Source organism: Pseudomaricurvus sp. ABR4_320 (assembly GCF_056159445.1).
Window position 1 is genome coordinate 1 of sequence record NZ_JBSWVF010000008.1, and the last position, 115,343, is coordinate 115,343.

95 protein-coding genes, 2 tRNA genes and 1 other RNA gene (1 of these 98 running past the window's edge) are annotated in these 115,343 nt (G+C 50.1%); 67 read left to right on the forward strand and 31 right to left on the reverse strand.

Translation table 11 applies throughout. The features are described from left to right. Positions 1-181 precede the first annotated feature (181 nt). Positions 182-487 carry a YhbY family RNA-binding protein gene (locus ACXAFR_RS16345; protein ID WP_475178739.1) on the reverse strand — a complete coding sequence of 102 codons (306 nt, stop codon included), beginning with the start codon at positions 485-487 and terminating at the stop codon, positions 182-184. A gap of 62 nt (positions 488-549) precedes the next feature. Here ACXAFR_RS16345 and rlmE point away from each other — a divergent pair, with 62 nt between their 5' ends. The 8 genes from rlmE (at position 550) to ACXAFR_RS16385 (ending at position 7,207) form a co-directional block, all read left to right on the forward strand. Beyond that, complete coding sequence (gene rlmE, locus ACXAFR_RS16350) at positions 550-1,173, forward strand: 23S rRNA (uridine(2552)-2'-O)-methyltransferase RlmE (protein WP_475178740.1); 624 nt, start codon at positions 550-552, stop codon at positions 1,171-1,173. A gap of 154 nt (positions 1,174-1,327) precedes the next feature. After that, a complete protein-coding gene (gene ftsH, locus ACXAFR_RS16355) occupies positions 1,328-3,241 on the forward strand; it encodes an ATP-dependent zinc metalloprotease FtsH (protein ID WP_475179043.1) in 1,914 nt (637 codons plus the stop codon). Between the two features lie 54 nt (positions 3,242-3,295). After that, positions 3,296-4,162, forward strand: coding sequence for a dihydropteroate synthase (gene folP, locus ACXAFR_RS16360; RefSeq protein WP_475178742.1), 867 nt, complete (start codon positions 3,296-3,298; stop codon positions 4,160-4,162). After that, a complete protein-coding gene (glmM, locus tag ACXAFR_RS16365; protein WP_475178743.1) occupies positions 4,159-5,496 on the forward strand; it encodes a phosphoglucosamine mutase in 1,338 nt (445 codons plus the stop codon). Before folP ends, glmM begins: the two co-directional genes overlap by 4 nt. 177 nt (positions 5,497-5,673) lie before the next feature. Beyond that, positions 5,674-6,426, forward strand: a complete 753-nt coding sequence (gene tpiA, locus ACXAFR_RS16370) for a triose-phosphate isomerase (RefSeq protein ID WP_475178744.1) — start codon at positions 5,674-5,676, stop codon at positions 6,424-6,426. 7 nt (positions 6,427-6,433) lie between these two features. Next, positions 6,434-6,835: a preprotein translocase subunit SecG gene (gene secG / locus ACXAFR_RS16375; protein WP_475178746.1), complete on the forward strand. Its 402-nt coding sequence runs from the start codon at positions 6,434-6,436 to the stop codon at positions 6,833-6,835. A gap of 23 nt (positions 6,836-6,858) precedes the next feature. Beyond that, a tRNA-Leu gene (locus tag ACXAFR_RS16380) sits at positions 6,859-6,943 on the forward strand. A gap of 187 nt (positions 6,944-7,130) precedes the next feature. Then, positions 7,131-7,207: transfer RNA gene (locus ACXAFR_RS16385), tRNA-Met, on the forward strand. A gap of 46 nt (positions 7,208-7,253) precedes the next feature. On the opposite strand, the gene nadD is transcribed toward ACXAFR_RS16385, so the two are convergent. From nadD to ACXAFR_RS16410, 5 genes are all read right to left on the reverse strand, one after another. Further along, positions 7,254-8,321: a nicotinate-nucleotide adenylyltransferase gene (gene nadD / locus ACXAFR_RS16390; RefSeq protein ID WP_475178747.1), complete on the reverse strand. Its 1,068-nt coding sequence runs from the start codon at positions 8,319-8,321 to the stop codon at positions 7,254-7,256. A gap of 187 nt (positions 8,322-8,508) precedes the next feature. Beyond that, entirely contained in the window at positions 8,509-9,870 is a 1,362-nt protein-coding gene (locus ACXAFR_RS16395) for an NAD(P)(+) transhydrogenase (Re/Si-specific) subunit beta (RefSeq protein ID WP_475178749.1), read from the reverse strand. Further along, positions 9,870-10,163: an NAD(P) transhydrogenase subunit alpha part 2 gene (locus tag ACXAFR_RS16400; protein ID WP_475178751.1), complete on the reverse strand. Its 294-nt coding sequence runs from the start codon at positions 10,161-10,163 to the stop codon at positions 9,870-9,872. Before ACXAFR_RS16400 ends, ACXAFR_RS16395 begins: the two co-directional genes overlap by 1 nt. A gap of 4 nt (positions 10,164-10,167) precedes the next feature. Then, on the reverse strand, positions 10,168-11,310 hold the full coding sequence (locus ACXAFR_RS16405) for a Re/Si-specific NAD(P)(+) transhydrogenase subunit alpha (protein ID WP_475178752.1): 1,143 nt from the start codon (positions 11,308-11,310) through the stop codon (positions 10,168-10,170). Positions 11,311-11,957: 647 nt separating this feature from the next. Then, positions 11,958-12,860: an AraC family transcriptional regulator gene (locus ACXAFR_RS16410; RefSeq protein WP_475178754.1), complete on the reverse strand. Its 903-nt coding sequence runs from the start codon at positions 12,858-12,860 to the stop codon at positions 11,958-11,960. 172 nt (positions 12,861-13,032) lie between these two features. On the opposite strand from ACXAFR_RS16410, the gene ACXAFR_RS16415 reads away from it, so the two are divergent. The 14 genes from ACXAFR_RS16415 (at position 13,033) to ACXAFR_RS16480 (ending at position 29,335) form a co-directional block, all read left to right on the forward strand. After that, complete coding sequence (locus tag ACXAFR_RS16415) at positions 13,033-14,550, forward strand: CoA-acylating methylmalonate-semialdehyde dehydrogenase (RefSeq protein ID WP_475178755.1); 1,518 nt, start codon at positions 13,033-13,035, stop codon at positions 14,548-14,550. A gap of 36 nt (positions 14,551-14,586) precedes the next feature. After that, entirely contained in the window at positions 14,587-15,753 is a 1,167-nt protein-coding gene (locus ACXAFR_RS16420; protein ID WP_475178756.1) for an acyl-CoA dehydrogenase family protein, read from the forward strand. Then, positions 15,750-16,523, forward strand: coding sequence for an enoyl-CoA hydratase (locus tag ACXAFR_RS16425; RefSeq protein ID WP_475178758.1), 774 nt, complete (start codon positions 15,750-15,752; stop codon positions 16,521-16,523). The genes ACXAFR_RS16420 and ACXAFR_RS16425 overlap by 4 nt, the downstream gene beginning before the upstream one ends. 52 nt (positions 16,524-16,575) lie before the next feature. Then, the gene (locus ACXAFR_RS16430) at positions 16,576-17,688 is read left to right on the forward strand and encodes an enoyl-CoA hydratase/isomerase family protein (protein WP_475178760.1); all 1,113 of its coding nucleotides are present in this window, start codon (positions 16,576-16,578) and stop codon (positions 17,686-17,688) included. 23 nt (positions 17,689-17,711) lie between these two features. Next, entirely contained in the window at positions 17,712-18,602 is an 891-nt protein-coding gene (mmsB, locus tag ACXAFR_RS16435) for a 3-hydroxyisobutyrate dehydrogenase (RefSeq protein WP_475178761.1), read from the forward strand. 335 nt (positions 18,603-18,937) lie between these two features. Continuing rightward, positions 18,938-19,393 carry a ribosome maturation factor RimP gene (gene rimP, locus ACXAFR_RS16440; protein WP_475178762.1) on the forward strand — a complete coding sequence of 152 codons (456 nt, stop codon included), beginning with the start codon at positions 18,938-18,940 and terminating at the stop codon, positions 19,391-19,393. Between the two features lie 36 nt (positions 19,394-19,429). Further along, the gene (nusA, locus tag ACXAFR_RS16445) at positions 19,430-20,932 is read left to right on the forward strand and encodes a transcription termination factor NusA (protein WP_475178764.1); all 1,503 of its coding nucleotides are present in this window, start codon (positions 19,430-19,432) and stop codon (positions 20,930-20,932) included. A gap of 23 nt (positions 20,933-20,955) precedes the next feature. Continuing rightward, entirely contained in the window at positions 20,956-23,772 is a 2,817-nt protein-coding gene (infB, locus tag ACXAFR_RS16450) for a translation initiation factor IF-2 (protein ID WP_475178765.1), read from the forward strand. A gap of 29 nt (positions 23,773-23,801) precedes the next feature. Beyond that, positions 23,802-24,188 carry a 30S ribosome-binding factor RbfA gene (gene rbfA / locus ACXAFR_RS16455; protein ID WP_475178767.1) on the forward strand — a complete coding sequence of 129 codons (387 nt, stop codon included), beginning with the start codon at positions 23,802-23,804 and terminating at the stop codon, positions 24,186-24,188. A gap of 21 nt (positions 24,189-24,209) precedes the next feature. Continuing rightward, the gene (gene truB / locus ACXAFR_RS16460) at positions 24,210-25,145 is read left to right on the forward strand and encodes a tRNA pseudouridine(55) synthase TruB (protein ID WP_475178768.1); all 936 of its coding nucleotides are present in this window, start codon (positions 24,210-24,212) and stop codon (positions 25,143-25,145) included. 153 nt (positions 25,146-25,298) lie between these two features. Next, on the forward strand, positions 25,299-25,568 hold the full coding sequence (gene rpsO / locus ACXAFR_RS16465) for a 30S ribosomal protein S15 (protein ID WP_475178769.1): 270 nt from the start codon (positions 25,299-25,301) through the stop codon (positions 25,566-25,568). A 250-nt stretch (positions 25,569-25,818) separates the two neighbouring features. Then, the gene (gene pnp / locus ACXAFR_RS16470; RefSeq protein WP_475178770.1) at positions 25,819-27,966 is read left to right on the forward strand and encodes a polyribonucleotide nucleotidyltransferase; all 2,148 of its coding nucleotides are present in this window, start codon (positions 25,819-25,821) and stop codon (positions 27,964-27,966) included. Between the two features lie 162 nt (positions 27,967-28,128). After that, the gene (locus tag ACXAFR_RS16475; protein ID WP_475178773.1) at positions 28,129-28,872 is read left to right on the forward strand and encodes an OmpA family protein; all 744 of its coding nucleotides are present in this window, start codon (positions 28,129-28,131) and stop codon (positions 28,870-28,872) included. Positions 28,873-28,972: 100 nt separating this feature from the next. Beyond that, positions 28,973-29,335 (forward strand): DUF2750 domain-containing protein, encoded by a 363-nt coding sequence (locus ACXAFR_RS16480; protein WP_475178774.1) that lies wholly within the window; start codon positions 28,973-28,975, stop codon positions 29,333-29,335. Positions 29,336-29,383: 48 nt separating this feature from the next. Here the strand turns inward: ACXAFR_RS16480 and ACXAFR_RS16485 are convergent, their stop codons facing one another. Beyond that, a complete protein-coding gene (locus ACXAFR_RS16485; protein WP_475178775.1) occupies positions 29,384-29,905 on the reverse strand; it encodes a gamma carbonic anhydrase family protein in 522 nt (173 codons plus the stop codon). A 225-nt stretch (positions 29,906-30,130) separates the two neighbouring features. Here ACXAFR_RS16485 and ACXAFR_RS16490 point away from each other — a divergent pair, with 225 nt between their 5' ends. Further along, a complete protein-coding gene (locus ACXAFR_RS16490) occupies positions 30,131-30,523 on the forward strand; it encodes a CBS domain-containing protein (protein WP_475178777.1) in 393 nt (130 codons plus the stop codon). Between the two features lie 84 nt (positions 30,524-30,607). On the opposite strand, the gene ACXAFR_RS16495 is transcribed toward ACXAFR_RS16490, so the two are convergent. The 3 genes from ACXAFR_RS16495 to ACXAFR_RS16505 all read right to left on the reverse strand — a co-directional run bounded on the left by ACXAFR_RS16495 (position 30,608) and on the right by ACXAFR_RS16505 (position 35,429). Beyond that, positions 30,608-32,149, reverse strand: coding sequence for a SpoVR family protein (locus ACXAFR_RS16495; protein ID WP_475178778.1), 1,542 nt, complete (start codon positions 32,147-32,149; stop codon positions 30,608-30,610). Continuing rightward, entirely contained in the window at positions 32,146-33,423 is a 1,278-nt protein-coding gene (locus ACXAFR_RS16500) for a YeaH/YhbH family protein (protein WP_475178779.1), read from the reverse strand. Before ACXAFR_RS16500 ends, ACXAFR_RS16495 begins: the two co-directional genes overlap by 4 nt. 83 nt (positions 33,424-33,506) lie before the next feature. Beyond that, positions 33,507-35,429 carry a PrkA family serine protein kinase gene (locus ACXAFR_RS16505; protein WP_475178781.1) on the reverse strand — a complete coding sequence of 641 codons (1,923 nt, stop codon included), beginning with the start codon at positions 35,427-35,429 and terminating at the stop codon, positions 33,507-33,509. A 314-nt stretch (positions 35,430-35,743) separates the two neighbouring features. Between ACXAFR_RS16505 and galE the strand changes: the two genes are divergently transcribed. The 4 genes from galE (at position 35,744) to ACXAFR_RS16525 (ending at position 40,724) form a co-directional block, all read left to right on the forward strand. Continuing rightward, complete coding sequence (gene galE / locus ACXAFR_RS16510; protein WP_475178782.1) at positions 35,744-36,793, forward strand: UDP-glucose 4-epimerase GalE; 1,050 nt, start codon at positions 35,744-35,746, stop codon at positions 36,791-36,793. A 51-nt stretch (positions 36,794-36,844) separates the two neighbouring features. Beyond that, on the forward strand, positions 36,845-38,188 hold the full coding sequence (gene rimO / locus ACXAFR_RS16515) for a 30S ribosomal protein S12 methylthiotransferase RimO (RefSeq protein WP_475178783.1): 1,344 nt from the start codon (positions 36,845-36,847) through the stop codon (positions 38,186-38,188). After that, positions 38,167-38,979 carry a TatD family hydrolase gene (locus tag ACXAFR_RS16520; protein ID WP_475178784.1) on the forward strand — a complete coding sequence of 271 codons (813 nt, stop codon included), beginning with the start codon at positions 38,167-38,169 and terminating at the stop codon, positions 38,977-38,979. The genes rimO and ACXAFR_RS16520 overlap by 22 nt, the downstream gene beginning before the upstream one ends. Positions 38,980-39,044: 65 nt before the next feature. Then, positions 39,045-40,724, forward strand: coding sequence for an aminotransferase class V-fold PLP-dependent enzyme (locus ACXAFR_RS16525; protein WP_475178787.1), 1,680 nt, complete (start codon positions 39,045-39,047; stop codon positions 40,722-40,724). Positions 40,725-40,731: 7 nt separating this feature from the next. Here ACXAFR_RS16525 and tcdA read toward each other — a convergent pair whose 3' ends face one another. Beyond that, a complete protein-coding gene (gene tcdA / locus ACXAFR_RS16530; RefSeq protein WP_475178788.1) occupies positions 40,732-41,532 on the reverse strand; it encodes a tRNA cyclic N6-threonylcarbamoyladenosine(37) synthase TcdA in 801 nt (266 codons plus the stop codon). 181 nt (positions 41,533-41,713) lie between these two features. Here tcdA and ACXAFR_RS16535 point away from each other — a divergent pair, with 181 nt between their 5' ends. Next, complete coding sequence (locus tag ACXAFR_RS16535) at positions 41,714-42,952, forward strand: hypothetical protein (protein WP_475178789.1); 1,239 nt, start codon at positions 41,714-41,716, stop codon at positions 42,950-42,952. 603 nt (positions 42,953-43,555) lie between these two features. Continuing rightward, entirely contained in the window at positions 43,556-45,361 is a 1,806-nt protein-coding gene (locus tag ACXAFR_RS16540) for a PKD domain-containing protein (protein WP_475178791.1), read from the forward strand. Positions 45,362-45,465: 104 nt separating this feature from the next. On the opposite strand, the gene ACXAFR_RS16545 is transcribed toward ACXAFR_RS16540, so the two are convergent. The 4 genes from ACXAFR_RS16545 to ACXAFR_RS16560 form a co-directional block, all read right to left on the reverse strand. Continuing rightward, positions 45,466-46,065: an acyltransferase gene (locus ACXAFR_RS16545; RefSeq protein WP_475178792.1), complete on the reverse strand. Its 600-nt coding sequence runs from the start codon at positions 46,063-46,065 to the stop codon at positions 45,466-45,468. A gap of 77 nt (positions 46,066-46,142) precedes the next feature. Beyond that, the gene (locus ACXAFR_RS16550; protein WP_475178793.1) at positions 46,143-46,589 is read right to left on the reverse strand and encodes a hypothetical protein; all 447 of its coding nucleotides are present in this window, start codon (positions 46,587-46,589) and stop codon (positions 46,143-46,145) included. 16 nt (positions 46,590-46,605) lie between these two features. Beyond that, positions 46,606-48,024 (reverse strand): GMC oxidoreductase, encoded by a 1,419-nt coding sequence (locus ACXAFR_RS16555; RefSeq protein WP_475178795.1) that lies wholly within the window; start codon positions 48,022-48,024, stop codon positions 46,606-46,608. Between the two features lie 198 nt (positions 48,025-48,222). Then, positions 48,223-49,137, reverse strand: a complete 915-nt coding sequence (locus ACXAFR_RS16560; RefSeq protein WP_475178797.1) for a fibronectin type III domain-containing protein — start codon at positions 49,135-49,137, stop codon at positions 48,223-48,225. Between the two features lie 502 nt (positions 49,138-49,639). On the opposite strand from ACXAFR_RS16560, the gene ACXAFR_RS16565 reads away from it, so the two are divergent. From ACXAFR_RS16565 to ACXAFR_RS16590, 6 genes are all read left to right on the forward strand, one after another. Continuing rightward, positions 49,640-50,905 carry a glycosyltransferase family 4 protein gene (locus tag ACXAFR_RS16565; RefSeq protein ID WP_475178798.1) on the forward strand — a complete coding sequence of 422 codons (1,266 nt, stop codon included), beginning with the start codon at positions 49,640-49,642 and terminating at the stop codon, positions 50,903-50,905. A 241-nt stretch (positions 50,906-51,146) separates the two neighbouring features. Further along, positions 51,147-52,763: a glycosyltransferase family 39 protein gene (locus ACXAFR_RS16570; RefSeq protein ID WP_475178800.1), complete on the forward strand. Its 1,617-nt coding sequence runs from the start codon at positions 51,147-51,149 to the stop codon at positions 52,761-52,763. Positions 52,764-52,779: 16 nt separating this feature from the next. Further along, a complete protein-coding gene (locus ACXAFR_RS16575; RefSeq protein ID WP_475178801.1) occupies positions 52,780-53,745 on the forward strand; it encodes a lysylphosphatidylglycerol synthase transmembrane domain-containing protein in 966 nt (321 codons plus the stop codon). Then, a complete protein-coding gene (locus ACXAFR_RS16580; RefSeq protein WP_475178802.1) occupies positions 53,742-55,199 on the forward strand; it encodes a UbiA family prenyltransferase in 1,458 nt (485 codons plus the stop codon). The genes ACXAFR_RS16575 and ACXAFR_RS16580 overlap by 4 nt, the downstream gene beginning before the upstream one ends. Before the next feature lie 4 nt (positions 55,200-55,203). After that, a complete protein-coding gene (locus tag ACXAFR_RS16585; RefSeq protein WP_475178803.1) occupies positions 55,204-56,526 on the forward strand; it encodes an FAD-binding oxidoreductase in 1,323 nt (440 codons plus the stop codon). A gap of 12 nt (positions 56,527-56,538) precedes the next feature. After that, entirely contained in the window at positions 56,539-57,285 is a 747-nt protein-coding gene (locus tag ACXAFR_RS16590; RefSeq protein WP_475178805.1) for an SDR family oxidoreductase, read from the forward strand. An 11-nt stretch (positions 57,286-57,296) separates the two neighbouring features. On the opposite strand, the gene ACXAFR_RS16595 is transcribed toward ACXAFR_RS16590, so the two are convergent. Continuing rightward, positions 57,297-59,036 (reverse strand): bifunctional protein-serine/threonine kinase/phosphatase, encoded by a 1,740-nt coding sequence (locus ACXAFR_RS16595; RefSeq protein WP_475178807.1) that lies wholly within the window; start codon positions 59,034-59,036, stop codon positions 57,297-57,299. 15 nt (positions 59,037-59,051) lie between these two features. After that, on the reverse strand, positions 59,052-61,919 hold the full coding sequence (uvrA, locus tag ACXAFR_RS16600) for an excinuclease ABC subunit UvrA (RefSeq protein ID WP_475178808.1): 2,868 nt from the start codon (positions 61,917-61,919) through the stop codon (positions 59,052-59,054). A 274-nt stretch (positions 61,920-62,193) separates the two neighbouring features. On the opposite strand from uvrA, the gene ACXAFR_RS16605 reads away from it, so the two are divergent. Together ACXAFR_RS16605 and ACXAFR_RS16610 are read left to right on the forward strand one after the other, a co-directional pair. Next, the gene (locus ACXAFR_RS16605; protein ID WP_475178809.1) at positions 62,194-63,363 is read left to right on the forward strand and encodes an FIST N-terminal domain-containing protein; all 1,170 of its coding nucleotides are present in this window, start codon (positions 62,194-62,196) and stop codon (positions 63,361-63,363) included. Positions 63,364-63,367: 4 nt separating this feature from the next. Next, complete coding sequence (locus ACXAFR_RS16610) at positions 63,368-65,203, forward strand: putative bifunctional diguanylate cyclase/phosphodiesterase (protein ID WP_475178811.1); 1,836 nt, start codon at positions 63,368-63,370, stop codon at positions 65,201-65,203. A gap of 11 nt (positions 65,204-65,214) precedes the next feature. Here the strand turns inward: ACXAFR_RS16610 and dinG are convergent, their stop codons facing one another. From dinG to ACXAFR_RS16625, 3 genes are all read right to left on the reverse strand, one after another. After that, positions 65,215-67,341, reverse strand: coding sequence for an ATP-dependent DNA helicase DinG (gene dinG, locus ACXAFR_RS16615; protein WP_475178812.1), 2,127 nt, complete (start codon positions 67,339-67,341; stop codon positions 65,215-65,217). 19 nt (positions 67,342-67,360) lie between these two features. Then, positions 67,361-69,010 carry a glucose-6-phosphate isomerase gene (gene pgi / locus ACXAFR_RS16620; protein ID WP_475178814.1) on the reverse strand — a complete coding sequence of 550 codons (1,650 nt, stop codon included), beginning with the start codon at positions 69,008-69,010 and terminating at the stop codon, positions 67,361-67,363. 104 nt (positions 69,011-69,114) lie between these two features. Then, entirely contained in the window at positions 69,115-70,083 is a 969-nt protein-coding gene (locus ACXAFR_RS16625) for a polyprenyl synthetase family protein (protein WP_475178816.1), read from the reverse strand. 506 nt (positions 70,084-70,589) lie between these two features. Here ACXAFR_RS16625 and rplU point away from each other — a divergent pair. From rplU to ACXAFR_RS16650, 5 genes are all read left to right on the forward strand, one after another. Beyond that, the gene (gene rplU / locus ACXAFR_RS16630) at positions 70,590-70,901 is read left to right on the forward strand and encodes a 50S ribosomal protein L21 (protein WP_475178818.1); all 312 of its coding nucleotides are present in this window, start codon (positions 70,590-70,592) and stop codon (positions 70,899-70,901) included. A gap of 22 nt (positions 70,902-70,923) precedes the next feature. Then, the gene (rpmA, locus tag ACXAFR_RS16635; protein ID WP_475178819.1) at positions 70,924-71,181 is read left to right on the forward strand and encodes a 50S ribosomal protein L27; all 258 of its coding nucleotides are present in this window, start codon (positions 70,924-70,926) and stop codon (positions 71,179-71,181) included. A 192-nt stretch (positions 71,182-71,373) separates the two neighbouring features. Then, positions 71,374-72,549 carry an Obg family GTPase CgtA gene (gene cgtA, locus ACXAFR_RS16640; RefSeq protein ID WP_475178820.1) on the forward strand — a complete coding sequence of 392 codons (1,176 nt, stop codon included), beginning with the start codon at positions 71,374-71,376 and terminating at the stop codon, positions 72,547-72,549. A gap of 18 nt (positions 72,550-72,567) precedes the next feature. Then, a complete protein-coding gene (gene proB / locus ACXAFR_RS16645) occupies positions 72,568-73,686 on the forward strand; it encodes a glutamate 5-kinase (RefSeq protein WP_475178822.1) in 1,119 nt (372 codons plus the stop codon). A 9-nt stretch (positions 73,687-73,695) separates the two neighbouring features. Next, entirely contained in the window at positions 73,696-74,754 is a 1,059-nt protein-coding gene (locus tag ACXAFR_RS16650; RefSeq protein WP_475178823.1) for a pyridoxal phosphate-dependent aminotransferase, read from the forward strand. Between the two features lie 44 nt (positions 74,755-74,798). Here ACXAFR_RS16650 and rpsT read toward each other — a convergent pair whose 3' ends face one another. Further along, entirely contained in the window at positions 74,799-75,065 is a 267-nt protein-coding gene (gene rpsT, locus ACXAFR_RS16655) for a 30S ribosomal protein S20 (protein WP_475178825.1), read from the reverse strand. Between the two features lie 529 nt (positions 75,066-75,594). On the opposite strand from rpsT, the gene ACXAFR_RS16660 reads away from it, so the two are divergent. Next, entirely contained in the window at positions 75,595-76,029 is a 435-nt protein-coding gene (locus ACXAFR_RS16660) for an ExbD/TolR family protein (RefSeq protein ID WP_475178826.1), read from the forward strand. Positions 76,030-76,166: 137 nt separating this feature from the next. Here ACXAFR_RS16660 and ACXAFR_RS16665 read toward each other — a convergent pair whose 3' ends face one another. The 5 genes from ACXAFR_RS16665 to ACXAFR_RS16685 all read right to left on the reverse strand — a co-directional run bounded on the left by ACXAFR_RS16665 (position 76,167) and on the right by ACXAFR_RS16685 (position 81,417). Further along, entirely contained in the window at positions 76,167-77,819 is a 1,653-nt protein-coding gene (locus ACXAFR_RS16665; protein WP_475178828.1) for an acetolactate synthase large subunit, read from the reverse strand. 62 nt (positions 77,820-77,881) lie between these two features. Next, positions 77,882-78,460 (reverse strand): BON domain-containing protein, encoded by a 579-nt coding sequence (locus ACXAFR_RS16670; RefSeq protein WP_475178830.1) that lies wholly within the window; start codon positions 78,458-78,460, stop codon positions 77,882-77,884. Continuing rightward, positions 78,457-79,044, reverse strand: coding sequence for an SIS domain-containing protein (locus ACXAFR_RS16675; RefSeq protein WP_475178832.1), 588 nt, complete (start codon positions 79,042-79,044; stop codon positions 78,457-78,459). The genes ACXAFR_RS16670 and ACXAFR_RS16675 overlap by 4 nt, the downstream gene beginning before the upstream one ends. 15 nt (positions 79,045-79,059) lie before the next feature. Further along, entirely contained in the window at positions 79,060-79,431 is a 372-nt protein-coding gene (locus tag ACXAFR_RS16680) for a YraN family protein (protein ID WP_475178833.1), read from the reverse strand. Between the two features lie 48 nt (positions 79,432-79,479). Then, positions 79,480-81,417, reverse strand: coding sequence for a penicillin-binding protein activator (locus ACXAFR_RS16685; protein ID WP_475178834.1), 1,938 nt, complete (start codon positions 81,415-81,417; stop codon positions 79,480-79,482). Positions 81,418-81,634: 217 nt separating this feature from the next. On the opposite strand from ACXAFR_RS16685, the gene rnpB reads away from it, so the two are divergent. From rnpB to mutT, 22 genes are all read left to right on the forward strand, one after another. Then, positions 81,635-81,995, forward strand: an RNA gene (gene rnpB, locus ACXAFR_RS16690) — RNase P RNA component class A. A 298-nt stretch (positions 81,996-82,293) separates the two neighbouring features. Next, positions 82,294-84,549, forward strand: a complete 2,256-nt coding sequence (gene ggpS, locus ACXAFR_RS16695; RefSeq protein WP_475178836.1) for a glucosylglycerol-phosphate synthase — start codon at positions 82,294-82,296, stop codon at positions 84,547-84,549. Between the two features lie 424 nt (positions 84,550-84,973). Then, on the forward strand, positions 84,974-85,429 hold the full coding sequence (mraZ, locus tag ACXAFR_RS16700) for a division/cell wall cluster transcriptional repressor MraZ (protein WP_475178837.1): 456 nt from the start codon (positions 84,974-84,976) through the stop codon (positions 85,427-85,429). Continuing rightward, entirely contained in the window at positions 85,429-86,367 is a 939-nt protein-coding gene (gene rsmH, locus ACXAFR_RS16705; protein WP_475178839.1) for a 16S rRNA (cytosine(1402)-N(4))-methyltransferase RsmH, read from the forward strand. The genes mraZ and rsmH overlap by 1 nt, the downstream gene beginning before the upstream one ends. Continuing rightward, positions 86,364-86,663, forward strand: a complete 300-nt coding sequence (gene ftsL, locus ACXAFR_RS16710) for a cell division protein FtsL (RefSeq protein ID WP_475178840.1) — start codon at positions 86,364-86,366, stop codon at positions 86,661-86,663. Before rsmH ends, ftsL begins: the two co-directional genes overlap by 4 nt. Next, positions 86,660-88,432, forward strand: a complete 1,773-nt coding sequence (locus ACXAFR_RS16715; RefSeq protein ID WP_475178841.1) for a peptidoglycan D,D-transpeptidase FtsI family protein — start codon at positions 86,660-86,662, stop codon at positions 88,430-88,432. The genes ftsL and ACXAFR_RS16715 overlap by 4 nt, the downstream gene beginning before the upstream one ends. Continuing rightward, positions 88,432-89,991, forward strand: a complete 1,560-nt coding sequence (locus tag ACXAFR_RS16720) for a UDP-N-acetylmuramoyl-L-alanyl-D-glutamate--2,6-diaminopimelate ligase (RefSeq protein ID WP_475179045.1) — start codon at positions 88,432-88,434, stop codon at positions 89,989-89,991. Before ACXAFR_RS16715 ends, ACXAFR_RS16720 begins: the two co-directional genes overlap by 1 nt. Beyond that, positions 89,988-91,433: a UDP-N-acetylmuramoyl-tripeptide--D-alanyl-D-alanine ligase gene (locus tag ACXAFR_RS16725; protein ID WP_475178843.1), complete on the forward strand. Its 1,446-nt coding sequence runs from the start codon at positions 89,988-89,990 to the stop codon at positions 91,431-91,433. The genes ACXAFR_RS16720 and ACXAFR_RS16725 overlap by 4 nt, the downstream gene beginning before the upstream one ends. Further along, positions 91,433-92,515, forward strand: coding sequence for a phospho-N-acetylmuramoyl-pentapeptide-transferase (gene mraY, locus ACXAFR_RS16730; protein ID WP_475178844.1), 1,083 nt, complete (start codon positions 91,433-91,435; stop codon positions 92,513-92,515). Before ACXAFR_RS16725 ends, mraY begins: the two co-directional genes overlap by 1 nt. 18 nt (positions 92,516-92,533) lie before the next feature. Then, positions 92,534-93,883, forward strand: a complete 1,350-nt coding sequence (murD, locus tag ACXAFR_RS16735) for a UDP-N-acetylmuramoyl-L-alanine--D-glutamate ligase (RefSeq protein WP_475178846.1) — start codon at positions 92,534-92,536, stop codon at positions 93,881-93,883. Further along, a complete protein-coding gene (ftsW, locus tag ACXAFR_RS16740; protein ID WP_475178847.1) occupies positions 93,880-95,112 on the forward strand; it encodes a putative lipid II flippase FtsW in 1,233 nt (410 codons plus the stop codon). The genes murD and ftsW overlap by 4 nt, the downstream gene beginning before the upstream one ends. After that, positions 95,109-96,179, forward strand: a complete 1,071-nt coding sequence (gene murG, locus ACXAFR_RS16745) for an undecaprenyldiphospho-muramoylpentapeptide beta-N-acetylglucosaminyltransferase (RefSeq protein WP_475178848.1) — start codon at positions 95,109-95,111, stop codon at positions 96,177-96,179. Before ftsW ends, murG begins: the two co-directional genes overlap by 4 nt. 15 nt (positions 96,180-96,194) lie before the next feature. After that, positions 96,195-97,613 carry a UDP-N-acetylmuramate--L-alanine ligase gene (murC, locus tag ACXAFR_RS16750; protein ID WP_475178850.1) on the forward strand — a complete coding sequence of 473 codons (1,419 nt, stop codon included), beginning with the start codon at positions 96,195-96,197 and terminating at the stop codon, positions 97,611-97,613. A 31-nt stretch (positions 97,614-97,644) separates the two neighbouring features. Next, positions 97,645-98,604, forward strand: a complete 960-nt coding sequence (locus tag ACXAFR_RS16755; protein ID WP_475179046.1) for a D-alanine--D-alanine ligase — start codon at positions 97,645-97,647, stop codon at positions 98,602-98,604. Further along, on the forward strand, positions 98,591-99,415 hold the full coding sequence (locus tag ACXAFR_RS16760) for a cell division protein FtsQ/DivIB (RefSeq protein ID WP_475178852.1): 825 nt from the start codon (positions 98,591-98,593) through the stop codon (positions 99,413-99,415). Before ACXAFR_RS16755 ends, ACXAFR_RS16760 begins: the two co-directional genes overlap by 14 nt. A 64-nt stretch (positions 99,416-99,479) precedes the next feature. After that, positions 99,480-100,718: a cell division protein FtsA gene (gene ftsA, locus ACXAFR_RS16765; RefSeq protein WP_475178853.1), complete on the forward strand. Its 1,239-nt coding sequence runs from the start codon at positions 99,480-99,482 to the stop codon at positions 100,716-100,718. Positions 100,719-100,799: 81 nt separating this feature from the next. Beyond that, positions 100,800-101,969 (forward strand): cell division protein FtsZ, encoded by a 1,170-nt coding sequence (ftsZ, locus tag ACXAFR_RS16770; RefSeq protein WP_475178854.1) that lies wholly within the window; start codon positions 100,800-100,802, stop codon positions 101,967-101,969. Positions 101,970-102,342: 373 nt separating this feature from the next. Beyond that, complete coding sequence (gene lpxC, locus ACXAFR_RS16775; RefSeq protein WP_475178855.1) at positions 102,343-103,257, forward strand: UDP-3-O-acyl-N-acetylglucosamine deacetylase; 915 nt, start codon at positions 102,343-102,345, stop codon at positions 103,255-103,257. A 224-nt stretch (positions 103,258-103,481) separates the two neighbouring features. Then, positions 103,482-104,414, forward strand: coding sequence for a peptidoglycan DD-metalloendopeptidase family protein (locus ACXAFR_RS16780; RefSeq protein WP_475178857.1), 933 nt, complete (start codon positions 103,482-103,484; stop codon positions 104,412-104,414). A 194-nt stretch (positions 104,415-104,608) separates the two neighbouring features. Continuing rightward, positions 104,609-107,356 (forward strand): preprotein translocase subunit SecA, encoded by a 2,748-nt coding sequence (gene secA, locus ACXAFR_RS16785; RefSeq protein WP_475178858.1) that lies wholly within the window; start codon positions 104,609-104,611, stop codon positions 107,354-107,356. Between the two features lie 63 nt (positions 107,357-107,419). Continuing rightward, positions 107,420-108,640, forward strand: coding sequence for a bifunctional glutamate N-acetyltransferase/amino-acid acetyltransferase ArgJ (gene argJ / locus ACXAFR_RS16790; protein ID WP_475178860.1), 1,221 nt, complete (start codon positions 107,420-107,422; stop codon positions 108,638-108,640). Beyond that, the gene (mutT, locus tag ACXAFR_RS16795) at positions 108,640-109,038 is read left to right on the forward strand and encodes an 8-oxo-dGTP diphosphatase MutT (RefSeq protein ID WP_475178861.1); all 399 of its coding nucleotides are present in this window, start codon (positions 108,640-108,642) and stop codon (positions 109,036-109,038) included. The genes argJ and mutT overlap by 1 nt, the downstream gene beginning before the upstream one ends. On the opposite strand, the gene ACXAFR_RS16800 is transcribed toward mutT, so the two are convergent. The 5 genes from ACXAFR_RS16800 to pilB form a co-directional block, all read right to left on the reverse strand. After that, positions 109,035-109,235: a DNA gyrase inhibitor YacG gene (locus tag ACXAFR_RS16800; RefSeq protein ID WP_475178862.1), complete on the reverse strand. Its 201-nt coding sequence runs from the start codon at positions 109,233-109,235 to the stop codon at positions 109,035-109,037. The two genes, mutT and ACXAFR_RS16800, sit on opposite strands and share 4 nt — an antisense overlap. 12 nt (positions 109,236-109,247) lie before the next feature. Then, positions 109,248-109,862: a dephospho-CoA kinase gene (gene coaE, locus ACXAFR_RS16805; protein ID WP_475178864.1), complete on the reverse strand. Its 615-nt coding sequence runs from the start codon at positions 109,860-109,862 to the stop codon at positions 109,248-109,250. Positions 109,863-109,899: 37 nt separating this feature from the next. Continuing rightward, complete coding sequence (locus ACXAFR_RS16810) at positions 109,900-110,712, reverse strand: prepilin peptidase (RefSeq protein WP_475179047.1); 813 nt, start codon at positions 110,710-110,712, stop codon at positions 109,900-109,902. Positions 110,713-110,801: 89 nt separating this feature from the next. Beyond that, positions 110,802-112,019 (reverse strand): type II secretion system F family protein, encoded by a 1,218-nt coding sequence (locus ACXAFR_RS16815; RefSeq protein ID WP_475178865.1) that lies wholly within the window; start codon positions 112,017-112,019, stop codon positions 110,802-110,804. Positions 112,020-112,024: 5 nt separating this feature from the next. Next, entirely contained in the window at positions 112,025-113,749 is a 1,725-nt protein-coding gene (pilB, locus tag ACXAFR_RS16820) for a type IV-A pilus assembly ATPase PilB (RefSeq protein WP_475178866.1), read from the reverse strand. A gap of 325 nt (positions 113,750-114,074) precedes the next feature. Between pilB and ACXAFR_RS16825 the strand changes: the two genes are divergently transcribed. Beyond that, the gene (locus ACXAFR_RS16825) at positions 114,075-114,509 is read left to right on the forward strand and encodes a pilin (protein ID WP_475178867.1); all 435 of its coding nucleotides are present in this window, start codon (positions 114,075-114,077) and stop codon (positions 114,507-114,509) included. Between the two features lie 63 nt (positions 114,510-114,572). Further along, positions 114,573-115,343 carry the start of a hypothetical protein gene (locus tag ACXAFR_RS16830; protein WP_475178869.1) on the forward strand. It continues 1,188 nt past the right edge of the window, so 771 of the gene's 1,959 nt are visible here — the first part of the coding sequence; its start codon is at positions 114,573-114,575; its stop codon lies beyond the right edge, outside the window.

Genomic DNA, 115,343 nt, shown 5'->3' on the forward strand with positions numbered 1-115,343 from the left:
TCTGAAGTTTTTGCTAGACATTGCTTTTCGAGGGGCTCTACAAGCCCATGGAATATTCGGTGGATAAGAATTTCAAGGGGCTAGAGCATTGGTCGATAGTTACGCAGAATTGCTGATCGGCTTGTCTATGGGGAAAAGAAGGCTTGGTATGGAAGTCCCAAGCCTTAGGTATATCAATGATTTAGTGGCGTAAAAGGTTAGATAGCTTGGGGTTTGGTTTGTCGGATGCTTTAAATAGAAGTGCTGTTCGACCAATTTCCTGTATTATTTGGCTTTGAGTGATCTCGCTAAGCTCGCTAATGGTCTGCTTCCTCATTTCCCGGTCGGGAATGTTCAAACGTACTTTAATGAGTTCATGGTCGTTTAAAGCTCGGTTCACTTCATTTACAACCGATTCTGACAGGCCCTTTCCTGCAATGGTCGCTACGGGTTGCAGCTTATGTCCAATGGCTTTGTAGAGTTTGGCCTGGCGTTTATCAATAGGCATATGTTTTGCTCAATCGCTTTACGTAATGTGCCAAATTATAAAGTATTTTAGTTTTATTTCTTATGGCTAAATCGAAAAGTAGTAATCGCTGGATGAATGAACATTTGAGCGATCAGTACGTCAAAAAGTCGAGGGAAGATGGCTATAGATCAAGAGCCAGTTATAAACTTGTTGAACTCAACAAGAAGGACAGATTATTACGCTCTGGCAACGTGGTTGTTGACCTCGGTGCTAGTCCGGGCGGGTGGTCGCAAGTCGCAAAGGAATTTGTTGGGCCCGGCGGCGTGGTTGTGGCCTCTGATCTATTAGCTTTTGAGCCTCTAGAGGGGGTTTCTTTCATTCAAGGGGATTTTAACTCTCAGGAGGTCTTCGATCAGCTGACTCAGTTACTCAATGGGCGAGGAGTAGACCTTGTAATGTCAGATATGGCCCCCAATATGACAGGTATCAGGGATATAGATCAGCCAGCGTCAATGAATTTGGTTGAGCTGGCTCTTGATGCAGCTCTACATATGTTGTCTCCTGGGGGAGCTTTCGTTGCGAAGGTTTTTCAGGGGGAAGGTTTTGACAGCTATGTAGCAGAGGTTAAGTCGAGTTTTAATCAGGTTTTCATTCGCAAGCCCTCTGCATCCAGGTCCAGGTCGAAAGAAATTTATCTGGTAGCGAAAGGCTTTTCTGGCCTCTGATTCGTAAAAGTGATAAGAGTTTAATCTAGAAATCAGGCTTTAGTTTTAATATGCCTGTATACTGAAAGGTCAGGGTAGAGACTTGGTGCGCCAATCCTGTATGGCCACCACCTACTGACCGATATAGATAGGTGAGGATGTTCATTTGAACGACATGGCTAAAAATCTGGTCTTGTGGTTGGTTATCGCAGCCGTTTTATTGGCTGTTTTCCAAAATTTCAACCCGCAGACTTCTCAAGAAACGCTGACGTACAGCGATTTCGTTGAAGAGGTTCAAAGCGATCAGGTTCGAGAAGTTTCTGTCAACGGTATGGTTATTGTCGGAACTCGGCATGACAACTCCCGGTTTGAGACAATTCGTCCCCAGATTTCTGACGACAAGCTAATGGACGACCTTCTTAATCACAATGTCGTGGTTAAGGGACAAAAGCCAGAGCAGCCGAGTTTATGGCAGCAACTATTGGTGGCAAGTTTCCCTATTTTGCTGATTATCGTTGTGTTCATGTTCTTTATGCGTCAAATGCAGGGAGGAGCTGGCGGTAAAGGTGGGCCGATGAGTTTTGGCAAGAGTAAGGCCAGGCTTCTTGGTGAAGACCAAATAAAAACGACATTTGCCGATGTGGCTGGTGTTGATGAAGCAAAAGAAGAAGTTCAGGAGCTGGTGGAATACCTTAGAGATCCCACGAAGTTTCAACGACTGGGCGGTAAGATTCCCCGTGGCGTATTAATGGCTGGGCCGCCGGGAACAGGTAAAACCCTTCTAGCAAAAGCCATTGCTGGTGAAGCAAAGGTCCCGTTTTTCTCAATCTCTGGTTCCGATTTCGTGGAAATGTTTGTTGGTGTCGGAGCATCTAGGGTTCGGGATATGTTCGACCAAGCTAAGAAGCAGGCGCCTTGCATTATTTTTATCGACGAAATTGATGCCGTTGGCCGTCATCGTGGTGGCGGCCATGGCGGTGGTCATGACGAGAGAGAGCAAACTCTCAATCAGTTGCTTGTTGAAATGGATGGCTTTGAAGGCAACGAAGGAATTATTGTTATAGCAGCTACTAACCGACCTGACGTGCTCGACAAAGCGCTTCTTCGTCCAGGTCGCTTCGACCGCCAGGTATTCGTTGGTTTACCGGATATACGTGGCCGCGAGCAAATTCTTAAAGTCCATATGCGTAAAGTCCCTCTTGATGAAAAGATCAAAGCATCCATCATCGCCCGAGGAACTCCCGGATTCTCAGGGGCTGATCTGGCCAATCTAGTAAATGAGGCCGCTTTGTTCGCTGCTCGGGCTAATAAACGACTCGTTACTATGGAGGAGTTCGAAAAAGCCCGGGACAAAATCATGATGGGTGCCGAACGCAAATCTATGGTGATGGGCGAGAAGGAGAAGGAAAACACAGCCTACCATGAAGCCGGGCACGCTATTGTCGGCAAACTGGTGCCGGAGCATGACCCAGTGCATAAGGTAACAATTATTCCTCGTGGCCGAGCCCTCGGTGTTACCCAGTTCCTGCCTGAAGATGACAAGTACAGTATGAGCAAGCGTGGATTAGAGTCCCAGATTTGTTCTCTTTTCGGTGGAAGAATTGCAGAAGAGATGACGCTCGGGTTTGAAGGCGTTACAACAGGTGCTCAAAACGATATCGAAAGAGCCACGAGTCTCGCTCGTAATATGGTAACCAAGTGGGGGTTGTCCGAAAAGTTGGGGCCCTTGCATTATGGTGAAGATGAAAACGGTATGCCTGGTAGCGGGGGCGCTATCAATTATTCCGGTGCCACTTCGAATACGATTGATGAAGAAGTCCGGCGTATCATCGACTCTTGTTACGAAAAGGCGAAAAGTTTGTTGGAAGAGCATCGTGATGTGCTTGAGGCGATGAAGGATGCATTGATGGAATATGAAACCATAGATGCAGAGCAAGTAGACGACTTAATGAACCGCCGTAAGGTTCGCCCTCCCAGAGATTGGCATGACGATGATTTCGGTGGCAAAGTACGGGATGAGGATCCTGACAAGTCTAACGATTCTGAATCTCCAACCTCTCCTATTGGTGGTCCCCTCAAAAACCACTGATTCTCTTCAATATGAGGCTTCTTATGGAAGCCTCATTGCTGTTCAGAGTAATCAATGCATACTCTTGTAAGTGGTTCCAAGACGCTGGATTTGTTACGTCCAGTCGTTATGGGAATTCTTAATGTTACACCGGATTCTTTTTCAGACGGCGGACGTTTTTACAGCGACGTACTGGATGTCGAAGACGTCTGGCGGGCCGCCGAGTCGATGTTAGATGATGGCGCTAAGATCTTGGATATAGGTGGCGAGTCAACTCGACCGGGCGCCGAGTCAGTATCTGAGAGCGAAGAGCTAGCCAGAGTGATTCCTGTGGTGAAGCGACTTCGTGCGAGCACTGATGCGTGGATATCTGTTGATACAAGTTCTCCTGAAGTCATTCGCCAGGCTATCCTAGCGGGCGCAGATTTAATCAATGATGTTCGGTCTTTAACTCGCCCTGGAGCTTTGGAGGCTGTGGCGGACTCAGATGTTGCGGTTTGCATTATGCATATGCAAGGTGAACCGGACGCGATGCAGGTTGCTCCAAGCTACAAGGCCGTCGTGGAAGAAGTCTACGAATTTCTTGAACGCAGAGTCGAACAATTGGTCGAAGCCGGAATAGATCGTTCTCGTATTTTGGTTGACCCAGGGTTTGGGTTTGGAAAAAAGACAGAGCACAATTTCGCGCTTCTTGCAGAGCTTCAAGCGTTCTCCAAGTTAGACTTGCCAATTCTTGTCGGTATGTCGAGAAAGTCGATGATCGGCCATACGACGGGGCGTGGTATTGAAGGTCGGTTGGCTGGAAGTCTGGCTGTGGCACTGTTGAGCGCACAGGCCTCAGCTCATGTTATCCGAGTTCACGATGTTTCTGAGACTTCTGATGTATTGAAAATCTGGCGGGCCTTCGAGGATGCCAAAAAGGGTATGGAGCCCAAAGAATGACACGAAAATATTTTGGGACTGATGGTATTCGTGGTCGGGTCGGCCGGGGAGCTATTACACCTGAATTTGTGCTTAGGCTGGGTTGGGCTGCGGGACGTGTATTTGCCGGCAGGAAAACCGGTAATAACCTTATTTTGATTGGCAAAGACACCCGTATATCCGGTTATATGTTTGAATCCGCTCTCGAGGCCGGGCTGATTGCTGCAGGTGTGGATGTGCGTTTATTGGGGCCTATGCCAACCCCAGCGGTTGCCTATTTGACTCGCACCTTTCAAGCGGATGCGGGCATTGTGATCAGCGCTTCTCACAATCCCTTTTATGATAATGGAATCAAATTTTTCTCTGGTGAGGGCGAAAAGCTCCCAGATGAGGTGGAATTGGCCATCGAGTCATTGCTGGATGCTCCAATCAACACTGATGAGAAGTTGGGGAAGGCGCGTAGGATCGTAGATGCCGCTGGACGTTACATCGAATTTTGCAAAGGAACTGTTCCCTGGGGGTTCAACCTTTCAGGCATGAAGCTTGTTCTTGACTGTGCGAATGGTGCCACTTACCACATAGCGCCTTCTGTTTTTCAGGAGCTGGGTGCCGCTGTTACTGCTATCTCCACCGATCCCGACGGTGAAAATATTAATCGTTCCTGCGGATCTACTGATCCTGCTCGCCTGAGGGAATCCGTTGTCACTGAAGGCGCAGATTTGGGAATTGCTTTCGATGGGGATGGGGATAGAGTCATTTTTGTTGATCATGAAGGGGAAGTCGTCGATGGGGACGAGCTTCTTTATTTGATTGCCCTGGATCGTTCCGGAAGCCGAGGTGGTTGTTCAGGCGTGGTTGGTACCTTAATGACGAACTACGGTTTTGAGCTGGCGATGCGTGAAATGGGTATTCCATTTGAACGGGCAAACGTTGGCGATCGATATGTGCTTGAAAAGATGAAGCAACACCAGTGGGAGCTGGGTGGTGAATCATCCGGGCATATAATTTGTAGCGACGTCACAACCACTGGCGACGGCATTGTGTCCGCTTTGCAGGTGTTGATGGCTGTGGTCCACAGTGGTCGACCTCTATCAGAGCTTAAGCGTGGTATGTTCAAGTTTCCCCAGACGATGATCAACGTTAAAGTCACTGACAGCTCCGGATTGGAACGATCGAAAGTTATAGCGAAGGCTGTTGCAGACGCGGAGTTTGCACTTGATGGTGCTGGGCGTGTACTTTTGCGGCCTTCTGGCACTGAGCCAGTTGTCCGCGTCATGGTCGAAGGGCGCGACGATCATTTGGTTAAGAGGCTCACAGCAGAAATCGCGGAAGTTGTTGAGCGCGAGTTGGCTTAAAGCTGCAGATTACTGGTTGTTGCTTTGGGCTGAGCGTTATAATTTTGTGAAGTGATCAAATCATTAAAATTTCCGCATTAATCTGCGCGGTGCATTGTAATAGAGAGTAGGTTCCGCTATCATCTGCCGCCCTTAGCGGAGCCGACTTAGGATTTCACAGAAAAGGATTCGATTTTCATGCGTGAGAAACTAGTTGTTGCTAATTGGAAGATGAACGGCAATTTGGCTGTTAATAAAGCTTTGGTATCTTCATTGATAGAAACCACTGCAAAATTAACGGACGTCAACATTGGTATCTGTCCTCCTTCAATATATTTGTCTCAAGTAGAGAAGTTATTGGATGGGACATCTCTGAAGTTAGGGGCGCAAGATATAAGCGCCGCTGAGTCGGGTGCATACACCGGCGAGATTGCTGCCTCCATGCTAAAAGAATTTGGTTGCTCTCAGGTAATCGTAGGGCATTCTGAGCGTCGTCAGTACCATGGTGAGACTGACGATGTTGTGGCAAAGAAGTTTGTCGCAGCTAAAACCGCCGATTTGACACCAATTTTTTGTGTTGGTGAGACCTTAGAAGAGCGTGAGTCTGAAAAGACTCTTGAAGTTATTCAAAGGCAAGTAGCCGCGGTGCTCTCACTTGTGAGCTCAAGTGGGATTGATGGGGCGGTAATCGCTTATGAGCCCGTTTGGGCCATAGGTACTGGTTTAACTGCAACACCAGATCAAGCTCAGGAAGTGCATAAGTATATTCGCTCTTTATTGGGTGATGCTGCTGATCGTGTTTCTATTCTGTACGGCGGGAGCGTTAAAGCATCCAATGCTGCAGAGTTGTTTGCAATGCCAGATATCGACGGCGCCTTGGTTGGAGGTGCATCGCTTAAGGCGGATGAATTTACGGCAATTTGCCAGGCGGCAAATTCGTTAAAAGGGTAGTGAAGGTTTGAGTGTAGAAAAGATCGTCCTCATCGTTCACCTTGTAACGGCTATAGCAATTATCGGATTTATTCTGATACAGCAAGGCAAGGGTGCAGAAGCAGGAGCATCATTTGGTGCAGGTGCATCGCAGACTGTATTTGGCAGTCAGGGAAGCGGGAACTTTTTCACGCGTACTACTGCGATATTGGCAACGATTTTTTTTATTACCAGCTTTGGGTTGGCAATTATTGCCAAACAGCAAGCTAATGTAACCTTGACCGAAGGAGTTCCTGTTGTAGAAGATGCAGCAGATACCCCATCTATGAATATTGAGAAGCCTGCTTCTGATATTCCCGAGGGGCAGGGTGAAATTCCTGCAGCTGATGTTCCTGATAATGCTGGAGATGTTCCAAGCACAGAGAACTGATTCTGTGATCGAGAAAGTTTAATGCCCAAGTGGTGGAATTGGTAGACACGCTATCTTGAGGGGGTAGTGGCGTAAGCCGTGCCGGTTCAAGTCCGGCCTTGGGCACCATGTTGAGTTTTGCGATTTGTATTGGCGCCGAGTCAGTGTATTTTTCGTGAAGCTAAAGTCCGCGTGATGTTTTCGCAACTTATTGAAAATAAATGTGAAAATATCGGTATTTGATGTTGCTTCTGGTGAAATCACTACCTATAATACGCGGCCTTGGTTGATGACGCATCTGATGCCAAGTCTCTAGTGCGGGGTGGAGCAGTCTGGTAGCTCGTCGGGCTCATAACCCGAAGGTCGTTGGTTCAAATCCAGCCCCCGCTACCACTTACAATCTATTTGATTAGGTTGTCTTGGGAAATCTTCTACATTCTTAGCAGTTGCTTTCTGGCAAGTGTAAAAAGTCTCTTAGCGCTTCAATTTCGCTTTCAGCCATATCTAGTTCGCCAACCGCTTGCGAGTGATACATCTCTAGTCCGTTGTCTATCTCCACTTCAAGTCGAATGTGCTGTTCTTTGCAATTCAGCAGGTCGCCAGCATAAAAAAGAGTTGAGCGTGTAGGGATAGCTCCATGAATTTGGTAAAGGCTTTTGCTCGAATTGCGTTGAGTGACGACCGCATCTAAAACGTTCCAGTTAAGGGCTTTTGCTAATACTGAAAATCTCTCGCGCTTTTTTTTGCAGATATTTAAAACGAAGGACGTATTAGGGTTAAGTCGTTGACTGATGGTAGCTAAAAGAGTGCTGGCGGTATTTCCTTGCCAGAGAATTACTCGATGTTTATTTCTGCTGAGGCTTTGCTCTACAGTAAGCAGTCGCTCTGCGGGAGATCGTTGGTCGATCGGCTTATGGAGGCGTGAGTTGCTATACAGGTGGTGTTTCGCAATATATTCCTCCACGGCATCCGGAACGAATCCTCGAAGCGGCAGGGCCTGTTGTATACGGCGGCGAACTTCTGTTGATGAAATGGCCCTGCGCGGCATAGGTAAAAAGGTGAGGTTTATTCTAGCGTCATAAGTGCTGAGCGCTACATCTTTGCGAGGAGCGCAGGCAAACGTTACTCGTGAGCAAAGCCGATCAAAACCTTTCCAGTGATGTAATTTGTCCAGCCCATCATCACCCATCAGAAAGTAGAAATCGCTATCCGGCCATTGCGGGGCGATCGCCTCTATCGTATCGATGGAAAATGTCACCCTCTCTTGCAGCGCTTCATGATCACAAACTCGGAACTTAGGCCGTCCGGCAGTTGCGAGAGTCACCATATTCAGGCGATGTTGGCCTGAAACTAATTCGTTAGCTTGCTTCAGGGGGGGCTTGCCTGCAGGTATAAATATAACTTGGTCCACGTTAAGTGTGTCTATGGCGCTTTGAGCAAGCTGTAGGTGTGCGTTATGAATTGGGTTAAAGGTTCCGCCGTAGAAGGCGATCTTGCGTTTTGACATGGGTCGGTGTTGGCAAAGGCGGTTTACGTCAACCAATAAGATCGTATTAAAGCCCCATGATGACAAGGCTGTGCATCGGATGCAAACATCAAGAAAGGAAATTGAGGACGTGGTAAAGCGGTAGATTAAGGGGGCTGAGTAATCGCCCTATAAGCTTAAGCGCATAGGGCGAAGGGGAAGGAATCTGTTAGTCTCCAAATTCTCGTATCAGGTGGCCAATGGTCTCCTTTGCGTCGCCAAAGAGCATGCGGGTGTTTTCCTTAAAGAAAAGGGGATTGTCGATGCCCGCGAATCCAGAGGCCATCGAGCGTTTCAGTACAAATACGGTGCGAGCCTGGTCGACGTTAATTACCGGCATGCCGTAAATGGGACTGCCTTCCATTTCCCGGGCGGCTGGATTGACCACATCGTTGGCACCGATGACGATAGCGACATCCACGGTTTCCATACGAGGGTTGATATCGTCCATTTCCAAGAGCAGATCGTAAGACACGTCGGCTTCAGCAAGCAGTACGTTCATATGCCCTGGCATGCGGCCCGCAACAGGGTGAATACCGTAGACGACCTCCGCGCCATTTTCTTCCAGAAGCTCTTGCAGTTCTTTGACGACGTGTTGTGCTTGAGCAACGGCCATGCCATATCCAGGAATAATAGCGACGGAAGATGCGGCTTCTAAGACATAGTAGGCATCGTCGGCGCTCATGGGCTTAATCTCACCTTCGATTTTCATTTCGGTGGTTTTAACCGCACTGAACCCACTGAAGAGCACATTGGACAGTGAGCGATTCATGGCTTTACACATGATTTGCGTAAGAATGATCCCCGAGGCACCGACTAGTGATCCGGCAACAATCAATAAATTATTATGAATCGCGAAACCTGCCGCACAGGCGGCCAATCCCGAATAGCTATTAAGCAAGGAGATAACCACCGGCATGTCTGCCCCGCCGATAGGGATTACCGCAAGCACTCCAAAGAGCAGTGACAGTAAGATGGCGAGGTAGAGAAACCCAGTTAGCTCTGGATTACTGGCGTAAAAAAGCCCGCAGATAACGACGGCGATGATAATCGCGCTGTTGACCAGGGACTGTTTTTGAAACATGAGGGGGCGACCGGGTAGTTTTTCGCTCAGCTTCCCAAACGCCACCAGGCTGCCTGTAAAGGTAACCCCGCCGATAAATACGGAGAGGAAAATCGTTGTGCTGACGAGTCCGTTTGCGGTGGGGCTGATCGCTGCCCAGCCGACGAACAAACTGGCTAAGCCGCCAAATCCATTAAACAGGGCCACCATTTCTGGCATGGATGTCATTGCGACGGTGCGGGCAGCGTAGGCGCCGATTGCTGAACCCATCAAAATGCCGACGATGATCCCGCTGTAGTCAACGATACCTTTATCAAACAAGGTGACGATGATGGCGAGCAACATCCCGATAGAAGAAACGGTGTTGCCTTTGCGAGCTGTTGCGGGGGAGCTCAGTAGTTTAAGACCATAGATAAATAATCCGGCGCTTATGACATAGCAGAAGCCGGTAAAGCCTGAATTGACCATTACTTATTATCCCCTTTTTTCTTAAACATACCGAGCATGCGGTCAGTGACCATATAACCACCGACAACGTTTATCGTGGCAAAGGCAACTGCTGCAATCCCTAAAAAAGTCGAAAAGGTCAGATCTTCTGACTGGCCCGCCAGAGATAGTGCGCCGACTAACGTTATTCCAGAAATGGCGTTAGAAGCTGACATGAGAGGCGTGTGTAAGGTTGCTGGCACCTTGTTAATAAGCTCGAAGCCAAGAAATATGGAGAGCATGAGAATAAAAGACAGTGCAACGAAAGAGTCCATGAATTTACTCCTGAGCTTCGTAGTGTTTTTTAATGACATCGTTTTTTAGCTCGCCTTGGTGTGCGATAACGCAGCCGCTGATGTCATTTTCAAAATCGAGCACAAAGGCTTTGTCGTCTTTGTTCCAGAATTCATCGAGAAGGTTGAACAGGTTTGAGGAATACATTTGGCTGGCATCGCGCGGTACTTCATTGGCCCAGTTGCCCGTCCCGACGATTTTCACGCCATTTTCCGTGGTAACAATATCGCCAGGAGACGATCCTTCAACATTGCCACCGGTTTCTGCGGCCATATCAACAATCACAGAGCCGGGTTTCATCGCTGCAACGGCATCGGCGCTGATGATTAATGGCGGTTTGCGCCCGAAGACCTGTGCTGTGGTGATGACAATGTCAGAGTCGGCGATTTCCGCTTTTTGCCCCTCTTTCTGTTTTTCTAATTGCTCCGGCGTCAGTTGTACGGCGTAGCCATCTTTCGTTTGCCCGGTTTCTCCCAGGTCGATTTGTAGAAATTTAGCGCCCACAGATTGCACTTGCTCCGCGACAACCGAGCGAGTATCGAACGCGGTTACCTTGGCACCAAGGCGTTTGGCCGTGGCAATTGCTTGAAGGCCAGCAACGCCCGCGCCAATGACAAAGACTTTTGCGGGCTTCAGAGTTCCTGCAGGCGTCATCATCATGGGCAGTATGCGGTCGAGCTCAGACGCGGCTTTTAGAACCATGACGTAACCGGCGAGATTTGCTTGGGAGCTCAGCGCATCCATTTTTTGGGATCGGGTGCTACGCGGAATCATTTCCATGGAAATGCCCGTGATCTTCCTAGACATCATCGCCTCAACTAAACCTTTCTCATTGAAAGGATCGAGATAGCTAATGGAAATGGTACCTTCTCGTTGAAGGTCCAGTTCTTCGATCGTTGGTTTGTGCAGGCGAAGGACGATATCGGCATCGCCGAGTAGAGCGTCTCTCTGTTCGACAATCGTTGCTCCCGCTTCTTCGTAGGCGCTGTTGTCGAATCCAGCACCTAGCCCCGCGCCGGCTTCAATGGCGATTTCGGCGCCCATGCGGGTTAGTTTCTTAACGGTATCCGGGATAAGGGCTACCCGGTTTTCGTTTGCATAAGTCTCTTTTGGGACAGAAATGAGCATTTCGCTGATCCCCGTGTCAGTTATCGTAATGATGTGAATGAGTACAGAGTACGTTAAAGGTTTTCAGTCGAAGCGCTGTGTTGCCGTCCGATAGCCGCTCGGCTGAAATGAGTGAGGTGTAATTAGTTGTCGATGCTTTCCATGATCTTTACTCGACTGATTCAAAAATGGTCCTGGAATAACCCTGTACTGTCGTTGGGTTGTTAAACGGGGATCGTAAGCCTGCGAGCTAAATTCTAAAGTTTGCTTCCTGCCGACCTACGGGGTTAACGTTAACTTACTTTTTAAATTCGCGCAAAATATTCTATTACGGTGATGATTATATTCTTAAATCATACGGTTAGCGTTCTGGTGCGATATTCGACGCCAGTCGAGGCCAAAAGTAACCTGTACTTTAGGATGGAAAGCCCCGGTTCTGGGGGACTTTTTTTAACGTTACTTAGTTGAGCTTTTAAATTTAACCACTATTTTTCGGTGGGGTTCTTGTTTTTGGTCAAAGGACGGATGCTAAAAAATTCTATTAAAGAAATGGTATCGGTACGTGAGATTACCGATAAATTTATTACGACAGTTATGGAAGATAGCGTTTTTGTTAGCGCTGTCATTTGTGTTTTGCCACTTTCTTTTTTGGTCAGTTCCGAGGTTTTTTACGTTGCTCTTAGACGTCTGTATTGCTGTGGGGATATGCCAAACACTTTTTTGAATTGGCGTGAAAAATAAAGCGGATCGGAATAGCCGAGGTTTGCAGCAATTGTTTTTATAGCAGTTTCTGAGTCGTCCAGTTGTTCGCAAGCCCTTTCCATTTTCAAATGAATAAAGTACTGGATAGGTGTTTGTCCCGTCATGTCTTTAAAACGTCTAATAAAATGAAATTTTGATAGGTTTGCGAGGCTGGCTAGATCTTCGAGGTCCAATTCATTTTGCAGGTGGTGCTGCATGTGTTGGATGATCGCCTCCATGCCAAAATGGGGGTTTAATGCTCGTTGTTGTGCGGCGTTTATGTTTCCTATTTCAGTAAGTAGCCCTTTCAGAAGGTTGGATTTCTGGACATAGTGATTAAAGAGAAACGCTTGCTGTTGAATCAGTAAGCGTTCAAATCCTGCAATCAACTCTGCTTTTAATCCCACTTGGGATGTGGGGGGACCAATTCCAGTAAAGCTCGAATAGTCGCCGGCACGGCTCCCGATAAAATGCACCCAAAAAATCGTCCAGGGGGTGTCTTCATTAGCCCAATAGTGGTGATGCATTCCAGGGGGGAGCAGTGCTGCGTCACCACTTCGAATCGCAGATTTACGTCCGTTGATCATCAAAGAGCCCTCGCCACTGATGCAGTAAATCAAGAGGTAAGTGTCGTGATTGTCGCGTTGCATATTGTGCATGCTGGCTTTGGGGTAGTACCCCATGGCGAGAGGTACAAGGTCCTCGCTCAGGGGGTGTTGTTGCAGGCGAGATATGATGGCCTGCGGGATAACTTGCCGAATACCTTTTGTGGAAAGGGGCCAAAGTGAGGTTATGCGGTCTTCTGACAAATTCGGCTCTCGAGAAGTCATGTAAATCCTCATAAGAAAAATTCAGCCCTGATGCTGGGCTAGGGCAATTCGTAAAAGCTCAAACTTGGTCCGCAATATTGTCCATATTGTCAGCAATTTTCTGAATTCTAAGGGCGAAATTGCCATGTTTCAATGCCGCAATAAATAACGAAATAACTGACGGGCATCTGCTATGACTGAGAACTCCACGACTGTTTTTCCATCCCGCCTGCCGTTGTATATTGGCGGTGAATGGTGTCCCAGCGAATCCAAAAAAACTCTGCCAGTCACCAATCCTGCTACCCAGGAAGTGTTGACTGAGGTTCCGTATGCCACAGAGTCCGAAGTCGACGCAGCGGTTGTATCTGCCGCTGAGACTTTCAAGAGTTGGAAGGATGTCTCTGTCCCAGCTCGGGCTCGCATCATGCTGAAATACCAGGAACTCCTTAAAAAGCACCACGATGAGCTCGCAAGGATAATTTCTCAGGAGCTGGGAAAGACGTTTGAGGATGCAAAGGGTGACGTATGGCGTGGTATTGAAGTTGTCGAACACGCTGCAAACATTCCTTCTCTATTAATGGGGGAGACGGTTGCCAACGTCGCAACCAAAATTGATACCTATTCCTACATTCATCCTATCGGGGTATGTGTTGGTATCACGCCATTTAACTTTCCTGCGATGATCCCGTTGTGGATGTTTCCTCTTGCGGTTGCCTGCGGTAACACGTTTATCCTTAAACCATCGGAGCAAGATCCTCTGACGCCGATGCGGCTTATTGAGCTGTTCGAAGAAGCGGGTGCGCCAAAAGGTGTTGTTCAATTGGTGCACGGCGGTGTTGATCAGGTTAACCAATTACTTGATCACCCAGACGTCCAAGCCGTTTCATTTGTTGGCTCGGTGCCTGTTGCGAAACACATCTATCGCCGGGCGACCGAGAATTTGAAGCGTGTGCAAGCATTTGCTGGCGCAAAAAATCACATGGTTGTCATGCCGGATGCACAGAAGCAGCAGGTCATCAACAACATTGTTGGAGCGGCTTGTGGCGCGGCCGGGCAGCGTTGCATGGCGATTTCAGTTGTTGTTTTGGTGGGGGGCTCGCGGGATTGGGCTGACGAAATCGTAGAAGCTTTTGGCTCTGTGAAACCGGGACATTACAGTGATGCGCACTCCGCTTATGGTCCACAGATCAGTCCTGCCGCAAAAGACAGGGTGCTGGCTGCAATTGCAAAGGGTAAAGAGCAGGGAGCCACCTGTCTGTTGGATGGCTCGGATTGTGTTGTAGATGGCTACCCTGACGGAAATTGGATTGGTCCCACCGTCTTTAGTGGCGTGACACCGGAAATGGATTTGTATAAAGAAGAGATTTTTGGTCCGGTATTGTGCTTGGTTGAGGTAGACACGCTGCAGGACGCGATCGAGCTGGTCAATTCCAATCCTTACGGAAATGGTACGTCAATTTTTACCGCGTCCGGTGGCGCGGCCAGAACCTACCAACATGAAGTTGAAGTTGGTCAGGTTGGAATCAATGTACCCATTCCTGTGCCTCTGCCGTTCTTCTCATTCACTGGTTGGCGCGGCTCCTTTTTCGGTGATCATCACGCTTATGGTAAGCAAGCTGTCCGGTTCTACACCAAAACCCAGACGATTACGTCACGTTGGTTTGATGATGATGTGGCCAGTGGTCCCAACATGTCGATCAATCTGAAATAGTGGTAAGACTCAATCTAGCCAGAAGGAAAGACACGTATGAATTTTGGTTTGAGTGAAGATCAGCTGGCATTTCAGGAGGCTGCCCGAGCTTTTGCCCAAGGGGAAATGGCCCCTCATGCCGCACTCTGGGATGAGGAGAAGATTTTCCCGCGAGATGTTATAGCCGCGTCTGGCGAGCTGGGGTTTTGTGGCATTTATTCTCCTGAGGAGTGTGGAGGGCTGGGTTTGTCGCGACTTGACACCACCATCATTCTGGAAGAACTCGCTGCCGCATGTACGTCTACAGCCGCGTTTATTTCCATTCACAATATGGCTACATGGATGTTGTGTACCTGGGGTTCCGACGATCTAAAGTCTGATTGGGCGGAAGCGATGACACGTGGTCAAAAGCTGGGGTCCTATTGTCTTACGGAGCCCAATGCGGGTTCCGATGCGGGCTCGTTGCGTTCGACGGCTAAGCGCGACGGAGACGACTATATCGTCAACGGTGGCAAGATGTTTATCAGCGGCGCCGGCAGTACCGACATTCTCATTGTTATGTTGCGCACGGGAACGCCGGAATCGGGTGCTCGAGGTGTGACCGCTTTTGCAATTCCTTCAGATTTGAAGGGCATTGAATTTGGAAAGAATGAAGTGAAGCTTGGCTGGAACAGTCAGCCGACGCGTGCCATCAGTTTTGATAATGTAAGGGTGCCAGCCAGCTACCGTTTGGGTGACGAAGGTGAAGGCTTCAAAATCGCAATGCGAGGTATCGATGGGGGGAGGATAAATATTGCCACCTGTTCTATCGGTGGAGCTCAGGCATGTGTCGACATCACGCAAAAATACATGCGAGAGCGGGTGCAGTTTGGGAAGGCAATTGCGGACTTTCAGGCGTTGCAGTTTCGCTTTGCCGATATGGTTACGGAGTTGGTTGCTGCGCGACAGATGGTGCGCATGGCGGCCAGCCGACTGGATGAGGAACATCCGGAAAAAACGGTTTATTGTGCTATGGCCAAGCGGTTCGCAACCGATGTTGGCTTTGACGTGTGTAATCAAGCCCTACAGCTCCATGGCGGATATGGTTATCTTCGCGAATACCCTATTGAACGATATTTAAGAGACGTTCGGGTTCACCAGATCCTGGAAGGAACCAACGAAATCATGCGTTTGATTTCCGCTCGCCGGCTGCTGCAGGACGGCGCAACAGAGGATATAAAATGAGTTTGCTTAAACTAGAAAGGCGCGGTCATACCGCCATTGTGACAATGAATAATCCTCCGGCGAATACCTGGACGCCAGAGAGTTTGAACCAGTTACAGGAGTGGGTTGGGGAGCTCAACTCAGACAAGGAAAATTATTCTCTAATTATTGCAAGCGAGAGTGAAAAATTTTTCAGTGCTGGTGCCGATCTCAATCGATTTAACCATGATGACAAGGGACTGTCTTTTGAATTTGCCAATGCGTTTGGGCGAGCTTTTGAGGCCTTGGCTTCCTATGAAGGCGTCTCTATTGCCGCGATAACCGGCTATGCCATGGGTGGAGGCTTGGAAGTCGCGCTTTCCTGCGATTTACGTGTCGCCGAAGAGCAAGCTCAAATGGCGCTGCCAGAGGCGAGCGTGGGATTGCTTCCCTGTGGTTTAGGATCGCAGCAGCTGCCTTGGTTGGTGGGAGAGAGCTGGGCAAAGCGCTTGATTCTTCTGGGAGAGCGAGTGAAAGCGGATAAAGCGCTCGAAATTGGACTTATTGAAGAGTTGGTGCCAACAGGGGGAGCGATTGAGAAAGCCTTAGAGCTTGCCGCTAAAGTCGAAAAGCAAAGTCCAACCTCAGTGCGCTATTGTAAGCAACTGATTATGGCCGCCAGGCAGCAACCCATGGCAACTGCTTTTGTTCAAGAGCGAGAGCTTTTTGTGAAACTGTGGGACAGCGAAGATCAGAAAGAAGGGGTGTCTGCGTTCGTTGAGAAGCGAGCGCCTGTGTGGAAAAACCGTTAGGAGTAACGGATCTATTCGTCCGTATTAGATAAATCGCGAAGTGTGGAGTGTTATGAGTAGTTCAGATGAATCTCCGGTACTTTTTCAAACCCTTCCGTCAGGTGGAGGGTATAAGATCGGCCTTGCCGTCCTCAATGCTCCGAAGTCTCTCAATTCTCTGTCCCGAGCAATGGCGGACAGCCTGCTGTCACAGCTGCGTGTCTGGCAGGATGACCCGGCGATAGCTTGCGTGGTTCTGCGGGGTTCCGGTGATAAGGGGTTTTGTGCGGGGGGCGATGTCGTCAAATTGCGGGAATCCTCTTTGGCCAATGATGGCGAGGCTGCGGCATTTTTTGAGCAAGAATACCGACTTGATTACCTTATTCATGTTTACCGTAAGCCGATTTTGGCATGGGGGCATGGCGTCGTTATGGGAGGTGGACTTGGGCTGTTGGCCGGTGCCAGCCACCGAGTTGTTACAGAGAGAACCCGGCTTGCCATGCCAGAGGTGACAATCGGTTTGTACCCGGATGTAGGTGGTTCATGGTTTTTAAATCGGATGCCTGGACGCTGCGGGCTATTTTTAGCATTGACCGGGGTCCCCATTAATGCTGCTGATACGCAGTATTTAGGGTTGGCTGATCACTATTTAAATCACAGTCAGTGGGACGGATTGGTGGAGCAGATAAGCGCGCTTAGTTGGGCGGCAGATGCGTCGAACCACCCTGCGCAATTAAGTGGTCTCCTACGGGATATGGAGGCTATTGCGGATGAGCGACCTGAATCTCCTGTTCGACAGCATTATGATCAAATCCAAGTTTTAACCCAGGGGGCAACACCGTCAGAATTGTTCGCCGACATTACCGCCTACAACGGTGATGATGAGTGGTTGAGCAAGGCGGCTAAAACGCTGGCTGAGGGATGTCCTACGTCTGTCGCCATTATCTATGAGCAGCTGCGGCGCACCCGTCATGCCTCGCTTAAAGAGGCGTTTGCGATGGAGCTGGTCCTCTCCAGTAATTGTATGAAATACCCTAATTTTGCAGAAGGGGTGAGGGCGCTGCTGGTGGATAAAGACCGGCAGCCAAAATTTGAGCCGACGACTCTGGCTGAAGTCACTGATGAAATTGTTGACGGACATTTTGTTTCGCCCTGGGGGGCGCAGAATCCACTTAACGACCTTTAATAATAAATGAAAGGATTTAAATTATGTCACAGACGGTAGCGTTTATCGGACTTGGCAATATGGGTGGGCCTATGGCGGCTAATTTAGCTGTTGCAGGTTTTCGTGTGAGAGCTTTTGACCTCTCTCAAGCTGCTCTGGACAAGGCCGTTTCGGCAGGGTGTGAGGCCGCAGACAATATGTTGGCCGCCGTGGATGGAGCTAACTTCGTCATAACCATGCTGCCATCTGGGCCAATTGTTGAGGCTGTATTTATCCAAGAGCAGAAGTTGTTGGAGTTTATAGCGCCGTCGGCACTCATTATCGATTGTTCGACTATTGCCCCAGAAGATTCCCGGCGGGTTGCTAAGGCCGCGCAGGAAAAGGGGCTTCGATTTATGGACGCTCCGGTTTCTGGTGGCACGGCTGCAGCCGCAGCAGGTACGCTAGCGTTTATGTGTGGTGGAGCCGATGCGGATTTTGAGCAGTCAAAAACGGTATTGACTGTTATGGGAGCCAATATCTTTCATGCCGGCGGTGCGGGGGCAGGATCTGTTGCCAAATTGTGCAACAACATGTTGCTGGCAATTCACATGATCGGAACCTGTGAAGCTTTGCAGATGGGGGTCAATAATGGCTTGGACCCTAAAGTCCTCTCCGAAATTATCTTGAAAAGCTCGGGATGCAATTGGTCGTTGGAAAAATACAATCCTTATCCGGGGGTGATGCCTAGTGTTCCGTCAAGTAATGACTATCAGGGTGGCTTTATGATCAACTTGATGCTCAAAGATTTAAATTTGGCGATGGATACCGCTCGCCAGAGTCGCTCCACCGCGCCGCTGGGCGCCCTGGCTCAGAATCTCTATTCTCTGGCTCAGAAAATGGATGAAAGAGAGGGGGTTAGTGACTTTTCCAGCGTCCTAAATCTCATGAAGTAGTAGCTGCCAATTGGCGACAGGTGGTTGAAGATTGTGCGGCTTAATTGGTATACTTCCTGACTGATCGAAGTCGTAAGGTTTTCTAAGGATGCCTTGGTCTTCTAAAGGCAGACAGGACATGATGTTGCCTGGGGGCGGATCGATACAGTGATTCGGTCGGAGTCGCCTATTCAAGGAATGTCGTTGTCCTCTGGCGGCAACGCAGGTCAAAGCCCCTATCAAGGGGCTTTTTCGTATGTGTTCTCGGGAATGGCTATCCCCCGGCAGTTTTCATTCGTGATGGGCTTGATGCCCATTTTTTATTTGGGTCTCAGGTTTAAGTCGGTACTGCGTATATGGGGCAGAAGCACGATCTACTGGTTGAATTACTGGAACCGGTCGTTAAATCCATGGGATGTGAGTTGTGGGGGCTGGAGTATTTTGCTCAGGGCCGCCACAGCACGGTGCGCCTTTATATCGATCGTGAGCAGGGTGTCTCTTTAGAAGATTGTGAAAAAGTGAGTCGTCAGGTCAGTAGTGTAATGGACGTTGAAGACCCCATTTCCGGCGAATATACGCTGGAGGTTTCGTCCCCAGGCATGGATCGTCCACTCTACAGTCTCGAGCAATATCGCCGGTATGTTGGCGAGCAGTTGTCGGTGCGTTTGAGTTCCGCCCACGAGGGGCGGCGCAAATTCCAGGGGCAGCTAAAAGAGATCGGTGACGAACAGGTTTTGATAGAGGTCGACGGACAGGACGTTTGGTGGCCATTTCATTTGATAGATAAAGCGAACATTGTTCCCCGCTTTTAAGCCAGGGTTGTGGCAGCGGGTGAGTGAGGCGAGTAAATGAGTAAAGAAATTCTGCTGGTTGCGGATGCGGTCTCCAACGAAAAGGGGGTCGACAAGGGAATCATATTCGAAGCAATCGAGTTGGCCTTGGCTGCTGCCACCAAAAAGAGATACGACGAAGATTCCGACATCCAGGTCGTCATCAATCGCAAGACGGGCGATTACGTTACCACTCGTCGTTGGGAGGTCGTGGATGACGATACTCTGGCGGTGCTCGGCACTCAATTTACCACTGAGGAGGCCCATGAAAAGGATCCCTCGCTTGGTGTCGGTGATGTTTACGAAGAGGTGGTCGAAAACGTCGAGTTCGGACGCATTGCTGCTCAGGCTGCAAAGCAAGTTATCGTGCAAAAAGTGCGCGAGGCGGAACGTGAGCAGGTTGTTGAGCTTTATCGCGATCGACTTGGTGAGTTGGTCAGCGGTACCGTAAAAAAAGTGACTCGCGACAGCATCATCGTCGATTTGGGCAGTAATGCTGAAGGTCTTCTTCCTCGTGATCAGCTTGTCGGTCGTGAGGTCTTCCGCATTAACGACCGTGTTAGGGCTGTACTGCTGGATGTTCGTACGGATGTGCGCGGGCCGCAGCTGTATCTCAGCCGCTCCTGCCCGGAGATGCTTATAGAGTTGTTTAAAATCGAAGTGCCTGAAATCTCCGAAGAGGTGATTGAGTTAAAAGCCGCGGCACGTGACCCAGGATCTCGAGCCAAAATTGCCGTCTACACCAATGATGGTCGCATCGATCCTGTTGGGGCCTGTGTCGGTATGCGCGGATCTCGTGTGCAGGCCGTGTCCAATGAATTGGGCGGAGAGCGCATTGACATCGTGCTGTGGAATCACAACCCCGCGCAGTTTGTTATTAATGCTATGTCTCCAGCAGAGATTGAATCGATTGTTGTCGATGAAGATGCCGGATCCATGGATGTCGCCGTTGATGAAGACAATCTTGCGCAGGCAATTGGTCGCAGTGGCCAGAATGTTCGTTTGGCGAGTGAGCTCACACAGTGGGAAATCAACGTCATGGGGCTGGAGGAGTGGAAGTCCAAGCAGGAAGAAGAGTCAGGCAATTACATCCAAGTCTTTATGGATGCGCTTGACGTGGATGAGGATGTCGCAGGGGTGCTGGTGGAAGAGGGGTTTACCACTCTGGAAGAGATCGCCTATGTGCCGCTGGAAGAAATGTCCAACATCGATGGATTTGATGAAGATATCGCTGAAGAGCTGAGGTCCCGAGCTAAAGATGCATTGTTAACTCAGGCATTGGCTTCGGAAGAGCAGCTCGGTAGCAATGAGCCCGCAGAGGACCTTCTAACGATGGATGGTATGGATAAGCACCTTGCCTTTCAGTTGGCGAGCCGCGGTATCGTTACGATGGATGATCTGGCCGAACAGGCCGTTGATGACCTCCTTGAGTTCGACGGGGTCGATGAAGAACGTGCAGCCGCATTGATTATGAAGGCGAGAGAGCCTTGGTTTGCCGAAAGTCAAAGCAGTGCTGAGTAAGATAGAGGATTAGGTAATAGGATATGGCTGAAGTAACTGTCAGTGAACTCGCCAAATCAGTTGGAACCTCCGAAGAGCGTTTGCTGAAGCAAATGTCTGAGGCTGGTCTGTCCCACGGAAGTGCGGATGCACTGGTTTCTGACGCCGAAAAGCAAAAGTTGTTGGCGTTTCTGAAAACCAGTCATGGTGAATCAACTGAGACGCCGAGAAAGATTACATTAAAGCGTAAAACGACAACCACTCTAAAAACAGGTAGTGGTAGCGGTCGCAAGACTGTCAATGTCGAAGTGCGTAAGAAGCGTACGTATGTGAAGCGAGATGCAGAGCTTGCCTCTTCGTCGCTGGAAGCTGCGTCGGAACCTGAGTCCGTCTCTGCGCTTGAAGAGGCTCCAGAGGTTACGACAGAGTCAGAAGTAGCGACGTCGACGCCTGAGCCAGCTGTAGAGCAGGCGCCGGCAGAGGTAGAGGTAACCCTGCCTGTCGCTGAGGCAGGCGTAGAGCCAGAACCTGAGCCGGAAGTCTCGGCTGTCGTCGAACCTGAGCCTGAACCCGAGCCGGAGCCTGAACCCGAGCCGGAGCCCGAGCCCGTGGTTGAGGCTATTGAAGAAAAGGCTCCTGAGCCGATGTCACATGACGACATCTTGGAAGCGGCTGAGGCGCGGCGAATTGCGGCATTGGAAGCGCGTCGTAAAGCGGAAGATGAGCGCCAGCAAAAGCTTGCAGCAGAGAAAGAGCGTCAGGCAGAACAAGCCAAGCAGAAAGCTGCAGGTGCGGCCGGCGCCAGCAATAAGCCGGCGTCTGGTGTGGATGAATCTGCTCCTTCCGACGCAGAGAAGGGACGCCACGGCAAGAAGAAAGAGCGCCATGTCATCGAAAACGACGGTGATGATGACGGGGACTCCCCACGCAAGAAGACGCCTAAAGCGGCTAAGAAGTCTGGTCCTAAAAAGACGAACAAGGCTGCGTTACTTAGCGATCTTGATGATGAAGACTTGGATGACAGCAATTCCTCGTCTCGCCAGCGTCGCAGTTCGCGTCCGTCGCTCAAGTTGGCTAACCGCCATACATTCAAAAAACCGACGAGTAAAATTGTGCGAGAAGTAGAAGTTCCTGAAACCATAGTCGTCTCAGATTTGGCCCTACGTATGTCGGTCAAAGCAGGCGAGGTGGTGAAGACCCTGATGAAAATGGGCACCATGGCCACTATGAATCAGGCGATTGATCAGGAAACCGCTGTACTCGTGGTGGAAGAGCTTGGTCATACGCCTGTTGCCGTAAGTGATAACCAGGTCGAAGAGCAGCTTGAAGAATCGCTTGAGAGCGATGGTGAGAGAATGCCCCGGGCTCCGGTGGTTACTGTCATGGGGCATGTTGACCATGGTAAAACTTCTCTGCTCGATTACATCCGCAATACCCGTGTGGTATCTGGTGAGGCTGGTGGTATTACCCAGCATATCGGCGCGTATCGAGTGCCGACGGAAAAGGGCGAGATTGCCTTTTTGGATACACCAGGACACGCAGCGTTTACCTCGATGCGGGCTCGAGGAGCTCAGTGTACTGACGTTGTAATTCTGGTTGTTGCAGCTGACGATGGTGTCATGCCGCAGACGGAAGAGGCCATTCAGCACGCTCGTGCCGCAGGCGTTCCGCTGGTTGTCGCAGTGAATAAATGTGACAAGGAAGCGGCTGACCCTGATCGCGTTCGCAATGAGTTGGCAGCAAAAGATGTCATTCCGGAAGATTGGGGGGGGGACGTTCAGTTTATCAATGTTTCCGCTCATACCGGCCAAGGCATTGATGATTTGCTGGAAGCCATCTCCCTGCAGGCTGAGCTTCTCGAGTTGGATGCTCCTGTCGGTATTCCCGCTCGCGGGGTGGTGATTGAGTCGCGAATGGACAAAGGTCGTGGTGTTGTTGCTACGGTTTTAGTTCAAGCTGGAGAGCTGCGTCAAGGTGACATCATGCTGGCAGGGCAAAGTTATGGCCGTATCAAGGCTATGACGAACGAGCGTGGTGAGTCGGTCAAGGAGGCTGGCCCATCTACGCCGGTAGAAATCCTCGGTCTTGATGCGGTTCCTGAGGCGGGTGATGAATTTGTTATTGTGCCAAACGAGCGTAAAGCGCGTGATGTGGCTGAACATCGCTCTGAAAAAGAGCGCCAGGATCGCCAGCAGCGCCAGCAGGCTGCCAAGCTTGAAAATATGTTTGCCAACATGGGCGAAAATGAGACCAAGATTCTGCCGGTTGTTCTAAAGACCGACGTTCGTGGTTCCTTGGAAGCCATTCAGGCAGCTCTGATGGATATCGGGAATGCGGAAGTTCAGGTGAATATTGTCGTATCCGGTGTTGGTGGTATTACCGAAAATGATGTCAATCTGGCATTAACTTCCGGAGCTGTCGTTATCGGATTTAACGTACGTGCCGATGGTAGTGCGCGCAAGTTGGCCGAGGCGGAATCCGTTGAAATTCGCTACTACAGTATCATTTATCAGCTGTTGGACGATGTTAAAGGCGCGCTTGCTGGTATGCTTGATCCTGAGCGTGTCGAGGAGATCGTGGGCATTGCCGAGGTTCGTGAAGTCTTCCGCTCGCCCAAATTCGGCCAGGTTGCCGGTTGTATGGTTGTTGAGGGGACCGTGTTCCGCAATAAGCCAATCCGTGTTCTCCGCGATAACGTAGTGATTTTTGAAGGCGAGCTGGAGTCACTGCGACGTTTCAAAGACGACGTTGGCGAGGTCCGTAACGGCATGGAGTGCGGAATCGGTGTGAAAGACTACGACGTCAAGGTTGGCGATCAAATCGAAGTCTTTGATGTGAAAGAGGTGGCCAGGGAGCTGTAAGCTGCCTGCCAACCTAGGAAAAAAACATCGTGGCACGTGAATTTAAGCGAACAGACCGGCTTGCGGACGCAATACAGCGGAATCTGGCGGCCATTATTCAGTTCGAAACTCGGGATCCTCGAATCGGCATGGTAAACATCAATGATGTGACCGTTGCGCGAGACCTTTCTGTGGCGAAGATCTACGTAACCTTCGTCGACAAAACGGAAGTAGATCTCTGTGAAGAAGGGGTGTCGGCTTTGAATAAGGCGGCAGGCTTTCTGCGTTCACAGCTGGCTCGTGAGTTATCTGTACGCACAACCCCACGTCTTGAGTTTTTCTTTGATCAGACGTCTTCTCGAGGGCGGGCATTATCGCAACTGATCGATAAAGCTGTTCGAGAAGACCGCTCCAATCATACCGAGTCTGACGACTAGGCTGGAAGCGGGGCGAGAGCTTTGGGGCGGAAACGTAAAGGCAGGCCGGTTAGTGGCGTGCTGACTTTTCTAAAGCCGGAAGGCATGAGTTCAAATCACGCTTTGCAGCGGGTTAAGCGGTTGTTTGGTGCGGCAAAAGCCGGTCATACAGGCAGCCTTGACCCGCTGGCCACGGGTGTATTGCCAATTTGTTTCGGTGAGTCAACCAAGTTCTCTCAGTACCTTCTGGATTCTAATAAGCGCTACTTGGCAACGATTGTTCTGGGTGTTGAAACGGATACTTACGATCGTGATGGTGAAGTGATGTCTGAATCCGATGCCAGCCACGTGAGTCGAGAGGATGTTGAAGCCGCTTTGATACCTTTTCGTGGCTCGATCTCGCAGATCCCTCCAATGTATTCTGCGTTAAAACAAGGAGGCCAGCCACTCTACAAGTTGGCGAGGCAAGGTGTCGAGGTGGAGCGTAAGGCGCGGGATGTAACCATCTTCGCGTGTAATATTATGGGCTTTGCGAGTGGACGCAAGCCGGTTTTAACCTTGGATGTCCTCTGCTCAAAAGGAACCTACATTCGCTCTCTTGCGTATGATTTGGGGCGTGCGTTGGGCTGTGGGGGTACAATTAAAGACCTTCATCGAACGGAAACCGGCCCTTTTACTGAGTCGCAAGGTATTGATATGTCTGGGGTTGAGGCTCTTGCTGATGAGGGCGCGGATGCGTTAGACGCTTTGCTTCTACCGATCGATGCGCCGGTGGCGCACCTGCCTTCCGTCGCCTTGGATGATGATTCCACCTACTATTTTTCCCAAGGTAACCCGATTATGGACTTGAAGGTCTACCGAAACCGGCTGGAAGGTGATATTGTGCGCGTTTTTTCAGCAGATGAAAGATTTTTAGGCCTTGGTCGTCTTGACGGTGAAGGTCGGATCGCGCCGAATCGATTGGTTGTTTACAGCTAAATTTGTCGCTTGGGCGCGTGAATAGAATGTTACCTGTCGTTAATCGGCGGTGTAATAGAATAAGTGGGCTTTTACGCTCACTGTTGATGGTAGCCTGTCTGTAAATATGCACGGACAGGCTGAATGTTTTGCATATTCCTGAGGAATGTCATTATGGCACTGAGTGCTAACGAAAAAGCGTCTATCGTAAAAGACTACCAATTGGCCGATGGCGACACCGGTTCTCCTGAAGTTCAGGTCGCTCTTTTGACCTATAATATCAACAAGCTGCAGGGGCATTTTGCCGATCACAAGCAAGATCACCATTCTCGTCGCGGCCTTATCCGCATGGTTAACCAGAGACGTAAATTGTTGGATTACCTGAAAGGTAAAGATCTTAACCGTTATGCCAGTCTGATCCAGAGATTGGGGCTGCGTCGCTAAGTGATTAAACGGATTGTTTCTAATCTCTGCGACAATCCGATGCTCATCGGGGGCCCGTTCTCACGGCGCCTCCATCAAAGTGTTCTCTCTAAGCCATTCGCTATGGGATGGTCTACCATTCGGGCAAGTCGGATTTCCCGCATCGTGTGCCTGACCTCTAGCAAATACAGTAATTTTCGAATACAAACTCGCTTGGCGGGCAGGGAATGACTCTGCAGGTGCCGTCAAGTTCATTATAAGGAATACCATCGTGAATCCCGTTTTAAAAACGTTTCAGTATGGAAACAGCACGGTCACCCTAGAAACCGGTCGCGTTGCGCGGCAAGCTACAGGTGCTGTGTTGGTAACCATGGATGAGACTCAAGTGTTGTGCACCGTCGTCGGTGCAAAGAGTGTCTCCGAAGGACAAGACTTTTTCCCATTGTCTGTCCACTATCAAGAAAAACAGTACTCCGTCGGCAAGATCCCCGGTGGCTTTTTTAAGCGTGAGGGGCGCCCTTCTGAGAAGGAGACGTTAACGTCTCGCTTAATTGATCGTCCAATTCGTCCCCTTTTCCCCAAAGGGTTCATGAATGAAGTTCAGGTAGTTTGTACCGTACTCTCCGCGACCAAAGAAATGGATCCTGATATCGCTTCCATGATCGGTACTTCTGCGGCGTTGGCGGTTTCCGGTATTCCCTTTAACGGTCCTATCGGTGCCGCTCGCGTTGGCTATACCCAAGAAGCCGGCTATCTCCTGAATCCAGGATACAGTGCGGTCGCTGGCAGTGAATTGGACATGGTGGTTGCCGGTACGACTGATGCCGTGCTGATGGTTGAATCTGAAGCAAATGAGCTGCCGGAAGATATCATGCTTGGGGCAGTGTTGTTCGCGCATCAGGAATTGCAGGCGGTTATCCAGGCGGTCAATGAATTGGCGAAAGACGCTGGCAAGCCAGCTTGGGAGTGGACAGCTCCTGCCGTCAACGAAGATCTTAAAGCCGGTGTCGTCGGTGCTTTCGAAGCTCCGGTGAAGGAAGCCTATCGCATTACCGATAAGCAAGAGCGCTATCAGCGGTTAGGTGAGTTACGTGATGCAGCCGCGGACCAATTCACGTCAGAAACTGTTACCAGTGACGACGTAAAAGGTATTTTCGGTAAGCTAGAAAAGCAGCTGGTTCGTCAAAGCGTTGTTGCGGGTGAGCCTCGGATTGACGGTCGTGATAACAGCACCGTTCGTCCTATCCAGGTGGAAGTGGGTGTTTTGAAAAAAGCCCATGGTTCTGCGCTGTTTACTCGCGGTGAGACTCAGGCTCTGGTTGTTGCCACATTGGGGTCTGCTCGTGATGCTCAAGTGATCGATGCTTTGGAAGGCGAGCGCAAAGATCCTTTCATGCTGCATTACAATTTTCCTCCATACTCTGTGGGTGAAGCGGGCCGTATGGGTGGCACTGGCCGTCGTGAAATTGGTCATGGCCGTTTGGCTCGTCGCGGTGTCGCTGCGGTCTTACCGAAGGAAGATTCGTTTCCTTACTCTATCCGTGTTGTCAGTGAAATCACGGAGTCTAATGGTTCTTCCTCGATGGCCTCTGTGTGTGGTTCGTCGCTAGCACTTATGGATGCGGGTGTTCCTCTAAAAGCTCCAGTAGCGGGTATCGCTATGGGGCTGGTCAAAGAAGATAATGGTTTTGCCGTTCTGACGGACATCCTTGGTGATGAAGATCATCTTGGCGATATGGATTTCAAAGTAGCCGGTACGGCGAACGGAATCACTGCGCTACAGATGGATATCAAGATTGAAGGTATCACCGAAGAGATTATGGAAATTGCTCTGCAGCAAGCGCTTCAGGCTCGCCTCCATATCTTGGCTGAGATGAATAAGATTATCGCTTCATCTCGCGATGATGTTTCTTCCAATGCGCCACAATTTGAAACGATTAAAATTCATCCGGATAAAATCCGCGATGTAATTGGTAAAGGTGGTGCGACCATTCGCTCCATTACCGAGGAGACGGGCGCTTCCGTTGATATTGACGATGACGGTACCGTTAAGGTTTACGGCGAGAGCTCTGAATCTTTGCAAGCTGCATTAACTCGTATCGGTGAAATTACCGCCGAGGCTGAAATTGGCGAAATCTACGATGGTAAAGTCGTTCGTATCGTTGATTTTGGTGCGTTTGTAAACTTCCTGCCTGGAAAGGATGGTCTGGTCCATATTTCACAAATTGCAGATGAGCGAGTGAACAAGGTCACGGATTATCTCTCTGAGGGGCAGGACGTTCGTGTTAAGTGCTTGGATGTTGATCAGCGCGGCCGTATCAAGCTGTCTATCAAAGAAGCTCTCCGGGATGAAGCTCCTGAAGTTGAAGAGTCTGGGCCTGCTGAGGCGGAAGCCAATGAAGGTTCTTCGGAAGACTAAGTGTCTCCGAGCTTCAATGTTTAAAAGGCTCCTTCGGGAGCCTTTTTTGTATCTGCCATATTTGGTCATGATTGAGCGCGAGAGAGCCACAGAGTGACCATGGGTTCTGCGTATTTCTTTGGTTTACTGACTCTGAGAGTTAGTCAACGTGAGGAATAGGCAATGACATTTAATCGTTTGGTAGTTGTGAGTTTGGCGGCAGTTGCGTTCAGCGCAGAGGTGGCAGCGGGAGCCTTGGATAATGGCGGCACGGAAAAGGACAATTGGAAAAGTGGTTTGGCGTTTACGTCAGCGACAATCGCAGGCGTGGTTCTGGCTGGTCCAGCAGGTATGCTCATTGGCGCGGCCAGTGGTGCCTATGTGGGAGAAACCATCAAGAAAGCGGATCGTTTATCTGAAGTCGAAGGTTCTCTCGATGAGGCTGAAAGTGCGTTAACCCAGACCCGATCTGAACTGGAATTAACGCAAACGGAATTGGCCGACGCTCAAGTTGCATCGGATACCGTACAGAATCTCGCGTTAGATGTTTTAACGACACGTTTATTTTTCCCATCCAACTCGGATCAGTTAGACAGTTTTCAGCGTGAGCGGTTGGATAAGTTGGCAGCCATTATGAAAACCTATCCTTCAATCCGAGTCTCTGTATCTGGCCATGCAGATTTACGTGGAACGGATGGGTACAACAATGTTTTGGCGGAGCATCGCTCTAAAGCTGTTGTCGATGCGCTGCTGTCTGCAGGTATTGATGAGAGTCGAGTTGCAAGCGATAGCTTCGGTAATCGCCAGGCATTGGCTAAGCCGGGCGACTATTCCTCGTACGCGCGTGACCGTCGAGTTGAATTGGAATTCAGCTATCCGAAAGAGGACGCTTTGAATGCCCAAATTGATTACGAATTATCGCATTGAGTGGTCGAGAGGCACTTTGACGATGTAAAGCCTGCGCCAGGGATAGGCGCAGCAAGCCTTTCCAGATAAACTCTGCGGAAATTTGTGGAAAGGCTTTTGTATGGACCCTTTGTCCGAAGATCCTGAAGAAAATCTCGATCGATTCATTGTCGAGGCGATAGCGAGTGGTTGTGTCTGGGGGCTGGAAGGGCCAGAAGGATGGGCGCTCTGTCCGTCAGAAAAGTACAAGGAAACCGAAGTGATGCCATTCTGGTCGCAGCCAGAGTTTGCCGAGGTCTTATGTGATGGTGAATGGTCCGCTTACAAAGCCATTCCCGTTGCCCTTGATGAGTTTCTGGAAAATTGGTTGCCGGGCATGCACGAAGATGTTTATCTCGTTGGCATCAATTGGAATACGGAATTGGAGGGGGTGGAAATAGAGCCCCTAGATTTGCTCAGTGATATTGAGGACGAGCTGCAATAGCTCGTCCCGTTTTTCTCGCTAATATCCATGCATTCGTTGTTAGTAAATTTAATTTACTGGGGCATATCCTCGCGAGAAGCGTCGAGCATTCTCTACATAGTGTTGCGCTGATACTTTCAAGTTCGCCATTTCTGCTTCCGTTAACGGCCTTTTAACCCGGGCGGGCGAACCTATCGCCAAATGGCCATCGGGAATTTCAGTGCCTTCAGTCACAAGGCTATTGCTGCCGACAAGGCAGTAGCGGCCAATTTTAGCGCCGTTTAGAATCACCGCGTTAATTCCGATGAGAGAGTAGTCTCCTATGGTGCATCCGTGGAGCATCACTTTATGGCCGACTGTGACTCCTTCACCGATGGTGAGGGGAACGCCATCGTCTGCGTGAAGCACTGAGCCGTCCTGAATATTGCTATTTGCACCCACAAATATCCTATCGCAGTCGCCGCGCAGCACGGCGTTGAACCATACACTGACGCCTGAAGCCAATTCACACTCTCCAATAATATGGGCGCCTGGCGCGATGTAGGTGTCAGCTGCCAGAATGGGGTGCTTTTCGTCCAGGGATGCAATCATGGTCAAATCTCACGGTTTTACTTGTAGGGGGCAAGGTTTAGGTTTTTAATGACTCTTGCGTTCGCATAATACTGGCGACATTCGCTATAACATGCAATGAGTCTCAAGGGATGTCTTCTCCTTGAAAAATCACGCTGATTTAGGGTTTATTTATTCGATCATCTTTTCTATACATCGTCGATGGGGGTAACCAGGATTATGGATTCAATCAAGGTATCCGATTGTATGAGTCATCAGTTTGTTTCGTTTTCGCCAGAAACACCTGTGGTAGAAGCTGCCATGGAGTTAATTAAAAACGAATTGTTAGGCGGGCCTGTTGTTGATTCTCAAGGAAAGCTTCTTGGCTGGATTTCAGAGCAGGATTGTATCGGTGTTGTTACCCAGGTTCTTTATTACGATGAGCGTGTAGCTCAGATCACTAACGTGATGAATCCTGTTGTGGATATGGTTAATGAAGGCCAAAGCGCGATGGATTTAGCTGAGGAGATGAAAAAACACAAACGAAAAATCTATCCTGTCGTCGACGACAATAAAAAAGTCGTCGGAGTCATTTCACGCCGCCACATCTTACGTCAGATGCTCAAAGTGGTGACAGAAACCAAACCTCATCACATTTAAAGTAAGATCTTACGCACAACAGCAGACTGCCAATCCAGTTTTATGGTAGGCAGTTTCTGCTGTGGGGGTTGCTCGTAGATATACTCAAAGGTCGAACGTGGGAAGGCTCTGGCCCGGTTCTTCCGGTCGGGGTGGGCAGTGGTAGCTGGCTGTTATTTTTTCATCCTGGACAGAATGCAGGTGAACATCAAAACCCCAGAGCCGATGCAAGTGTTTTAATACTTCGTCGGTGGACTTCCCGAGAGGCTTTCGATTGTGCTGTTGATGATGCAGCGTTAGCGAGCGGTCCCCGCGGATATCTACTCGGTAGACTTGGATATTGGGTTCCCGATTACCCAGATTGTATTGCCCAGCCAGGGCTTCACGGACTTTTTGATATCCCATATCGTCGTGAATGGCACTGACTTCAATTTCTTTCTCTTTGTCGTCATCACGAATGCTAAATAGCTTCAGATCACGAATAACCTTCGGAGACAGAAATTGTAGGATGAAGCTCTCATCTTTAAAGTTCTGCATGGCAAAGTGCAGAGTCTCTAGCCAGTCCGTCCCCGCCATATCGGGAAACCATTCCCTGTCCTCAGCGGTTGGATTCTCGCAGATTCGGCGAATGTCCGTCATCATGGCAAAGCCAAGTGCGTAAGGATTGATTCCGTTGTAGTAGGGACTGTCGTATGAGGGCTGATAGACCACGCTCGTGTGTGACTGCAGAAACTCGAAGATGAAGCCTTCGGTGACCAGCCCCCGATCATACATGGTTTGCAGTAAGGTGTAGTGCCAGAAGGTAGCCCACCCCTCGTTCATGACTTGCGTTTGACGCTGAGGGTAAAAGTATTGGGCGACTTTACGTACGATGCGAACAATTTCTCGCTGCCAGGGCTCCAATAAAGGCGCGTTCTTTTCTATAAAATAGAGGAGGTTTTCCTGGGGTTCTTCAGGAAAACGGAATTCCGCTCGGTCGGCTTTATCCGCATCGCTGGAGGGAATTGTGCGCCACAAATCGTTCACTTGTTTTTGCAGGTACTCTTCACGCTCCTGCTGACGCCGACGCTCTTCATCCGCGGATATCGGGTAAGGGCGCTTGTAGCGATCCACGCCGTAGTTCATTAAGGCATGGCAGGAGTCGAGCATTGCCTCAACTTCGTCGATGCCATATCTCGCCTCGCACTTTGCGATGTAGTTTTTCGCAAACAGGAGATAGTCAATGATGGAAGAGGCGTCTGTCCAGGTGCGAAACAGGTAATTGCCTTTAAAGAAAGAGTTATGCCCATAACAGGCATGGGCAATAACCAACGCCTGCATGGTCATCGTGTTCTCTTCCATTAGATAGGCAATACAGGGGTTAGAATTGATGACAATCTCATATGCTAGGCCCATTTGCCCGCGGTTATAGGATTGCTCAATATTTAGAAACTGTTTGCCGTACGACCAATGGTTGTAACCCAGAGGCATGCCAACGGAGGCGTAAGCATCCATCATTTGTTCTGAGCTGATGACTTCAATTTGGTTTGGATAGGTGTCGAGTTTGTACTCTTTCGCAATTTTTGCGATTTCTCGATCGTAGTCTTCAATCAGCTGAAACGACCATTCGGACGTCTCAGAGATTGGATTTCTTTCAAGATTACTCATGCGACCTTCTTTTGGAATAACTGTCTAAACACAGGGTAGATGTCGCTTACATCGACAATCTGCTGCATTGCGAATACGTCGCCAAATGCGGCTTGTACTTGCTGATATTCTTCCCAAAGCGCTTGGTGATCGCGCGGTGTAATTTCAATATACGAATAATACTGAAGCTTGGGAAGCAGATCTTCCATCAGTATCTTGGAGCAGACGGAGGAGTCATCGTTCCAATTGTCACCATCGGATGCCTGAGCACCGTAGACATTCCATTCAGATAACGGATAGCGCTCGTCCAATATTTCTTTCATTAATTTCAGCGCGCTGGAGACGATAGTGCCGCCGGTCTCCCGGGAATAGAAAAATTCCTGCTCGTCCACCTCTTTTGCACAGGTATGGTGGCGAATAAAGACCACTTCAGTATGTTGATAATTCCTCTGCAAAAAGAGATACAGCAAAATAAAGAACCGCTTTGCCATATCCTTTGTGGCCTGACTCATAGAGCCGGAAACATCCATGATGCAAAACATGACAGCCTTGGATCTAGGAATCGGATCTTTAACGTGCAGATTGTATTTAAGATCGAAATCATCCAGCCAGGGAACGCGCTGAATACGACCTTTCAATGACGCGATTGCGGCTTCCAATTCTTCAATTTTGCGTTGATCCCGCAGGGCAGGGTCCAGGTTTTCTTGCTTGTCGAGCTCTGCCTCTAGCTCATTGAGTTTACGACGCTTTCCACCGGTCAGCGCAATTCGTCGTGCGTTGGCTGATCGCAGCGATCGAACAATGTTCAAACGGCCCGGTGAGCCTTCATTGCTAATACCTGCGCGACGGGTTTTAAACTCTTCGTTTCCGGCGAGTTGCCGTTTGACGAGGTTGGGTAGGGCGAGATCCTCAAACATAAAATCGAGGAACTCTTCTTGAGTGATCTGGAAGACAAACTCATCCATGCCTTCACCTTGATCGCTGGCGCCAGAGCCAGAGCCTCCGCCACCTTCGCCCCCTTGCGGACGCGGGATGCGATCGCCGCCGACAAACTCTTTGTTGCCGGGTAAAACATTCTGATTAAGACCACCTTTGCCATGCTGAAACACGGGTTCGTTGATGTCTTTACTTGGAATGCTGATTTGCTCGCCCTTATCCATGTCGGTAATAGAGCGTTGCGAGACCGCGTCGGAAACGGCTCGTTGGATGTGTTTGCGGTAGCGGCGCAAGAATCGCTGCCGATTGACAGTGCTTTTCTTTTTACTGTTTAAACGCCGGTCGATGATATAGCTCATGATGCCCCCGCTTAGCGTGCAACCGAAAATAGCCTTAACAGACTGAAAGCTGGCAGCAGCCAGCTTTCAGCTGCGGTTGGTACTTACTGGGATTTTCTAACCCGCAGGTACCATTCGGACAAGAGTCGAACTTGCTTTTCGGTGTAACCGCGCTCGGCCATACGGGCAACAAAATCTTCGTGTTTTTTGCGGTCGTCGGCTGAGGCTTTGGCGCTGAACGATATCACCGGCAGCAAGTCTTCCGTGTTGGAAAACATCTTTTTCTCGATCACGGTACGAAGCTTTTCATAGCTGTTCCAGACCGGGTTACGTCCGCCGTTGTTCGCACGGGCGCGCAGTACGAAATTGACGATCTCGTTACGGAAGTCTTTCGGATTGCTGATGCCTGCGGGCTTCTCGATCTTCTCTAGCTCTTCGTTCAATGCGCTGCGATTGAGAATTTCTCCGGTTTCAGGGTCGCGGAACTCCTGATCCTGAATCCAGAAGTCTGCATAGGTGACGTAGCGGTCAAAAATGTTCTGACCGTATTCCGCGTAAGATTCCAGATACGCCGTCTGAATTTCTTTTCCAATAAACTCGACGTAGCGAGGTGCCAGATACTCTTTGATGAATCCCAGGTAGCGCTCTTGCACTTCCGGTGGGTATTGCTCCGCACTGATCTGCTGCTCCAGCACATAGAGAAGGTGGACCGGATTTGCGGCAATTTCGGTAGGGTCAAAGTTAAAGACTTTCGACAGAATTTTGAACGCGAACCGGGTAGAAAGGCCGTTCATGCCCTCGTCGACGCCGGCGCTGTCGCGATACTCCTGTAATGATTTGGCTTTCGGGTCCGTGTCTTTGAGGTTTTGACCATCGTAAATCCGCATTTTTGAATAGACGTTGGAGTTGTCCGGTTCTTTGATGCGCGACAGGATGGAAAACTGAGCCAGCATTTTGAGGGTGTCTGGCGCGCAAGGCGCCTTGCTTAGAGAGCTGTGCTCAAGCAGCTTGTCGTAAATTTTGATCTCTTCAGATACCCGCAGGCAGTAGGGTACTTTGACAATGTAGACCCGGTCGATAAAGGCTTCATTGTTTTTGTTGTTTCTAAAAGATTGCCACTCGGATTCGTTAGAGTGGGCAAGTATGACGCCTTCGAAGGGGATTGCTCCAAGACCTTCGGTGCTGTTGTAGTTGCCTTCCTGAGTTGCGGTCAGCAGTGGGTGCAACACTTTGATCGGCGCCTTGAACATCTCCACAAATTCCATGATGCCCTGGTTGGCTCGACAGAGGCCTCCGGAGTAGCTGTAGGCATCTGGATCGTTTTGTGGAAATTCTTCGAGTTTACGAATGTCGACTTTACCAACCAGTGACGAGATGTCCTGATTGTTTTCATCGCCCGGTTCTGTCTTTGAGATCCCGATTTGATCAAGTCGGGAAGGGTAGACTTTAACGACACGGAACTGGCTGATGTCACCTTTGTACTCATGCAGGCGCTTTACGGCCCAGGGCGACATAATGGATTTCATATAGCGCCGCGGAATGCCGTAATCCTCTTCCAAAATCTGTCCGTCTTCGCGCTCATCGAACAGCGCCAGAGGCGACTCGAAAACAGGTGAGTCTTTAATGCAGTAGATAGGTTGATTTTCCATCAACTCTTTGAGCTTTTCAGCCAGAGAAGACTTGCCGCCGCCGACCGGGCCAAGCAAATATAGAATCTGTTTCTTCTCTTCCAGCCCTTGAGCAGCGTGCTTGAAGAAGGAAACGATCTGTTGGATGCACTCTTCCATACCATAGAAATCACGGAAGGCTTTATAGCGCTTGATGATTTTGTTGGAAAAGATACGACTGAGGCGAGGATCTGTCGACGTGTCGATAACTTCCGGCTCGCCAATCGCCATTAACATACGTTCCGCTGCACTGGCATATACGCTTGGGTCCTTTTTACAAAGATCCAGGTATTCCTGAATGCTGAGCTCTTCTTCTTGGGTGGCTTCGTAGCGTTCCCGGTAGTGGTTAAAGATACTCATGGCTCATCTCCTGTATGAATTTGACCCTGATGTGGACGAAATGTTCGTGTGACTAATTACGTATCCTGAATGACCCTGTTGCTCTCTGGCCCAGTAAAAGAAACAAAATTTGTTGTTTTACTGAGCATAGTAGAAAAATAAACTTCGCTCTCTGGAAATTTGTTAAGCCAGAGAAAATTGACACATGATTCTGGTTAAAGCAATTCAAATACCAAACCTATTCGAATCAAACACGACGCTCCGCTACTCGAAAAATGTCGCATGTGTGATAATTGCGTTTCGATTCATTTGGCCATGCGCGCGGGAGAATTGCAATGCATGCAGACGCTGAAAGCAGCAGAAAGGTTTTAGTGACGGGAGGCGCCGGATACATCGGAAGTCATGCCTGCGTCGAATTGGCAGCCGCCGGTTTTGATCCTGTTATTCTGGATAATCTGTGTAACAGCAAAAAATCAGTCTTGACGCGACTGAAGGAAATTTCAGGCCGGGACTTCACCTTCGTTGAGGGTGACATTAAAGATCGCACCGTTCTGGACCGTTTATTTTCTGAGCACCAATTTGGTGCGGTTTTGCATTTTGCTGGCCTTAAAGCCGTAGGTGAGTCCTGCCAGCTTCCTCTGCGCTATTTCGACAACAATGTCGCAGGCACTTTGACCCTATGTGAAGCAATGGCTGATCACGGTGTCACCAACTTGATTTTTTCATCCTCAGCGACGGTCTATGGAGACCCGGCGAGTGTGCCCATTGATGAGGAATTTCCAACCTCTGCAACCAATCCGTACGGTCGCAGCAAATTGATGGTCGAAGAGATTCTACGAGATCTCTGCAAGGTTCCCGGCAACCCATGGCGAGTCAGTCTGCTGAGGTACTTTAACCCCATTGGCGCTCATGAGAGCGGTAAAATTGGTGAGGACCCCAATGGAATTCCCAACAATCTGTTGCCATTTGTCGCCCAGGTGGCCGTTGGCAAATTGCCTCAGTTGAATGTCTTCGGTGATGACTACAAAACCGTTGACGGTACTGGTGTGCGAGACTATATCCATGTGGTGGATTTGGCTCGTGGGCATGTCAAGGCGCTAGAGTTTTTGCTGAAAAGTGAGACCGGCTGTTTTACCCATAATCTGGGCACCGGACAGGGGTATTCCGTACTGCAAGTGGTCGAAGCGTTCGCTGAGGCCGCTGGTAAAGACATTCCCTATAAAATCCAGCCTCGTCGTGCAGGGGATGTGGCCGAGTGCTACGCGAAAACCGATAAGGCTGCAACCGAGCTGGATTGGCGCGCTGAATTTGGGTTGAACGAAATGGTGACTGATACCTGGCGCTGGCAGTCCAATAATCCCAACGGTTATGCAGCCGACGAATGACGCTAGATCTGCATGCTTACACTTACTGTTTTGTCGCTGAGGTGACTTATTATGTCTGAAGACAATGTTGCTCATGCCGGCAAAACCGTAGGGTTTGTCAGTCTTGGCTGTCCCAAAGCGTTGGTGGATTCAGAACGCATATTGACTCAGCTAAAGCTGGATGGTTACGACGTGTCTCCTACCTATGATGGCGCCGATGTCGTCGTGGTCAATACCTGTGGATTTATTGATAGCGCCAAGCAGGAATCTCTAGATGCTATCGGTGAGGCCATGCGCGAAAACGGCAAAGTCATAGTGACTGGCTGCATGGGGAAGGGTGAAGATGCGGCGTTGATCCGGGATCAGTTGCCGGGGGTGCTTAGCGTTAGCGGGCCAGCTGACTATGACAGTGTGTTGGGGGCTGTGCGGGAATATGTCCCTACCCAGGCGCCGCCAGAATTCACTCAGCTCCTGCCGCCGCAGGGGGTTAAGCTGACGCCCAAGCACTATGCTTATCTTAAGATTTCGGAAGGGTGTAATCATCGCTGTACTTTTTGCATTATCCCTTCCATGAGAGGAGATCTTGTCAGCCGTCCGTTGAAGGATGTGGTGGCAGAGGCTGAGCGGCTCGCGGAAAATGGCGTGCAGGAGCTGTTGGTGATTTCCCAGGATACAAGCGCCTATGGTCTCGACCTGAAATACCGTTTGGACTTTGCCGCTGGTGATGCTTATGAAACGCGGGTCGATGGTTTGGTTGATGCGCTTGCGCGCCTCGGCATCTGGGTGCGTCTGCATTATGTTTATCCCTATCCCCATGTGGATAAACTGATCCCTCGAATGGCGGAGGGGAAAATCCTGCCGTATTTGGATATCCCGTTTCAGCATGCCAGTCCGGATATTCTCAAGCTGATGAAGCGGCCTGCTCATAGCGAAAAAGTACTGCAGAGAATCCAGCGATGGCGGTCGGATTGTCCGGAGTTGGTGTTGCGCTCTACCTTTATCGTCGGCTTCCCTGGAGAAACGGAAGCAGATTTTCAGCAGCTATTGGATTTTCTTGGAGAGGCTCAACTTGATCGTGTCGGCTGTTTCCAGTATTCGCCTGTGGCGGGAGCAACGGCGAATGATCTGCCAGGCGCGGTAGCGGACGAGGTCAAACAAGATCGCTGGGAGCGATTTATGGCTTGCCAGCAAAAAATCAGTGAATCCCGGTTGAGGTCGCGAGTGGGTAAGGTGCTGGAAGTATTGGTGGATGAGGTTGACGACGAGGGCGCCATCGGTCGAAGTTATGCAGATGCGCCTGAAATCGACGGTCTGGTTTACCTCAATGATGAAACTTCCCTGCGGCCAGGTCAGAAGGTCATGGCACGTATCGACCATTCAGACGAATACGATCTATGGGGCAGTGTGCAACGTTAATTGATAGTCACTGTCATTTCGACTTTCCGGAGTTTGACCTCTCTCGGCAGCGCATCGCTAGCGAATGTCAGCAAAATGGCATTCGCGGCCTGATCATTCCCGGGACCGACCCAAGTCAGTGGCGTCGCGCAAAGACACTTTTGGAGCAGCCTTTGCCATTGAGCTTGTGGCTTGCCGTAGGGTTGCATCCCTGGTGGGTAGATGAGGTCGATTGCACGCCCTCTCAATTTAAAACCTTATTGATGGACGCCGCGACGAAGGGGCCAGTCGTTGCGGTGGGGGAATGCGGGCTCGATGGCCTGCGTAAAGACATCTCAGTAGATCGGCAGTTGGCCTTTTTTGACCTTCATCTGGAGGTGGCAGAAGCGCTTAACTTGCCGTTAATTTTACATGGCGTTAAAGCGCATCACCTTGTGTTGGCTCGTCTGGCTGCATTTAAGCCGCCAGCTGGAGGCGTGATTCACGGCTTTTCAGGCAGTTTTGAGCTCGCGATGCAGTATTGGCGTCTCGGATTTAGGGTGGGGATCGGCGGCTTGGTCACCCAGTCTGCAGCGAGAAAGTCACTTGACGCGTTTGCACGAATGCCGGACGACAGCCTTATACTGGAGACGGATGCTCCGGATATGGCGCCAAAAGGCGTGGCACCAAAACAGAATTCGCCAATTTATCTTCCCCGGATACTTGCGGCTCTCGCTGATTTGAGAGGGCAGGGGCGGGACCATCTTGCTGCGGTGACAACTGCAAATGTCAGACGCCTTTTTCGGCTAGCTGATCAAGACGAGGGGCGTTAAGCCTACCGCCGTTACGGAACCTCTTTTTCGTTGATTTGTTTCTTCTTAGTTAATTTGTTGCTGACATGGCCTTTAAAAGTGCAGACTTTAAACGACAGTTTCCTATCTTTTCCCATAGGGAAAACCGGAATTTAGTGTATCTGGATAATGCCGCGACAACTCAGCGCCCTCAGGCGGTGATCGATGCGATGGTTGATTTTTACAGTCGCTACAACGCAAATACTCACAGATCCAGTCATCGCTTAGCAAGACAGGCGACGGCAATGGTGGAGAATGTCCGGGAGCAGGCCGCGCAATGGATGGGCGCCCGACTGGCATCAGAGGTGGTCTTTACCCGTGGCGCCACGGAAGGGCTAAATCTATTAGCACAGACGCTCTGTCAGCCGCTTCAGCCGGGGGATGAGATTCTGCTGTCTGCCGCAGAGCATCATGCAAATCTGGTCAGCTGGCAGCTTGCTGCTCAAAAGTATGGTTTGCGATTGGTGTTTTTGCCTTCTGTAGAGGGTAAGCCTGATCTCTCTGTGCTTGCTGATTGTGTTAACGAGCGAACCCGGATTTTTGCGTTGACGGGGGCTTCAAATGCGCTGGGATTTTCGATGGATTTGGCTCGTGTACGAATTCACCTTCCGAGCAACTGTCTCTTTATTGTTGATGCTTCCCAGCTTTTGGCTCACCGGGTGGTCGATGTAACCGCTCTGGATTGTGATTTTCTCGTCGGTTCGGCTCACAAATTCTACGGCCCCACGGGAATTGGGGTGGTTTATGGGAAGCAGTCATGTTGGGATCTTATGCCACCCTGGCAAGGTGGGGGGGAAATGATCTCTAACGTGACCTTGACCGAGAGTCAGTGGTCGCTGCCACCACACCGGTTTGAAGCTGGCACATCATCTTTGGCTGCCATTGCAGGTCTTGGGGCGTGCCTGGCATTTTTGGGTCAGTGGGACCGCGCCGCAATGTCTGCGTATGAGAGTCATCTGAACCAATACTTACATCAGGGGCTGCAGCGCTTGGCAGTGGAGTTGCCATTGTCTCTGTTAAGTGATTATCGACAGAATGTTGGCATTGCTGCCCTTTGCGTTGATGATGGGTGGACGGTATATGACTTGGCCCAATGGCTTGATGAGCAGGATATCGCTGTTAGGGTCGGGCACCATTGTGCACAGCCACTGGTGGATTCTGTAGGGCGAGGAATGCTACTGCGCATATCGCTGGCTGCCTACAACAGTCGAGAGGATGTTGATCGGCTATTGCAGGCCATAACGGAGTTTCCCAGCGCTGAGAAATCAATGCCGTGTTTTTCGAAGGATTCACTCCCACAGGCGTCAAAAGAGAATATTGCCGACGACGTCCATACCGTTGACCTGTCGAAACTGCGTAAGCCTGGACCTTGGCAGGCACGCTATCGCCAACTGCTGCAGTGGGGTGAGCTTATTTCGAAGAAGCCTCATCTGCGTCAGAAAGATAACCAAGTCCCAGGTTGCGAATCTGAAGTCTGGTTGGTCCACTGGCAGCAGGCTGACCGACATCGTTTTTCTATTGAAACCGATTCCCGTGTTATTGCGGGTTTGTCGGCAGTATTACTGTCTCTAATTGATGGAGGCACCGCAGCGGACATTAAAGGGGTAGATCTTGCCGAAGTATTAAAAGATCTGCGCTTGGAGCGCTATCTCACGCCCTCTCGTGGTAATGGTATTTTGGCCATTTTTGCGCGTGCTCGGCAATGTTGTGAGCTGAAATCAGATTAACTCTCTATTAAGCTTGTTTATCTAGACTTCGACTTTTCCGCTTTAGAAAACGATCAATGGCTCGTGCGGCGGCGATATGACCAAAGGTAGCGGTGACCATGGTTGCCGCTCCAAATCCCTGATCGCAGCCAATCGCCGTGATTCCGGAATTTTTGTTTTGGCAGACGTCTCCACCGCTGGTGGGGTACACCATATGTTCTGGGCTGTAGACGGCTTCGACAGAAAAGACTCGGCTGGGGTTGCGGGAAAAGTGGTATTGTTGCCGGAGTATTCGGCGGGTTTTTGCAAGCAGTGGATCGTTAGTGGTTTTTGTTAGGTCGCCGCTGGTTATTGTTCTGGGGTCTCGTTTTCCCCCAGCAGACCCAACGGTTATCAGACTTATTTTATTGCGCTTGCAATGTGAGATGGCTGCGGCCTTAATACTCGCGCTGTCGATGGCATCAATCACGCCGTCTGAATCGGTCGTCAGGAGGCTTTCGAGGTTTTCTTGGCCCAGAAAATCATCGACCTTGGTCAGGCGCAAGTCGGGATTAATATCCAGCAAACGCTCGCCCATAACGTCGATTTTCTGGCGGCCGATATGACTTGAAAGCGCATGTAACTGGCGGTTGATGTTGGTCATACAAATGTCGTCCATATCGACTATAGTGAGGTGACCAACGCCGCTTCTGGCGAGGGCTTCGGCGGTCCAGCTACCGACGCCACCAATTCCAACAATGGTAAAACTGGCACGGTACAAGGATTCTAGGGCGGGCATGCCGTAAAGCCGAGCGATGCCGCCAAAGCGTTGTAGGTAATTTGAATTCATGGTTTTTTAGTTCAAGGTATGAGTTTGCCGCAAATTGATCGCCGTCACTGTGTCGGCATTTGCTTCAGGCATGGTGCGCATTGTCACGTCATCTCCATTTCAAGGGCAAGACGTGAAATTGAATTCTGTGTATATTGCCCCCAGATTTGATTATTAAGTTTAAAATGTAGGTATAAAATTAATGAAAAATGATTCCGCGAATCCCGCGCCTCTCTATAAGAGATACCGCGATTTGTTTGATCATGGTTTCACTATTGACTGGTTTACCACAGCATTTATTGTTACCACTCAGCTCGTTGCGTTGATTGCGACGCCTTTTGCGTACTTTTACGCGCCAGAAGGCTTCTGGAAGATCATGCTGGGCTGGTCTGTGATTCATTTTATTCTCGCATCTTTGGCGATCACCGTGTATTCCCACCGGATGATATCGCACGGAGCTGTCAATAAGGTGAGTTGGCCGGTGCATGTAGTCTTCGGTCTGATCGGGCAGACGCTTTCTGTACAGGGGAGTATTCGTCGCTGGGCGGCTCTCCACGTAATGCATCACGGTGTAGATCGCAGTGGTAAGCACCATCTTGATCCCTACAGTGCGACCTGGTTTACCTCCGGTTGGCGTAATTTTTTGTGGTCTCACATGTTGACCTACCTTTTCTTTCATCCAGAGAATGATGAAGAAAAGCGAGCTTACGATGCGAAGAGTTCACCGTTTTTGAATTGGCAGGATAAGCATTACGGAGTTTTAGTCACTTTGATGAACTTTGTCCTGCCTTTGGTTTTAGGGGCTGTGCTTAGCGGGTCTCTCTTGGGCGGTGTTTGTTTGATGATCGCATCGATTTGCTCTTTCGTTCTGGTGCAACATAACACCTGGACTGTTAACAGCGTGACTCACATGTGGGGCTTTGTTCAGGGTGCGTTCAGCTCTGCGAAAAATAATTATGTTTGGCTTGGGCCTCTCGGAGAAGGGAATCATCATGCCGATCATCACGACTTTGCTAGAGATTATCGCAATGGTTTTGGTTGGTCGGGCTGGATGCTGGATCCCAGTCGGTACGTAATATTGCTGCTGAGTAGCCTTGGCCTTGTCAGCGGTTTGCATCGCGCGACGAAAAAGCAGGAGGCGGAAATTATTGCTCGTCGCAAGCTGCTTGAAGCCCGTACGTCAAGCCACGGTTCGCTATGGGAGGCGTGGGAGACTCGTTTAGAGCATTTAAAGGCCGATTGGGTCGAGTCAACTCGTCAATGGGAAGCTTTTAAGCAAAAGCGTGTACAGTTGCTGTCCCAGTCTTTGCCTAAGCTAGAGTTGCAAAAACGGCTTGATGCGCTAAAAGCGGAGATTGAACTTGCTAGGCGTGCAATGCGTGCTCGGCGACAAGCATTTTTTGATGCGATTTATGAAATGAGAGTCGCACATTACGCGTAATCGTGTAACAAGGGCGGGGAGGAATCCCTGCTCTGAGTCCATGCCCGTAGTTGACGTGAGACAGGCTTCTAACGTTTTCACGTATCCTCCCGTTAATCTCACCTAAAAACCTCCTTTCTTTGCGATGGCATTTCTTGCGAACCGCTCGTTTAATGCATAATATTATTTGTTAAGCAATCATGTTTACATCCCTTTGCAAAAATGGGAACTGTTTTAACATTTGTGAGTCTTAGCTATCGTGGGCGATGGTTCGGCCTTTGCTTGCCTGTATTTTTATTAAGTGAAGTTATTAAAAGTGGCAAAAGTCACAACTCAATATCGTCATTGCATGATAGCTGTAGTTGATATTTGTTGATCCAGCTCGGAGAAGTTTAGTGGTAGGGCAGTCTTCAAATCGAAAAGGAATTGCGCAGAGGTAAGCCAGAGTCGTGCAAAATCACTTGGTTAGTCTATTCCGTTATTTCCCTAGAGCCGTGTCAGAATTTTTGTGACCCGTTTCCGAGTTATTGGGTAGGGCTCATGGAAAACTCCAAATGGTGCAACTACAGTCTTTTCAGGCGTTGACAATATTATTCCGATTACTATTTCGTGGGGCGAACTTTCATGACGTCTTTTATAAATGGCTCAGCTCGAAAGCTGAAGCAGTTAGGCTTATTTACACTTCCTTTTATGTTGGCTGCAGGAGCAGAAACTCAAGCTGCAGCTAAATTAACCGCTAAAGTAGTATCTGGTGTTGCACCATTGCCAGTTCTATTTGATGCGCGCGCATCAACCAGTTCAAACGTTTCCGATCCATTTCATGATCTTGTGTACACCTTTGATTTTGGAGAAAAACGCGCAAATTCTTCCTACAGCGAAACCTGGGGTTTGGATGGCGACTCATTTCTAAAGCGCCTATCAAAAGATCAATACGTTGGTGCTCCTCTAGCAGGCCACGTTTATGAAACCCCTGGAACTTACACAGCTCGAGTAACTACGACGGACCCCAATGGCAATACCTCGACTGCGAATTTAACCATTACGGTAAAAGACCCAAACTCTGTTTTCTCGGGCTCTAATACAATTTGTTACTCAACCAGTGGAAACTTTTCAGGTTGTCCATCTGGAGCGAAAACCGTTAAATCTAGTAGCTTTAGTTCTGCTGCGAGTGAAGCGAGTAAAAATAAACGAGTCTTGTTAAGGCGTGGTGAAACATTTTCTGGTAGTGGTGAGTTTGTCCCAAGCTCAGCTGCGATACTAGGGGCATATGGTTCGGGAAGTAGTAGGCCCAAAGTTAAAGTTTCTGGAAATACAACAGCAATGTTTGTTGGTGGGAATGGCGCTAGAACACAAGATATTGAATTTATCAGCAGTATAACTAGCTATCCTGACCAGGGGTCTGCATCAGTAATTGATCGAAATTGGGATGCAGTAGTAAGAAATGGTCTGCTTCTCCGGATTAAAACAACAAATGGTGCCCACGGTGTATCTATGAAGGGATTGCCCGGAGGGCCTTCAAAGCGCAATCAAATGTCGATTGTTGACAGTGATATAGGTACCGTTGCAAGCTGCTCTTCTAGCCGGGAGGGTGGTAAAAATATCCATGGCGATTATACCGAATCATTCATTATGGGGAACCTTCTAGGTAAGTCGCCATGCTCTTTCAATATCAGAATTTATAGTAATAATATGACCCTATGGTCATTTAATAAATTCGATGGAGAGGCGCCGTGGAGGACTGCAATTCGCTTACAAGCCGCCGGAGGTACAGCAGGTGATGGGGCCGATGTTCCCACAGAGCATTTTGTATTTTCTTATAATACGTATAATCCAAATCACAATTCCGCCGGTGAGGTAAAGCCGCCTTCAACAAGTTTTTATAATATCCTGCGAAATTATATTGTCGAAGGAAATTATTTCGCAAACTGTAGCCGCATGAGGGTGTTTGGGCAAAGTGCAAGTATGAGGAATAACGTTGGGTGCGGGTCAGGGGGGCCTTTGTTTACTGTTGAGTCGTACCAAATGACAAAGTGTAACGGCGGCTTTTGTACTCAATATCCTGCAAAAAACCTAAATATTTACAATAATACCTGCTACTTGGATGGAAGTGATTCGAGCATCAAGAAAGGTTGTGTTGAGTCGTATGTTGGGTCGTCTGCATTGTCGGTGCGGAATAATCTTCTTTATGCTCCGAACGCTTCCAATCCAAAGTTTAGTAGTGGAAACATGAAGTCCAGCAATAATGTCATTCGTAAAAAAGGTGAGTCCTCTCCATTAGTTTCCAACCGCCCTAGCGATATATCGGACTTTATTCGAATTCCCAGTATTGCATCTCAAAATGTTGGGGCTTCATTGGATGGCCTTTTTTCATCGGAGGAGGGGGAGTCTAAATCTTCACCTCCAGTTCCGCCGGAGATAGTTTCCAACTGATGATTAGATAAAAAGCAACTCGTATGTTGAGTTGCTGAGATTGTGGAAAAAGCCCCGGATTAAGTTCGAGGCTTTTTTTTTGGGGTTAAAAAATACCAGTGTTTCTATTTCGCGGGAAAGAAAAAGCTTGATCTAAGTTTTTTAAGTGTGATTTCTAGGGTAGGGTCGTAGTCGCCTTTTCTATTTCTGACAAGATCTATCCAGGGATAATTATTTGATTCCGATTCTGTTTTTTGGAGGTAAGACTCTGTTGAGCAGATTACCTTCGCCGGAACTCCCCCTGCAACACTATTATTGGGAATTTCTCCTCTTACGACTGCGCCTGCGGCGATAATACAGTTGTCTCCAATTTTTGTATTTGGAAGTATGATTGCTCCGTGCCCTACAAACACATTATTCCCAATGTCTACAGGGCCAACTTTATCTAGTTTTTTGTTGTAAGCTCTGTTAAGCATGTTAACAGAACCATCGTGGCCGAGTATGGTGCAGTTGCTTAGGCGAACATTATTTCCAATTTTAGTTAGATAAGGGTTTGAAATATGAGCATAAGTCGGGATTGAGCAGTCTTCGCCTATCTGATAATAACCTCCCCACTTTTTTAGAAAGTTTGCATACTCAAGCCCGCTTGGCTTACATAGGCGAATGTAAAGACCTTTTAGTTTCCCTTTATCAAATGCAATTTTTTTAATGATCTTTTTGATCATGAGGACATTCCTTGATTGAGCGATTTCTATTTTTTAGCTTTGTTTTTTACGTTCGATCCATCGTAATAATTGTTGTATTAACTGTAACTATGAAATGGGTTCGTGCACGGATGCGAGATCGTGTCGTACAGGCCGATGTAGGATAACTTTCGTGACTCGTCGGCTTGGTTTCGGAAAAAATCTGTCGATAAGAGAAAGTTTGAGACAACATTGTCTTCTAGTCGTCTTAATGGGTGTTCCATATCCAGAAAGCTGTAGGGTGTAATGTAGCGCAGTGGTGTCGCTATCACCGAAAGCTTGGCGAGCTGGCTTTCGAAACTTTTTTTGGATTCAACATAGTCATCTGCGTATTGCGCAAAAATTTCAGGTTCGACATTCAGGTAGCCCACGCGCCGCTGCAAAATCGCGATGATGATTTCGCTTGCCTTGCCGTGCTTGATTTTCCATAACCCGTAGGGAACTGCTGCGGCGACGCAGGCCGTAGCTATCGAGCCTGCGATCCATTGTCTGCGGGAAAGCTTCATTCTGACCTGCCTGTATTTAAAGGTGGTTTGCTGCCCATAGCGATAGGGCCGATAGTATTAACGTAGGGTTGGCGGCAGGACAATTTGGAAATACGCCGCTACCCAAACCAATTAGATTTCTTACCTCGTGATGCTTCAGGTGTTTATCGAGCACATTTTTATCTGGGTCATTTCCCATTCGGATGGTGCCCTGAATATGGGCGTCGGTACCAAGCCCTTCTTCTTCAATGATCGTATAGTTTTCAATGGGCAACCCATTGGAGAATTCTTCCATCAGTTTGGGTACAGATGCGATACCAGCTTTCATGTAGTCGGAGTGGTCGCCGTAGAAGACTTCCGGCGTATTTGGGCGATCTTTCGAAACAGTGACATAGTTTTCGTATTGTGGATTGTCTTCAAAGACAAATTTTATCAAAGCTCTTTGTCGCCATTTTCCCTTTTCGGCGCGAAGCCAGGGGATATTCCAGGATTCAATGAGGCAACCTGGCCGCTCACGGCGAAAGTCGCCATCGTAGAACATTAAGCCCAGGCCGCTTACCGATTGGCTGCCGCCGTAGTTATCAACACCGTCAAGGTCGATTTTGACGGCGACAGAAAGCTGTTCATTTAAGTAGCGCCCCAGGGCGTGCCCACCGAGCCCTGAATTCAGCATGATAAATGGTGTAGTAATTGCGTGCGCACCAATTGCGGCCAGATCACATTTTGCGACTTTCTGCTCGGAGCCTTGTTCATATATGACGCCAGTTACAATCTGGTTTTCGATATCCAGTGCAATAACGTTAGATTCCAACTGCAGTTCGACCCGTGGATCCTGGTAGAGGTCACGCATGTGCAGGTCAATTTGAAACTTAGCGGTTATTGGGCAAGTTGCGCATTCGCCATTTCCGCAGCAGCTAGGGCGGGTGCGTGTATTCTGGCTGGCTCTAGCGGTGGGCATGGGAGTGTAGAAGCCTGGGTATTTTTTGCTGATGGCTTCGTCAAATGCATTCATTTTATGGGGGCTAGACGGAAAGGGCTTTGATCGACGGTAGAAGGGTGTCTCAGCGCCAGCGATTCCCATAATTTGCTCGGCTTCTAACAGAAATGGCTCCAGCTCGTCGTAGCTCATGGGCCAGTCTTCGGCAATTCCGTAGAGACTATTGGTTTCGAAATCGCTGTGGTGTGGGCGCGGCGTGTTGCCTGTCCAGCAGCTGCCTCCGCCAAATGCCACATTTTGAATCCAGGGTTTTTCCGGTGTTAGATTGACGTAACTTTGGTTGAAGTTGAAATCAGTGTTGGCTCTATTCTGGATCTTCCAGCTGTAGGGGTGGTCTTTTCCTCTCTCCAGAACTAGAACCTTTATGTCCGGCCCGGCTTTTTCCAGGTACTTGCGTAAAAAGAACGAGGACGCGAAGCCGGTACCAACAACAATGAGATCGTAAGAGTGTGTTTGCATCAGTAAAACCGCAGATGGGCAAAAAACGTGTTTGAATAATAGGACAGCGTATGCTGCGAAGAAGTCAGCTAATCACTGTTAAGGTTAGCAGAGGCGAGGGGAAGAGTGGAGAGTAAAAAGGCCGGTGTCAAACGGCCATAATTGTGATAAGAAGCCGCAAATAACCTCTGCGGCTTCTTTACAAGGTCTGCTTTGAATTCAGCTGGCGCCATCTGCGATGGAAGAGACTTGATCGACAGCAATCTGTTCTTCTAATTGTTTCAGAACTGCGACAACGTCGGTGGCGTTCAATACAGCGACGCTGGAATACGAGCTGGATAGGCCTGAAGTATCAACAACGGCAATGCGAACTTGATAGTTGCCTGGCTCTAGTAGCAGTACGCTGCTAAGGGAGGAAGCCCCGGAGACGGTGAGGCTAGTGTAAGCCTGGCTACTGCCTTGTGGCCGATATTGCAGTTTGTAGTGGGAGATTTCGCTGGCGTACAAGGAGTCGCCGTTTTCTCTCTCTGTGGGAGCTGTCCAGGTGACGTTGAGCTCGGCAAGGCCGCTACTTTCTGCGCTATTGGACGCTGACGTGCTGGTCGTTGTGCGGTATGAGCAATGTTTGGTTACGCCGGGGGCGGGGTCGTCAAACCATTTGCCGCCACACCAGGCTCCGTTGGTGTAGGTGGCATAGTCGAATTGTCCGTTGGCGCCGTAGCGAACCTCAACGGTTTGTCCTTTAAAGCTGCACCAGTTGCCTTGTCTTACGCACCAGGTCCATTGTCCGCTGGAGGCCGCGGCAGAACCGCTACCGCTTGATCCGCTTGAAGAAGAGCCAGACGATGATGAGTCTGTAACGGTTGACGTGGACCGGTAGTAGCAGTATTTGGTCGTCCGAGGTACCAAGTCTTCAAAATTGGCGTTGCCGCACCAGACGCCGTCGGTAAAGGTTCCGTAGTCAAAAACCCCGTTCGCGCCGTAGCGAACGTCCATGGTTCCTTGGAAATCGCAGTCGTTGTTTTCTTTTGCGCACTGGGTCCAAGTGGTCTGGGCATTGGAAAGGCTCGCGAAAGTCACGCAGAGGGTGGCCGCAAGCGTCATAAGGCTTGTTCTAAGTTTCCACGATTGCATATCAGTTAAACACCTTTTTCTAGATTAAATAATTTTAAATTTCGATACAGGTGAGAAAATATGTAACGAAAAATCAATCGAGCCGAAGGGCTCATTCCACAAAAAATAAAGTTGTAGCAAAGCTCAGGTAATATGAAGAAGGTGTCTTTCCCGCCATAACGGCATTGCTAACGACAATTTGACTTAATCTCTTTGTAAAAGTTTCAAATATATTTACAAATATTAGCATAGATAAAACGTTTGTTTGCTGAATTCTAGGGAACCTGGCACTTTCTTTGAAATCTTGCTGTCTGTGTTTTGCTAAGAGTTGTTTGCCAGACTTGCGGAAAACAGGGGGTGTTACTTAAAGTAAACGCCCTTTCTGATACCCGTCTATCCAGGCTTTTGTCGCTCAATTCTTTTATAGAGTTGGGGATGTGATGTGTTTCTCGATATTCTGCTGGAAGAGGGGGGTAAGTCAGCTCTATGCTCTATATGGATCGGTTAAGCTCAGGGAGTTTCTATGAGAGTTCTGCTACTGGCAGATCAATGTAATCCGGAATGGCCATCGTTGCCGGTGGTTGGTTACAAGGCCGCTAAGGCAATCGCTGATGTGGCTGAGGTGACTGTTGTCACGCAGATACGCAACAAGGAAAACATCGACAAGCATGGCTTCGGTGCTGCCAAAGTTGACTATGTAGACACGGAATACATCGCTGCTCCGATCTATCGTTTCCTAAAATGGCTGCGAGGCAAGGAGGGAAGCTGGACGACAGTGATGGCGTTCAATTATCCGAATTATCTGGCCTTCGAGTACGAGGTTTGGAAAAAGTACGGTGCTGCGATTAAAGCCGGTGAATTCGATGTCGTGCATCGAGTAACCCCAATGTCGCCCACATTGCCTAGCTACCTCGCCGGTAAATGTCCGGTGCCCTTTATCCTTGGCCCGCTCAATGGCGGATTGCCCTGGCCCAAGGCATATCGTGAGGAATTGCGAAACGAAAAAGAGTGGCTTGCTGCGGTTCGAAATGCCTATAAAATTCTGCCCTACAGCCGCTCAACCTATCGTGAGTCCAGCGCTATTCTTACGTCTTTTGAGCACACGCTACAGCAGATCCCTGAGAATCTCCGTCATAAGACCATTGATTTTCCCGAGGTTGGTATCGATCCCGAGCTCTTTGAGTTTACGCCTCGTGCGGAAGCCGTGGCTCGCCGCCGGATTCTTTTTGCGGGACGTTTGGTGCCTTATAAACAGCCAGAGTTGGTGGTTGATGCCTTTGTCGCCAGTAAGGCGCTTCAACAGCACGAGTTATGGATCGTTGGGGATGGGCCATTAAGAGCGTCCATGGAAGCCAAGGTGAAGCAGGCTGGATTGGAAGAGCAGGTGCGCTTTCTCGGTTGGAAAACCCAGGCGGAAGTTGGCGATATCATGGCCGATTGCGATATTTTTGCGTTCCCATCCGTTCGGGAGCTTGGAGCCGGTGTTGTGGTCGAAGCCATGGCATGCGGTTTGGTTTGTGCCGTTTTCGATTATGGGGCTCCAGGTGTCTTGGTGGATGATCAATCTGGAGTCCGAGTTCCGCTGCTCAGCCGGAGTCAGAATGTGACCGCGTTCACGCAGGCTTTGGAGGATTTAGTCGAGCGGGATGAGCTAGATGTGATGCGCAAGGCAGCTTTTGAACGGGCAACTCAACTATTCTCCTGGTCTTCAAAAGCGACGAAGACCATCGAGGTATATCGGTGGGCGCTAGGGCAGCGGACCAAGCCAGACTTTTGGTCCGTCGAATAGTCCGGTCAGAAAATTTATTCCGCTGGCGCCTTCGTTGGCGTTAGCCGGAAACTTTCCCTACAGAAGCTATTATTGACTTATTGATGCCTCGCCACACTCGAGAGAGTTGTGGATTTTTCCACAATATAGGCGTGGTGCAGAAAATTACTGGTCGAAATCGTCAGAATTAAACTCTGGCAGGCGTTATCTCATTGTTTTTTCTATACAATGGCCGCCGCCCTCGACTTACATGGATGAAGACATGCTGAAATCGTTTCAAATTCCGCGCTGGGGCCTGATTTGGGTGGTGGCGCTATTCGTGATTGGTCTTTTGGCAAGGGTGCTGCCTTTATTGGATCAAGGCGGCAGGCTGTTGCAGCAGTTTCCCACAGAAGATGGGTATTTGATGCTGACCATCGCCAGAAATATTGCGATGGGATTGGGTATGAGTGTATCTGACGGAACCATTGCGACCAACGGGACACAACCTCTGGTGACGTTTATTTTTTCGCTTGGGTATCGTTTAACCGGAGCGGATAAAGTTGGCGGTGTGGTTTTTGCCCACCTTGTGTTGTTAGCGACGTCGATGATATGTGCCTATGTGGTCTATCGTTTGGCGGCGAAAGTACTGGCTGGGCAGCGCTATAGTCGCGAGGCCGCCTTGATTTTGTCAGCAGTATTTTTTGCTAGCCCGCAGCTAATTCCTCACATGATGAATTTTTTGGAAACCGGTGTTTATATCACTCTGGTTGCCGTTGTCGTCAGTGTCTTTTTTCAGAGTGACGAAGACGCTGAACAGCTTTGGAGCTGGCCTCGAACCGTAGCTGTTGGCGTATTGCTGGGCCTACTGTTTTGGACGCGCATCGATTCGGTTTTTGCAATTTTTGCCGCGTGTTTGACGTATCTGTTTCGGGGTATTCCATTTGGTGCAGAACATTTACGTCAACGGTTTTTTAGGACATTGGTGTTCGGGGCAACCTCAGTTGTGGTCGCCTCGCCCTGGTTGATCAATAACTACATCAACTTTGGCTCTTTGACACCCATCAGCGGACAGGCTCAGGCAGGGAGTCAATTTGGAGAGAATGCGGCATTGGTGCCGTCCATCCTGGTTGAGTATCTGTCGGTAATTCTGCCAATTCCCAGTGATATTCAGTGGAGCCCACCCTTCGTTATCGTTTGTAGCCTGCTGTTGCTCGCGGTATTGGGCGCTTTTGTCGTGATGTGGCGCAACAGCTCCCATGCGATCCGTAGTTTGATGGTAATGGGGGGAATATCAGTCTTGTGCTATACCCTTTATTACGGCTTATTTTTCGGTGCATTTCATTTTATGGCGCGGTATTTATCCGCAACTGCACCTTACTTGGCATTGTTTACGGCAGGCTGTCTGTTGCACCTGTTCAATCGGCCAGGGTCTTGGCAGACCAGCTTCTTGATGCCGGCTGCAGTTTTAGTCATAGCGCTCGTGTTGGCATTGAATGTTCGTATTTACGCGAATGGGACGCCTCATCAACACTCACAGGTTATTGAGTGGGTGCAGGCCCATGTTCCCGATGAAACCTGGATTGGCGCTACACAGACTGGGACATTGGGGTATTTCCATGATCGCACAGTCAATCTTGACGGCAAAGTCAATCCTGAAGCATTGCTGGCGCGCCAACGTAAGAAATATTGCCCTCCGGACTTTGGTACGAAACCGAATTCCCCGCCTGATTGCTTGATGTACTACATCGTAGATAAGCAGCTTTGGTATCTCGCAGATTGGGAAGGCATTACCACCTGGGCACCGCTGGATCCAATCGATCGATATTTTGATGTCGTGGTAAAGGATCCGAAGCGTAATCTCGGTATTTTGAAGCGCCACGGCGCACCGGAAAAATAGGCGGATAGCGGCCCTAATGACGCATCTTAGAACCCTTACATTGGTTATGCTCCTCTCAGCGGGGGGCTATGCCGTCTGGATTTTCGCTTCAGGGTTTGACGAGGTGATGTCCGGTGTGGCGAAGATTGGCTTCGGCGGCATGATGATTTTGCTATTGCTGTCTCTGGCCAACTACTTTCTACGATTTTTGCGCTGGCACTGGATGTTATTTCGGGTTACGGGTAAAGCGATTCCCATGCGCAAACATCTTCTGTGTTATCTCTCTGGGTTTGCGTTAACGGCAACGCCTGGCAAGCTCGGCGAGGCTGTGCGCTCGATCTACCTGAAGCCTCATGGCGTGCGTATGTCTGAAAGTGTGGCTGCGCTGTTTGCCGAGCGGCTGATCGATTTGATCTCAGTATTAATTATCGCGGCCTTGGCATTGGTTCGCTTTCCCGAGTATCGAATGGTTGGCCTAGGCTTATTGGTTGCTGTGCTGATCGTGGCGGCTTGTATCCGTAGCCGCCGCTTGCTGTTGTGGTTTGAAGGCCATTTTACGTTTAAGGAAAATTCCTCATCTAAGCTGGCGAAACTGGTTAGAAATCTCTTTGTTACCTTGCATGCAGCGTCGCTGTTTATGCGCTGGAGTATTTGGATTCCAGGTATCGTGTTAGGTGTTGTTGCATGGGGGGCGGAAGCCTGGGGGTTTGTCCTTTTACTGGAATGGTTGACGGGTGAGCGTTCAGTGGCCATGGCTGCGGGTATTTATGCATTGGGAATGGTGGCTGGCGCAATTTCATTTCTGCCAGGTGGTATTGGCGGAGCCGAAGTTGCCATGGCTGGTATGTTGATGGCGACAGGGGTGAGTCTTGCGGATGCAACCACCGCTACCATCATTTGTCGTGCTGTAACCCTTTGGTTCGCTGTGTTGCTTGGACTGGCAGTGCTTGGACGTTTCCAAGTCATGGGTAATCGAAATCTGGAGATAAGCAGAGACTTATGATCGACAAGGAGCAAGCGGCAGGACAGGAAGAGATTCCTCTACTGGTGGACCTGGATGGTTCCCTGATTCGCACGGACATTCTTTACGAAACGGTTATTTTACTCATCAAGCGGCAGCCATGGCTGATTGTCATGCTGCCATTCTGGCTGTGGCAGGGCAAACACGTACTGAAGCGGGAATGCGCTCGTCGCACAAAACTCAATGTAGATGTTTTGCCGTACCGCACAGAGGTCGTCGAGTACCTTGAGCGAGAGTATCAGAAAGGTCGTCAGATCGTTCTATGTACCGCGAGCTGGCATGAAATTGCAGAGCGTATTCGCGCTCGCTTTGATTTCTTTTCCAGTTGTCGTGCCACGGATGATCACGTCAATCTTGGAGGGGATCGCAAGGCTGCCTGGGCCGTCGATACCTACGGTGAGAAAGGCTTCGATTACCTTGGAAATCATGAAGTCGATCTTGCTGTGTGGAAGCGTGCGCGGCGCGCGATTGTTGTTGGCAATGATCCTTTGGCCTCGCAAGCGGGTAAGGTTGCTGAGGTTGAACATCAGTTTCCAGTACCTCGTGTTCGAATTCGTCAAATAGCGAAAGCGGTAAGGGTTCATCAGTGGGCTAAGAATGCTCTGATATTTGTACCCTTACTGACGGCGCACGCTTTTGGCGATATGACCTCCGTCATGAGTGCCCTGTTTGGATTTATCAGTTTTGGCTTGGTGGCATCGGCAACTTATATTCTCAATGATTTATTCGATCTGGAAGCTGATCGTAAGCATCCAATCAAGTCCCGTCGCCCCTTTGCCGCGGGAGTGATGTCAATCACCAGTGGTGTGGCGTTGGGCAGTTTGCTGTTGCTGGCAGGTATTGTTATCGGCGCCTGTCTCACCGGTTATTTTGTGGTGGCGTTACTGGCGTATCTGTTTTTGACAGTATTCTACAGTTTCAAGTTAAAGCGGCTGCAGACTGTCGATGTTATTGTGCTCGCCAGTTTGTTTACTTTGCGGGTTATTGCGGGTGCGGCGGCCATTAGTGTTACCTTGTCCTTTTGGTTGCTCAGCTTCTCAATGTTTATCTTCCTCTCGCTCGCCATTGTTAAGCGCGTGAGTGAGTTGGTGCGGGTGTTGAGTGAGTCGGATGGCGAAGGAAGCAAAATTTCTGGCCGCGGTTATTACACTTCTGATGTCACCATTTTACAGTCATTGGGTGGTACGGCCGGATTTATGTCGGTGTTGGTATTTGCGCTCTATATCAACAGTGACGAAGTTATACAGTTGTATTCACACCCAGAAATTCTTTGGCTGATGTGTCCGGTATTAGGGTACTGGATTATGCGGATGTGGATGCTGGCTGCTCGCGGTCAGATGAATGAAGACCCCATTAGCTTTGCGATTACCGATAAAAACAGTTGGTTTGCTGTTATTGTCATGGGGCTGATTTTGGGGGCGGCAACCTACGTCTGATGTCATGGCAAAATCACTTTCATCCTGGGGAAACTATCCCCAAGTAAACCAGCAGGTCAACTATCCCGCCTGGACAGATCAAGTCAAAGCCGCAGCGAGTGCGGCAAATCAACACGGTTGGTTGGCTTACGGACAGGGACGCAGTTACGGCGATGTGGCATTAAACGAAGCTGGATTACAGCTTGTTAACGCCTCGTTAAATCGATTTATTCGTTTTGACCCTGCCAGTGGCCTTCTGGAATGCGAATCCGGAGTTACTCTGGCGCAAATTCTTCAAGAATTTCTTCCCCGCGGATGGTTTTTACCGGTGACTCCGGGAACCCAGTTTGTCAGTATTGGGGGGGCTGTTGCTAACGATGTTCATGGCAAAAACCACCATTCTGCCGGCAGTTTTGGCAACCATGTTTTGTCGCTGGAATTGTTCCGATCTGAGCAAGGCTGGATCACTTGCTCCCCAAGCGAAAATAAAGAGTTATTTGCAGCGACAATTGGTGGGTTGGGGCTGACTGGCTTTATCGGTCGGGTGACATTACGGCTGATGGCGGTTCCTGGCTCAAGAATGCTGGTTGAAAACCGGCCTTTCCCAAATCTGGATGCTGGCTTAGAGTTGCTGGACGAATACGATCAGAAGGCGACCTATACGGTAACCTGGTTGGATTGTTTGGCAACCGGTAAGAATATGGGACGAGGGCTATTTTCGGCGGGTGAGCACAGTGCAGAGCCTGGCTATGCCCATGAATCAAAAAACAGTCTCTCTGTGCCTTTTAACTTTCCAGGTTTCGCCTTGAATGGAATGTCGGTTCGTGCGTTTAACGAATTGTATTATCAAAAGGGGCGCTTGAAGCCCGCGCTGGAAAGCTCAGATTATGTGCCTTTCTTTTACCCTCTTGACGGCGTTTTACGCTGGAATCGGATATATGGAAAAGAGGGGTTTTTTCAATATCAATGCGTCATTCCTAAAGACAATGGCCAAGAAAAAGCCGTCTTAGCCGAGATTCTCAAACGTATCGCTAAATCTGGCAGTGCGTCGTTTCTCGCTGTCCTGAAGAACTTTGGGGATATCCCTTCTTTGGGAATGCTGTCGTTTCCAAGGCCTGGGGTGACACTGGCATTAGATTTTCCTAATAAAGGTCTAGAAACTCTCCGCTTCCTGGATAGTTTGGATGATATTGTGATGGCAAGTCATGGCTGTGTATATCCGGCAAAGGATGCCAGAATGTCTCCCAAAGCATTTAAAACGTATTTCCCTAATTGGGAAGCCTTCGCTGACTACATGGACCCTCAATGCCAGTCGAGTTTCTGGCGTCGAGTAACGGCGAATTCATAGCAGGAGTATTTTGTGAAGAGAATTTTAATTTCCGGTGCTACCTCGGCAATCGCTCAGGCCACCGCACGGGAAATGGTCAAAGAGTCTCAAGCGGTCGAGTTTGTCTTGCTTGGGCGCAATGCGGAAAAACTGTCGCTGTTAGCGGATGATTTAAAGGTCCGCGGAGCCAGCCAGGTAAATACCTTGGTGGCGGATTTATCGGATCCGGCGACGATGGAAACTGTTACGGAAACACTTTGGCAGGATTTCGGGGCGGTGGACGTCGCTTTATTAGCCCAGGGAGATTTACCTGATCAGAAAGCCATTGAGAATAGCTGGCAGGGCATCGCGGCCGCGATGAATCTTAATGGGCTTGCAGTTATCGCTCAAATGACGGCTCTCGCAACGCGGATGGAGGAGCGTCGAGCGGGAACTATTGCTGCCATTGGTTCGGTTGCGGGTGACCGCGGCCGCCAGAGCAACTACGTTTATGGATGTGCTAAAGGCGCGGTTGCCACCTATGCTCAGGGGTTGAGAAATCGCCTGGTCAAAGCCAATGTGCATGTATTAACGATAAAACCTGGATTTGTCGATACGCCCATGACGGCGGAATTCGACAAAGGTGGTCCTCTGTGGGCTACGCCTGAAAAAGTCGCCAGCGATATCGTTAAAGGGATTACGAAAAAACGCAATACAGTGTACACACCGATATTTTGGCTCGGCATCATGACGATCATCAAGTCTGTACCAGAGGCGATTTTCAAAAAGCTGTCTTTGTAATTGTGTGCTCGTCAGTAAAATTTATCGACGAGTAGGGCCAGCGTCACAATAAGAAAGCCCAGTGCGACACTTTTCCAAAAGCGCAGGGGGTTTCGAGCGATAAGCGGGGTCTGCTGTTGGCTTGTGAATGATTGGTTCGGGTGTCGCAGGTCGTATAAAAACTCAGTAATTTCTTCATAGCGTTTGCGCGGCTCGGGATGCACCGCCTTGCGCAGTGCGCTATCGATCCAAACGGGAATATCCCGTTCGTCATGGAGTACCGTTCGGTAGTTTAGTCGCAGTTGCGCGTTGCGAGTGCGAGCTCTGGCGGCGTCTGCGCCGTAGGGAAGCTTTCCACCCGATAAGAGTTGATACGCAATTACCCCCAGGGAATACTGATCGGCGCGCGTATCTGGTGTTTCTCCCAAAAAATACTCTGGGGCGGAATACTGCGCGGTTCCCATGCGATGATCTTGGTGTGCGTTCGTGCCTACATCCGCAAGACCAGCGATCCGAACAGCCCCGAAATCGATCAGTTTGACTGTGCCCTGTCGATCAATCATTACGTTTGCAGGTCGTAAATCCTGATGCAGCATTTCGAGCCGATGCAGGGCTCTTAGGCCTCGAGCAATTTGCGTGATGATATCGCGTACCTGCTCCAGATCCGGATGTGGGTGATCTCGCATCCACTGTTCCAATGTTTGCCCTTCGATGAATTCCATCGCGGTATAAAGGCAGGAGCGCGGGTGACGGTTGCTGAAGGCGCCTAGGACGTTGATGTGATTGATGCGTCGTGCAATCCACTCTTCCATAAAGAAGCCTTCAAGATGGGTGGGATCACTGCGTAAATCAACAGAAGGTGTTTTTAAGACGACTTGAGTTTGGGATTCCAAATCTTCGGCCAGAAAAACGTGGCTGCGGGCGCTAAAATGAATTTTTCGGATAATTCGATAGCCGTCAAGTTGACTGCCGGGTTGTAATTCTGGCGGAAAGGGCAGTTCATTCAATTCGCGGATACTTTCACTGGCCGTTTGTTCTGCAAGCTCATCGACTCGAACCAGCAAAACAGTTACGTTGTCGTCACTGCCTGCGTCGAGTGCCGTTTTCAATATGCGTTCGGAAGCTTGTGTCAGGTTTTCCGTATGCTTGATCGCCTCTATTATCTGTTCTGACCGAACAAATTCGTAGATGCCGTCCGTTGCAAGCATAAACAAATCATGCCGGTGGATGGTGAGGGGACGATAATCAAAATCGAGATAGGGCTTTATGCCTAGTGCTTGGCTTAAGTAGCTTTTGCCTTCAGAAAGCCAAATCCTATGGTCTTCCGTCAGCTGCTCTAATGCCTGATCGTGAACTTGGTAGACGCGAGTGTCCCCGACATGGAACACATGAACGGTGTGAGACTTGAAGACAAGTGCGCTAAAGGTGCAGACATAACCTCGATTCATGTCCAGTCGATACGGGCTCTGAAGGGTTTGTGCGTGCAGCCAGGAGTTATTGGCTTCCAGCACCTTTTTCCCTGAAGTCTTTACGGACCAGGCATCAGAAGTGCTGAAATAGTCCGTAAGAAAACCGTTAACGGCCGATTCGCTTGCGATCTGACTGACGCCGCTCGAGCTGATACCATCCGCAACCGCCACGGCCGCACCTTTTTCTGTCAGCAGCCTGCCACGTGGAATATGGCTGCCGAAATAATCTTGGTTAACCGATTTTCGCCCCTTATCTGTGGCGTGACCAATGTCGAGCTTCAGTTGAGGGCGTGGCGCATTCATGGTTGCTATCGAAGATTAGGTCGTCGCTTTGGCGGTTCGTTTTCTTTTCGGTGTGACAGGCTTTTTCTTTAACAGTGGCGCCAAAAAACGACCGGTATGCGACGTTTTGATTGTCGCAACGTCCTCAGGGGTGCCGGTGGCGATGATTTCTCCGCCCCCACTGCCGCCTTCTGGTCCTAAGTCTACGATCCAATCTGCAGTTTTAATGACATCGAGATTATGTTCAATCACAACAACGGTGTTGCCGTGATCTCGGAGGCGATGCAAGACCTGCAGTAATTGTTGAATATCGTGAAAGTGTAAGCCAGTGGTGGGTTCGTCAAGAATATACAAGGTTTTACCGGTATCCCGTTTGGAGAGTTCACGGGACAGTTTGACTCGCTGAGCTTCTCCGCCGGAGAGGGTGGTCGCTGCTTGCCCAAGTCGAATATAAGACAGCCCAACGTCAATCAGAGTCTGCAAACGCTTTGCGATCGCTGGAATCGCATCGAAAAACTCCCGGCCTTCCTCAACGGTAAGCTCTAAGGCTTCATGGATATTTTTGCCTTTGTATTTGATCTCCAGGGTTTCGCGGTTGTAACGCTTACCTTTGCAAACGTCGCAGGGGACGAAAATGTCGGGCAAAAAATGCATCTCGACTTTGACGACGCCATCGCCCTGGCAGGCTTCGCAGCGGCCACCCTTGACGTTAAAACTGAAGCGGCCCGGCTTGTAGCCCCGTGATCGGGCTTCTTGAGTGCCCGCGAAGAGTTCGCGAATAGGTGTGAAGATCCCGGTGTAAGTGGCCGGGTTAGATCTTGGCGTGCGGCCGATCGGACTTTGATCGATATCGACACATTTATCAAAGTGTTCCATGCCTTTAATGTCGCTGTATGGCGCAGCTGACAGTGTTGTGGCATTGTTCAGGGCGGTAGCTGCCAAAGGATAGAGGGTTGCATTAATCAGCGTTGATTTTCCCGATCCTGAGACTCCTGTGACGCAAGTCATCAATCCTGTTGGAATTTCCAGAGTAACGTCTTTTAAGTTGTTGCCGGCGGCACCTTCAAGACGCAAGACTTCTTTGGGAAAGGGGCGCCTTTGTGGTGGCACAGCAATTTCTAATTCGCCAGATAAATACTTGCCGGTCAGTGACTTTCGGCTTTTCATAATCTGATTAACAGTACCTTGGGCGATGACCTCTCCGCCATGAACACCTGCACCAGGGCCAATATCAACCACGTGATCGGCTTGGCGAATGGCGTCCTCATCGTGTTCGACGATGATAACCGTGTTGCCAAGGTTGCGAAGGTGCTCCAGAGTTCGAAGTAACCGATCGTTATCTCTTTGGTGTAGACCGATCGACGGTTCGTCCAAGATGTACATGACGCCGACCAGGCCGGCGCCGATTTGACTGGCGAGGCGTATTCGTTGAGCTTCACCGCCTGACAATGTTTCCGCGCTGCGGTTGAGAGACAGGTAGTTGAGCCCAACGTCGACCAGAAAACGGAATCGGTCGCGGATTTCCTTCAGAATTTTCTCGGCGATTTCGCCACGGGCGCCCTGAAATTTCAGGGCTGTAAAGTAATCGAACGCATCGCCCACTGGAAGGGAGGTGATTTCCGGCAACGTTTTTTCATCGATAAACACATGCCGTGCGTCGCGTCTTAACCTGGTGCCTTCACATTCGGGGCAGGGTTGGCTGGAGACATATTTCGACAGTTCATCCCGAACGCTTTGAGAATCTGTCTCTTTATAGCGCCGCGACATGTTATTGATGATTCCTTCGAAGGTATGGCGTCGCTGGTAGAGATCTCCATTGTCGTTGGTGTAGGAGAAATCGACTTCTTCCGTGCCCGAGCCGTATAGGATGACTTTTTGCTGGGCTTTCTTAAGTTTGCGCCAGGGCGTGTCAATAGAAAATCCGTAGTGTTCAGCAAGCGAATTGAGCAAGTGAAAGTAATAAAGGTTTCGCCTGTCCCATCCTCGTATAGCGCCTTCCGCCAAAGATGAGTCGGGAAACTGCACAACTTTGTTCAGATCAAAGAACTGGCTCACGCCAAGTCCGTCACAGCTAGGGCAGGCGCCAGCAGGATTATTGAAAGAGAACAGTCGTGGTTCCAGTTCAGCCAGGGAATAATCACAGACCGGACAGGCGTGCTTTGCCGAAAACGATTGGTCATCCTGTTCGCCATCCATAAAGCTGGCAATGGCGAGCCCTTCGGCTAATTGCAGGGCGGTTTCAAAAGATTCTGCAACGCGAATTTGCAGGTCATCCCGAACTTTGAACCGGTCGATAACCACTTCAATGGTGTGCTTGCGTTTTTTATCGAGCTTGGGAGTGTCGTCCAGATCTACAACCGTGCCGTCGATTCTGGCGCGTATGAAACCGTCTCGCCGCAGATTTTCTAAAATGTGCAGGTGTTCACCTTTGCGTTCCCGCACCACCGGGGCAAGCAGCATGATTTTGGTGCCCTCGGGTAATTCAAGTACTTGGTCGACCATTTCACTGACGGTCTGAGCCGCCAATGGCTCCCCGTGAATTGGGCAGCGAGGCTCTCCAATTCGAGCGAATAGTAGTCGCAGATAGTCGTAAATTTCGGTGATGGTGCCAACAGTGGAGCGAGGGTTGTGGGATGTTGATTTTTGCTCGATGGAGATGGCCGGGCTCAGACCTTCCACGTGATCCACGTCGGGCTTTTCCATCATCGACAAAAACTGTCGTGCATAGGTCGAGAGAGACTCGACATAGCGCCGCTGCCCCTCGGCGTAGAGGGTGTCGAAGGCGAGCGAAGATTTCCCGGAACCGGATAAACCAGTTATGACAATCAATTTGTCACGGGGAAGATCTATATTGATGTTCTTGAGATTGTGGGTGCGAGCCCCTCGAACAGATATGGTGTCCACTGCGATTCCCGATAAAGCGACCGAACTGGCTAGTATACTCGGTCGGCCAAGATGTAGTAGGTGTAATGACGAGTTCTTAAACTCGTCAGGATCTCCTACGCAGAAGAAGGCCCTTTGCGCTAGTGTGCAAGCTGCAATAGTATGAGCATATCAAAATGATCATGAGCGGCTAAGTGCGGTCATAACGGAAGTCTGCTCATCAACATTCGCTCCTGTTGCCGATTGTCGGGCCCAAGCCTGACAACTTAAGCCCAATCATCAAAGAGAGTTCAGCGTGTTTTTCCAGATTCAAATGCATTGCCAGCCCCTGGATGGGCGGTCTCTGGAAAGCCAGCCTCTGCAAGCCCGCTCACTGCGTTATCAGCTACAGCAGGCCCTGGGTGAGGCGGCGGAGCGTGGGAATGCACTGTTGATTTTGGCCGCTGGAAATACGGGATTGTCACGCAATGACTGGAATGACTTGTTGCGCATGGCACCGGTTGCGGTGTGCGGCGGTATATTTCCTGCCGTTGTCTATGAAGGGCAGATTCGAACCGACGCCATTATTACTGCAGAGGTGCCGAGGCCTGTAAACTGCCATGTGGTACGAAATCTCAGCGCAGGTCGAACGGCTATGTCGGTTCAGTTAAAGAGTCTTGCTGAATTGAGCCCAGATGAAAACCGTGGTCTGATCTTTTTTGATGGGAAAACGCGTCAGCAACTTCCGCTATTGAGTGAACTGTTTAATTATGCTGGTGCCGGAGTGCACTGGGTGGGCGGCGGCACCGGCGACCAAACGAAAATGCCTCGGGTTAGTGTTATTACACCACTGGGCTTGTTGGAAAATGCGGCATGTGTTTTAACCTACCGTGGCGAGGGATGTACACAGGTTGCTAGTGGTTGGAATATTGTCGATGGCCCCTTCCTTGTGACGCGCTCTGAGGGGGATCGCATTTTATCCATTAATCATAAGCCTGCTGCCACTTTCTATCGCCAGAAAGTACAGCAATTCCATGATGGCGGACTGTCAGAGCAAGAGGCGTCAGTCAATTTTGATTTTCCATTGGGGTTTGCGCGCGTCGATAGTGGATTGGTCGTGCGGGATCCTGTTGCCACGGTGGGGAATGCTCTTTGCTGCATCGGAGATGTTCCCGCGAATTCTTTAGTATACCTTCTGAATAGCTCAGAAGAATCGCTAATACAAGCATCGGTGGATGTGCTACATCGATGCCGATCCATCGCTCTAAGGGATCTGGCTGCTAGATCCTCGCCACAAATTATGACCTTGGAGTGTTTTCGGCGCAGAGATTTTCTCAGCCAGGGGCAGACCTATGCTCAGCAGGCATTACAGGTGGCGGCCGGATCCAGTCAAGTTTTCGGTGCGCTAACCAATGGTGAGGTTGCCACGGCGGAAACGGGCGGAATTGAATTCCATACCAAATCCATGGCAATCACGGTGGGGTGAGGCAGTGACGAAGTACGCTTTACAGCTGATCGCTATCGAGCACGAACTGGGTATGGCTGCTGGGCCTGAGCTCGACTTGGACACACTGCTCGCCAAAGTGAGTGATGCCTGCATGTCTCGCTTGGGAATCAGTGGGGTGAGCTTCTACTTTAAACAATTTGAAGGTGAAGTCATTTTGCCGGATGCAGGGCATCCGGCATCAATGCGATATTACCGAGGTGTGCCGCTAAACAGCGAGGCAACCGCTGGAGCTGATTTTGCGAGGGTATTTAAAGATACCGAATGTGATGACACGGGGGTTTATAAAGCTGTTAACAGCAATGAGTATCTGTATGGTCTAGAGCTTGAAGACTTAGGCTGCATGGTTATTCGGCGCCGTAATATTGCATTTGATGAGCCTATTCTGGCGATGCTAGTGACTATTGCCGGTCGTGTCGCACTCAGTTGCCGGGCTGCAATTGGGCATCGACAGGTACAGATGGAAATCGCCGCTCGCAAAAGAGCGGAAGAGGCTTTGCTCAGTAAGCTGTATTGGGATGAGTTGACTCAATTGCCGAATTGGCGGCGCTTTGTTGAGTTGCTGACAGACGAAGTTGCAGAGTGCCGCCATAAGGGCGTGCATGGCGCAGTTCTCTACCTCGATTTGAATCACTTTAAAAAGGTTAACGACCTGTTTGGCCACAATGTTGGCGACAGTTTGCTGAAGGCTGTCGCGGGCGTTTTGCGCTCTGTTATCCGTGCTGAAGATACGGTTGCGAGACTGAGTGCGGATGAATTTGTGGTTATGATCACCAACATACATCAGCAGTGTGAAAAGGTGACATCCATCGTCAACACGGTGGTGCGTAAGATCCATTCGGCCTTTGCGACACCTGTTCGTGCCGGGGAGCATTCCATTTACACGACGGTAAGCATCGGCGTCATTGTTTTTCCTGATGCGGCTAATTCCTGCGCGGAGGATCTGGTTCACTCAGCAGATTTGGCGATGTACCAAGCCAAATCCCAGCGATCAGCGGGGTATGCGATGTACCAACGAGCCATGACCGAGCAGTTGGAGCACCGTCTTAGCCTCGAAAAATTGCTTTACGAAGCGGTGGAGCGTCTCGATCAGTTCAGTTTGGTTTACCAGCCGCAGTTCGACGTTCGCCACCGGTGCATCGGCGCTGAAGCCTTGTTGCGTTGGAGTCTTCCTGGGCGAGGGATTGTCTCTCCTCAATATTTTATTCCCATAGCTGAAGAAACGGGTTTAATTCTGGAAATTGGCCGTTGGGTGTTGAGGCAGGTTTGTTCTGACTTGCAGGAGTTGCAGCGCGCAGTATTGCCTGAGAGTTTTCGCAAAGTAGCGGTAAATGTGAGTGCGGTTCAGTTTAACCGAGAAACATTTTCGCAGGAATTTTTAGAAACGGTTGGCGGTGAATGCCTGGCGAGTCGGATGTTGGGGGTTGAGTTAACGGAGAGTGTTCTGGTTGACAGTGTGGACCAGAGTCGCGTGAAGATTCGTACCTTAGTCGATGCTGGCGTTCATGTTTCCATTGATGATTTCGGCACCGGCTATTCATCCCTTGCTTATCTGAGTCAATTCCCGATAAAAACTCTGAAGGTGGATCAGTCTTTTATTAAAGGTATTGATGAAAATCGGGCGAATCGAAAAATTGTTGAAGCGATAGTCGCGCTCAGCCACAGTCTTAATTTGAACGTCGTGGTGGAAGGGGTTGAGACCGAGAGGGAGTTGGCCGCTTTGACACGCATGGGGTGCGGCGGCTATCAAGGTAATCTGTTTGGATTTCCTCTGCCTTTAGCTGGTCTATTAGAGCTCCTGGGAACGTCTGTACGTTTGTAGTTTAAACCCATTTAGCGATTTATTTCACGGCGAAATGGTGGCAGTGAATCCAGAATGAGCTTGCCGTAACGGCGTGAAATCAAGCGGTTATCTAAAACGGTGATGCGGCCTTGGTCTTGTTCCGAGCGCAATAGACGCCCGCAGGCCTGCACGAGCTTTAAGGCTGCATCTGGTACAGAGATTTCCATAAAGGCATTGCCGCCTCGTTCTTCGATCCATTCAGCCAGAGTTGCGTCGACGGGGTCGTCGGGGACCGAGAAGGGAATTTTGGCGATGATAACGTGATTGCAGTAATGCCCGGGTAAATCGACGCCCTCGGCGAAACTGGCGAGGCCAAATAATATACTTTGCTCGCCGCGATCAATTTTTTCCCGGTGTTGGTCGAGGAGAAGCTGCTTCGACGATTGCCCTTGCATTAATATCTGTTCTTGAAGAGCTTCTGCCAAACCCTCAAAGACCTCGAGCATCTGGCGTCGGGAAGCAAACAAGACCAAGTTCCCCTGGAAAGGTTTTAGGAGAGACGGTAGCAGGCCGATAACGCTTTCGGTGTGCTCTGAGGCTTTGCCGGCATCTACAGCCGCTGCAGGAATGGCGATGGTACCTGCATTGGCGAAGTCGAATGGGCTCGGCAGGGTGTCGCAGGTGGTGTTCTTCGGCAGCCCGAGGCGCATCAGCAGTCGGTCAAAGCGGCCAAGGGAGGATAGGGTCGCGGAGGTTACGACCGCGCCGCAGCACCGTTTCCAAAGAGCATTGCGAAGCGCCTCTGCTGCGAGAATCGGGCTGGTACACACTTCGAAGTCGAGAAAGTCTACACCATCGATTGTTGTGATCCAGCGGGCATCTGGGGGGGCATCTTTTTTCTGGGGCCGCGCGTAGGCTTTCCAAAGGTCACGGTTTCCCTGTGCCCTGGCAAGCCAGCCGGAAACCAAAGAAAGATTGGCCTCTGCATCCACGCGGGCGACAGGCAGATGTCGTTCTTCCAGGCATTCAGCCAAAAACTCGGCGAAGTTTTCCAGGCTTTCAGCCAGATCCTCAAAGGTATCGGCCAGGACTTTGCTGCAATCAATAATGTCGTCTGGTAACTCGCCGCTCGGAAAGCGGTGACGTCGAGTCTGTTCGTTGGCGCTGGCGGTATCGGCCAGCTCTGCAAAAAGAGGGGTTGCGACCAGTAGCGCTTCTCGGCAAGCGTCCATATGACCACCGATTTCTTCGATACGCTCCGTAGCGAGGGACAAGTCACCGATTTCCTCGGCCATTTGGTCGCGTGATTTTGCGAATTGTTCCAACCATTTTCGCGTAGCAATCAGGCGGCTGTGATGAGCGAAGTGGTCAATGGCCTTATCCGCCAAGTGATGCCCTTCGTCAAAAACGTAAATGCATTCCTCGGGTGGGGGAAGGATGGCGCCGCCTCCCAGCGCGAGATCGGCGAGCACGAGATCGTGATTGGTAATAATGCAATCGCTGCTGGCGAGGCCTTCCCTCGCTTTGAAAAAGCTGCAGCTATTGACGTTCTCGCAGTTGCGGCCTGTGCATTGAAAGTGGTCCGTGGTGACTCGTCCCCACTGGTCATCCTCCAGGTCTTCAGGCCAAGTGTCTCGCTCACCATTCCATTGGTTAGCGGCGAGTGCTTCCACCATTTTTTCATAGAGCTGTACATTGGCGCCAGAGACGCCGGCCGGTTCGCCAAAGTCGAAGCCGGGCATGATCGTATCTTCGCTATTGGCGACAAGAATTCGATCCAGTTTGGACAGGCACAGGTAACGTCCCCGTCCCTTCGCCAGGGAGGTCGTGAACTGCAGTCCTGAATGAGCTACCAGGTCAGGTAGGTCTTTAATAAGAATTTGTTCCTGCAGGGCAACGGTCGCGGTAGATACGACCAACTTTTTCTGTAGGGAATGGGCAATCGGCAGGGCTGCCATCAAATACGCAACGGTTTTGCCAGTTCCAGTGCCCGCTTCGACGACGGCGACCGCAGAGGCAGAGTCTCGGCGGCCTTTGTCGTCCAGAGTGATGTTGCCGAGTTGGCGAGCGATCGCCGCAATCATCAGTTTTTGGCCGTAGCGGGCCTTGAGGTTTTTATGGTTTAAAAAGCGGCTGTAGGCCTGTTGGATGGATGTTCGTAATGTCTCAGAAACCATAGTACAGCCGCGTTTATCGTTAGCCCAGGTCGATGGTGCCGATTTTTTCGGCCAGGGCGCGCGTAGAGGAATCCCAATCTGCAGGCAGGTCTCCTGACTGGAGTGCCGCTGCGATGCGTGTTCCCAATTGTTTCCCCAGCTCTACGCCCCATTGGTCGAACGCATTGATGTTCAGCAATACGCTTAACGTAAACACTTTGTGTTCGTAGAGTGCAATCAGGGCGCCCAGTGATTCTGGTGTCAGCTTATTGAGCAGTAACGTGTTGCTAGGGCGGTTACCTGGAATGACTTTATGAGAATCCAGCTCACTAATGGCATCGGCAGAGAGCCCGGCCGTTTTCAGCTCATCTTGAACTTGGCTAATGGATTTTCCTTCCAGTAAAGCCTGGCTCTGGCTTAAGCAGCATGCCAGTAGCTGCAGGTGCTGTTGGCGGAGCGCGTGGTTCGGTTCCAGTGTTGCAATAAAGTCAACCGGTATCAGTAGCTTCCCTTGGTGGAACAGTTGGTGGAACGAGTGTTGACCGTTACTTTCTTCAGTACCCCAGATGGCGATTCCGGTCGTGTAGTCGACCGGTTGGCCGTCGCGATTAACCCCTTTGCCTAAGCTTTCCATATCAAGCTGTTGAAGAAAATCGGGAAAGCGTTGCAATTGATGGCAATAAGGCAGTACAGCCTGGCTTTGAGCGCCCCAGGCCTGCGCATACCAGAAGGTGATGAGGGCGAGGATGACGGGCATGTTTTCTAAGGCTGGCGCCTGCCGGAAGTGTTCATCCATGTCAGCCGCGCCGTTGAGTAAGGCTTCAAAATTTTCCCAGCCAACGGCCAGGGCAATTGGTAAGCCTATGGCTGACCAGAGGGAATAGCGGCCGCCCACCCAATCCCACATGGGAAAAATATTGGCCGCGTCAATGCCAAATTCAGTGGCTTTGGCTGAGTTGGTGCTGATGGCGACAAAGTGCTTACCCAGGGCTTCAGTTGGGCAGCCAGCCGTCAGCGCCCATTCTCTGGCAGATTTGGCATTTTCGAGGGTTTCAAGAGTGGTGAATGATTTGGAGGCGACAATAAAAAGAGTCGTCTCGGCATCCAGGTTCTTAAGCGTGTGATGAATTTCTGCACCATCAATATTGGCAACGAAGTGCACGTTTAACGCGGGTCGGTGGTAGTCGCAAAGCGCTTTACAGACCATTCTCGGTCCCAGGTCGCTGCCGCCAATGCCAATGTTTACAACATCAGTAATGGGCTTGCCCGTGTGGCCCAGCCATTTTCCGTCAGACAGGGTTGCGACAAAAGCCTGCATTTGCTTGCGGGCTTCGGCGACTTCTGTCGGTGGGGTGATGCCGCTGGTACTTTTGGCCCGCAGTGCCGTGTGCCAGGCGGGGCGCTTCTCAGTATTATTGAGTTCAGCACCTGACAGTAGCTGTTGAATTGCCGTTGACAGTCCGGCATCTTCGCAAAGCGATTGCAGTAACTCCAAAGTCTCTGCCGTTAGGTGAGATTTTGAATAGTCGAGATGTAGTGGGCCTGCCGTCAGTGAGAACTTGGATGCTCGCTCAGAATCTTCCTGAAATAACTCGGTGAGTGAGGCCTGCCACTGATCTTTGTGTTGAGAAAGCTTGGTCCAGCTTGCAAGATGGTCTGAAAGAGTGGCTGTCTTTAGTTCCTGATCCATAAAAGTTCCATTTCTGCATCAATGGGTGAAAGGGGCAACTCGTGGTCGCCATTGTCAGTATTTCTGTAAATACTCATGGATGTCGCTAACGGGGTGAGAATAGCTCAATTTGTGCGTGCGAGCGCAAAATCAGCCAGCTCCTCCATGGCATCACGATATTGATTGACAGGGAAAAGAGTCAGTTGTTGCTTGGCTTCTGCAATTGCTTCTTGAGCGCGTAGACGGGTGGTCTCCAGGGCGCCCGTGGAACGTACAATTTGGATGACTGCATCGAGATTTTCGAGGCCGCCATCGCGAATACTATCCTTGATTAGGGTCGAGTCGGCTTGGCTGGCTGAATGAATAGAAAGAATGAGCGGCAAGGTTGGCTTTCCCTCTGCTAGGTCGTCACCGACATTCTTACCTAAAACATCGGCATCGCCTTCGTAATCGAGCAGGTCATCAACAAGTTGGTAAGCGATTCCCAGATTTTTACCATAGAGCTTTGCCGCTTTGCGTTGCTCTTCTGTCGCGTTGCACAACACCGCTGCTGTTTCGCAGGCGGCCTCAAAAAGTGCTGCGGTTTTCTTGTAAATGACCGAAAAGTAATTAGCTTCGCTGACTTCAGGATTGCGTGCATTGACCAGTTGCTGGACTTCGCCTTCGGAGATGGTGTTTGTGGTGTCTGCAAGAATGCGCATGATGGTCATATCATTCATTGCAACCATCAACTGGAAGGCTCGGGAATACAAAAAATCTCCCACCAAAACGCTCGGAGCATTTCCCCACTTGGCGTTGGCCGTTGGGCGTCCACGCCTCATGGTTGATAAGTCGACAACGTCATCATGCAGCAGTGTGGCGGTGTGGATAAATTCAATAATGGTGGCCAAAAGCAGGTGATGTTCTTCGCTCTTGTCGACATTAAAGGCATTACTGCAGAGTAATACAAGTAAGGGGCGAAGGCGTTTGCCTCCGGCATTGACCAGATAATGACCAATGTTTTCGACCAAATCTACGTCTGAGTAGAGTTGGCGAACAATGAGATCGTTGAGGTCGGCAAAGTCCTGAGCGACGGCGTCTTGAAAAAGTGGCATGGGAGGGGCTGGTTTATCCCTGAGTTGTATGAAAAGGCAAGGGGTCCGGTATTATACGGATATTGATCAGCGCCTTCCTGGAAAAATTATGCTATTTCTGCGTCTGGCCGCTGTCAAGCTGGTGAGGCTTTTCGAAAATGAATGGAATGCCTTCAATAGGGCGAGTTCGGGACCTTGGTATTGAAATCTTGTCGCCCCAAGGCTTCGCCCTAGGCAGTACGGGATTTCTGACGTGTATTGCTATCTCAGGTTGTTTGGATTAGAATCCGCGTCCCTTCAGTTTTAGGTCATGGCGTTCGCTCGAATTGAGCGAAATTTTTATCGATGTCACATGATTTGTGCGTCGTGAATGCCATGGTCATGGTGAGCTGTACAATATAGCCCCTTGAACTGACATCTATTACATACGATCCAAGCCCGGCGCGATACATTGACACGCCCAGAGAAATGCTCTTATTACGTGAGCTGCTTGATCGTCCGATTTATTGCAATTGGAGCCTTGCACAATGTATGCAGTGATTAAGAGCGGTGGCAAACAGCATCGCGTCGAAGAAGGTGAGATTCTTCGTTTGGAAAAAATTGAAGTGGCAACTGGCGAGTCCATCGAAATTACCGATGTTCTGATGGTTGTCAACGGTGAAGAGGTAAAGATCGGCGCGCCATTGGTTGATGGAGCTAAGGTGACCGCAGAGGTTGTCGAGCACGGTCGTGGTGAGAAAGTAAAAATCATCAAATTCCGTCGCCGTAAGCATTCTATGAAGCGTCAGGGCCACCGTCAGTGGTACACGGCGATCAAAATTACTGGAATTTCAGCGTAAAACGCGGTAGGAGGTTAGCAGCATGGCTCACAAAAAAGCAGGCGGTAGTACCAGAAACGGCCGCGATTCGGAAAGTAAACGCCTTGGTGTAAAGCGCTTCGGTGGAGAAACGGTTAGCGCGGGTAGCATTATCGTCCGTCAGCGTGGCACTAGATTCCATGCAGGTGATAATGTTGGTATCGGTAAGGACCACACCCTGTATGCGAAAGCAGATGGCTTGGTTCAGTTCCAGGTTAAAGGCGCAAAAAATCGGAAGTTTGTCAGTATTGTGACTGCCTGATTGAGTTGAGGCGAAGGCCTCTTTCAAATCTTTGTCACTTGCTTTGGCAAGTCCAGCGAAGCCCCGTCCTTGGATGGGGCTTTTGCGTTTGTGGTGATAGCAATATTGAGATTGGTTTCCGTATAGAGCTTGGTGTGTGACACTGAGGGTATGGCTCCGCACTTTTGCGGAGGTGCGGACAGGGTGAATAGTATGAAATTCGTTGATGAGGCACCTATTTTCGTGGCTGCTGGCGATGGTGGCAATGGTTGTATGAGTTTTCGTCGCGAGAAGTTTATCGCTAAAGGTGGGCCGGATGGCGGTGACGGGGGCGATGGAGGCAGTGTCTATCTAGAGGCTGACAGTGATTTAAACACGTTGATTGACTACCGCTACAAGCGCAAATTTAGAGCGGAAAACGGCTCCTCTGGTGGTAGCAGCAACTGTACGGGTGCTAAAGGTAAGGATTTGGTGTTGAAGGTTCCGGTTGGAACGACTGTGTTGGATGCGGACACGGAGGAGCGGCTAGGCGATCTCACCTTTGATGGTGAGCAGCTGTTGGTTGCTCAGGGTGGGTTCCACGGCATAGGCAACACTCGCTTTAAGAGTAGTGTCAATCGTGCGCCGCGCCAGACCAAGCCAGGACAGCCTGGTGAAGAGCGTAACATTAAGCTTGAGTTGAAGTTGCTGGCAGACATCGGCTTGTTGGGTATGCCAAATGCCGGTAAAAGCAGTTTTATGCAGGCGGTTTCGTCGGCCCGGCCGAAGATTGCAGACTACCCATTCACAACGTTGGTGCCGTCTCTTGGTGTGGTCACCGTTGGCCAGCATCGCAGTTTTGTTGTTGCGGATATTCCCGGGCTTATTGCTGGTGCCGCTGACGGAGCAGGTTTGGGGATTCGCTTTCTAAAGCACTTAACCCGTTGTCGAATTCTTTTGCATGTTGTTGATATCGCTCCCTTGGATGGCGTGGATCCCGCTGAGCATATCGCTGCTATCGAATCTGAGTTGGCGGATTTTTCTCCGACATTGGTTGGTCGTGAACGGTGGCTGGTGCTCAATAAGGCTGATACCTTGATGGAATCTGAAGCGGAGGAGGTTAAAGCGCGGTTGGCGAAGCCCGGGCAGCCAGCCTACGTGGTGTCTGCAATCGGCAGTGACGGGATAGATTCTCTGTGTATGGATCTTATGGCGCACCTTGAGGGAGTTTGGGAGTCTGAGCGTGAAGATCCAGACGTCGCACAAGAGGAGTTGCGCTTGCAGTTGGCGATGCAGGCTGAAGCCCGAGAAAAGATCGATGCGTTGCGAGAGCGTCAGCGTGGTGCTGGGAGTGATGACGATGATGATGACGGCGACGATGGCGATGTTGAAGTCACTTATGCCCACTAGTGCGTTGGTGGGTGGTCAATGACTCGGTGTGAGATAAGCGGCACTCGTACTTGGGTTGTCAAAATCGGTAGCGCTCTTCTCACGGACAATGGTAAGCAGCTGGATCGCGTGGCCATTGCTGATTGGGTTTCTCAGCTCGCGGCCCTGCAGCGCGCAGGTGTAGATATCGTGTTGGTGTCATCCGGTGCGGTGGCTGCAGGTATGTCTCGGTTGGGGTGGGATCGGCGCCCTGACAATATTCATCAGTTGCAGGCAGCGGCAGCTGTTGGCCAAACCCTCTTGGTGCGGGCGTATGAGGACGAGTTTCAGGCGTTTGATCGTCATACGGCTCAGGTGTTGTTGGATCACGATGATCTTTCCAACAGGGAGCGTTATCTCAATGCACGCTCCACCATAAAGACATTGCTGGATCTGGATGTCGTTCCAATTATCAATGAGAACGATACGGTCGTTACCGATGAGATCCGCTTTGGTGATAACGATAGCTTGGCTGCTCTGGTTGCTAATCTGATCGATGCTGACATGTTGGTTATTCTTACAGATCAAGATGGGCTTTATACCGCTGACCCACGTTCAAATCCTGATGCCAGTCTGATTGGGCATGCAGAGGCGGGTGATCCTACATTGGATGCGCGAGCTGGCGGGGGCGGTCGATTAGGGCGTGGTGGAATGATTACCAAGGTCCGTGCTGCGAGATTGGCTGCACGCTCAGGTGCCCATACTTTGATTGCTGGCGGTAAGATTGAAAGGATCCTTGAGCGTTTGGCGAGCGGTGAGGAGTTGGGAACCTTGCTGACGGCGGAGCGCCCGCCCCAGGCGGCCCGCAAACGTTGGTTGGCTGGTCAATTGCGCATCAAGGGGGTTCTCGTGTTGGATGATGGTGCTGAGAGAGCCTTGGTTGATAAGGGGCGAAGTTTATTGCCTGTTGGTGTGCGAGAGGTGAATGGTGAATTTCGGCGTGGGGATATGGTTTCCTGTCGGAATCAGTCGGGCGTGGAAGTGGCTCGGGGCCTCGTCAATTACGGGCACTCTGAATGTCGGCGAATAATGGGGAGTCCCAGTGAGAGAATTGAGGCGCTTCTGGGATATGTTGATGAATTTGAGTTAATTCATCGGGACAATATGGTTGTTTTGTAGGCGGTAATCGTGAGTATTTTCAAGTCGAATATTGATGCCATGTCGGCGTATAAACCCCCGTTGGAAGGGCGTGACAACAAGCGCTATACCTTGCTTGATTTTAACGAGCGAACGATTGATGTCCCCGAGTATGTGCGCGTAGCCTTGCATGAATTTATCGATAGTGGCCGCTTGCAGATGTATCCCTCCTATGCGGATATCACCGATAAGATTGCGGCCTACTGCGGTCTATCTTCATCCCAGGTGATGATCACCAACGGTTCTGACCAGGGCATTGATTTGGTCTTTCGTGCTGCGTGCCGTGCGGGCGATGAAGCCATTATCCCTGGTCCCTCTTTTGCCATGTATACCCAGTGTGCAAAAGTGGAAGGGCTTGTTGTGCATGAGCCAGAGTACTCGCTCGAAGAAGGTTTTCCTCTGCAGGCGGTAATGTCTGCGATCTCGCCGGCTACGCGAATAATTGTGGTAAGCAACCCTAACAACCCCAGCGGCACCTTGTTGTCTAAGGCGCGGGTGTTGGAAATTGCTCGTCATGCGCCTCACGCAGTGATTCTCGTTGATGAATGCTATTTCGAGTACTGTGGTGAAACAGTTGCGAGTTGTTTGGATGAATGCCCGAATGTAGTGGTTACTCGAACATTTTCGAAGACGTGGGGGTTGCCCTCGGTTCGTTTCGGTTATGTGCTGAGTTGTGCGGAGAATATAAATGCATTGCTCAATGTTCGGGGGCCCTATGATGTGAATCAGTTTGCGGTCGCGGCAGTCAATGCTGCGCTTGAGCGCCCGGAAGTCACTTTGGCCTACGTCAATGAAGTGATGCGGGAGTCAAAGCCTTTGCTGGAGGGGTTTCTTGATCGTAGGCAGGTGGCTTACTGGCCTAGTTCAGCGAATTTTATCTGGATGTTTCCCGAAGAGCCTGAGTCGCTCAATCAATGTTTGCAGCAGGCGGGTATTCTCGTTCGGCCCAAGCAGGACGCTTTAGGTCGTTTGGGGTTGAGGGTGACGTTGGGAACCCTAGAGCAGACGCAGCGACTGATTCAGGTGTTGGGGGCGGCGCTGGATAAATAATGCCGCTGTTGATCAGCCGTGCGACGAAATTAACTGCCTGGCTATCAGGCAGTTAATGCTTTGACTTGAGCGTTTAAGCGGCTCTTGTGCCGAGAGGCCTTATTCTTGTGAATAATACCCTTGTCAGCAATGCGGTCGATAACAGGTACTGCTGCTGCGTAAGCTTTTTGAGCAGTTTCCGCATCGCCTGAAGCGATAGCTGCATTAACTTTCTTGATATAAGTGCGGGCCATAGAGCGCAGGCTTGCGTTGTGCTTGCGTGCAGTTTCATTTTGGCGAGCACGCTTTTTGGCTTGAGGTGAGTTGGCCACCGGGTTGCTCCTGTATACGTTGCAAAATAATCAGCTTAAAGGCGGTGCAACTAATTTCCACTACACTCGGCCTTTTTTATCGCCTCCGGGTGCTTGTTTAACCCGGAAAATTGGACGCGGTATTATGCCGTGTTGAGATCTGTAGTCAAGCAGGTTGGTCGATTATTGGTCGATAAAGTCGTCCGGGCTAAAAAGGTTAGCTGTGAAGCTGAGGATTGGTCGGGCGCCGAGAGGGGGTCGCACTAAAGTGTGGTTTCGTGATTTCCTGAAACTTTTGTTGATTGGGAGAGTCCCAGATTCCCTGGGAGCCCACGGACGCCGCGGTGTTGGGCCTAAATAGCGGGTGCCTGGCTGGCGTGAAAATTAGCGGCGTATAGGTAGTGTGTTCCCGATTCATTGCTGTTACTATCGTTCATTGGGGGGATGTCGTACAGGGCCAGTTTTTAAATGAGCGCTGACGGCAGGAAGAACAAACCATTAAGCCTGGTCGACCTCGTTCGACAGGGGAAGTACACATAGAGGTTAACGCGTGAGAAGAAAAAAAAATCGTGGTGAAGAGGGCGATAGCAGCGAAATCGACCTGACGCCAATGTTGGACGTCGTTTTTATCATGTTGATCTTTTTCATCGTGACGGCGTCGTTCATTAAAGAGTCGACCATCGATATCAATATGCCGGAAGATCAGGAGAGTCCTCCGCCACCACCCGATGAAGACAATGCTGCAATTGTGGTGAATGTCACCGCGAATAATGAAATTTGGATGGATCAGCGTCGTGTTGATGCGCGCGCGGTTCGTGCTAATATCGAGCGCATTCACGCAGAGCGTCCTAAGGCGCCCGTCGTCGTTAAGGCTGACCCTAAAGCTCATGCGGCCATGTTTGTGGCCATTGCTGATGCGGCAAGAGAGGCAAATGTTTATAACGTCTCTCTTCTTCCTCCGACGGAAAATCGGCAGGGCTACTGATATTCAGTGATGTGTCAATATTGTGAAAGGCCCCGCGAATGCGGGGCTTTTTTATGTCCGCTGGAAAATCGTTGTCTTAACTAAAAAACCACGCATTTGCGTGGTTTTTTAGTTTGGATGGGCTAGCTAGCTGTCGATCAAACCGGGCAGGTCATCTCTCCAAGCCTTTTGGTGAGTTCGATGTTTTCGTTGTAATCGATGGGCAGAACCACAAGGCTTGGTCCGTCTTCCGCTAATGCCGATTGAAGTACGCTTTTAAGGTCTTTTGAGTCATTGACCCTGTGACCATGCCAGCCAAAAGATTCGGCCAGAAGAACCCAGTCTGGATTGCCAAATCCAAGATCTGTGTGGCGGCCGAATTCATTGGTTTGTTTCCAGCCGATGAGGCCGTAGCCGCCATCTTCCCAGACCATAACCGTGATTTTACTGTTTAACCTTCTGGCGGTTTCCATCTCCTGAACATTCATTAAGAATCCACCGTCGCCGCAGATTGCCAGAATATTGCGGTCCGGGTGGACGATGTTAGCTGCGATGGCGCCGGGCAGAGCGAATCCCATGGAGCAGAAGCCGTTGGGGATTAAGCAGGTGTTAGGTTCGTGGCATTGGAAGTGGCGGGCAATCCACATTTTATGGGCGCCAACGTCTGATAGCAGAACGTCTTCTGGGTTTAAAACCTCGCGACAGTCAGCGAGAACCTTTTGAGGTTTGATGATTCCCTTGGTGTCATCGTTCGCATAGTGATTAAGTTCTGCCGTCATGTCGCGGCGAACTGCAGCCTGTTGGCGTAAATCAAAGGTCAGTTCGCCAGCAGCGTCAATGCGTTCGTTGAGCATCCAAAGTGCATGGGCGAGGTCGCCGACAACCTCTGTGCGAGGGTGGTAGTTTTCGTCGATCTCAGCAGGCAGGAAGTCAATATGCATGACTTCTTTTTTATTGCCTTCGTTCCATTGACGAGGGTGGTACTCAACCATGTCATACCCAAGGGTGATGATCAAATCAGCGGCATCCAGAGCGCAAGCAGGGATATCTTTGGCGCCAAGGCCTATAGTGTACAGGCAGTATGGGGCGTCCATATCGACACAACCTTTTGCCATGAATGTGCTAATAACGCCGATACCGGTTTTCTCGCAGAACTGCCGCAGCTGTTTGCTGGCACGCCTACGAATGCATCCATTACCAGCAATAATGATTGGGGATTTGGCTTGCTTCAGTCGTTCGAAAGCCATATCCATGATTTTGTCTGCAGGCACGGGACGACGGAACTTGCGAACTGGCAGTGGCGACTTTCCGCAATCGAGTTTGGCAATATCCTCTGGCAGCTCTATATGCACGGCGCCGGGCTTTTCAGTTCTCGCCAAACGCACGGCCTTACGAACAATTTCAGGAATATTTTCTGGGTGCCATATGGTGGTTGCCCATTTGGTCACAGGGTCGAACATGTCGACCACATCCATGATCTGGTGAGATTCTTTGTGGAGGCGGGTGGACGCACCTTGACCTGTCAGAACCAACATTGGTGCGCGGTCCATGTTGGAGTCGGCAACACCTGTAATCAGGTTGGTTGAGCCTGGACCAAGAGTCCCCAGGCAGCCGGCTGGATTTCCGGTTAAGCGACCGTATATCTCGGCCATGAAGGCTGCACCCTGCTCGTGGCGAGTCAGAATGAACTTGATGGATTCCGATTTTTCCAGGGACATCATAAAGTCGGCATTCTCTTCCCCTGGAACGCCAAAAATATATTCAATGCCTTCTTCTTCAAGACATTTGACCATTAAATCTGATGCTTTCATAACAACCTGGATTCCTCGTTGCGGTTGGTTGGCTGGCAGGCTTAGACGGGGACGCCTGCCGGTCAGTCAATATATTCTATGGCTTTCACCACTTTTTGCACGCCGCCAATTGTGCTGACGGCTTGTGCCGTTTTCTCTGCTTCCTGGCGGGTTAATAGGCCAAGGAGATAAACAGTGCCGTTCTCAGTCACTATTTTGACTCGACTGCTGTCGATATCGTCATAGGCGATTAGACGGGTTTTTACTTTGGTTGAAAGCCAGGAGTCATTCATACGAGACAAGATGGATGTCTTGCCTTGAATCTGGATCTCATTAAATACTTGTCGAACTTTGTTTATTTTCTTGGCGGTATCTCCGGCGAGCAGTCTCAGCTCATTGCTGGGAACTTGGCCGGTAAGCAAAATGATACCATTGTAGGATACCACTGAAATGTTGGCCTTGCGCAAATCTGGATGAGCCTTATTGATATTCACAGTGGCGACAGTTTCAATTTGCTGGTCCTCGATCATGGCGCCGAAGGTTCTTTTGCCCTTTTCAAACTGGAGGGGCTCTTCGGTTGTGGCGTCAATCACTGAGGCGCAGCCTGACATCAGTATTAGCCAGCCAAATATAAAAAACAACAGGGTATGTTTTTTAGTCATTCTTCTATTCCGAATAATTGTTGGTCTATAAGGTCGCAGATGCAGAATATGCTCAGCAGGTGAATTTCGTGGATGCGAATAACGGACTCTACCGGTACGCATATTTCTAGGTCATTGGATTCAAGTACAGCCGACAGGTGCCCGCCTCGATTCCCCAGTAGGGCGATCACATTCATGTCTCTTTCGTGCGCCGCCGCTACCGCCTGTATTAAATTGTTGGGTTTACCGCTGGCACTAATGAGAAAAAGGCAATCCCCTGGTTGCCCCAGAGCTCGAATTTGCTTTGAAAAGATTTCACTGAAGCTATAGTCGTTGGTGATCGCTGTCAAAGCTGTCACATCGGTACCTAGAGCAAACGAGGGAAGGCTGGGCCTTTCGCGCTCGAAGCGATTGCCAAGGCAGCTGCTGAGGATGTGACCTTTGGCCGCAGATGCACCATTACCCGCCACCAGTATTTTCCCCCCATTGATTAAGCAGTGAACCATAATTTCGCTGGCTTCGCACAAGAGTGGGGCGATCTGCTCCCCAGCTTGCATTTTGGCTTCAATGCTCTCGTGAAAGAGGTTTATTACGTGCTGTTCCATGAGGTTTGTTGTCAATCAAGCTTCGCCAAACGCATTGGTAATCCATTCAACTTCTGCGCCGGTGATAGCGACGACATCGAAGCGGCAGGGGGCGTTAGCTAGCTTAGGTTCCTGTAATAAGAAGTAGTGTGCGGTTCGGATTAGTTTTTGCTGTTTGCGATGGTCAACGGTTTCTGAGGGGGTGCCATACGCTCGACTTTTCCGATACCGCACTTCGACGAAGACGCAGATATTACCATGCTGCATGATGAGGTCTATCTCTCCGTGCTTGGAGCGATAGTTTCTACTCACCAAGGTTAAGCCTTTTTCTTTTAGCCAGTATTCTGCCAGCAATTCTTTTCGCTGCCCTTTTTGCAGTGTGGTTTCCATGATCTTTTTAAATGTCATGAAGGAAATACTGGTCAGGTAGTCGAAATTGCGCAGAAGCAGTAATGGTCAGGGCTCCTGCTCGAGTCGGTTCGGCAGCAGGATGGCTTTGCCATTGCGCATCTGCGCCCATATTTGCTCTCTATATATTTGACGCTCAGAGGTAAGTCCAAGATTTCCTGTTTCTCCGGGGAGACGCATTGCGGGAGACCCCTGCAACTGTCGAAGGCGAGGGTAGAGACGATAGCTATCAACCCCCAAGGCATAGAGGCTCTGATAGGCGGCAGGCGGGGCTGCGGTAGTTTCGATGAGCTGTTTTAGGCCGCCCTCATGATCAAAATACCAGGGGAGTGTTGAAAAGCGTATGCCGCTCAGGTCGCGGTCGTTACGCGGATCCAGTCGCCCATCGTAAATATGGCTGGAGGCGTACACGGGTAAGTCTGCAGCGTAGTAAAACGCCAACGTAGGTTTAATTTGGCGGGCTTCTGCTGGGCGGGATACCAAGTAGATCAAATCAACATCTTGGCGACGGCGGGCTTCAAAGTGAAGATTTTCACCCAATACCTGCTGCAGTTTTTGGTGCCGGTGTTCGCTTTCGTCAATGAGTAAGGCGTGACTGATTGTTTCTGAGTAGCTGCCTGAGTCGGGAAAGCGAGCGGCATCGGCGACGGTTCCGCCGAGATCTTCCCAGGCTGTTTGAAAGTTATCTGCGCTGCGTTCCGCCCAGTTACTGTTTGCTGTCAGTATCATTGCATAGCGATGGCCTTCAACCCACGCGCGCTGTGCAGTTTGGCGAGCTTCGTCTACGGAAGAAAGGCCAAACTGGTAAAAATTGGCGGGAGTTGTTTGCGGTTCTTCATCTTGATCTGTGGCGTTTTGGTCGTTGGGGGCGTCAAGATAGTTGACGGCGAGTACGGTAACAGGCAGCTGTGGTTCCTGGCTGAGCGCCACCACTTGGCTTTTTTCAAGAGGGCCGATGATGGCTTCGGCGCCGTCCTCGAGCGCCTCTAATACCAGATCGTGAATGTTAGCGTTGTTGGTATCGTAAAACCTCAGCGCAGGCATGGTGGTGGTGTCTTGGCTGTGGGCGCTATAGTGTGCTGCGAGAATGCCATCGCGTACCGCGTTTCCAGCTTTCTGCAATGAGCCTGACTGTGGCAGTAATACCGCTACCTGGCGGGGCTTGTCTGCGATAATCTGCGAGAGCATTTGCAGGTCGGTTGGTAGGTTGACTGCAGCCGGATGCTCGGGGTTTTGGGTTTGCCAGGCTTCAACGGCCCTGTGTTGCTGTTCGATGTCCATGAGGTTGGACTTGCTGATGGCTGCAATCTCATACCAGCCTTTCGCTTCTTGATTCGACGCTGTTTCGGCTTGCTCTCGAAGTTGCTCAACCGGCAGTGACTGTAGTGCCTGCCAAAGATTGAACTGATTGCTTTGATCTTCAGGGGTGTTTGCACCATAAAGCTCGCTGAGGCGCATTCTCTCCTTGATGCTTTCATCGATGCTGCCAAGCAGCATAAAAACATCCGCCCGTTTTTTGCGCAGATCAATTTCATCCTGAGAGGGCATTGTCGCCCATAACGTGTCGAGCTCGGGAGCGGTCAACAGTTGCTCAGCAAGGAAGTAGTCATCATCTTCAAGTGCCAGGCTGGAGTACAAGATGGTATATCGACTCAGCAATTCCGGTGGCAAAGTATCTGGCGACAGATTGGCGAGAATGTTCGAGGCTCGATGATTCAGTTCGAGGCTGGCGAATTCTTTGGCGGCTTGCAGCAACTGCTTTTCTCTTGCTGGAGATGCCAGGTTCTGGGCCTCCAGCGCGAGAGATTCCACTTCGTCCGGCTGCATCTGTGAGGGTTGTTCGACGGTGGTACGGGGGGGAGGGGTTGGCCTCGTCGGCGTCGACGTTGAGCAACCGGTTAAATAACCCAGCATAATGGCCAGTGCGGCCGTCAGGTATGGGCGTTTGCGTCGATGAAACCGGTGGTTGGAATGACTGCGGAGCATGAATGAATGCGAATCCTAAAAGCGGTAAATGTTGCACTGGCCAGGATCAGTGTTGGTTGATTGGGCTCTATTACAACGATTTCGGTATTTCGAAGCCGAAGTATAAAGGATTCGCCGCTTATTGGTACGAAATATCCAGGGAATGGGGAGGCTGCTGGCCTCCGGGCCTGTATCGTGGAACTTGATTCCCGGCGCGTTGCGGGTTAGCCTCCGGGGTGAAGCAGGTCAGACAGTCGCTTTGCCCCAGGTGCAAACCCGGCGGCAGGGAGGAAAGTCCGGGCTCCGCAGGGTAGAACGCCAGGTAACGCCTGGGAGACGAAAGTCTACGGAAAGTGCAGCAGAGAGCAAACCGCCGATGGCCCCCGGGCACAGGTAAGGGTGAAAGGGTGCGGTAAGAGCGCACCGCGCGACTGGCAACAGTTCGTGGCACGGTAAACCCCGTTCGGAGCAAGACCAAATAGGCCCTCTATGGTGTGACCCGCACTGAGGGCGGGTAGGTTGCTAGAGGCGGTTGGTGACAACCGTCCCAGATGAATGACTGTCCACGACAGAACCCGGCTTATCGACCCGCTTTACTTTTTCAACAACGGCAAGCGTGACTGGCTTGTCGTTTTGTGCGCTTGGGATTTGCCGATCCCGAGGCTTAGCGCTTCACGGCAGTATCATTTGCGAGGGCTTTGGCGCCATTCGCCTGTAGGCTGAACAAATTAGCAGGATAAAACGTAGTAAATTGTTGTTTCCCGTGGCGTCTTCAACGGCGCATTGTTCGGCTGCTCTGAAAAAAGAGTGTCTTTTACGCACCTACATCGTCAACCATCGGTCGGTCGAGCTTTCCACGGGTGCCCCTCGCTTATACGAAATTTATGGGAGAACTCAATGCTGTTAGCAACAGATCTGGATGGAACCTTCTTGGCTGGGGAGTCCTCCGTGAGGCATCAGCTTTACCAGCTCATGTCTGCGCATCTGGATGAAATCGAATTGGTCTTTGTCACCGGCAGAGGCTTGGAATCTGTCATGCCGCTGTTGTCAGATCCGACGATTCCTCAACCGTCTTATATTATTTGTGACGTCGGTGCGACTGTGGTCGAAGGTGATGGCTTGCAAACCATCCAGCCTCTACAGGCCGAAATCGACAGTCGTTGGCCGGGTGAGTATGTTATCGAGAAAGCGGTTGCGCATTTGTCTGGATTGCAGCGACAGGACGTTCCGCAAGAGCGGCGTTGTTCCTTTTACTGTGAGCCCGATGCGGTGACTGACGAATTACGTGCTATCGCTGATGAGCTGGGTTGCGAATTATTGTATTCAGGTGGTCGCTATCTGGATTTTCTTCCCAAAGATATCAATAAGGGGTCAACGCTTAAGACGCTCGTCGATCATCTGGGGTTGGATGTCAAAGACGTTGTTGTCGCTGGAGACTCGTTGAATGATTTGTCCCTGTTTCGACAAGGCTTTTGTGGCGTCTGCGTGGGTAATGCCGAGCCAGGATTAAAGGAGCAGACGAAAGGCATCGAGGGAGTCTTTCATGCGATTGAAGAAGGTTGCGGAGGAATTCTTGAGGCCATAGAGCACTTCAAGTTTTTCACCGGAAAAGAGATTGCAGAAGATACCCAGTCGATGATCGATCCGGGTCAGTCAGACCTGTTGATTGTCTATCACCGGCTTCCCTATGAAGAGGTTGTGGAAAACGGCGTTATGATTCGTCGTCGTCCACTGTCACCCAACGGCATCATTCCGACGTTGCTCAGTTTCTTTGCGGATGGTAAGAAAGGGTCGTGGGTAGCTTGGTCTGTTGATGATGGCAGTGGCGATTTTGAAGATCGAACCGAAGTGGATACCGAGTTGTATCCAGAGCTCATTTGCTCTCGTGTGGCACTCACCAAGAAGCAAGTCGACATTTTCTACAAGAAATTTTCCAAAGAAGCTTTTTGGCCAACGTTGCACACGTTTTGGGAACAGGCGAAGTTCCGCGAGGATCACTGGGAGGTTTTCCTTGAGGTGAATCGGTTATTTGCCGAAAGAACTGCTAGCGAGGCTGCTGAAAACGCGGTCATCTGGATTCATGATTACAACCTATGGATGGTGCCTGCATTTCTGCGTGAAATGCGACCTGATGTCACCATCGCGTTCTTTCATCATACTTATTTCCCCTCAGCTGATGTCTTCAACGTGTTGCCATGGCGTCGCGACATTATCGGCAGTTTGCTGCAGTGTGATTTCATTGGTTTCCATATACCCCGTCAGGCAGAGAATTTTGTTGATGTTGCCAGAGGGGTAACGCCTATCGAGGTGCGGGAAAGAACAACGTGTGCGCCGAAATTCCTGACCTATGGATGCGCTGTGGGCTTGGACGAAATGACCACAGAGATTGAGGTCAATGGTCGCGTTATACGGCTGGGTGCTCTGCCGGTAGGGTTGGATTTGAAGCGAGTGGAGCGGGCGCTTCATACGCCAGAGAACCAGGAAAAGACGGCAAATTTGAAAAAAGGACTCGATGGCGCCCGAGTGATCTTGTCTGTCGAAAGATTAGACTACACTAAAGGAATCTTGCAAAAGTTGGAGGCATTCGAAATGCTTCTCAGCCGATATGAGGAGATGATAGGAAAAATCACTCTGGTGACAATTTGCGTTCCTGCTGCCAAAGAGATGACAATCTATCGAAAGTTGCAGGTGCAAATTGAGCAGGTTGTTGGACGGATTAACGGTCGTTACGCTCGTGTCGGTTGGACGCCTGTGCAATTTTTCTTCAGAAGCTTCCCGTTTGACGACTTGGTCGCCTATTACGCCCTGGCAGACATTATGTGGATCACCCCGTTGCGGGATGGTTTGAACCTGGTGGCGAAAGAATTTGTTGCAGTGCAGGGCATGACGGAGGGTAACGGTATTCTGGTTCTGTCCGAATTTGCCGGTGCTGCTGCTGAGCTTAAAGGGGCTTTGCTGACCAATCCTCATGACTACCACGATCTGGTTGAGACCTGTTATCGGGCATTGACTATGGATGAGGAAGAAGCCGGAACTCGTATGCGAGAAGCTTACGAAGTGGTGAAATACAACGATATTGGAAACTGGGGGGATGAGTTTATGGAAGCCATCCGCAAGTGCCAGAAAAACTCAAAGTATTTGTCGGTTGCCTGAAACGGTATTTTCGGCACCAAAAGCAACGCTAGGCTTTGCTTTTGGTGCTGTATTGATATACAGTCTTTAGCTGTCGAAACAAAGTTGTCAACTTTGTTTTATTCGGCGCCAATCCCAGGTTTTTCAAGGGGTACAGGTGCCTTATATCCATAGATTATAGCTTGAGGCTATTTCATTGATTAAAAAGTCTGACATTTAATGTTTTGCATTAGGTTCTATAGCTAGTCTATTGAATCATAATGGCTTTTCAATGCTCTTTCTGCGGGCCTTCGGCCTGTCATGTCAAATTTGTGCCCCATTTCAAGGCACTTTGCTTCCTTCTGTGCAGGTGAATTTCTTGACTTTACTCAGTCCGCATTTATAGTGGGGAATAGTGGGTTAAAGTGGTAAATTTTGGAATTTCTTAACTTGTTGGTGGGAAAACGTGTTTCAGGGCAGTCAGACCATCAGCATGGACGCCAAAGGGCGTATCGCGATACCCAAAGGGGTACGCGAGATGTTGATGGAGCAAAGTGGCGGCAAAATCGTCGTTACTGCCAACCCGGATCCCAATTCGTTGGAGCGTTGTGTCTGGATCTACACAGAACCTCGCTGGCAGGAAGTCTTGCCGACCATTGAGCAGTTGCCCAGCTTCAACAAGTTAGCCAAAAGAACCCAGCGAATTCTGATTGGTTATGCCACCACGCTTGAGTTGGATGGCCATGGAAGAATTCTGATGCCTGCCGGGCTCAGAGATTATGCATTTCTGGACAAGAAACTTTTATTGGTCGGGCAGGGCAAGAAGTTGGAATTATGGAGCGAAGAGCGTTGGTATAAGTGGATGGATGAATCCATTGACGACGACCAAGCTGCCGCCGAGATGATGACCGTATCCTTTTAATGGACGCACAGAGTTCTGGCCATAGGGCTGTATTACTGGCTGAAGCCGTTGACGGATTAGCCGTTCAAACCGATGGACGTTACATCGATGGTACCTTTGGGCGCGGTGGTCACAGCCAAGAAATTTTAAACAGTTTGGGAACAGGTGGTTCCCTGCTGGCGATCGATAAAGATCCTGAAGCCATTGCAACTGGGCAGCGGCTGGCAACGGAAGACGACAGGTTCTCGATAGTGCAAGGCAGTTTTGCAAAATTGCAGAGCCTGGCTGAAGGAATGGATTCCATGGGATTAGTGGATGGCATTTTGGTCGATCTCGGTGTTTCCTCACCGCAGCTCGATGAAGCACATCGCGGCTTCAGCTTTCTCAACGATGGTCCCCTGGATATGCGAATGGATAACGGCAGTGGCCAGAGTGCTGCCGATTGGTTGGCTATTGTCTCCGAAAAAGAGCTGGTCACCGTTTTAAAAACTTACGGTGAAGAGCGTTTTGCGAAACGAATTGCTGCAGCAATATGTGCTGAGAGGGTTCGAGGGGCAATAACCACCACAAAACAATTAGCTGAAATTACGGCGGCAGCTCATCCGGCATGGGAGAAGGGGCGGCATCCTGCGACTAAGACCTTCCAGGCGATTCGCATCAAAGTAAATAGCGAGCTGCAGGATTTGGAGTTGTTCTTACCGCAAGCGTTGGAAGTCTTAAGGCCGGGAGGACGATTAGTCGTTATCAGTTTTCACTCGCTGGAGGATCGGATCGTGAAGCGGTTCATTCGCGATCAGCATAGGGGTAAGCAGATGCCTGCCAATTTGCCGATTCGAGAGATGGATCTGGAGCGACGGATGAAGCCGATAGGCAAAGCCATTCGAGCCAGTGAGAAGGAAGTCACCGGTAACCCTCGTTCTCGCAGTGCCGTGATGAGAGTAGCGGAAAAAATACAATGACTAGCAAGGGAAGGCCTGTTAGCAAACCTGTCATGCAGGTGTTGTTAGGTGTTGTTTGGGGGCTAGTAATTATCAGTGCTTTAGGGGTCGTTAAATCGACTCACGATGCACGTCTCCAAGTTAACCGTTTGGAAGAGCTCCGGCGGGAAATGACCAGTCTGCAGCTGCAGCGCGGTCAGTTTATGTTGGAAAGGGGCGCATGGGCGGCCTATTCACGGATTGAAAAGGAGGCGTCATCAAAATTGGAGATGGTGCTTCCATCTGGCGAACAATTGATAGTGGTTAATGCGAAATGAAACCGAGACAGGCAGGAAAAAAAGCAAAGCAGAAAGTGTTTGCGATTGCTCGCTGGAGAATTGTCAGCGTGCTGCTCATTATCGCTGTTCTGCCGGCGTTGCTTGTTTGGCATGTGGCGATGTTGCAGGTAGTGCCTGGAAACGATCGTGGTTATGAATTTTTGCAGCGGCAGGGAGACGTACGTTCCGTTCGAACCGAATCAATCGCCGCTAACCGTGGCTCAATTCTCGATCGCAATGGCGAACCTTTAGCTCTTAGTACTCCGGTCGTATCTCTGTGGGCGAATCCCAAGCAGGTGTTGGCCGAACCGTCTCAGTTGTCGGCTTTGGCCGCGGCTCTTTCGACGACTGAAGCGCGGCTAAGAGATAAAATGCAGCGTCATTTTAAAAAGGAATTTATTTATTTAAAGCGTAATTTATCACCCCAGGACGCGGACGACGTTTTAGCCGGCGGTTGGGCTGGCGTCTACGGTCGCACCGAATATCAGCGCTACTATCCTGCTGCTGAAGTCACCGCGCAGTTGGTTGGTTTCACCAATATTGATGAGCGTGGCCAGGAAGGTATGGAGCTGGCCTATGACAGTTGGCTGACGGGAAAATCTGGCCGCAAGCAAGTCATTCGTGACTTAAAAGGTCGCGTCATTCGTGATAACGGCATTATTGAGGCCCCAGCTCAGGGTAAAGATATTGAGCTGAGTATTGATCTTCGCCTTCAATATTTAGCGTACCGCGAGCTCAAGCAGGCAGTAACAAATCATCGAGCGAAATCCGGCAGCCTTGTTATGTTGGATGCCAAAACGGGTGAGGTTTTGGCGATGGTTAATCAGCCATCTTTTAATCCGAACAATCGTCGTGGCATGGATTTGAGCGCTGTACGTAATCGTGCGATTACCGATCAAATTGAGCCAGGTTCTACTATGAAGCCGCTCACCGTGATGGCGGCATTAGAAAGCGGATTGTTTCGTCCAGAGAGCATCATTGATACCAGTCCGGGTTACATGCGAGTTGGTCGTAAGACTCTGTTGGACCCTAAGAATTACGGCCGTCTTGATTTGACCCATGTGATTACTAAGTCCAGCCAAGTGGGGATCAGCAAGGTTGCGTTGTCCATGGAGCCGGAAACGATCCGCGATATGTTTTACCGTACGGGTCTTGGACAGGGTACTGGCGTTGGCTTTCCCGGAGAAGGTATAGGCATCCTGCCCGCACGTGCTCATTGGAGCCGGATCGAACAAGCTAACTTCTCATTTGGCTACGGCATGAGCGTCTCTGCATTGCAGTTGGCTCAGGCGTATTCGGTGATCGCTAATGGTGGAATTAAAAAGCCAGTGAGTCTGTTGCGTCGTGATGAAGCACCCGAGGGCGAGCGTGTCGTTGCCGAGAACATCGCGTTGCAAACCCGTGAAATGCTAAAAACGGTACTGCAATCCGGGGGTACAGGTCATAAAGCGCAAATCGTAAATTATCCGGCAGCAGGAAAGACCGGCACAGTCCACAAGGTGGGTGCAAACGGTTATGCCGATGACCGATATCGTTCTGTTTTTGCGGGTATGGCGCCAGCAAATAACCCGAGCGTTGTCACGATCGTTGTTATTGAGGAGCCGACCGCTGGAAAGTATTTCGGAGGCGAGGTTGCTGGCCCGGTTTTCTCGCGAGTGGTCGATGGTGCCTTGCGAATGCTTCATGTTCCTCCGGAATTACCGAGTAATGAAAATCGCGGAATTCTGGTGAACAACGACAAGGATCCGCAGAAGAGGCCGCTATCGTGATGCCTGAACCTTTGCTGAACTTCCCCGTTCTACAAGATCTTTTTCCGGAGCTGCCTTTGGGCAGCTTCGCTACTTTAAGCGTAGGGCCTTTGCAGTCGGACAGCCGCAGAATTACAAGCGGGGAAACGTTTGTGGCGGTGATTGGCAGTGAGAATGATGGCCGTGAGTATATCGAGAGCGCGGTCGCAAAAGGTGCGGCATTATTGCTGGTTGAAGGCGCTGAATTTGCGCTTGGAAGCATTGGTCGAGTGCCGCAGGTAATCATTCCCGATTTGAGTAAACAGCTAGGTAGATTGGCTGCTTATTGGTATGACAATCCGTCACATCACATGACCATGGTTGGTGTCACGGGAACCAATGGCAAGACCAGTTGCTGTCAATGGCTTGCGGAAATAATTGAGCCGCTGCTGCAAAACCAAAAATCGCAGGGAAAAAGTGCTGCAAAGTCTAGCGACGGTGCTCATGCGGGTACAATTGGCACGCTTGGTTATGGCAACGGACGCCGGTTGAAACAGACGGGTTTAACGACTCCAGGGCCAATTGATGTACAGAAAATACTGGCCGAAATGCGCGCGGGATCTTGTCAGTTTGTTGCGATGGAGGTGTCTTCTCACAGTTTGGATCAAGGGCGTGTGAATGGTGTCAATTTTGATGTCGCTCTCCTAACGAACATTGGCCGTGATCATCTCGATTACCATGGCTCGCTAGCGGAGTATGTTAAAGCAAAAGCCCGCTTGATGGGTTTTTCCAGTTTGTCAGCTGCTGTTGTCAACGCCGATGATGTTTACGCCAGTGACTTCGTTAATGCTGCAAAGCCTGGCGTTCGCATAATCCAATACGGCGTTGAAAATACGTCAGCCGATTTTCATGTTCGAGATATCGCGTTAAATGCATTTGGAAGTAGCTTTACTGTCTGCAGTCCTGAAGGGCAGTTCAGAGTTTCCACGCCATTGTGGGGCCGCTTTAATATCGCCAATCTACTAGGCGTGATCGCATGTGGTTACGCGCTGGGCTATCCGGTTGATATGTTGGTGCAAAACTGTCGGCAATTGACGCCTGTTCCTGGGCGGCTTGAGCTGGTAGGCAAAGATTCGGATATCACTGTGCTGATTGACTATGCGCATACGGCCGATGCGCTTACGTCTGTGTTGACTGCGATCCGTGCACATGTCAGAGGTAATATCTGGTGCGTATTTGGCTGCGGTGGTGATCGGGATCGAGGTAAGCGTCCGTTGATGGCCGAGGCAACAGAGGCCATGTCGGATTTTGTTGTCGTGACCAGCGACAATCCTCGTACAGAAGACCCTGTGCGGATTTTAGATGACGTTGTCCGTGGTTTCGGTCATCCGGAAGCTGTCCACAGAATTCTGGATCGGGAGACAGCGATACGGTTTGCCATTGAGCAGGCTGCTGCCGGAGATTGTGTTCTCATTGCCGGCAAGGGCCATGAAGATTATCAAATTATTGGTAAAGACCGATTGCCTTTCAGCGATTTGGCGATTGCTCGTTCAGCCCTCCAGGTGAGACCTGTAGCAACCGATCCAGAGGTATCTCGATGATCGGTGTTGTGGAGCTTCAAGATCTTGCCGCTCGCCTTGGTATTTCCGAAGTGGCTGCAGATCTCGTTGATGTTGCCGTTGACCGGGTGGTGATTGACAGTCGGGAGGTAGTCGCGGGGGATTTGTTTGTTGCCCTGCAGGGTGAAAACCATGATGCCCATGAATTTTTAACAGCGGTTGCGGATGCTTGTGCGGCTGCAGCAGTGGTCGAACGTAAAATTGATTCTGCGCTCTTGCCGCAATTGATTACGAAGGACTCCTCTAGGGCGTTAGGTGAAGTCGCTCGTATTAATCGTCAACGGTTCACGCGTCCTTTGATCGGCTTGACGGGGAGCTGTGGTAAAACGACGGTCAAAGAAATTCTGGCAACGATTTTAACGGGTGTTGGCGATACCCTGGCAACTGAAGGTAATTTCAACAATCAGATTGGTATGCCACTAACGTTGTTGCGGTTAACGAACCAGCATGATTTTGCTGTGATTGAAATGGGTACCAGTTTTCCTGGTGAGATTGGGTACCTGGCTTCTATTGCCGAACCCAATGTCGCTCTGGTCAATAACGTCATGGCTGCGCACCTTGAAGGGTTGGGCAGCGAAGAGGGTGTTGCGAAAGAGAAATCAGATATCTATCGACAGCTTGCTCCCGGTGGTACGGCAATTTTCAATCAGGATATTTCCTACGCGTCGGTTTGGCAGGAAGAAATGGCCAACGTTCGTCCGGATGTTCGACAGTTAACATTTGCGTTAAATAAGCCTGCTGATGTTATTGCTGCAAATTTATGCGTTGATCGTCGGGGTTGCTATGGATTTAACCTTCACTATGAAGGTGTCCAGAAATTTGTGCAGTTAAATATTCTCGGCCGTCAGAACGTTTCTAACGCGTTGGCATCTGCGGCGTGTGCGATTGCTGCTGGTTTAACACTTGACCAAGTTGTTGCTGGCTTGCATAGCGTACAACCCATAAAAGGGCGACTGGCAACGCTCGAAGCTGGCGAGTCGGCTTTGGTAATTGATGATACCTATAACGCCAATCCAGGATCAGTAGTCGCTGCCGCAAATGTGTTAGTCGACCTCGCACAGTTTGGTAAAAAAAATACGCTAGTGCTGGGGGATCTCGCGGAACTCGGTGAAAATGCTGAAGTCATGCTAAGGGCATTGGGAAAGACGTTACAGGAAATGGGCTTAGAGCATTTGGTAACTGTTGGACGCAATAGCGCTTTGGTATCTGGTGCTTTTCAATCAGCTCTGCAAAATTCGGAATCTGATTTTCAGGGGGCTCAGCACTTTAGTGATGTGGATATTTTAGTGGCGTGGCTTAGTGCACGCCGTCAACACGATCAGGTTTTTCTATTTAAAGGTTCAAGAAGTGCGCGAATGGAGGCTGTCATCGACAGAGTCTGGCCGCAATTGCGTACACAGGCGGGGGTTGGAGAAAGTCACTAATGCTGTTTTGGCTGGCAGGGTATCTGCAACAATTTTTTTCTCCGATTGGTGTTTTCCAGTATCTAACGCTGCGTGGCATTCTCGGCATTATGACGGCATTAACTATGTCGCTTTTACTGGGCCCGTGGATGATTCGCAAATTAAATTTGCTGCAGATAGGCCAGGCCGTACGCAACGACGGACCCCAATCTCATTTAAGTAAATCAGGAACTCCCACTATGGGAGGGGCACTGATTTTAGCCTCCATTTTTGTCAGTGTTTTGCTGTGGTCCGATTTATCCAACCGGTTTGTTTGGGTGGTTTTATTTGTGACGTTTGTCTGTGGCGCTATTGGCTGGGTGGACGATTACCGCAAAGTCGTGGAGAAGAATTCTAGAGGATTACCCGCGCGCTGGAAGTATTTTTGGCAGTCTTTGGCCGCGGTTGCCGCAGCGATCATTCTTTTGCAGACGGCGCATTCGCCCGTTGAGCAACAGTTGTTTGTTCCTTTTTTGAAATCTGTAGCGGTTGATTTAGGGCTGCTGTATCTGCCGCTAACCTATTTTGTGATTGTGGGCTCCAGTAATGCGGTCAATCTTACCGATGGCCTTGATGGCTTGGCGATTATGCCGACGGTTCTCGTTGGTGGCGCTCTTGGCATTATTGCTTATCTGGTTGGCCATTCCCAGTTTGCTAATTACTTGCAGATTCCCTATGTGGCGGGGGCAGGTGAGCTGTTGATCTTCTGTGCTGCAATCGGCGGTGCAGGGCTTGGTTTCCTCTGGTTCAACACCTATCCCGCGCAAGTCTTTATGGGAGATGTCGGCGCTTTGGCGTTAGGGGCTGCGCTGGGAACTATTGCCGTCATTGTTCGGCACGAAATTGTTTTCTTTATTATGGGCGGTGTATTTGTCATGGAGACCGTCTCAGTCATTTTGCAGGTGGCCTCTTTCAAGTTGACTGGGCGACGAATCTTCCGAATGGCGCCATTACATCACCACTTCGAATTGAAAGGCTGGCCCGAACCCCGGGTCATAGTGCGTTTTTGGATTATTACATTAATGTTAGTGCTGATTGGTTTGGCAACACTTAAGTTGCGTTAACGACATACGAGCAAAGTTGTGAGTGAGTTGATAGCTAGCAGTGATACATGCGCGATTCTCGGTACGGGAGTTACCGGGCAATCGGTTGCGCGCTATCTGCAGCGCCAAAAGCGCCCTTTTATATGGCTGGACACTCGAGATCAGCCTCCGGCATTGGAATTGATTTCAAAAGAATTTCCCGAGGTCGTTTTACAGTGCGGAGAGCTCGATGCAGAGCTGTTGTCCAGCCTGACAGAAATCATCGTGAGCCCCGGGCTGTCATTGCAAGTACCGGCTTTGATGGCTGCCAAGCAAGCGGGTGTGTCGATTGTTGGTGATATAGAACTTTTCGTTCGTGCTGCTAAGGCACCCATCGTTGCGATCACGGGATCCAATGCGAAAAGCACCGTGACGACCTTGGTCGGAGAGATGATCAATACTGCCGGGAAGAAGGCACTGGTCGGTGGAAATATTGGCTTGGCGGCGTTGGATCTTTTGTCTCAGCCCGAGCCGGATTTTTATGTGCTGGAATTGTCCAGTTTTCAGCTAGAAACGATTTCCCGCATTAATGCTTATGTTGCCTGTGTACTGAACATCAGTGAAGACCACATGGACAGGTATGCGTCTCTTGCAGATTATCATCGGGTTAAGCAGCGCATTTATTTAGGGGCAAAGCATTTCGTTTTTAACCGAGACGATCCGTTGACCGCGCCGCCGTTGGCAACGAGTGCAAGCTTTTCGAACTTTGGGGATGGGCGTCCAGATCGTCGAGGGTTCGGCGTGATCGACGTTGACGGGTGTGAACATCTTGCTCATGAGTTCAAGGCCTTAATGCCTGTGGCAGATCTGGCAATGTCAGGGCGACACAATATTTCCAACAGCTTGGCAGCATTGGCCATAGGTGAGGCGATAGGCCTGCCCATGGACGCCATGCTCGAAACATTGCGGACTTTTCACGGGCTTCGCCATCGCTGCGAAACGGTACTTGAGTGGCAAGGCGTTACCTACATCAATGATTCCAAGGGGACGAATGTCGGAGCAACTTTAGCGGCATTAAAAGGGGTTTCTCGAGGCGATAGCAGCATTGTGCTGATCGCTGGCGGTGTTGGAAAGGGTGCAGATTTTTCCCCCTTGCTGGACGCGGCTGATTCGCTGAAGGGCGTGGTGACGATTGGTGCCGATGGTGAACGTATCGCAGACGTATTTTCTGATCGTGTGACGTCGATCGCTGCGACCTCAATGCAGGATGCTGTCTCTAAGGCATCATCCATGGCCGAGGAGGGCGACCTGGTATTGTTATCGCCCGCCTGCGCCAGTTTCGATATGTTCTCAGGGTTTGAGCATCGTGGAGAAGTCTTCTGTCACGCCGTTAATGAGGTTGCGAAATGAAGCAGCTTTCTTTGATGAGGCAGGCTGGAGAGTCGTTTCAAACCTACAGCAATGGTTTGCATTGGCCGATTTTGTTACTGACCCTGGCGTTAATGTCCGTTGGTCTGGTAATGGTGAGCTCCGCTTCCATTTCCCACGCCGATTTAAATTTGCATGACCCTTGGTTTTACACCAAGCGCTATGCGGCGTTTGGCATTATTGGATTGCTGGCAGGCATTTGTGTGTTTCTGGTTCCTGTCAGTTTCTGGGAGCGCAGTGGTGGGCTCATGCTGGTTCTCGCGATCGTTATGCTGGTTGTTGTTCTGTTACCGATGGTTGGTAAGCGGGTCAATGGCAGCCAACGCTGGATTGCTTTGGGACCCATTGCAATCCAGACGTCTGAAATGGCCAAGTTTTGTTTGATTATTTTTTACGGCAGTTTTCTTGCTCGCCATGGACATACACTTCTTGAGCACTGGGCGGCTATTTTTAAACCGTTGGTAATCCTTGGGATTGCCACATTGCTTTTATTGTTAGAGCCAGATTTTGGTGCGTCGGTCGTGCTCATTGGCACAGTGATGGCGATGCTCTTTTTGGCTGGAGTAAAAGTTTGGCAGTTTTTGCTGTTGATTGGCATGGCCTTAGGGAGCTTATTCCTACTGGCTACCCAGACACCGTATCGACTGCAGCGGTTGATTACCTTTCGAGATCCGTGGGCGGACCAGTTTGATACCGGTTATCAATTGACTCAGTCCCTGATCGCGTTTGGCCGCGGAGAGTGGTTGGGGTTGGGGTTGGGTAACAGCGTTCAAAAGCAATTTTATCTTCCTGAAGCACATACGGATTTTATCTTTGCGATTATTGCAGAAGAGCTTGGGTTGGTTGGCGTGATTCTGATACTGGCACTGTTTGTTGCCTTGGTCGTTATGTTGCTTTTGGTCGCGCGTCGAGCGCTTAAATCCGATATGCGATTCAGTTGCTATGCGATTTTTGGTGTGGCCGTAATGTTTGCCGGGCAAGCCTTTATCAATGTCGGAGTTGCTTCAGGTTTGCTGCCCACAAAAGGGCTCACTATGCCTTTTATCAGTTATGGTGGGAGCAGCTTGTTGGCGTCGTCCACGTTAATTGCGTTGGTGTTGCGTTGCGATTGGGAGCTGCATCAGACTGAGCGAGACACGGCCAAGCGGCAAGCGCGAGCACAATCAATCCGCGAGGGTTTGAAGCGAAAAGCGGCGGAGGCTACAGCATGAGCAAGCCGACGATGCGAATCGCGATTATGGCCGGTGGAACCGGGGGGCATGTTTTTCCCGCCTTAGCGGTTGCGAAAAAATTGCAGGAGCGTGGCGCTGTCGTTGAATGGCTGGGTACGGCTCGGGGAATTGAATACGAATTGGTGCCTAAAGCCGATATTCCTCTGCATTTGTTAACGATAGAAGGTGTTCGTGGAAAGGGGCTATTCAGTTTACTGAAAGCACCATTTTTACTGACTAAAGCTGTGCTTCAAGCAAGACACTTTTTGAAAGCCATGCAGGCAGATTTGGTGTTGGGTTTTGGTGGTTTTGCCTCAGGGCCGGGAGGCGTTGCTGCCTGGACGTTGGGAAAGCCCGTTGTCATCCACGAGCAAAATGCCATTGCCGGGACGACGAATAAGTTGCTGTCGAAATTTGCGAGCAAAATACTAACCGCGTTTCCCGATAGTTTGCCGAGATCCGTACATGTTGGTAATCCCGTCCGCGATGAGATTGCTTCGGTTTCGCCAATTTCAATCGATGCGACTCGCCCCTTACATGTATTGGTTTTGGGCGGCAGTTTAGGGGCGCAGGCGCTAAACGAGTTGGTTCCGCAGGCTATTGCTCAATTGCCGAAAGAAAAGCGGCCAATTGTGCAACATCAAACCGGTAAAAAACATCTGGAGGCAACGGTTCAGCATTACCAAGACGCGGGTGTCGAGGCTGAGGTTCTGTCATTTATTGACGATATGGCTGCAGCGTATGAATGGGCTGATTTAGTTATTTGTCGCTCTGGTGCGCTGACAGTAAGTGAATTGGCATTGGCCGGGCGAGGCGCACTGCTTGTGCCGTTTCCTTTTGCAATCGATGATCATCAGACTCGTAATGCAGAGTGGCTAGAGAAAAGCGGAGCGGCGGTTATACGTCAGCAAAAAAACCTGGATCCGCAGGCAATCGCAGAATTTTTAAGCGCGTGGATATCGGATTCTGAAGCGTTAAAACAGATGGGGAAGGCCGCCAGGCAGCTGGCGAAGCCCCAGGCAGCACAAGACGTTGCGGAACTTTGTGAACAAATGGTGTCCGGATAGGCATCGGTAATAGACATGGTTAGAAATTTTAACGAAATCCCTGAAATGCGCCGGATTCGGCGAATTCACTTTATCGGCATCGGTGGTGCTGGTATGAGTGGAATTGCTGAAGTCCTGCACAATCAGGGATATGACATTAGCGGCTCGGATATGCGTGAAACCCGAGTGACGCAACGCTTACAGGATAAGGGCATGACGGTATTTTTCGGTCACGACTCTGCTCACGTCCAAGGCGTCGATGTTGTGGTGAATTCCACAGCTGTTGATGCGACGAATCCTGAATTGATTGGCGCTCGTGAGCAGCGCATTCCGATTGTTCGTCGTGCAGAAATGCTGGCTGAGTTGATGCGCTATCGACACGGGATTGCCGTTGCGGGAACCCATGGAAAAACCACGACCACCAGTTTGATTGCTTCAGTTCTGGCAGAGGGTGGATGTGACCCTACATTTGTTATCGGTGGACTGTTAAACAGCGCGGGTGCAAACGCACAGTTGGGCGCAAGTCGTTATTTGGTGGCAGAGGCCGATGAAAGTGACGCTTCATTTTTGCATCTTCAACCGATGCTCTCGGTCGTTACCAACATTGATGCCGATCACATGGATACCTACGACGGTGATTTTGGCAATGTTAAAAAGACCTACGTAGATTTTCTTCACAATTTGCCATTTTACGGGCTGGCGGTTGTCTGTGGCGACGATCCCGTCGTTGAAGAAATTATACCGGCGATTGCGCGACCGGTTCTTACTTACGGTTTCGGCGATCAAAATGATTTTCGTGCGAAAAATATCGTTCAGGAAGGGCTGTCAACCCGATTTACCGCTCTGCGCCCGGACGATCTACCGGATTTGGATATAACCCTGAACTTACCGGGTGATCACAACGTTTTAAATGCGTTGGCTGCGGTTGCCGTAGCAACGGATGAAGGTATAGAGGATGAAGCCATTATTAATGGCTTAAAGAAATTTCAAGGTGTCGGGCGTCGTTTTGAAATTTACGGCGACTTTCCTGTCGGTAGCGGTGAGGCCATGTTGGTGGACGACTATGGTCATCACCCGCGTGAAGTTGCAGCCACCATCGCCGCGATTCGTGCTGGATGGCCAGAGCGTCGTTTATTAATGGTGTATCAACCTCATCGTTATACGCGAACGCGAGATTTGTATGAAGATTTCGTCGAAGTGTTGTCTCAGGTAGACAGTCTTGTGCTTCTTGAGGTTTACAGTGCTGGCGAAACGCCAATCACGGGAGCGGATAGTCGCCACCTGTGTCGAAGTTTGCGAGTTCGAGGGCAGGTCGATCCAATTTTTGTTGAAGGTGTTGATGGTGTTCCGGAAATTATCGCCGATGTTGTACAGCCGGGAGACATTGTTTTAACCCAAGGCGCGGGAAATATTGGCCAACTCGCCAGTGAACTGGCTAAACGCGGCCTCCAATAACTGCTTTTTTTAGGATGAAAGAGCACAAATGATGAAAAGCGACCATACTTTAGGTATGAAACACACGCCAGAAGATTACGGCAGGGTGCTGGTGCTTTACGGTGGCTTATCTGCCGAGAGAGAAGTGTCGCTTAAAAGCGGAAAGGCAGTATTCGACGCGTTGGTAGCTAGTGGAATAGATGCTCGCCTGATTGATGTTGGTGAACAAGTTATTGAATGCCTTCAGCAGGAGGCTGGCGATCGCGTTTTTATCGCACTGCATGGCTCAGGTGGTGAAGATGGACGTATACAGGCGCTATTAGAATTTTTTGGACTTCCCTATACCGGAAGTGGTGTACAAGGTTCTGCGATTGCAATGGACAAATTGAAGAGCAAGCAAATATTCATGTCCTCGGGGATCCCGACACCACCGTGGTCTTTGCTGGCTGAATCGACTTTGTCTCTGGTCGTTGACGAGTTGGGCGCTGACCTCATGGTTAAACCAGCTCATGAAGGATCGAGCATTGGCATGACGCCAGTGTCCGATCTGGATGAATTGAAGCGAGCTTACGAGCAGGCCTCGCGCTATGACCACAGTGTGCTGGCAGAAAAAATGATTCGAGGGGCTGAATATACCGTCGGCATTCTTGATGGAGTGGCGCTACCTGCCATTAAGCTGGAAACGGAACATCGGTTTTACGATTACGACGCCAAATACATTGCTGACGATACCCGCTATATCTGCCCGTGTGGACTGAGCGAAGAAAAAGAGCAGGAATTAAAGGCATTGGCAGAAGCTGCCTTCACGGCGCTTGGATGTCAGGGCTGGGGGCGTGCAGACGTGATGGCTGACGCAGATGGCAATTTTTATGTGTTGGAAATAAATACGGTTCCGGGCATGACTGATCACAGCCTGGTGCCTATGGCCGCCAAACACCAGGGTATGTCTTTTGAGCAGCTGGTCGTGGCAATTTTGGATCAAACGATGGAGCCGGAGCATGGCCGCGCGTAAGTCCGCGTCTGGCGCAAGTCGCCGTAGCCAGCAAGAGCAGCAACCACAGAGATTTGCTGCTGCGGGTCGGTATGCGCGCAGAGTGTTGATGATCTGTGGTTGGACGCTTGCCCTGACGGGAGGTGGTTATCTGGCTGTAGAAAAAGCCGAACAGGTTCTACAGACGCCCGTGCAGAAAGTCAGCGTGAAAGGTGAATTTCGTCATGTCGCTCGGGAGAGCGTGGCCGAGCGGGTTTATGCGGGAATGAACGACAGTTTTTTTCGGCAGGATTTAGAAGAAATTAGAGAATCCCTGGAAGAATTGCCTTGGATTGACACTGCGCAAATCGTACGTCGCTGGCCGTACCGGCTGGAGATCTCGATTGTAGAGCATCGTCCGATTGCTCGCTGGGGTGATCATGACGCGTTGAATCAGCGCGGAGAGGTTATTCAGTTTGCAGACAAAGATTCGGCGGCTGCCGAGCTAGATGGGCTGCCGGTGTTGGTTGCTGAAGACGGTATGGAAGAAGAAATTATGTCCAAATACCGGGACATCTCAGCGCGACTAAAACCGGAGCAGTTGACTGTTAAGCGTCTCGCTTGTGATGCGACGCGTAACTGGACAGTAACCCTTGATAACGATGTTGAGTTGGTATTGGGACGCGAAGAAACCGACGCCAGATTGGATCGGTTTCTCGCGGTATATGAGGCTGAATTAAACGTACGCTGGCTTGATCTTAGCCGAGTCGATTTGCGGTATTTCAACGGAATTGCCGTGCAGTGGCGTGACGATGTCAACGTCCTTGCACAACAACCTGGCGGTGCCAGATAACCAGTCTGCGACGTTTAGATAAACGCAGGCGGTAGGTGAATTGAGAGAATATTGGGGAAACTGAATGGCCCAACACACTGACAACCGAATGATCGTCGGCCTGGATATTGGCACCTCTAAGGTTGTCGCTATCGTCGGCGAGCTGGTTGATGACGGACACATCGAAGTAATCGGGATAGGCACGCATCGCTCTTCCGGATTAAAAAAAGGGGTCGTCGTCAATATCGAGTCTACGGTTCAATCCATACAGCGTGCTGTCGAAGAGGCAGAGCTGATGGCTGGCTGCCAGATTCATTCAGTGTACGCTGGAATTGCCGGCAGCCACATACGTAGTCTGAATTCCCACGGCATCGTGGCGATAAAAGACCGGGAGGTGTTTCCTCAAGATCTGGATCGGGTTATTGACGCTGCGCAGGCAGTGGCGATTCCCGCCGATCAGAAAATTCTGCATATTTTGCCACAGGAATATTTGATTGATGATCAAGAGGGTGTGCGCGAACCTTTAGGAATGTCGGGTGTGCGTCTGGAGGCAAAAGTCCACCTTGTCACTTGTGCCGTAAACGCGGCGCAGAATATTGAAAAATGTATTCGCCGTTGCGGATTAGACGTCGAAGACATCATTCTTGAGCAGCTGGCATCGAGTCACGCGGTGCTAACAGACGACGAAAAAGAACTTGGCGTCTGTATGGTTGATATTGGCGGTGGCACAACCGATATTGCGATCTATACTGCAGGATCTATTCGGCATACCGGAGTGATTCCGATCGCAGGCGATCAGGTGACAAACGACATTGCAATGGCGTTGAGAACGCCAACGCCACATGCTGAAGAAATAAAAATTAAATACGCCTGTGCACTGGCGAAGCTGACCAGTCCGGAGGAAACCATCAAAGTGCCCAGTGTCGGCGAGCGCAATCCACGGGATTTGTCGCGACAGGCATTGGCAGAAGTGGTTGAGCCTCGGTACGAAGAATTGTTCACGTTGATACAAGCGGAATTGCGTCGCAGTGGATTCGAAGATTTGCTGCCTGCCGGAATTGTATTGACTGGTGGCACATCGAAAATGGAAGGTGTGGTGGAATTGGCAGAGGAAATTTTCCACATGCCGGTACGACTGGGAACACCGCAAAACATCAGCGGCTTAAAAGATATTGTTTCCAACCCAATTTATTCAACCGGTGTCGGTTTGCTGCACTATGCCAAGCAGCAGCAACAGGATGGACGCCGGCCTTTGAGCAATCCTCGACAGATAAATAATGGTTGGTGGGGAAAGGTCAGAGAATGGTTTCAGGGAAGCTTCTGATCCAGAGCCATGTCTGGGTAGCAGGAGTTACATTAGGAATTTTGGTAAGCACAACGGCAAAGCAAAAGCGAGGGGAAAACTATGTTTGAGTTGGTGGATAACGTACCACAAAACGCCATTATCAAAGTCGTCGGCATTGGCGGTGGTGGTGGCAATGCAGTAAAACACATGATTGCCAATCACGTGGACGGTGTTGAATTTGTTTGCGCCAATACCGATGCACAGGCGCTAAAAGACATCGATACTCGTACCGTTCTGCAATTGGGAACGGGTATTACGAAAGGTTTGGGAGCAGGTGCCAATCCGGAAATTGGTCGCCAGGCGGCACAAGAAGATCGCGATCGTATTGCCGAAGTGATCAGCGGTGCTGACATGGTATTCATTACTGCAGGCATGGGAGGAGGCACCGGAACCGGTGGCGCACCGGTCGTTGCAGAAGTTGCCAAAGAGCTCGGCATTCTCACGGTTGCTGTCGTGACCAAGCCTTTTCCTTTTGAAGGTAAAAAGCGTATGACCGTGGCGCAGCAAGGTATTCGTGAGCTGCAAGAGCATGTGGATTCGCTGATTATCATCCCGAATGAAAAGCTGTTGGCTGTACTGGGTAAAACCACCAGCCTGTTGAACGCTTTCAAGGCAGCAAACGACGTATTGTTGGGTGCTGTTCAAGGTATCGCCGATTTGATTATCCGTCCGGGAATGATCAACGTCGACTTTGCTGACGTTCGCACGGTGATGTCTGAAATGGGTATGGCGATGATGGGTACGGGCTGTGCCAAAGGCGAAAACCGCGCTCGTGAAGCGGCGGAAGCAGCGATTCGAAGTCCTCTTCTTGAAGATATCGATCTGCAAGGCGCGCGTGGCATTCTCGTCAACATTACAGCGGGACTAGATATGTCATTGGGCGAGTTCTCTGAGGTGGGCGATACCGTCGAAGAATTTGCTTCTGCGGATGCTACGGTCGTTGTTGGTACCGTTATTGACCCAGATATGACCGACGAATTGCGGGTAACCGTTGTTGCGACCGGTTTGGGCGCTGCTGTGGAAGAGACAGAAACTTCTGCCTCTAAAGCCGTTATGGATGCCACTCGTCGCACCACCGGACAGGTTGACTATGCGGCGTTTGATCGTCCAACCGTAATGCGCAACCAGCCAATGGTAAATACCACATCATCAGCATTGAAACGTCCGACGGAAGATAAAGACATGGAATACCTGGATATTCCGGCGTTCTTGCGCAGACAAGCTGACTGATTTCGGTCGCTTGTTGTAAAGACGCGCCAGAACACTCTTCTCGCTTGTGCCTGTTGTCGTGAGGGTTCTGGTTTGCGTCTTTAGCAGGTGCTATTGACGACTGTTTTTTAGGTGTCTGCATTCAGTTGATAAACGGCTAGGCAGTGTAATGCCGTTGGCCTATGCGGTTTAGCAAAATAACGTGCATTCAACTGAAAAACTTGTGCCTAACGTTCGCAATCTTCGTAAAAATACGAGGTTTTGCGTCAATATTCCTTTGCGCTATAAATGCGTATAGTAAGCTGCGCGCTCAAAAAAAGTGGTTGCAGTGGGCGAATCTTGCTAAAATTCCGCGTTTTCCCGCACTCAAATTTGAAAAGGTGATTTTGGCCTCGTGATCAGACAACGTACCCTTAAGAACACTATCCGCGCAACAGGGGTAGGTTTGCACACGGGGGAAAAGATCTACCTCACTCTACTTCCAGCTCCTGCCGATACCGGCATCATATTCCGCCGCGTCGATTTAGATCCTGTCGTTGAAATCAAAGCTCATGCAGAAAATGTCGGGGATACAACTCTTTCGACCACGTTGGTTAAAGACGGTGTGCGGGTTTCTACTGTAGAGCATTTGTTGTCCGCTATGGCGGGCATGGGTATCGATAACGCAATAGTTGAAGTCAGCGCTGCCGAAGTACCAATTATGGATGGGTCCGCGGGGCCTTTTGTTTTCCTGATTCAGTCTGCTGGCATTCAAGAGCAGCAAGCGGTCAAGAAATTTATCCGTATTAAACGCCCAATACACGTCAGCGAGGGGGATAAGACCGCGAGCTTCTTACCCTTTAATGGTTTTAAAGTATCTTTCTCCATTGATTTTGACCATCCGGTATTTCGCGGTAAAAAACTGTCTGCATCGGTCGACTTTTCGAGTACGTCATTTGTAAAGGAAGTCAGTCGTGCGCGTACTTTTGGGTTTATGCACGAAATCGAGTATTTGCGCTCAAAAGGTTTGGCTAAGGGTGGCAGTGTTGATAACGCCATCGTGGTTGATGAATATCGTATTCTCAATGAAGACGGCTTGCGTTACGAAGATGAATTTGTAAAGCATAAGATACTTGACGCTATTGGTGATTTGTATCTTTTAGGTAACAGTTTGATTGGTGAATTTAAGGCGCATAAATCTGGGCATGGGCTCAATAACAAATCTCTGCGCCAACTCATAGCTGACAAGGATGCCTGGGAGTTTGTGACATTCGAAGACGACAAGTCTGCTCCAATATCCTACATAAAACCTGTGCTCGCAGTTTCGTGACTTTGTTCACGATGGCTGTGTAGAGGTTTCCACGGCATAGGTAACTCACCTCGAATCTTTTGGGGGTTCTCTCCCCGCTGTGCCATAGTTTGACTATCAGAGCCGTCAACACGAATGGATGGCGGAAATATTCCGTCGGCGTGTTGTCTGGCATATCGCCACACAATGCGCCAAAATGTCGGATTGTGACAGAGTCACTGGAATCACAACGAAACGGGCCACCGATGAAATTCATAATTGTCAGGGAGAAAACCGGTCAGACGCGCACGCTGTCGCTGTCCAGCCGTACTTTGTGCCTGGCGGTGGTCCTCTCGCTCTCTGCCGTCGCTGGTGTGGGTGTCTGGAAACCGGAAGTTTTTAAGCAAGATCGCAGTGATGATCTCCTCTCTGAGGACCTTGCTCGTGCCTGGGCCGAACGCGTTGATGAGCAACGGCAAGAGTTGCAATCCGTAAAACAGAGAGCCGAAGAGCAAGTGGATGCTTTGGCGCTCAGGACGGCGGCGCTGCAAGCGCGTCTTACCCGTCTTGATGCTCTGGGTGAGCGGCTCACGACTATGGCTAAGCTGGATGAGGGCGAATTCGATTTCAGTGAGGCCCCAGCATTGGGTGGGCCAGAGTCCAGCTTGCCTGGCGAAATGGTTGCTGGTCCGGATTTTCTTCAGGTGATTGATCAGTTGGCTGAGCAGGTTGCAGATCGCGAAACTCAGCTCGATGCGCTGGAAGCACTGTTGGCCAAGCGAAAGATCCAGGATGAGTTGTTTGTTGCCGGTCGACCAATCAAAAAAGGCTGGATGTCATCTCGGTTTGGACGCAGAACAGATCCATTCAACGGCAATATCGCTTGGCATAACGGGGTCGATTTTGCCGGCAAAATGGGGTCCGATATCGTTGCGGTAGCGTCTGGCGTCGTGACCTGGTCTGGCAAGCGCAGTGGTTATGGCCAAATGGTTGAGGTCAACCATGGCCAGGGTTTCAGTACCCGTTATGCACACAATTCAAAAAATCTGGTCGCTGTTGGTGATGTCATCAAAAAAGGGCAGGTTATCGCCTTAATGGGTTCCAGTGGTCGTTCTACGGGACCACATGTTCATTTTGAGGTCTATAAGCACGGCCGGGCTGTTGATCCATCCACCTATATTCATCGCGCCAGTCGCTGACGCTGCGACATCCTCCCTATTGCGGTAAACTTTGCCGTCTTTTATTGTCAAGCGCCAGTTCATGACTTGAAATGATCTGGATTGGCACCATTTAACTTGCTTCGATTCGCTCCTTTCGGTTTACTTGTGCCCCCTAACGTTGGTCTTCATAACCGTTCTCAGAGCAGATAACACAGCCCCAGTCGGAATTTTTCATGTTAGCAAGAGTGGCTAGGTCCATATTCGGGTCCAAAAACGATCGAGAAATTAAACGTCTGCGCAAACTTGTGCAGAAAATCAATCAGTTAGAAGCAGATCTTGAAAAACTGACTGAGGATGAACTGAAAGATAAGTCTGCCCAGCTTCGTGAGCGGGTTGCTGGGGGTGAGTCTCTCGACAAAATACTGCCAGAAGCATTCGCAACCGCCCGCGAGGCCAGTCGGCGCGCGCTGGGAATGCGGCATTTTGATGTGCAGCTGATCGGAGGCATGGTGCTTCACGAAGGGCGCATCGCGGAGATGCGTACGGGTGAAGGTAAGACATTGATGTCGACCTTGGCTGCCTACTTAAATGCACTGTCTGGCAAGGGCGTGCACGTGGTGACGGTGAACGATTACCTGGCTCGTCGTGACGCCGAGTGGATGCGTCCGCTGTACGAAGCGCTCGGAATGACCGTGGGCGTTATCCATGCACAACAGGATCCTCGGCAGAAATACGAGGCCTATCGGGCGGACATTACCTACGGCACCAACAACGAATTTGGCTTTGATTATTTGCGTGACAACATGGCGTTGCGCAAAGAAGATAAGATGCAGCGCCCCCTAAATTATGCCGTAGTGGACGAAGTCGACTCCATTTTAATCGATGAGGCACGTACACCCCTGATTATTTCCGGTGCAGCGGAAGACAGTTCACGTCTGTATATGCAGATGAATCTGCTGATTCCCGGGCTCAAACGTCAGGATCCTCCTCCAGAAGGTTACGTTAAAGGTCGCGACCCAGAGCCAGATATTGAGCCTGGTGATTATGTGGTCGACGAAAAGACCCGCTCCGTTGAGCTGACAGAGCAGGGCCATCAGAAGGTCGAAGGCCTTTTGATCAGCAATGGGCTTTTGCCTGAAAACGACAGCCTGTATTCCGCAATGAATCTCGGGCTCTTGCACCACGTTCATTCGGCGTTAAAAGCACACACCTTATTTAACCGCGATGTCGATTACATCGTGCAGAACAATCAAGTTGTTTTAATTGATGAGCACACGGGGCGCACCATGGCGGGCCGGCGGTTGTCGGAAGGTCTGCACCAAGCGCTCGAAGCAAAAGAAGGCGTAACGATTCAGAAAGAGAGTCAGACGCTTGCCTCGACCACCTTTCAAAATTATTTCAGACTCTTCCCCAAGCTCGCGGGTATGACCGGTACTGCCGATACTGAAGCCTTCGAATTCCGTCAGATTTATGGGTTGGATGTGGTCGTCATTCCGACGAATAAGGCCATCGCACGTAAAGATCTCAATGATCTTATCTACCTTTCGAAAGAAGAAAAGTTTGAAGCCATCGTCGAGGTTGTAAAAGAGCTGCAAGAGAAGCAAGCGCCTGTTTTAGTGGGTACGGCGTCCATTGAGTCTTCGGAAGAGATGTCTCGCCGTTTACAGAAAGGCGGGATTCGTCACCAGGTTCTCAACGCTAAATATCACGAGAAAGAAGCTCAAATCATTGCCGAGGCGGGGCGACCCGGTGCGGTCACTATCGCCACCAACATGGCTGGTCGAGGTACGGATATTGTTCTCGGCGGAAATTTCGAGGCCGAACTCGCAGAGCTGGACAATCCGTCTGAAGCGCAGGTTGCCGCCGCGCGGGAAGAGTGGCAGCAGCGCCATGATCGGGTGATTGAGCTGGGTGGTTTACATATCATTGGTACAGAGCGCCACGAGTCGCGTCGTATTGACAACCAGCTGCGTGGCCGTGCCGGTCGTCAGGGGGATCCGGGGATGTCTCGCTTCTACCTGTCGATGGAAGACAATCTGATGCGCATCTTTGCGTCTGATCGTATTCGGGGCTTTATGCAGGCTCTGGGTATGGAGAAAGGCGAAGCGATTGAGCATCGCATGGTTACCAATGCCATTGAAAAAGCGCAGCGCAAAGTCGAAGGGCGCAACTTTGATATTCGTAAACAGTTGCTGGAATACGATGACGTTGCTAACGATCAGCGTCAGGTGGTGTATCAGCAACGCAACGAATTGCTGGAAACCGCCGATATTGGTGAAACGATTACCGCCATTCGCAAAGATGTCATCACCGAAACCGTATCCGGTTTTATTCCGCCTCAGTCGCTGGAAGAGCAATGGGATGTTCCCGGTTTGGAGCAGCATCTCGAGCATGAGATGGGGCTTTCTTTGCCAATTGGCCAGTGGTTGCAAGACGACAAAAAGCTCAGCGAAGCAGGCGTCCAGGACAAAGTACAAGCTGCAGCCCAGCAGGCCTATGACGACAAGTGCGAGCGCTTCGGCCCGGTTATGCGAGAAGTTGAACGTCAGGTTATGCTGAACGTTTTGGATACTCTCTGGAAAGAGCATCTGGCCAATATGGATCACTTGCGCCAAGGTATCGGCTTACGCGCCTTCGCTCAGAAAAATCCGAAGCAGGAATACAAGCGTGAGTCCTTTTCTTTGTTCCAGCAAATGCTGGATAACCTGAAAACCGAAGTCATCCACATGTTGGCGCGCGTTGAGCCGGTTAGCGAGGAAGACATGCGGGCGATGGAAGAGCGCCGTATTCGCGAGCAGGAAATGCGCCAGCTGCAGCTGCAGCATGAAGAAGCCAATGCGCTGGAAGAAGAAAGTGACGAAGAGCCAACTCCCGAAGCGGCTAAACCTTTTGTTCGTGAAGGCACAAAGGTTGGGCGCAACGATCCTTGCCCCTGTGGTTCTGGCAAAAAATTCAAGCAGTGCCACGGTCGACTGAGCTAACACCAAAACTAGGGCTGGTGATTGCGCCAGCCGCGTCGAAAAACGATTGGGGAAACAGGCAAGATGGCCGTTGGAGAATCGACTTTTCCTGATATAAAGAGTATTCCAGGTATTCGGCTAGGAACCGCAAGTGCGGGGATCAAAACACCTGGACGACAGGATATTTTGCTGATTGAAGTCGCTGAAGGCGGCTCCGTTGCCGGTGTTTTCACCCGCAATGCATTTTGCGCAGCGCCGGTTACCCTTGCCAGGCAGCATTTGAATAGCGGCAATATTCGCTATTTGGTTGTCAATTCTGGAAATGCCAACGCGTGTACCGGTGAGCAAGGGTTGGCCGATGCAATGGCCTCCTGTGAAGCCGTCGCGGAACTGGCCGGTATCTCGGCGAAACAAGTACTGCCGTTTTCAACAGGCGTGATCGGTGAGCCATTACCGATGACTAAGTTCTTGTCTGTCATACCAAATGCCTATGATGCCTTGAGCGAAGGCGCCTGGTCTCAGGCGGCTCAAGCCATAATGACCACTGACACTCGGCCTAAGGGTGCCCTTAGGCAAATCGACGTGGATGGCCAAACGCTTTGGGTTGGCGGCATTGCCAAGGGCGCGGGAATGATTCGCCCGAATATGGCCACCATGCTGGCATATATCGGGACTAACGCCAAGATTGCCCCTGAGCTCTTGCAGCAAATGTCCCTTGAAGCGGCGAATCAGTCCTTTAATCGCATCACCATTGATGGGGATACCTCGACCAACGACGCCTGCATGCTAATGGCGAGTGGGCAAACCCAAGTGACGGAAATTGCCAGCAGCGAATCCCCCCTCTATCAGAAGTTGCTTGCAGCTGTGGTTGAGGTTCATCAGGAGCTCGCACAAGGTATCGTTCGCGATGGCGAAGGCGCGACCAAATTTGTGACTGTGGCTGTTGAGGGGGCGAGGGCTTCCGACGAGGCATTGAAGGTCGCCTATGCTGTTGCCCATTCACCTCTGATTAAAACAGCGCTTTATGCCGGCGACCCAAATTGGGGGCGTATTGTCGCTGCCATTGGTTATGCTGATGTTGATGATTTGGACGCCTCTCAGGTTAAAGTCTGGCTCGACGATGTGCTGATTGTTGAAAATGGCGGCCGCGCTGCAACCTACCAGGAAGCGCTGGGGCAGAAGGTGATGTCGCAAGATGAGATTCTGATTCGCATTCATCTCGAAAGAGGCGACGCTGAAGAGCGCGTGTGGACGACGGATTTCTCGTACGATTACATCAAAATCAATGCGGAATATCGCACCTGATGTCTGTTGGCACCCTAGTTCATGTGGCTGTGGGCGTGATTGAGAACGCATCCGGCGAAATTCTGATTGCTCGCCGGGCTGATGAGGCGCATCAGGGCGGGCTTTGGGAGTTTCCCGGCGGCAAAGTCGAGTCAGGCGAATCCGTCGAAGAGGCTCTCGCCCGAGAGCTGAATGAAGAGCTGGGAATACAGCCCTCGGCACAAACGCCACTGATCGTCATCGAGCATGATTACGGCGATAAAAAGGTGAAGCTGGATGTCTGGCGAGTAACAGCGTTTACCGGCACGGCGATTGGCCGCGAGGGCCAGCCTCTGCAATGGGTTGCCGTTGATCAGTTAGCTGACTGCGATTTTCCCGAAGCTAACGTACCTATTATTGAGGCTCTCCTGAAAACCTAGTAATTGCCGTCTTCGTCCAGATCTTTACTGAGAATATCGTCGTAGATCGAATTCCCCTGGATCTTGCGGTTTTCTGACGCCCATTCGCCCAGGTCGATTAACTTACACCTCTCACTGCAAAACGGACGAAAGGGGAATTTTTCGGAGTATTCCAGCTCACCTTCGCAAGTCGGACACTTTATTTTGATTGCTCGCATGGGCGCTCCTCACTATGACTCGGAATCTGCGCGTTTAGCCAACTGCAGATATTTCTCATGAAGCCGATTTACTTTTTCCCTAAGCAACAACAGGGATGAATCATTCACAATAATGTCGTCGGCCTTCGCCAGCCTTTCCTTGCGGCTGATTTGTGCGGCGATGATGGCTTTCACCTGCTTCTCTGAATTGCTATCCCGCTTTACGGTGCGCTCTATCTGTAATGTCTCACTGACATCAACCACCAAAATCCGTTGAGTCATAAGATGTTGCTTGCTTTCCAGTAGCAGCGGCGAGACCAAAAGAGTATACGGTGAGCGCGACGAGGTCAGGCCATCAATGATCTCCTGGCGGATCAATGGGTGGGTTAGCGACTCCAGCCAATGCCGTTCGTCAGGATGCTCGAAAATAATCTGCCGGAGCTTGGCTCGGTTTAACGAAAGATCAGGCAAGATGACTTCATCACCAAAATGGGCTTGAATCTCTTTGAGTGCGTCACTGCCGGGGGCAACCACTGTGCGAGCGGCTACGTCTGCATCGACAATGTCTATACCCAATGAGGCAAAGCAATCGGAAACGGCACTTTTGCCACTGCCAATGCCGCCGGTCAGTCCGATAACATAAGTCATGAAGCTACATCTGGATTAACGGGAAGTGGTTTCCCAGTTAGGGGGTTTCAAAACCTGCGAAGTGCAGGTAAGCCCCGGTAATGGTATCGCCCCACATCACAGTAATCCACCCTGCAATAGCCAGGTAGGGGCCGAAAGGAATGGGGATGTTGCGATTACGCCCCAGAATCAAAATGCCGGCGATGCCGATAATGGCGCCAACACAAGAAGAGAGAATGATGATCAGCGGCAGGGCTTGCCAGCCAAGCCAGGCGCCAAGGGCTGCCAACAATTTAAAATCCCCATAGCCCATGCCTTCCTTGCCGGTCAGTAGCTTGAAGCTCCAATAAACGCTCCACAGAATCAAGTAGCCTGCGGCAGCGCCAAAGACTGCCGATGGCAGATCTGTAAACGTATATTGGGTATTAAGGAGAAGGCCGAGCCACAAAAGCGGCAGGGTTATGCTATCCGGTAAAAGCTGATGGTCGATATCGATAAAGGTCAGAGCGATAAGGCTCCAGGTTAGCACCATCAGTGCAAGCGCCGTTAACCCGTAACCAAATTGCCAGGCGATAAAACCGGTAAGCACACCGGTGAGCAGTTCAATTGCAGGGTAGCGCGGGCTGATCGTCTGCTGGCAATTGCTACAGCGGCCCCTTAAAAACAGATAGCTGACAATGGGGATGTTCTGCCAGGGGCGGATAGGGCTATTACACCCGGGGCAGCGAGAATCTGGGAAAGCCAGATTAAATTTTTCTGAAGCCTCTTGGGGCGGGGCGGTTTCAAGCAGCTCGCAACAATCTCGGCGCCAGGTACGTTGCATCATGATGGGCAGTCGGTAAATGACGACGTTGAGAAAGCTGCCGATCATTAAGCCAAGCACAACGGCAATGGCAATGTAGATACCGGAGTACTCAACCGCGAGTACCCCCAGCGCAGAAAATGACACCTAAGAAAACCTTAAACCACTTGACCGATTTGGAAAATGGGCAGGTACATGGCGATCATCAAGCCGCCGACCAGAACACCAAGAACCGACATGATAAGAGGTTCTAGCAGAGAAGTCAGGCTGTCGACCAGGTTATCTACAATTTCTTCGTAGTAGTTGGCAACTTTCTCCAGCATTTCATCAAGCGCACCGGATTCTTCACCAATAGCGGCCATCTGCAACAACATGGATGGGAAGATGCCGGCTTTTCGTAAAGAGGAATTCAACTGGACACCCGTTGCTACCTCATCACGAACCCTGTAACACGCTTTCTCGTACACAGAATTTCCGGCCGCACCCGCAACAGAATCCAAAGCATCAATCAAAGGTACGCCCGCAGCAAAGGTAGTCGACAGGGTACGGGCAAATCGCGCGATAATCGAGTTGTAAACGATGACTCCGATGATGGGCAATTTGAGCATGGCTTTATCGACGGCTTCCGACACGGCTTTGCTGCGCCGTTTTGCTTGCCCAAAGAGGAAGACAAAACCAGCCATCCCCAAGACGATTACAAACCACCATTTTTGAACAATTTCAGAGAGATTAAGCACAAAGAGTGTAAACGCGGGCAGGTCCGCGCCAAAACTGCTGAAGGTTTCCGCAAATTGTGGTACGACTTTAACCAATAAAATACCTGTAACCACGATAGCAACCACGACCACTGCGATGGGGTAGGTCATGGCTTTTTTAATTTTAGCCTTGAGGGCTTCGGTCTTTTCTTTGTAAGTAGCGATGCGGTCCAGCATGGTTTCAAGAGCACCCGCCTGTTCACCAGATTCCACCAAATTACAAAAGAGATCGTCAAAATACTTAGGGTGCTTTTCCAGGGCTTTGGCAAAGCCAGAGCCTGAGGCAACATCATCTCGAATTTCGAGAATCAGCTTACGTAAAGATTCACTTTCAACCCCTTCCGCCACAATTTCAAAGCTTTGTACCAAAGGCACACCGGCTTTCATCATGGTTGCCATCTGTCGGGTGAAAATAGCAATATCTTGGGGTTTAATCTTCTTGCCGCCACCGCCCAATAACGGCTTGGCTTTCTTACGGATAATCTTGGGTTTGATGCCCTGGCGTATAAGCTGGGCTTTTACCAGGGCTTGAGTCGATCCGGTGACTTCACCTTCGACTTTTACGCCCTTTTTATCCGTTCCCTTATAGGTATAAACACTTGTCGCTGAGGCTGTGGCCATAATCGTTAATCCTTGGTGACCCGATTTGCTTCTTCCAGACTGGTCAGTCCCATGGCTGCTTTACGCAGCGCAGAAATTCGTAAGTTGTTAAAGCCGGCTGCATTGGCAGCATCGGCAATCTGAATGGCGTTACCGCCTTCCATTATAATTCGCGAAATATCGTCGGTTATGCGAACCACTTCATAAACCCCGACCCGGCCTTTGTAACCGTTCGAGCACTTATCACAGCCAACCGGGGAATGTAGTTCAAATTCCTGACGGGGAATGCCGATCTCATCAAAGCCTTCTTCTTTAAGGACTTCTTCGGGAATATCTGCGGGCTTCTTGCAGGCAGGGCACAATCGCCGGGCCAACCGCTGGGCAATAATCACGCTGACGGTTGTTGCCACGTTAAACGCTGGCACGCCCATATTCATTAAGCGAGTTAGGGTTTCCGGGGCACTGTTGGTGTGCAGCGTCGACAAAACCAAGTGGCCCGTCTGTGCTGCCTTAATAGCGATAGATGCGGTATCCAGATCCCGAATTTCCCCAACCATCACGATATCCGGATCTTGCCGTAGAAATGAGCGCAGAGCTTCCGCGAAGGTGAGGCCGACCCTGGTGTTCACGTTAACTTGGTTAATCCCTTCCAAGTTGATTTCCACCGGGTCTTCTGCAGTGGAAATATTGCGCTCGGGCGTATTGAGGATATTTAAGCCGGTATAGAGTGATACGGTTTTACCAGAACCCGTTGGACCAGTGACGAGAATCATTCCCTGGGGCTGCTCCAGGGCATCCATGTAGATTTTCTTTTGGTCGTCTTCATAGCCCAGCGCATCAATGCCCAGCTTGGCGCTACTGGGATCGAGAATACGCAATACGATTTTCTCACCAAACAAGGTGGGTAGAGTATTCACCCGGAAGTCGATTGCCCGAGTAGACGATATTTTTAGCTTGATTCGGCCGTCTTGAGGAACCCGCCGCTCCGAGATGTCCATCTGCGACATCACCTTTAAACGGGCAGCAATGCGGGATGCCAAAGCCGTTGGCGGCCCAGCGACTTCCATTAATATTCCGTCTGTACGAAAACGAACCCGATACCGCTTTTCATATGGCTCAAAATGAATATCTGACGCGCCAGTCTTAATCGCGTCGAGCAGTACTTTGTTGATGAATTTAACGATAGGCGCTTCATCGGCTTCGGCATTGGCGTCGTCACCACGTTTATTGTCGTCAACGGACTCGACGTCTAGCTCGCCAAAATCTTCATCGTCGAGATCGCCGAGGGAATCACCAATCGACTGCTCTTGGGAATTTAAGAAAGCCTCAATGGCTTTCGCGAGCTTATCAGCTTCGACCAGAATGGCATCGGTACTAAGGCCGGTATTGAACTTGACTTCGTCCAGTGCATGTAAGTTGGTGGGGTCAGATACCGCCAAAAATAGGCGGTTACCACGGCGATAAAGCGGTAATACCTGATGCTTGCCAATCAATCGATTGTCTACCAGGTCTGTAGGAATCCGATCTGGAGAGAAGGCTGTTAAATCAAAAACCGGTGAACCGAATTCATCGGAAGCTGCATTGGCAATCTTTTTCGCATTGATTTGATGGCCGCTAACCAGTTCATGGACAAACGTTGATTTATTGGTCTTAGCACTCTGCAGCGCTTTAACGGCGGTATCTTCATCAATGGTGCCATCCGCCACCAGACGTCGGGCTAATCCACTTAATACGGGTGCACTGGCATTCATTCAGCAAGCTCAACATTGAATGACTAACTTCAGTATGGGTTGGAGGTTAAAACGTTACCACCGTCGATTTTTAGGCGGCGAGGCCTCCAGCCATGTCACTGTTCCTACCTGAAGTCTAGCAGCGAAAAAAAAGAATGCCGGTGACAATATTTGTCACTTTTTGATTTTGAGCGTCAGCGCCAAAAACGTCAGCCGAACTAAAAAAACCGGTAACTTATTGAAATTCGGCTACATTTAAAATTGGCATGCTCGTTGATTAGGGGATGTCAGTCAGAAAACAACATGATGATGTTTTTATGGCGCCAAAATTAACAGGAGCAAACACATGAACGAAATGAAACAACAGAAAGGTTTTACCTTAATTGAATTAATGATCGTGGTTGCGATCATCGGTATTCTGGCAGCGGTTGCTTTGCCCGCCTATCAGGATTACACAACCCGTGCGAAAATAAGTGAAGGTATATCTCTCGCGTCCGCAGCAAAAACTGCAGTTTCTGAGCACTACCTGACCAAAAATTCTTATCCGACAAACAACTCGTCAGCTGGTTACACTAGCCCTACAACCGAAATGGTTTCGGGAATCAATATCGCATCAGGGCTAATTACGGTGACTTATACAACAGACGCTGGTGTAGATTCCTCTGAAGATGATTTGCAATTTTCGCCTATTGCAAGTGATTCTGGTATTCAGTGGGTATGTAGGCCTGCAGCTAGTGGTGGTGTAGATCCTAAATTCCTACCGTCTAATTGCCGCAGCTAAACCTAAAAATAAATCATTAAAGCCCAGGTTAAATGCTTGGGCTTTATGCTATAGGGAAATAAGTTGTATTCAAAATTAGATTTAAAATATTTCGCCGCATTACTCACCGTATCCATAACGACATATATCCTGTATTTACAGGGTGTTGGTGGAAATTTTATTTTTGATGATTTTCCCAATCTAAAATTGATGGAAATTTTTGATCGGGAAGGTTATAGCCTCTCAACAGTAAAAGCATACCTAGACTCATCTTTCTCCGGCCCACTCAAAAGGCCGGTATCAATGCTCAGCTTTCTACTAGAATATCCAAGCTGGCCTGATTCCCCATCAGAATTTAAACGTAGTAATATTTTATATCACTGTATTACTGGCCTATCAGTCGCATGGCTATGCTATTTACTTTGTCATGTATATAAAAAAAACCACAGTCTTTCTCTAGTTGTAGGCGTTTTAAGTGGCTCAATATTTCTTTTACATCCCCTTCATGTTTCAACGGTATTATACGTTGTGCAGAGAATGGCCATTCTGTCTGCTTTATTCTCAATTCTATGCATTATTAGCTACGTAAAAGGACGGTTTTCTTTAGCTGACAAGAAAAAACGCGGTTGGATTTATATTTTCATAATATGTCCGACTTTTTTCCTTTTAAGTATTTTAAGTAAAGAAAATGGCATTCTAACGATTTGGCTCGTTTGTCTTGTAGAATTTTGCCTTTTGCGGAAATATCTTCCCTTACATGGTATTGATAAGCGGATTATTAATAGCTGTGTATTTGGGGCATCACTACTTCTTACTCTATTTCTTATATATCAATTTTTTACCGTTCATCTGTTT

Excerpts from the sequence above, each read along its gene's own strand:
- ACXAFR_RS16345 (WP_475178739.1), bottom strand. The coding sequence starts at position 487 with ATGCCTATTGATAAACGCCAGGCCAAACTCTACAAAGCCATTGGACAT.
- rlmE (WP_475178740.1), top strand. The coding sequence starts at position 550 with ATGGCTAAATCGAAAAGTAGTAATCGCTGGATGAATGAACATTTGAGC.
- ftsH (WP_475179043.1), top strand. The coding sequence starts at position 1,328 with ATGGCTAAAAATCTGGTCTTGTGGTTGGTTATCGCAGCCGTTTTATTG.
- folP (WP_475178742.1), top strand. The coding sequence starts at position 3,296 with ATGCATACTCTTGTAAGTGGTTCCAAGACGCTGGATTTGTTACGTCCA.
- glmM (WP_475178743.1), top strand. The coding sequence starts at position 4,159 with ATGACACGAAAATATTTTGGGACTGATGGTATTCGTGGTCGGGTCGGC.
- tpiA (WP_475178744.1), top strand. The coding sequence starts at position 5,674 with ATGCGTGAGAAACTAGTTGTTGCTAATTGGAAGATGAACGGCAATTTG.
- nadD (WP_475178747.1), bottom strand. The coding sequence starts at position 8,321 with ATGTCAAAACGCAAGATCGCCTTCTACGGCGGAACCTTTAACCCAATT.
- ACXAFR_RS16395 (WP_475178749.1), bottom strand. The coding sequence starts at position 9,870 with ATGGTCAATTCAGGCTTTACCGGCTTCTGCTATGTCATAAGCGCCGGA.
- ACXAFR_RS16400 (WP_475178751.1), bottom strand. The coding sequence starts at position 10,163 with ATGGACTCTTTCGTTGCACTGTCTTTTATTCTCATGCTCTCCATATTT.
- ACXAFR_RS16405 (WP_475178752.1), bottom strand. The coding sequence starts at position 11,310 with ATGCTCATTTCTGTCCCAAAAGAGACTTATGCAAACGAAAACCGGGTA.
- ACXAFR_RS16410 (WP_475178754.1), bottom strand. The coding sequence starts at position 12,860 with ATGACTTCTCGAGAGCCGAATTTGTCAGAAGACCGCATAACCTCACTT.
- ACXAFR_RS16415 (WP_475178755.1), top strand. The coding sequence starts at position 13,033 with ATGACTGAGAACTCCACGACTGTTTTTCCATCCCGCCTGCCGTTGTAT.
- ACXAFR_RS16420 (WP_475178756.1), top strand. The coding sequence starts at position 14,587 with ATGAATTTTGGTTTGAGTGAAGATCAGCTGGCATTTCAGGAGGCTGCC.
- ACXAFR_RS16425 (WP_475178758.1), top strand. The coding sequence starts at position 15,750 with ATGAGTTTGCTTAAACTAGAAAGGCGCGGTCATACCGCCATTGTGACA.
- ACXAFR_RS16430 (WP_475178760.1), top strand. The coding sequence starts at position 16,576 with ATGAGTAGTTCAGATGAATCTCCGGTACTTTTTCAAACCCTTCCGTCA.
- mmsB (WP_475178761.1), top strand. The coding sequence starts at position 17,712 with ATGTCACAGACGGTAGCGTTTATCGGACTTGGCAATATGGGTGGGCCT.
- rimP (WP_475178762.1), top strand. The coding sequence starts at position 18,938 with ATGGGGCAGAAGCACGATCTACTGGTTGAATTACTGGAACCGGTCGTT.
- nusA (WP_475178764.1), top strand. The coding sequence starts at position 19,430 with ATGAGTAAAGAAATTCTGCTGGTTGCGGATGCGGTCTCCAACGAAAAG.
- infB (WP_475178765.1), top strand. The coding sequence starts at position 20,956 with ATGGCTGAAGTAACTGTCAGTGAACTCGCCAAATCAGTTGGAACCTCC.
- rpsO (WP_475178769.1), top strand. The coding sequence starts at position 25,299 with ATGGCACTGAGTGCTAACGAAAAAGCGTCTATCGTAAAAGACTACCAA.
- ACXAFR_RS16475 (WP_475178773.1), top strand. The coding sequence starts at position 28,129 with ATGACATTTAATCGTTTGGTAGTTGTGAGTTTGGCGGCAGTTGCGTTC.
- ACXAFR_RS16480 (WP_475178774.1), top strand. The coding sequence starts at position 28,973 with ATGGACCCTTTGTCCGAAGATCCTGAAGAAAATCTCGATCGATTCATT.
- ACXAFR_RS16485 (WP_475178775.1), bottom strand. The coding sequence starts at position 29,905 with ATGATTGCATCCCTGGACGAAAAGCACCCCATTCTGGCAGCTGACACC.
- ACXAFR_RS16490 (WP_475178777.1), top strand. The coding sequence starts at position 30,131 with ATGAGTCATCAGTTTGTTTCGTTTTCGCCAGAAACACCTGTGGTAGAA.
- ACXAFR_RS16495 (WP_475178778.1), bottom strand. The coding sequence starts at position 32,149 with ATGAGTAATCTTGAAAGAAATCCAATCTCTGAGACGTCCGAATGGTCG.
- ACXAFR_RS16500 (WP_475178779.1), bottom strand. The coding sequence starts at position 33,423 with ATGAGCTATATCATCGACCGGCGTTTAAACAGTAAAAAGAAAAGCACT.
- ACXAFR_RS16505 (WP_475178781.1), bottom strand. The coding sequence starts at position 35,429 with ATGAGTATCTTTAACCACTACCGGGAACGCTACGAAGCCACCCAAGAA.
- galE (WP_475178782.1), top strand. The coding sequence starts at position 35,744 with ATGCATGCAGACGCTGAAAGCAGCAGAAAGGTTTTAGTGACGGGAGGC.
- rimO (WP_475178783.1), top strand. The coding sequence starts at position 36,845 with ATGTCTGAAGACAATGTTGCTCATGCCGGCAAAACCGTAGGGTTTGTC.
- ACXAFR_RS16520 (WP_475178784.1), top strand. The coding sequence starts at position 38,167 with ATGGGGCAGTGTGCAACGTTAATTGATAGTCACTGTCATTTCGACTTT.
- ACXAFR_RS16525 (WP_475178787.1), top strand. The coding sequence starts at position 39,045 with ATGGCCTTTAAAAGTGCAGACTTTAAACGACAGTTTCCTATCTTTTCC.
- tcdA (WP_475178788.1), bottom strand. The coding sequence starts at position 41,532 with ATGAATTCAAATTACCTACAACGCTTTGGCGGCATCGCTCGGCTTTAC.
- ACXAFR_RS16535 (WP_475178789.1), top strand. The coding sequence starts at position 41,714 with ATGAAAAATGATTCCGCGAATCCCGCGCCTCTCTATAAGAGATACCGC.
- ACXAFR_RS16540 (WP_475178791.1), top strand. The coding sequence starts at position 43,556 with ATGACGTCTTTTATAAATGGCTCAGCTCGAAAGCTGAAGCAGTTAGGC.
- ACXAFR_RS16545 (WP_475178792.1), bottom strand. The coding sequence starts at position 46,065 with ATGATCAAAAAGATCATTAAAAAAATTGCATTTGATAAAGGGAAACTA.
- ACXAFR_RS16550 (WP_475178793.1), bottom strand. The coding sequence starts at position 46,589 with ATGAAGCTTTCCCGCAGACAATGGATCGCAGGCTCGATAGCTACGGCC.
- ACXAFR_RS16555 (WP_475178795.1), bottom strand. The coding sequence starts at position 48,024 with ATGCAAACACACTCTTACGATCTCATTGTTGTTGGTACCGGCTTCGCG.
- ACXAFR_RS16560 (WP_475178797.1), bottom strand. The coding sequence starts at position 49,137 with ATGCAATCGTGGAAACTTAGAACAAGCCTTATGACGCTTGCGGCCACC.
- ACXAFR_RS16565 (WP_475178798.1), top strand. The coding sequence starts at position 49,640 with ATGAGAGTTCTGCTACTGGCAGATCAATGTAATCCGGAATGGCCATCG.
- ACXAFR_RS16570 (WP_475178800.1), top strand. The coding sequence starts at position 51,147 with ATGCTGAAATCGTTTCAAATTCCGCGCTGGGGCCTGATTTGGGTGGTG.
- ACXAFR_RS16575 (WP_475178801.1), top strand. The coding sequence starts at position 52,780 with ATGACGCATCTTAGAACCCTTACATTGGTTATGCTCCTCTCAGCGGGG.
- ACXAFR_RS16580 (WP_475178802.1), top strand. The coding sequence starts at position 53,742 with ATGATCGACAAGGAGCAAGCGGCAGGACAGGAAGAGATTCCTCTACTG.
- ACXAFR_RS16585 (WP_475178803.1), top strand. The coding sequence starts at position 55,204 with ATGGCAAAATCACTTTCATCCTGGGGAAACTATCCCCAAGTAAACCAG.
- ACXAFR_RS16595 (WP_475178807.1), bottom strand. The coding sequence starts at position 59,036 with ATGAATGCGCCACGCCCTCAACTGAAGCTCGACATTGGTCACGCCACA.
- dinG (WP_475178812.1), bottom strand. The coding sequence starts at position 67,341 with ATGGTTTCTGAGACATTACGAACATCCATCCAACAGGCCTACAGCCGC.
- pgi (WP_475178814.1), bottom strand. The coding sequence starts at position 69,010 with ATGGATCAGGAACTAAAGACAGCCACTCTTTCAGACCATCTTGCAAGC.
- ACXAFR_RS16625 (WP_475178816.1), bottom strand. The coding sequence starts at position 70,083 with ATGCCACTTTTTCAAGACGCCGTCGCTCAGGACTTTGCCGACCTCAAC.
- rplU (WP_475178818.1), top strand. The coding sequence starts at position 70,590 with ATGTATGCAGTGATTAAGAGCGGTGGCAAACAGCATCGCGTCGAAGAA.
- rpmA (WP_475178819.1), top strand. The coding sequence starts at position 70,924 with ATGGCTCACAAAAAAGCAGGCGGTAGTACCAGAAACGGCCGCGATTCG.
- cgtA (WP_475178820.1), top strand. The coding sequence starts at position 71,374 with ATGAAATTCGTTGATGAGGCACCTATTTTCGTGGCTGCTGGCGATGGT.
- proB (WP_475178822.1), top strand. The coding sequence starts at position 72,568 with ATGACTCGGTGTGAGATAAGCGGCACTCGTACTTGGGTTGTCAAAATC.
- ACXAFR_RS16665 (WP_475178828.1), bottom strand. The coding sequence starts at position 77,819 with ATGAAAGCATCAGATTTAATGGTCAAATGTCTTGAAGAAGAAGGCATT.
- ACXAFR_RS16670 (WP_475178830.1), bottom strand. The coding sequence starts at position 78,460 with ATGACTAAAAAACATACCCTGTTGTTTTTTATATTTGGCTGGCTAATA.
- ACXAFR_RS16675 (WP_475178832.1), bottom strand. The coding sequence starts at position 79,044 with ATGGAACAGCACGTAATAAACCTCTTTCACGAGAGCATTGAAGCCAAA.
- ACXAFR_RS16680 (WP_475178833.1), bottom strand. The coding sequence starts at position 79,431 with ATGACATTTAAAAAGATCATGGAAACCACACTGCAAAAAGGGCAGCGA.
- ACXAFR_RS16685 (WP_475178834.1), bottom strand. The coding sequence starts at position 81,417 with ATGCTCCGCAGTCATTCCAACCACCGGTTTCATCGACGCAAACGCCCA.
- ggpS (WP_475178836.1), top strand. The coding sequence starts at position 82,294 with ATGCTGTTAGCAACAGATCTGGATGGAACCTTCTTGGCTGGGGAGTCC.
- rsmH (WP_475178839.1), top strand. The coding sequence starts at position 85,429 with ATGGACGCACAGAGTTCTGGCCATAGGGCTGTATTACTGGCTGAAGCC.
- ftsL (WP_475178840.1), top strand. The coding sequence starts at position 86,364 with ATGACTAGCAAGGGAAGGCCTGTTAGCAAACCTGTCATGCAGGTGTTG.
- ACXAFR_RS16715 (WP_475178841.1), top strand. The coding sequence starts at position 86,660 with ATGAAACCGAGACAGGCAGGAAAAAAAGCAAAGCAGAAAGTGTTTGCG.
- ACXAFR_RS16720 (WP_475179045.1), top strand. The coding sequence starts at position 88,432 with ATGCCTGAACCTTTGCTGAACTTCCCCGTTCTACAAGATCTTTTTCCG.
- ACXAFR_RS16725 (WP_475178843.1), top strand. The coding sequence starts at position 89,988 with ATGATCGGTGTTGTGGAGCTTCAAGATCTTGCCGCTCGCCTTGGTATT.
- mraY (WP_475178844.1), top strand. The coding sequence starts at position 91,433 with ATGCTGTTTTGGCTGGCAGGGTATCTGCAACAATTTTTTTCTCCGATT.
- ftsW (WP_475178847.1), top strand. The coding sequence starts at position 93,880 with ATGAAGCAGCTTTCTTTGATGAGGCAGGCTGGAGAGTCGTTTCAAACC.
- murG (WP_475178848.1), top strand. The coding sequence starts at position 95,109 with ATGAGCAAGCCGACGATGCGAATCGCGATTATGGCCGGTGGAACCGGG.
- murC (WP_475178850.1), top strand. The coding sequence starts at position 96,195 with ATGGTTAGAAATTTTAACGAAATCCCTGAAATGCGCCGGATTCGGCGA.
- ACXAFR_RS16755 (WP_475179046.1), top strand. The coding sequence starts at position 97,645 with ATGAAAAGCGACCATACTTTAGGTATGAAACACACGCCAGAAGATTAC.
- ACXAFR_RS16760 (WP_475178852.1), top strand. The coding sequence starts at position 98,591 with ATGGCCGCGCGTAAGTCCGCGTCTGGCGCAAGTCGCCGTAGCCAGCAA.
- ftsA (WP_475178853.1), top strand. The coding sequence starts at position 99,480 with ATGGCCCAACACACTGACAACCGAATGATCGTCGGCCTGGATATTGGC.
- ftsZ (WP_475178854.1), top strand. The coding sequence starts at position 100,800 with ATGTTTGAGTTGGTGGATAACGTACCACAAAACGCCATTATCAAAGTC.
- ACXAFR_RS16780 (WP_475178857.1), top strand. The coding sequence starts at position 103,482 with ATGAAATTCATAATTGTCAGGGAGAAAACCGGTCAGACGCGCACGCTG.
- secA (WP_475178858.1), top strand. The coding sequence starts at position 104,609 with ATGTTAGCAAGAGTGGCTAGGTCCATATTCGGGTCCAAAAACGATCGA.
- argJ (WP_475178860.1), top strand. The coding sequence starts at position 107,420 with ATGGCCGTTGGAGAATCGACTTTTCCTGATATAAAGAGTATTCCAGGT.
- mutT (WP_475178861.1), top strand. The coding sequence starts at position 108,640 with ATGTCTGTTGGCACCCTAGTTCATGTGGCTGTGGGCGTGATTGAGAAC.
- ACXAFR_RS16800 (WP_475178862.1), bottom strand. The coding sequence starts at position 109,235 with ATGCGAGCAATCAAAATAAAGTGTCCGACTTGCGAAGGTGAGCTGGAA.
- coaE (WP_475178864.1), bottom strand. The coding sequence starts at position 109,862 with ATGACTTATGTTATCGGACTGACCGGCGGCATTGGCAGTGGCAAAAGT.
- ACXAFR_RS16810 (WP_475179047.1), bottom strand. The coding sequence starts at position 110,712 with ATGATCGGCAGCTTTCTCAACGTCGTCATTTACCGACTGCCCATCATG.
- ACXAFR_RS16815 (WP_475178865.1), bottom strand. The coding sequence starts at position 112,019 with ATGGCCACAGCCTCAGCGACAAGTGTTTATACCTATAAGGGAACGGAT.
- pilB (WP_475178866.1), bottom strand. The coding sequence starts at position 113,749 with ATGAATGCCAGTGCACCCGTATTAAGTGGATTAGCCCGACGTCTGGTG.
- ACXAFR_RS16825 (WP_475178867.1), top strand. The coding sequence starts at position 114,075 with ATGAACGAAATGAAACAACAGAAAGGTTTTACCTTAATTGAATTAATG.